This is a genomic window from Streptomyces sp. NPDC021096 (genome assembly GCF_040641275.1).
Taxonomy (GTDB): Bacteria; Actinomycetota; Actinomycetes; order Streptomycetales; family Streptomycetaceae; genus Streptomyces.
Window position 1 is genome coordinate 55394 of the sequence record NZ_JBFADG010000002.1, and the last position, 112438, is coordinate 167831.

At 73.1% G+C, this 112438-nt stretch carries 97 protein-coding genes and 1 pseudogene (2 of these 98 cut by a window edge); 53 read left to right on the forward strand and 45 right to left on the reverse strand.

What is annotated here, in order from left to right; all coding sequences use genetic code 11:
* On the reverse strand, nucleotides 1–559 hold the start of the coding sequence (locus tag AB0G59_RS03860; protein ID WP_360907702.1) for a styrene monooxygenase/indole monooxygenase family protein. The gene continues 665 nt to the left of window position 1, outside the view; the window shows 559 of its 1224 coding nt (coding positions 1–559); its start codon is at nucleotides 557–559; the stop codon falls past the left edge of the window.
* Nucleotides 560–900: 341 nt separating this feature from the next.
* Between AB0G59_RS03860 and AB0G59_RS03865 the strand changes: the two genes are divergently transcribed.
* Nucleotides 901–1284, forward strand: a complete 384-nt coding sequence (locus tag AB0G59_RS03865; protein ID WP_360907704.1) for an RNHCP domain-containing protein — start codon at nucleotides 901–903, stop codon at nucleotides 1282–1284.
* A 25-nt stretch (nucleotides 1285–1309) separates the two neighbouring features.
* Entirely contained in the window at nucleotides 1310–1735 is a 426-nt protein-coding gene (locus tag AB0G59_RS03870; protein WP_360907706.1) for an RNHCP domain-containing protein, read from the forward strand.
* 59 nt (nucleotides 1736–1794) lie between these two features.
* Here AB0G59_RS03870 and AB0G59_RS03875 read toward each other — a convergent pair whose 3' ends face one another.
* Nucleotides 1795–2280, reverse strand: coding sequence for a hypothetical protein (locus AB0G59_RS03875; RefSeq protein WP_360907708.1), 486 nt, complete (start codon nucleotides 2278–2280; stop codon nucleotides 1795–1797).
* A gap of 140 nt (nucleotides 2281–2420) precedes the next feature.
* A complete protein-coding gene (locus tag AB0G59_RS03880; protein WP_360907710.1) occupies nucleotides 2421–3590 on the reverse strand; it encodes a hypothetical protein in 1170 nt (389 codons plus the stop codon).
* 157 nt (nucleotides 3591–3747) lie between these two features.
* Between AB0G59_RS03880 and AB0G59_RS03885 the strand changes: the two genes are divergently transcribed.
* Complete coding sequence (locus AB0G59_RS03885; RefSeq protein ID WP_360907712.1) at nucleotides 3748–4740, forward strand: alpha/beta hydrolase; 993 nt, start codon at nucleotides 3748–3750, stop codon at nucleotides 4738–4740.
* A gap of 277 nt (nucleotides 4741–5017) precedes the next feature.
* Nucleotides 5018–6598, forward strand: a complete 1581-nt coding sequence (locus AB0G59_RS03890; RefSeq protein ID WP_360907714.1) for a phosphodiester glycosidase family protein — start codon at nucleotides 5018–5020, stop codon at nucleotides 6596–6598.
* A gap of 55 nt (nucleotides 6599–6653) precedes the next feature.
* Here the strand turns inward: AB0G59_RS03890 and AB0G59_RS03895 are convergent, their stop codons facing one another.
* A complete protein-coding gene (locus AB0G59_RS03895; protein ID WP_360907716.1) occupies nucleotides 6654–7061 on the reverse strand; it encodes a VOC family protein in 408 nt (135 codons plus the stop codon).
* Nucleotides 7062–7119: 58 nt separating this feature from the next.
* Between AB0G59_RS03895 and AB0G59_RS03900 the strand changes: the two genes are divergently transcribed.
* Nucleotides 7120–7593 carry a MarR family winged helix-turn-helix transcriptional regulator gene (locus AB0G59_RS03900; protein WP_360907718.1) on the forward strand — a complete coding sequence of 158 codons (474 nt, stop codon included), beginning with the start codon at nucleotides 7120–7122 and terminating at the stop codon, nucleotides 7591–7593.
* Nucleotides 7594–7608: 15 nt separating this feature from the next.
* On the opposite strand, the gene AB0G59_RS03905 is transcribed toward AB0G59_RS03900, so the two are convergent.
* A complete protein-coding gene (locus AB0G59_RS03905) occupies nucleotides 7609–8640 on the reverse strand; it encodes a hypothetical protein (protein ID WP_360907721.1) in 1032 nt (343 codons plus the stop codon).
* A 98-nt stretch (nucleotides 8641–8738) separates the two neighbouring features.
* Between AB0G59_RS03905 and AB0G59_RS03910 the strand changes: the two genes are divergently transcribed.
* A complete protein-coding gene (locus tag AB0G59_RS03910; RefSeq protein WP_360907724.1) occupies nucleotides 8739–9161 on the forward strand; it encodes a MarR family winged helix-turn-helix transcriptional regulator in 423 nt (140 codons plus the stop codon).
* On the opposite strand, the gene AB0G59_RS03915 is transcribed toward AB0G59_RS03910, so the two are convergent.
* The gene (locus AB0G59_RS03915; RefSeq protein WP_360907726.1) at nucleotides 9158–10114 is read right to left on the reverse strand and encodes an AraC family transcriptional regulator; all 957 of its coding nucleotides are present in this window, start codon (nucleotides 10112–10114) and stop codon (nucleotides 9158–9160) included. The two genes, AB0G59_RS03910 and AB0G59_RS03915, sit on opposite strands and share 4 nt — an antisense overlap.
* A gap of 74 nt (nucleotides 10115–10188) precedes the next feature.
* Here AB0G59_RS03915 and AB0G59_RS03920 point away from each other — a divergent pair, with 74 nt between their 5' ends.
* Nucleotides 10189–11007 carry an NAD(P)H-binding protein gene (locus tag AB0G59_RS03920; protein WP_360907728.1) on the forward strand — a complete coding sequence of 273 codons (819 nt, stop codon included), beginning with the start codon at nucleotides 10189–10191 and terminating at the stop codon, nucleotides 11005–11007.
* Nucleotides 11008–11052: 45 nt separating this feature from the next.
* Here AB0G59_RS03920 and AB0G59_RS03925 read toward each other — a convergent pair whose 3' ends face one another.
* Nucleotides 11053–11682, reverse strand: coding sequence for an NAD(P)H-dependent oxidoreductase (locus AB0G59_RS03925; RefSeq protein WP_360907730.1), 630 nt, complete (start codon nucleotides 11680–11682; stop codon nucleotides 11053–11055).
* A gap of 158 nt (nucleotides 11683–11840) precedes the next feature.
* On the opposite strand from AB0G59_RS03925, the gene AB0G59_RS03930 reads away from it, so the two are divergent.
* Entirely contained in the window at nucleotides 11841–12185 is a 345-nt protein-coding gene (locus tag AB0G59_RS03930; RefSeq protein ID WP_360907733.1) for a MerR family transcriptional regulator, read from the forward strand.
* 37 nt (nucleotides 12186–12222) lie between these two features.
* Here AB0G59_RS03930 and AB0G59_RS03935 read toward each other — a convergent pair whose 3' ends face one another.
* Nucleotides 12223–13122, reverse strand: coding sequence for a helix-turn-helix transcriptional regulator (locus AB0G59_RS03935; RefSeq protein WP_360907735.1), 900 nt, complete (start codon nucleotides 13120–13122; stop codon nucleotides 12223–12225).
* Nucleotides 13123–13204: 82 nt separating this feature from the next.
* On the opposite strand from AB0G59_RS03935, the gene AB0G59_RS03940 reads away from it, so the two are divergent.
* The 4 genes from AB0G59_RS03940 to AB0G59_RS03955 all read left to right on the forward strand — a co-directional run bounded on the left by AB0G59_RS03940 (nucleotide 13205) and on the right by AB0G59_RS03955 (nucleotide 17821).
* Nucleotides 13205–14002 carry an NAD(P)H-dependent oxidoreductase gene (locus AB0G59_RS03940; protein ID WP_360907737.1) on the forward strand — a complete coding sequence of 266 codons (798 nt, stop codon included), beginning with the start codon at nucleotides 13205–13207 and terminating at the stop codon, nucleotides 14000–14002.
* Between the two features lie 30 nt (nucleotides 14003–14032).
* Nucleotides 14033–14443 (forward strand): hypothetical protein, encoded by a 411-nt coding sequence (locus AB0G59_RS03945; RefSeq protein ID WP_360907739.1) that lies wholly within the window; start codon nucleotides 14033–14035, stop codon nucleotides 14441–14443.
* A gap of 133 nt (nucleotides 14444–14576) precedes the next feature.
* Nucleotides 14577–15356 (forward strand): lysophospholipid acyltransferase family protein, encoded by a 780-nt coding sequence (locus tag AB0G59_RS03950; protein WP_360907741.1) that lies wholly within the window; start codon nucleotides 14577–14579, stop codon nucleotides 15354–15356.
* A gap of 245 nt (nucleotides 15357–15601) precedes the next feature.
* Nucleotides 15602–17821, forward strand: a complete 2220-nt coding sequence (locus AB0G59_RS03955) for a DNA/RNA helicase domain-containing protein (protein ID WP_360908600.1) — start codon at nucleotides 15602–15604, stop codon at nucleotides 17819–17821.
* Nucleotides 17822–17890: 69 nt separating this feature from the next.
* On the opposite strand, the gene AB0G59_RS03960 is transcribed toward AB0G59_RS03955, so the two are convergent.
* Nucleotides 17891–20488 (reverse strand): SpoIIE family protein phosphatase, encoded by a 2598-nt coding sequence (locus AB0G59_RS03960; protein ID WP_360908602.1) that lies wholly within the window; start codon nucleotides 20486–20488, stop codon nucleotides 17891–17893.
* A 411-nt stretch (nucleotides 20489–20899) separates the two neighbouring features.
* Here AB0G59_RS03960 and AB0G59_RS03965 point away from each other — a divergent pair, with 411 nt between their 5' ends.
* Complete coding sequence (locus tag AB0G59_RS03965) at nucleotides 20900–21970, forward strand: enoyl-CoA hydratase/isomerase family protein (protein WP_360907743.1); 1071 nt, start codon at nucleotides 20900–20902, stop codon at nucleotides 21968–21970.
* A 13-nt stretch (nucleotides 21971–21983) separates the two neighbouring features.
* On the opposite strand, the gene lepB is transcribed toward AB0G59_RS03965, so the two are convergent.
* A complete protein-coding gene (gene lepB / locus AB0G59_RS03970) occupies nucleotides 21984–22712 on the reverse strand; it encodes a signal peptidase I (protein WP_360907745.1) in 729 nt (242 codons plus the stop codon).
* Nucleotides 22713–22898: 186 nt separating this feature from the next.
* Here lepB and AB0G59_RS03975 point away from each other — a divergent pair, with 186 nt between their 5' ends.
* The 7 genes from AB0G59_RS03975 to AB0G59_RS04005 all read left to right on the forward strand — a co-directional run bounded on the left by AB0G59_RS03975 (nucleotide 22899) and on the right by AB0G59_RS04005 (nucleotide 32524).
* Complete coding sequence (locus tag AB0G59_RS03975; protein WP_360907747.1) at nucleotides 22899–23357, forward strand: hypothetical protein; 459 nt, start codon at nucleotides 22899–22901, stop codon at nucleotides 23355–23357.
* A gap of 26 nt (nucleotides 23358–23383) precedes the next feature.
* On the forward strand, nucleotides 23384–24664 hold the full coding sequence (locus AB0G59_RS03980; protein ID WP_360907749.1) for a hypothetical protein: 1281 nt from the start codon (nucleotides 23384–23386) through the stop codon (nucleotides 24662–24664).
* A gap of 11 nt (nucleotides 24665–24675) precedes the next feature.
* Entirely contained in the window at nucleotides 24676–26100 is a 1425-nt protein-coding gene (locus tag AB0G59_RS03985; RefSeq protein ID WP_360907751.1) for a peroxidase, read from the forward strand.
* Complete coding sequence (locus tag AB0G59_RS03990) at nucleotides 26097–27284, forward strand: catalase family protein (RefSeq protein ID WP_360907753.1); 1188 nt, start codon at nucleotides 26097–26099, stop codon at nucleotides 27282–27284. The genes AB0G59_RS03985 and AB0G59_RS03990 overlap by 4 nt, the downstream gene beginning before the upstream one ends.
* Before the next feature lie 110 nt (nucleotides 27285–27394).
* Nucleotides 27395–27808 (forward strand): hypothetical protein, encoded by a 414-nt coding sequence (locus AB0G59_RS03995; RefSeq protein ID WP_360907755.1) that lies wholly within the window; start codon nucleotides 27395–27397, stop codon nucleotides 27806–27808.
* The gene (locus AB0G59_RS04000) at nucleotides 27801–29606 is read left to right on the forward strand and encodes a peroxidase family protein (RefSeq protein WP_360907757.1); all 1806 of its coding nucleotides are present in this window, start codon (nucleotides 27801–27803) and stop codon (nucleotides 29604–29606) included. Before AB0G59_RS03995 ends, AB0G59_RS04000 begins: the two co-directional genes overlap by 8 nt.
* Entirely contained in the window at nucleotides 29603–32524 is a 2922-nt protein-coding gene (locus AB0G59_RS04005; RefSeq protein ID WP_360907759.1) for a hypothetical protein, read from the forward strand. Before AB0G59_RS04000 ends, AB0G59_RS04005 begins: the two co-directional genes overlap by 4 nt.
* A gap of 10 nt (nucleotides 32525–32534) precedes the next feature.
* On the opposite strand, the gene AB0G59_RS04010 is transcribed toward AB0G59_RS04005, so the two are convergent.
* From AB0G59_RS04010 to AB0G59_RS04020, 3 genes are all read right to left on the reverse strand, one after another.
* Nucleotides 32535–32945, reverse strand: coding sequence for an SRPBCC family protein (locus AB0G59_RS04010; protein WP_360907761.1), 411 nt, complete (start codon nucleotides 32943–32945; stop codon nucleotides 32535–32537).
* A 179-nt stretch (nucleotides 32946–33124) separates the two neighbouring features.
* Entirely contained in the window at nucleotides 33125–33670 is a 546-nt protein-coding gene (locus tag AB0G59_RS04015; protein ID WP_360907763.1) for a DUF4232 domain-containing protein, read from the reverse strand.
* A 172-nt stretch (nucleotides 33671–33842) separates the two neighbouring features.
* Nucleotides 33843–34427, reverse strand: coding sequence for a hypothetical protein (locus AB0G59_RS04020; protein WP_360907765.1), 585 nt, complete (start codon nucleotides 34425–34427; stop codon nucleotides 33843–33845).
* 173 nt (nucleotides 34428–34600) lie between these two features.
* Here AB0G59_RS04020 and AB0G59_RS04025 point away from each other — a divergent pair, with 173 nt between their 5' ends.
* The 3 genes from AB0G59_RS04025 (at nucleotide 34601) to AB0G59_RS04035 (ending at nucleotide 37631) form a co-directional block, all read left to right on the forward strand.
* Nucleotides 34601–36022 carry a cytochrome ubiquinol oxidase subunit I gene (locus AB0G59_RS04025; protein ID WP_360907767.1) on the forward strand — a complete coding sequence of 474 codons (1422 nt, stop codon included), beginning with the start codon at nucleotides 34601–34603 and terminating at the stop codon, nucleotides 36020–36022.
* A gap of 54 nt (nucleotides 36023–36076) precedes the next feature.
* Nucleotides 36077–37090 (forward strand): cytochrome d ubiquinol oxidase subunit II, encoded by a 1014-nt coding sequence (locus AB0G59_RS04030; RefSeq protein WP_360907769.1) that lies wholly within the window; start codon nucleotides 36077–36079, stop codon nucleotides 37088–37090.
* Nucleotides 37091–37271: 181 nt separating this feature from the next.
* Nucleotides 37272–37631, forward strand: a complete 360-nt coding sequence (locus AB0G59_RS04035) for a plastocyanin/azurin family copper-binding protein (RefSeq protein ID WP_360907771.1) — start codon at nucleotides 37272–37274, stop codon at nucleotides 37629–37631.
* Between the two features lie 15 nt (nucleotides 37632–37646).
* On the opposite strand, the gene AB0G59_RS04040 is transcribed toward AB0G59_RS04035, so the two are convergent.
* The 4 genes from AB0G59_RS04040 to AB0G59_RS04055 all read right to left on the reverse strand — a co-directional run bounded on the left by AB0G59_RS04040 (nucleotide 37647) and on the right by AB0G59_RS04055 (nucleotide 42348).
* Nucleotides 37647–38786 (reverse strand): alpha/beta hydrolase, encoded by a 1140-nt coding sequence (locus AB0G59_RS04040; RefSeq protein WP_360907773.1) that lies wholly within the window; start codon nucleotides 38784–38786, stop codon nucleotides 37647–37649.
* 238 nt (nucleotides 38787–39024) lie between these two features.
* Nucleotides 39025–40014 carry an SCO0930 family lipoprotein gene (locus AB0G59_RS04045; protein WP_360907775.1) on the reverse strand — a complete coding sequence of 330 codons (990 nt, stop codon included), beginning with the start codon at nucleotides 40012–40014 and terminating at the stop codon, nucleotides 39025–39027.
* A 118-nt stretch (nucleotides 40015–40132) separates the two neighbouring features.
* A complete protein-coding gene (locus AB0G59_RS04050) occupies nucleotides 40133–41641 on the reverse strand; it encodes an NADH-ubiquinone oxidoreductase-F iron-sulfur binding region domain-containing protein (RefSeq protein ID WP_360907777.1) in 1509 nt (502 codons plus the stop codon).
* Nucleotides 41638–42348, reverse strand: coding sequence for a hypothetical protein (locus AB0G59_RS04055; protein ID WP_360907780.1), 711 nt, complete (start codon nucleotides 42346–42348; stop codon nucleotides 41638–41640). The genes AB0G59_RS04050 and AB0G59_RS04055 overlap by 4 nt, the downstream gene beginning before the upstream one ends.
* Before the next feature lie 69 nt (nucleotides 42349–42417).
* Between AB0G59_RS04055 and AB0G59_RS04060 the strand changes: the two genes are divergently transcribed.
* Nucleotides 42418–42549, forward strand: a complete 132-nt coding sequence (locus AB0G59_RS04060; protein WP_360907782.1) for a hypothetical protein — start codon at nucleotides 42418–42420, stop codon at nucleotides 42547–42549.
* A gap of 130 nt (nucleotides 42550–42679) precedes the next feature.
* The gene (locus AB0G59_RS04065) at nucleotides 42680–43771 is read left to right on the forward strand and encodes a helix-turn-helix domain-containing protein (RefSeq protein WP_360907784.1); all 1092 of its coding nucleotides are present in this window, start codon (nucleotides 42680–42682) and stop codon (nucleotides 43769–43771) included.
* Between the two features lie 123 nt (nucleotides 43772–43894).
* Here AB0G59_RS04065 and AB0G59_RS04070 read toward each other — a convergent pair whose 3' ends face one another.
* Entirely contained in the window at nucleotides 43895–45286 is a 1392-nt protein-coding gene (locus AB0G59_RS04070) for a DUF1996 domain-containing protein (RefSeq protein WP_360907787.1), read from the reverse strand.
* Nucleotides 45287–45290: 4 nt separating this feature from the next.
* On the reverse strand, nucleotides 45291–46034 hold the full coding sequence (locus AB0G59_RS04075) for a DUF4142 domain-containing protein (protein WP_360907789.1): 744 nt from the start codon (nucleotides 46032–46034) through the stop codon (nucleotides 45291–45293).
* Between the two features lie 348 nt (nucleotides 46035–46382).
* On the opposite strand from AB0G59_RS04075, the gene AB0G59_RS04080 reads away from it, so the two are divergent.
* From AB0G59_RS04080 to AB0G59_RS04090, 3 genes are all read left to right on the forward strand, one after another.
* Nucleotides 46383–47078, forward strand: coding sequence for a hypothetical protein (locus AB0G59_RS04080; protein WP_360907791.1), 696 nt, complete (start codon nucleotides 46383–46385; stop codon nucleotides 47076–47078).
* Nucleotides 47078–47539 carry a hypothetical protein gene (locus AB0G59_RS04085; RefSeq protein WP_360907793.1) on the forward strand — a complete coding sequence of 154 codons (462 nt, stop codon included), beginning with the start codon at nucleotides 47078–47080 and terminating at the stop codon, nucleotides 47537–47539. The genes AB0G59_RS04080 and AB0G59_RS04085 overlap by 1 nt, the downstream gene beginning before the upstream one ends.
* A 215-nt stretch (nucleotides 47540–47754) precedes the next feature.
* A complete protein-coding gene (locus AB0G59_RS04090; RefSeq protein ID WP_360907795.1) occupies nucleotides 47755–50097 on the forward strand; it encodes an Orn/Lys/Arg decarboxylase N-terminal domain-containing protein in 2343 nt (780 codons plus the stop codon).
* Between the two features lie 67 nt (nucleotides 50098–50164).
* Here the strand turns inward: AB0G59_RS04090 and AB0G59_RS04095 are convergent, their stop codons facing one another.
* A complete protein-coding gene (locus tag AB0G59_RS04095) occupies nucleotides 50165–50998 on the reverse strand; it encodes a maleylpyruvate isomerase family mycothiol-dependent enzyme (RefSeq protein ID WP_360907797.1) in 834 nt (277 codons plus the stop codon).
* Between the two features lie 1463 nt (nucleotides 50999–52461).
* Here AB0G59_RS04095 and AB0G59_RS04100 point away from each other — a divergent pair.
* Nucleotides 52462–52815, forward strand: a complete 354-nt coding sequence (locus AB0G59_RS04100) for an MmcQ/YjbR family DNA-binding protein (RefSeq protein ID WP_104531780.1) — start codon at nucleotides 52462–52464, stop codon at nucleotides 52813–52815.
* 18 nt (nucleotides 52816–52833) lie between these two features.
* Here AB0G59_RS04100 and AB0G59_RS04105 read toward each other — a convergent pair whose 3' ends face one another.
* Nucleotides 52834–53781: a TetR/AcrR family transcriptional regulator C-terminal domain-containing protein gene (locus AB0G59_RS04105; protein WP_360907799.1), complete on the reverse strand. Its 948-nt coding sequence runs from the start codon at nucleotides 53779–53781 to the stop codon at nucleotides 52834–52836.
* A 160-nt stretch (nucleotides 53782–53941) separates the two neighbouring features.
* Here AB0G59_RS04105 and AB0G59_RS04110 point away from each other — a divergent pair, with 160 nt between their 5' ends.
* Nucleotides 53942–55054 carry an FAD-dependent monooxygenase gene (locus AB0G59_RS04110; RefSeq protein WP_360907801.1) on the forward strand — a complete coding sequence of 371 codons (1113 nt, stop codon included), beginning with the start codon at nucleotides 53942–53944 and terminating at the stop codon, nucleotides 55052–55054.
* A gap of 6 nt (nucleotides 55055–55060) precedes the next feature.
* On the opposite strand, the gene AB0G59_RS04115 is transcribed toward AB0G59_RS04110, so the two are convergent.
* A complete protein-coding gene (locus AB0G59_RS04115; protein WP_360907803.1) occupies nucleotides 55061–56386 on the reverse strand; it encodes a diacylglycerol kinase family protein in 1326 nt (441 codons plus the stop codon).
* Nucleotides 56387–56844: 458 nt separating this feature from the next.
* On the opposite strand from AB0G59_RS04115, the gene AB0G59_RS04120 reads away from it, so the two are divergent.
* The gene (locus AB0G59_RS04120) at nucleotides 56845–57780 is read left to right on the forward strand and encodes a nitroreductase/quinone reductase family protein (protein ID WP_360907805.1); all 936 of its coding nucleotides are present in this window, start codon (nucleotides 56845–56847) and stop codon (nucleotides 57778–57780) included.
* 107 nt (nucleotides 57781–57887) lie between these two features.
* The gene (locus AB0G59_RS04125; RefSeq protein WP_360908604.1) at nucleotides 57888–58766 is read left to right on the forward strand and encodes a sigma-70 family RNA polymerase sigma factor; all 879 of its coding nucleotides are present in this window, start codon (nucleotides 57888–57890) and stop codon (nucleotides 58764–58766) included.
* Between the two features lie 44 nt (nucleotides 58767–58810).
* On the opposite strand, the gene AB0G59_RS04130 is transcribed toward AB0G59_RS04125, so the two are convergent.
* On the reverse strand, nucleotides 58811–59047 hold the full coding sequence (locus AB0G59_RS04130) for a DUF5133 domain-containing protein (protein ID WP_360907807.1): 237 nt from the start codon (nucleotides 59045–59047) through the stop codon (nucleotides 58811–58813).
* Between the two features lie 186 nt (nucleotides 59048–59233).
* Here AB0G59_RS04130 and AB0G59_RS04135 point away from each other — a divergent pair, with 186 nt between their 5' ends.
* The 4 genes from AB0G59_RS04135 to AB0G59_RS04150 all read left to right on the forward strand — a co-directional run bounded on the left by AB0G59_RS04135 (nucleotide 59234) and on the right by AB0G59_RS04150 (nucleotide 65171).
* On the forward strand, nucleotides 59234–62089 hold the full coding sequence (locus tag AB0G59_RS04135) for a CHAT domain-containing protein (RefSeq protein ID WP_360907809.1): 2856 nt from the start codon (nucleotides 59234–59236) through the stop codon (nucleotides 62087–62089).
* Between the two features lie 30 nt (nucleotides 62090–62119).
* Nucleotides 62120–62464 carry a CU044_2847 family protein gene (locus AB0G59_RS04140; protein ID WP_360907811.1) on the forward strand — a complete coding sequence of 115 codons (345 nt, stop codon included), beginning with the start codon at nucleotides 62120–62122 and terminating at the stop codon, nucleotides 62462–62464.
* 121 nt (nucleotides 62465–62585) lie between these two features.
* Complete coding sequence (locus AB0G59_RS04145) at nucleotides 62586–64607, forward strand: NADPH-dependent 2,4-dienoyl-CoA reductase (protein WP_360907813.1); 2022 nt, start codon at nucleotides 62586–62588, stop codon at nucleotides 64605–64607.
* A gap of 24 nt (nucleotides 64608–64631) precedes the next feature.
* Complete coding sequence (locus AB0G59_RS04150; protein ID WP_360907815.1) at nucleotides 64632–65171, forward strand: PadR family transcriptional regulator; 540 nt, start codon at nucleotides 64632–64634, stop codon at nucleotides 65169–65171.
* A 24-nt stretch (nucleotides 65172–65195) separates the two neighbouring features.
* Here AB0G59_RS04150 and AB0G59_RS04155 read toward each other — a convergent pair whose 3' ends face one another.
* Together AB0G59_RS04155 and AB0G59_RS04160 are read right to left on the reverse strand one after the other, a co-directional pair.
* Nucleotides 65196–66410 (reverse strand): helix-turn-helix domain-containing protein, encoded by a 1215-nt coding sequence (locus AB0G59_RS04155; RefSeq protein WP_360907817.1) that lies wholly within the window; start codon nucleotides 66408–66410, stop codon nucleotides 65196–65198.
* 104 nt (nucleotides 66411–66514) lie between these two features.
* The gene (locus tag AB0G59_RS04160) at nucleotides 66515–68059 is read right to left on the reverse strand and encodes a helix-turn-helix transcriptional regulator (RefSeq protein ID WP_360907819.1); all 1545 of its coding nucleotides are present in this window, start codon (nucleotides 68057–68059) and stop codon (nucleotides 66515–66517) included.
* Nucleotides 68060–68305: 246 nt separating this feature from the next.
* Here AB0G59_RS04160 and AB0G59_RS04165 point away from each other — a divergent pair, with 246 nt between their 5' ends.
* The 3 genes from AB0G59_RS04165 (at nucleotide 68306) to AB0G59_RS04175 (ending at nucleotide 70789) form a co-directional block, all read left to right on the forward strand.
* Nucleotides 68306–68989, forward strand: coding sequence for an alpha/beta fold hydrolase (locus AB0G59_RS04165; RefSeq protein WP_360907821.1), 684 nt, complete (start codon nucleotides 68306–68308; stop codon nucleotides 68987–68989).
* Nucleotides 68990–69106: 117 nt separating this feature from the next.
* Nucleotides 69107–70069, forward strand: coding sequence for an AraC family transcriptional regulator (locus AB0G59_RS04170; protein WP_360907823.1), 963 nt, complete (start codon nucleotides 69107–69109; stop codon nucleotides 70067–70069).
* Between the two features lie 36 nt (nucleotides 70070–70105).
* A complete protein-coding gene (locus AB0G59_RS04175; RefSeq protein WP_360907824.1) occupies nucleotides 70106–70789 on the forward strand; it encodes a dioxygenase in 684 nt (227 codons plus the stop codon).
* Here AB0G59_RS04175 and AB0G59_RS04180 read toward each other — a convergent pair.
* Together AB0G59_RS04180 and AB0G59_RS04185 are read right to left on the reverse strand one after the other, a co-directional pair.
* The gene (locus AB0G59_RS04180; RefSeq protein WP_360907826.1) at nucleotides 70767–71825 is read right to left on the reverse strand and encodes a methyltransferase; all 1059 of its coding nucleotides are present in this window, start codon (nucleotides 71823–71825) and stop codon (nucleotides 70767–70769) included. The two genes, AB0G59_RS04175 and AB0G59_RS04180, sit on opposite strands and share 23 nt — an antisense overlap.
* A 216-nt stretch (nucleotides 71826–72041) precedes the next feature.
* The gene (locus AB0G59_RS04185) at nucleotides 72042–73589 is read right to left on the reverse strand and encodes an MFS transporter (RefSeq protein WP_360907828.1); all 1548 of its coding nucleotides are present in this window, start codon (nucleotides 73587–73589) and stop codon (nucleotides 72042–72044) included.
* A gap of 182 nt (nucleotides 73590–73771) precedes the next feature.
* Here AB0G59_RS04185 and AB0G59_RS04190 point away from each other — a divergent pair, with 182 nt between their 5' ends.
* A complete protein-coding gene (locus AB0G59_RS04190) occupies nucleotides 73772–74767 on the forward strand; it encodes an AsnC family transcriptional regulator (RefSeq protein WP_360907830.1) in 996 nt (331 codons plus the stop codon).
* A gap of 45 nt (nucleotides 74768–74812) precedes the next feature.
* Here the strand turns inward: AB0G59_RS04190 and AB0G59_RS04195 are convergent, their stop codons facing one another.
* A complete protein-coding gene (locus tag AB0G59_RS04195; RefSeq protein ID WP_360907832.1) occupies nucleotides 74813–75388 on the reverse strand; it encodes a hypothetical protein in 576 nt (191 codons plus the stop codon).
* A gap of 43 nt (nucleotides 75389–75431) precedes the next feature.
* Nucleotides 75432–76682, reverse strand: coding sequence for an MFS transporter (locus tag AB0G59_RS04200; RefSeq protein ID WP_360907834.1), 1251 nt, complete (start codon nucleotides 76680–76682; stop codon nucleotides 75432–75434).
* A 54-nt stretch (nucleotides 76683–76736) separates the two neighbouring features.
* Here AB0G59_RS04200 and AB0G59_RS04205 point away from each other — a divergent pair, with 54 nt between their 5' ends.
* Entirely contained in the window at nucleotides 76737–77492 is a 756-nt protein-coding gene (locus tag AB0G59_RS04205) for a helix-turn-helix transcriptional regulator (protein ID WP_360907836.1), read from the forward strand.
* Here AB0G59_RS04205 and AB0G59_RS04210 read toward each other — a convergent pair.
* Nucleotides 77479–78240, reverse strand: a complete 762-nt coding sequence (locus AB0G59_RS04210) for a uridine kinase (protein ID WP_360907838.1) — start codon at nucleotides 78238–78240, stop codon at nucleotides 77479–77481. The two genes, AB0G59_RS04205 and AB0G59_RS04210, sit on opposite strands and share 14 nt — an antisense overlap.
* Nucleotides 78241–78371: 131 nt before the next feature.
* Here AB0G59_RS04210 and AB0G59_RS04215 point away from each other — a divergent pair, with 131 nt between their 5' ends.
* Nucleotides 78372–79295, forward strand: coding sequence for a MurR/RpiR family transcriptional regulator (locus AB0G59_RS04215; RefSeq protein WP_071966400.1), 924 nt, complete (start codon nucleotides 78372–78374; stop codon nucleotides 79293–79295).
* Nucleotides 79296–79644: 349 nt separating this feature from the next.
* Here AB0G59_RS04215 and AB0G59_RS04220 read toward each other — a convergent pair whose 3' ends face one another.
* Both AB0G59_RS04220 and AB0G59_RS04225 read right to left on the reverse strand, forming a co-directional pair.
* Nucleotides 79645–80580 carry an abortive phage infection protein gene (locus AB0G59_RS04220; protein WP_360907840.1) on the reverse strand — a complete coding sequence of 312 codons (936 nt, stop codon included), beginning with the start codon at nucleotides 80578–80580 and terminating at the stop codon, nucleotides 79645–79647.
* Nucleotides 80581–81016: 436 nt separating this feature from the next.
* On the reverse strand, nucleotides 81017–82228 hold the full coding sequence (locus AB0G59_RS04225; RefSeq protein ID WP_360907842.1) for a serine hydrolase domain-containing protein: 1212 nt from the start codon (nucleotides 82226–82228) through the stop codon (nucleotides 81017–81019).
* Between the two features lie 256 nt (nucleotides 82229–82484).
* Between AB0G59_RS04225 and AB0G59_RS04230 the strand changes: the two genes are divergently transcribed.
* Nucleotides 82485–83129 carry a CatB-related O-acetyltransferase gene (locus AB0G59_RS04230; protein ID WP_360907844.1) on the forward strand — a complete coding sequence of 215 codons (645 nt, stop codon included), beginning with the start codon at nucleotides 82485–82487 and terminating at the stop codon, nucleotides 83127–83129.
* A gap of 105 nt (nucleotides 83130–83234) precedes the next feature.
* Here AB0G59_RS04230 and AB0G59_RS04235 read toward each other — a convergent pair whose 3' ends face one another.
* Nucleotides 83235–84644, reverse strand: coding sequence for an amino acid permease (locus AB0G59_RS04235; protein ID WP_360907846.1), 1410 nt, complete (start codon nucleotides 84642–84644; stop codon nucleotides 83235–83237).
* 121 nt (nucleotides 84645–84765) lie between these two features.
* Nucleotides 84766–85779 carry a winged helix-turn-helix domain-containing protein gene (locus AB0G59_RS04240; protein ID WP_360907848.1) on the reverse strand — a complete coding sequence of 338 codons (1014 nt, stop codon included), beginning with the start codon at nucleotides 85777–85779 and terminating at the stop codon, nucleotides 84766–84768.
* Nucleotides 85780–85953: 174 nt separating this feature from the next.
* On the opposite strand from AB0G59_RS04240, the gene AB0G59_RS04245 reads away from it, so the two are divergent.
* Nucleotides 85954–87228 carry an alpha/beta hydrolase gene (locus AB0G59_RS04245; RefSeq protein WP_360907850.1) on the forward strand — a complete coding sequence of 425 codons (1275 nt, stop codon included), beginning with the start codon at nucleotides 85954–85956 and terminating at the stop codon, nucleotides 87226–87228.
* Between the two features lie 17 nt (nucleotides 87229–87245).
* On the opposite strand, the gene AB0G59_RS04250 is transcribed toward AB0G59_RS04245, so the two are convergent.
* Both AB0G59_RS04250 and AB0G59_RS04255 read right to left on the reverse strand, forming a co-directional pair.
* Nucleotides 87246–88865 carry an FAD-binding protein gene (locus tag AB0G59_RS04250; RefSeq protein WP_360907852.1) on the reverse strand — a complete coding sequence of 540 codons (1620 nt, stop codon included), beginning with the start codon at nucleotides 88863–88865 and terminating at the stop codon, nucleotides 87246–87248.
* A gap of 146 nt (nucleotides 88866–89011) precedes the next feature.
* Nucleotides 89012–90154, reverse strand: coding sequence for a hypothetical protein (locus AB0G59_RS04255; protein WP_360907854.1), 1143 nt, complete (start codon nucleotides 90152–90154; stop codon nucleotides 89012–89014).
* Nucleotides 90155–90446: 292 nt separating this feature from the next.
* On the opposite strand from AB0G59_RS04255, the gene AB0G59_RS04260 reads away from it, so the two are divergent.
* Both AB0G59_RS04260 and AB0G59_RS04265 read left to right on the forward strand, forming a co-directional pair.
* Nucleotides 90447–90866, forward strand: coding sequence for a hypothetical protein (locus AB0G59_RS04260; protein ID WP_360907856.1), 420 nt, complete (start codon nucleotides 90447–90449; stop codon nucleotides 90864–90866).
* 78 nt (nucleotides 90867–90944) lie between these two features.
* Nucleotides 90945–92315: an aldehyde dehydrogenase family protein gene (locus AB0G59_RS04265; RefSeq protein ID WP_360907858.1), complete on the forward strand. Its 1371-nt coding sequence runs from the start codon at nucleotides 90945–90947 to the stop codon at nucleotides 92313–92315.
* 128 nt (nucleotides 92316–92443) lie between these two features.
* Here the strand turns inward: AB0G59_RS04265 and AB0G59_RS04270 are convergent, their stop codons facing one another.
* Nucleotides 92444–93457, reverse strand: a complete 1014-nt coding sequence (locus tag AB0G59_RS04270; protein ID WP_360907860.1) for an ETX/MTX2 family pore-forming toxin — start codon at nucleotides 93455–93457, stop codon at nucleotides 92444–92446.
* 607 nt (nucleotides 93458–94064) lie between these two features.
* Between AB0G59_RS04270 and AB0G59_RS04275 the strand changes: the two genes are divergently transcribed.
* Both AB0G59_RS04275 and AB0G59_RS04280 read left to right on the forward strand, forming a co-directional pair.
* Nucleotides 94065–95720 carry an APC family permease gene (locus tag AB0G59_RS04275; protein ID WP_360908606.1) on the forward strand — a complete coding sequence of 552 codons (1656 nt, stop codon included), beginning with the start codon at nucleotides 94065–94067 and terminating at the stop codon, nucleotides 95718–95720.
* A gap of 179 nt (nucleotides 95721–95899) precedes the next feature.
* A complete protein-coding gene (locus AB0G59_RS04280) occupies nucleotides 95900–97195 on the forward strand; it encodes a NucA/NucB deoxyribonuclease domain-containing protein (RefSeq protein ID WP_360907862.1) in 1296 nt (431 codons plus the stop codon).
* Between the two features lie 86 nt (nucleotides 97196–97281).
* Here the strand turns inward: AB0G59_RS04280 and AB0G59_RS04285 are convergent, their stop codons facing one another.
* Nucleotides 97282–98154, reverse strand: a complete 873-nt coding sequence (locus AB0G59_RS04285; protein WP_360907864.1) for a hypothetical protein — start codon at nucleotides 98152–98154, stop codon at nucleotides 97282–97284.
* Nucleotides 98155–98284: 130 nt separating this feature from the next.
* Between AB0G59_RS04285 and AB0G59_RS04290 the strand changes: the two genes are divergently transcribed.
* Nucleotides 98285–99370 carry a chitinase gene (locus AB0G59_RS04290; RefSeq protein ID WP_360907865.1) on the forward strand — a complete coding sequence of 362 codons (1086 nt, stop codon included), beginning with the start codon at nucleotides 98285–98287 and terminating at the stop codon, nucleotides 99368–99370.
* On the opposite strand, the gene AB0G59_RS04295 is transcribed toward AB0G59_RS04290, so the two are convergent.
* Nucleotides 99338–100045: an RraA family protein gene (locus AB0G59_RS04295; protein WP_360907867.1), complete on the reverse strand. Its 708-nt coding sequence runs from the start codon at nucleotides 100043–100045 to the stop codon at nucleotides 99338–99340. The two genes, AB0G59_RS04290 and AB0G59_RS04295, sit on opposite strands and share 33 nt — an antisense overlap.
* Nucleotides 100046–100191: 146 nt before the next feature.
* Here AB0G59_RS04295 and AB0G59_RS04300 point away from each other — a divergent pair, with 146 nt between their 5' ends.
* Nucleotides 100192–100335: a hypothetical protein gene (locus tag AB0G59_RS04300; RefSeq protein ID WP_360907869.1), complete on the forward strand. Its 144-nt coding sequence runs from the start codon at nucleotides 100192–100194 to the stop codon at nucleotides 100333–100335.
* Nucleotides 100336–100436: 101 nt separating this feature from the next.
* Nucleotides 100437–100691: pseudogene (locus AB0G59_RS04305) on the forward strand (DUF6766 family protein); the annotation flags it as partial.
* A 26-nt stretch (nucleotides 100692–100717) separates the two neighbouring features.
* Here the strand turns inward: AB0G59_RS04305 and AB0G59_RS04310 are convergent.
* The 5 genes from AB0G59_RS04310 to AB0G59_RS04330 all read right to left on the reverse strand — a co-directional run bounded on the left by AB0G59_RS04310 (nucleotide 100718) and on the right by AB0G59_RS04330 (nucleotide 109128).
* Nucleotides 100718–102280, reverse strand: coding sequence for an NAD(P)/FAD-dependent oxidoreductase (locus AB0G59_RS04310; protein WP_360907871.1), 1563 nt, complete (start codon nucleotides 102278–102280; stop codon nucleotides 100718–100720).
* Between the two features lie 131 nt (nucleotides 102281–102411).
* Nucleotides 102412–103824, reverse strand: coding sequence for a tetratricopeptide repeat protein (locus tag AB0G59_RS04315; protein ID WP_360907873.1), 1413 nt, complete (start codon nucleotides 103822–103824; stop codon nucleotides 102412–102414).
* Between the two features lie 85 nt (nucleotides 103825–103909).
* Complete coding sequence (locus AB0G59_RS04320; protein WP_360907875.1) at nucleotides 103910–104440, reverse strand: GNAT family N-acetyltransferase; 531 nt, start codon at nucleotides 104438–104440, stop codon at nucleotides 103910–103912.
* Nucleotides 104441–104529: 89 nt separating this feature from the next.
* Nucleotides 104530–106035, reverse strand: coding sequence for a glycine betaine/L-proline transporter ProP (proP, locus tag AB0G59_RS04325; RefSeq protein WP_360908608.1), 1506 nt, complete (start codon nucleotides 106033–106035; stop codon nucleotides 104530–104532).
* Nucleotides 106036–106284: 249 nt separating this feature from the next.
* Entirely contained in the window at nucleotides 106285–109128 is a 2844-nt protein-coding gene (locus AB0G59_RS04330) for a hypothetical protein (RefSeq protein ID WP_360907877.1), read from the reverse strand.
* 188 nt (nucleotides 109129–109316) lie between these two features.
* On the opposite strand from AB0G59_RS04330, the gene AB0G59_RS04335 reads away from it, so the two are divergent.
* Together AB0G59_RS04335 and AB0G59_RS04340 are read left to right on the forward strand one after the other, a co-directional pair.
* Nucleotides 109317–110636 carry a CAP domain-containing protein gene (locus AB0G59_RS04335; RefSeq protein ID WP_360907880.1) on the forward strand — a complete coding sequence of 440 codons (1320 nt, stop codon included), beginning with the start codon at nucleotides 109317–109319 and terminating at the stop codon, nucleotides 110634–110636.
* A 124-nt stretch (nucleotides 110637–110760) separates the two neighbouring features.
* The gene (locus AB0G59_RS04340) at nucleotides 110761–111960 is read left to right on the forward strand and encodes a saccharopine dehydrogenase NADP-binding domain-containing protein (protein WP_360907882.1); all 1200 of its coding nucleotides are present in this window, start codon (nucleotides 110761–110763) and stop codon (nucleotides 111958–111960) included.
* Between the two features lie 428 nt (nucleotides 111961–112388).
* Here AB0G59_RS04340 and AB0G59_RS04345 read toward each other — a convergent pair whose 3' ends face one another.
* On the reverse strand, nucleotides 112389–112438 hold the 3' portion of the coding sequence (locus AB0G59_RS04345; RefSeq protein ID WP_360907884.1) for an HD domain-containing protein. It continues 547 nt past the right edge of the window; only the last 50 of its 597 coding nucleotides appear in the window; the start codon falls outside the window, past its right edge; the stop codon is at nucleotides 112389–112391.

The window sequence follows — 112438 nt, forward strand, 5'->3', positions numbered from 1 at the left end:
GCTCCGCGGGCGCCGGCGGCGCCTGCACGCCGTGCAGGTAGACGCACGACAGGATGCGCTGAGGGCGGTCGAACGCCGAACGCGCCTCGTCGCGCGGGAAGATGCCGGACAGCTCGCCGCGCCCGGCGGCGACGATCGTCAGCTCGTGGCGGTCCGCCAGCCGGCGCAGCCCGGCCCGGTCCACGGTGCCGTACTCGACGCGGCCGCCCCGCTCCTGGAACAACTCCAGCCAGCCGGCCACCTTCACCCGCTGGTCGACCGACTGCGCGGCCTGGTCGAGCCATCCGGTGAAGGCGAGCGCCGCCTCACCCGGTGGATCGATCACCGTGGCCCGGACCGCCCGCACCGACGGCGTCTGCCGCTCCCACAGATGCAGCCCCGCCTCCCGCTCGATCTGCAGCGCGGGCCCGAACATGGCCTGGGTCGACAGCACATGTCCGCCGCGGATCTCCTGCGCCGTACGGTCCGACACGAGCGTGACCTCGTGTCCGTGGTCCCGTAACCCCAGCGCGAGCTGTAACCCCGCCTGTCCCGCTCCCACGATGGCGATCCGCCGCATGCGGCCCCCTCACTCCTCGGCCCCGACCCGGGGCGCCCGGCCGGGCGCCGCGCCGTTCCATCGTGCTACAGGGCCCGGCGACCGGACAGAGGGACTGCTGAGCCGGGAGCGGTCCGTCGCGCGCCGGGAAATTCCGTGGCGTCCGTCCATGGGCGGCTGTTACGTTCCCGGCAGAACTACTGGTCCTTCTTTGGGCGCCCATGCCCTGAAAGCGGTGATTATGCCCCGGCCCGCGCCGAGCGCGCCTCGACGTATCGCGGACCTTCCTCCCCGCTGCCCTTGAGGAACGCTCGGCCGTCTCCTGCTGCCATCACGACCTTCCAGCAAGGAGCACACCCCGGGTGTCCAGCCACAACACCGCTCGCCCGAGCGGACCCAGTCCCTTCCTGAAGACCGACACCTTCACCTGCGTCAGGTGCGGTCTGGCCGTCTCCACCCTCGCCGCCGACGGCGGCCGCCGCAACCACTGCCCGTCGTGCCTGCACTCCCAGCACGTCCACGACCACGTCGAGGGCGGGCCGTCCGCGTGCCGCTCCCGCATGACACCGATCGCCATCGCCGTGCTGCGCAACGGCGACTGGATGATCGTTCACCGCTGTGTGCGCTGCGACGAGCTCACGTCGAACCCGGTCTGCACGGACGACAACCAGCTCATCCTCATGCGCATGGCCGTCCGGCCGCTGGCCCAACCGCCGTTCCCGCTCGAAGCGTTCGGCGAGCTCTGAACGGGCCGACGGAAGGAGAGGCGACATGCCACGACGCAAGAACACCGCGGAGCGGGCGGCGCGGCGACGCCCGCAGCGGCACAAGGACGTCCTGCACGCACGCGGCGGTCACCGGGCCGACGTCTTCCGGTGCGCCGGCTGCCGGCTGGACGTGCCCCTGACCGCTCCCGGCACCGCCCACCGCAACCACTGCCCGAACTGTCTGACCAGCCTCCACGTCGACCGCCGCGTTCCGGGGGACCGCGCGGCCTCCTGCCGCGGGCGCATGGAGGCGCTGAGCCTGTCGGTACGCCCGGACGGCGAATGGCTGATCATCCATCAGTGCCTGCCGTGCGGTGAGCTCAGCGCCAACCGCATCGCCGGGGACGACAACGCCCTCGCCCTGATGCGCCTGGCGCTCAGACCGCTGCGGGACACCGCCGTCCCCAGCCGGGCGCTGCTCACGCTGTAGCGATTCCCGTGCCCTGTCGGCCGCCCGCGCGGCCGACAGGGCACGGGTGCACCGTCGGCTCAGCCCATCCAGATGGTGGTCCTGGCCACCACCCGGGCCTTCTTGGGCTGGTCGGGGTTGCCGTAGCGGACCTCGACCCGGGGGTGCGACCTGATGAAGTCGCGGTCGGCGATGACGACCTGGCGCGGGTTCTTGACCGTGCGGGTGGCGATGTCGGTGTCGAGGAACCAGCCGAACTCCTTGGTGGCCGGGGCGTAGAGGAAGAACGTCCCGCCCGAGTACGTCCGCGAGGCCCTCTCCTCGTCGAGCACCAGCGCCCAGTAGGCCACGCGGTGACCCGCCGGGTACATGAACCGCTTCTCGGCCTTGAGCCCCTCCAGGTCTATCCCCTCGAAGGGGTTCTCCTCGGCGGCGGTCGCCGCGGCGGCGGCCTGGGCCGGGGCGGCCGGGGCGGTGGCGGCCTGGGCGCCCTGGGCGGCCGTCAGGCCCAGCGTCACGGCGGCAAGGGCCAGTCCGGCGGCGCGGAACGCAGTACGAGCGGACATGTGTGGTCGTCTCCAGTTCACGGGGGTGCGCGAAAGCGGCTCACATCGCATGTGTGACCGCGCTGCTACGGCAAGTGATCTTGGCGTGGGTCCGTGCCGCCCGCAATGCGGCGCGGAGGAATCCGGCCATGCCGGCCGGCTCAGGGGGCGATGGCGACGCGCAGGAAACGCGGCCGGTAGATGCTCGCGCGACGGATGACGTCGTCCGGTACGAGGCTGTTCACGTTGTAGGAGATGACCAGTTCCCCGCGACGCTCCAGCTCGGGGTGCTCATGCGGGTTGTACGCGAAGACGTTCGGGTTGCGGTACGTACCGTGCGGCCCGGCCTCCGGCGCCGTGTACACCGTCCGCGGCCGGGTGAAGGGCCCGTACGGGGTACGGGACCAGGCGAGCTGCAGCTCCGCGCTGAACGGCCGGTCCGCGCACTGGGAGAGCAGGGCGTACCACCTGCCGTGCCGCACCACGCTGAGCTCGTCCGAGGTCCGCAGCGCCGGGCCGCCGGGCCCGGCCAGCCGGGCCGAGTCCGCCTCGCGGGGCGACCAGGTGCCCCGCGCGGTCCGGTACCGCCAGGGCCGCCGCAGGTCGCTGCCGGCGATGCGGGCGAGACGGAGGAAACTGCCGCCGGAGGGGGCCTGTTCGGTGCCGTAGACGTACGTGAAGCCGCCCTGCCGCTCCAGCCACGCGCCCCACGCCGTACGGGCCGAGGACGGCAGCGGGGTGAGCGAGAGCGGCCGGCCCAGCCGCCCGCCGCGGAACCTGGCCAGGACGTTCCCGCGCCAGGCCAGGTCCAGGGGGCCGGGCCCGGTGCGCACGTAGCGCGCGTACACGACCGCCACGCCGTCGCGGCCGTCCGGGACGCCGGCCCGCGCCCAGTACCAGCCGTCCCGGCCGGCACCGGAGACGACCGACGCGGGCCGGCCCGACCGGTCCCGCCCGGTGACGGTGCGCGGGCCGTGCGCGGTCCACAGCACGAAACTGTTGTTGACGAACGGCGTCGTGCCGCCGTCACCGGTGACGGGGGAGCGGGAGCCGTCGGGCCGTACCGTGCCGAGGAAGGTGTCCGAGAAGATCCACAGCTCACCGGCGGGCGTCCGCACGGAATACGTGCTGTCTCCACCCGTCCAGTGCCGTGCCGAGCGGGCCCGCTCGGCATAGGCGCCGAAGGCCCCGTCCAGCGCCGCCGCGGGACGCACCCCCACCACGCGCGGCGGCCCCGCGCCCACCGACGCCGACGCCCCGGGCGAGACGAACACACAGACCACGGCCGCCGCGGCCGCGAGCGCGCGCCACCCTCGTCGATACCTCTTCACGACAACGGACAACGAGCAGCGCAGGGCAACAGTTGCTCACCTTTGGTACGAACCGGTCACCAACGGCTGCCCGGAACAAAGCCGTTGCCCGAGCCGTTGACCGGGCCGGGAACCCCATCCCCACCGGGCCCGGCACGGGCAGAGGGCAGGAGGACATGTGACCAGCGCGGTCGAGCACAGCTTCGTCGAGGTGAACGGGGTCAGACTGCACATCGCCGAGCAGGGGCAGGGGCCACTGGTCCTGCTGCTGCACGGCTTCCCGGAATGCTGGTACTCCTGGCGGCACCAGTTCGCGCCGCTGGCCGAGGCCGGCTACCGCGTGGTGGCCCCCGACCAGCGAGGCTACGCCCGCAGCGGCCAGCCCGCCGACATCGACGCCTACAGCATGCTGCACCTCACCGGCGACGTGATCGGGCTCGTCCACGCCCTCGGCGAGGACAGCGCGGTCGTCGTCGGCCACGACTGGGGAGCACCGGTCGCCTGGTCGACGGCCATGCTGCGCCCCGACGTCGTACGCGGCGTCGTCGGCCTGAGCGTCCCGCCGCTCCCACGCGGCCCGGTCGCCCCCCTGGTGGCCCTGGGCAGTCTGCTCGGCGACGGCTTCTACCAGATCTACTTCCAGGAGCCCGGCGTCGCCGACGCCCAGCTGGCGCAGGACCCTGCGGCGACGTTCCGCAGCCTGCTGGCCGGCGCCTCGGGCGACAGCCCCCAGACCGACCCGCCGCGCCCCTGGGTCATCCCCGAGGGCGCCACCCTCCTGGACACCATGCGGGAACCCGAGGAACTCCCCGCCTGGCTCACCGAGGACGACATCCAGACCTTCGTCCGCGAATACGCCGAACACGGCGACCGTGCCTTCACCGGCGGCCTGAACTGGTACCGCAACCTCGACCGCAACTGGGAACTGCTGGCCGCCTTCCACGGCCGCGGCATCGACGTCCCCGCCCTCTACATGGCGGGCGACCGCGACCTGGTCCGCTCCTTCCCCGGCATGGACGACCTGCTGGGCTCCCTTCACCGGACGACCCCGAAGCTCCACGACAACGTCACCCTGCCCGGCTGCGGCCACTGGACCCAGCAGGAGCGCCCGGACGAGGTCAACGCGGCGCTGCTGGACTTCCTGGCGCAGCTGCCGGCGGCCAAGGGCTGACCGGGCCGGTGCCGGACGGCGGGACCCTGCCCCCACGGGGGCGGGGTCCCGCCGCGTTCGACCGGGTGTCCGTGCCCGCCGCCCGTACCACCGGCGGCGCGCCCCGGCGGGCGCTGTGGGCGGCCGGTGAATCTTCCCGCTCGTTGGTGCACGGCCGCATCCTGTTTCCGCCCCATTACGCCATGCTGAGCTGAGCGTTCTCGTGCGCGACACGCTGTGCGTCCACGCTGTGGCGACAGCCCGCGACACGACACCGAGAGGGCAGGGGAGAAAAGTGGTGAAGATCAGACGTATGCGCTGGTCGGCGCTGACTGCCGGCCTGGTCATGCTGACGCTCGTCTCGCCCACCACGGGCACGCAGGCGCGGGCGGTCGCTCAACCGGCCGCACAGCGCCTGCCGTTGGGGGACGCCGGTCTCCCGGAGACGCGCTCGACCACGCAGGTCGCCCCGGGGGTGACCTGGACCAGGATCAAGCGGGGGCGTAGCGACGCGCGCAACCGCTGGACCATCGAAGTGGCGCTGCTGCGGGAGGAGGCCCCGGCCCGTGAGCTGGCCGCGCGGCTGGCCGCGGCGGGGTTCCCGCCCACTGTGAGCAGGGTCGACGAACGCCCGCAGGACCTGCCCTCGAACTCGCCGTGGGGCTGGCGCGTGCGGGTGGGGTCGCTCGCCGATCAGGAGGCGGCGGCCAAGCTGGTGAAGGACCTGAGGGCGGCGGGGTTCCGGCCGGCCCGCACCTACTTCACCGGGGAGGACATGACGTCGCGCTCCGGGCCCTGGGTGGTCGACGTGCTGCGCGTGGCCGCGGGTCAGCGGCAGCGGGTCGAGGCGCGGCAGTCGCTGGACCGGGTGCCCGGCGGTGAGACCCTCGCCGACATGGTCCGGCGTACGGGCGGCATCGCGGGCGTCAACGGCAGCTACGGGTCCGACGAGGAGGACGGCACCTTCGGGGATGTCGCCGGGCTCTCGGTCGTCGACGGCCAGTTGCTCAGCGAGGCGGTGCAGGGGCGCAGTGCGCTGGTCCTGCCCTCCGAGGCGCGTGTACGGCCCTCGGTCCAGCAGCTCACCACCGCCTTGCGGGTGCGTTCCGCCGACGGCGCGCAGCGCGAGGTCGACGGGCTGAACCGTGCCCCCGGCAAGATCCGCTCCTGCGGCGGGACCGGCGGGGACCGGCCCACCGAACGCCCCCGGCACGACTCCCTGTGCACCGACGACTCCGAGATCATCCAGTACACCGGCTTCTTCAAGGGGTCGGTCCACGCCGGGGCCGGCGTCGTGGCGGTCCTCGGCCGCGACGGCAAGGTGCTCGAGGTCCGGGAGGGCCGGGGCGGCACCGTGCCCGCCGACGCCACGGTGCTCGCCGGGACCGGCGACGGCGCCCAGTGGCTGCGCGACCACGCCCGGCAGGGCTCGGTGCTGACGGTGTCCAGCGCCGCCCTGGACCGGCAGCGCCGGCCGCTGACGGCCGTGGCGGGGCGGGGCGTGGACGCCGTCTCGGGCGGGCCGCAGCTGCTGCGCGACGGTCGCATCGTCGTGCCCGCGGATGCCGAGGGCTTCAACTACCCGGAGGATCCGGGCTTCTACGACTACTTCGCCACCCACCGGCACCCGCGCACCCTCGCCGGCATCGCCGCCGACGGCTCGCTGCTGTTCGTCACCATCGACGGCCGCCGCCCCGGCTACAGCTCGGGGGTGTCGTTCAAGGAGAGCGCGGCCGTCATGAGCGCCCTCGGCGCGGTGGACGCCCTCAACCTCGACGGGGGCGGCTCCACGACGATGGTCATCGGCGACCGTGTCGTCAACCGGCCTTCGGACAGTACGGGCCCCCGGCTGATGGCCAACGCACTGATCATCCGCTGACGTCGTCCGGTCCGTACCGGCCCGGCCCGGTAGCCGGTGCCGGGCCGGCGGGGCGTCAGTACGACTGCAGCTCGATGAGGTTCCCCTCCGGGTCGCGCAGGTGCGCGGTGCGCAGGTTCGCGCCCCACTCCGGCCGGTCGGTGGCCCCCGCCACCTCGGAGGCGCCGTGCCGGAGGCAGAGCTCGAGCCCGGCGTCGACGTCCGGGACACGGCAGACGAACATCGTCCGGTCCTGCGCGGGGGAGGGCTCGACGGGCAGGGCGGAGGTGCCGGCGACCGCCGCTATCGCGGCGCGGTCGAACAGCGCCAGCACGCCCTGGCCGTCGACGTCCCAGCAGGCGTAGGGGCTCGCCGGACCGCCGCCGGCGAGCACCGCGCCGATCAGTTCCGGCAGTACGGCCTCGTAGAAGCCGAAGCAGTCGGCGAAGCGGGCGGTCAGCAGGCGAGGGTGCAGGGCGTCCATGGCGGTCTCCTGTTCGTAGGGCGAGACCTACTGTAGGTGCGCACCTACAATCGTGGGTATGGACACCGCCCACGACCTGCCGCCGAGCCTGCTGCGGCTCGACACCTACCTGCTGTCGAAGATCGGCAAGGCCGCTCGCGGCAGGCTCGCGCAGCGGCTCGCCGTCCGCGGGCTGCGGCTGTGGCACATGGCGGTGCTGGCCGCGCTCACGGACTTCGGCCCGCACAGTCAGCGTGACCTGGCGGCGCGGCTCGCCCTGCATCCCAGCGACGTGGCCAAGGTGGTCGACGCCCTGGCCGGGGCCGGAGCCGTGGAGCGCCGCCAGGACCCCGCCGACCGGCGACGGGTGTCGGTCGAGGTGACCGCGGCCGGCCGGGCGTTGCTCGGCGAGCTCGACGCCGACGCGCGGGCGGTGCGGGAAGAGGTCCTCGCGCCGCTGGACCCGGCCGAGCGGGACCGGCTGTCGGAGCTGCTGCTGCGGCTGTTCGACCACGTGAGTCGGCTGCCCGACGCGGATGACGTTTCGCCCTGACGCCCCGCGGTGGGGTCAGACTCCGACCGCTTCCTCCAATTCCTCCTCAGCGGAAGCGGTGGTGACGGTCCCGGTCCCCGCCGGGCGCCGGGCCTCGACCGCCCAGGCGAGGGCGGTCACGGCCAGGCCCGCGACCAGCCACAGGGCCAGCGTCCAGACGTGCCCGCCCAGGTCGATTCCGTCGAAGTAGGCGAGGCTGCGGGTGCCTTCGACGAAGGCCGCACCGTTCCAGACGTCGTGCAGGGGGGCGAAGAAGCCGTTCTGCAGCTCGGGCCGGAAGATGCCTCCGGAGCTGGTGAAGTTGAGCATGACGAACAGCACCATCATCCCCAGCGTCGTCCAGCGCTTGAGGAAGGTGTGCAGCCCGGTGCCGATCAGCAGCACGCCGGCGGAGTAGAGCCACGCCATGCCCCACAGCCCGCCCAGCCCGTGGTCGACGAGATGGAAGACGGGGCCGGCCAGGGCGACGCCGATCACGCTGACCACCAGGGACGTCGCCGCGGCCAGCAGGGCCCGTACCCGCATGGGCAGGACCGCCCCGGCTCCGCCGATCACCGCGACGGAGGCGTAGGAGCCGATGCTGAGGGCGACCAGGAGGAAGAAGACGCCCTGCCCGGTCGGGTCGTCCTTCGTGGGCGGTGCGACGTCGGTGACCTTCAGCGGGGCGCCCTGACGGGCCGCCACGGGCGTGAAGACCTTCTGGACGACGGCGGCGGTGGTGTCCGACCCGGCCGAGGCGACCAGCAGCTCCGGGGTCTTCCCGCCGGGAACGAACGCGCCGAATATGTCCTGGTGGCGCAGCTGGTCCTCCGCTTGCGCCCGGTCGGCGACGGTGCGGACGGCGAGGTCGTCGCCGGCCTTGTCGGCGATGGTGCGGGCCAGGGCCTGGGCGCCGGGGCCGGAGCCCACCACGGCGACCGGCAGTTCGTGGGGGGAGGGGTGGGCGAACGCGCCGAGGTAGGCCAGGCCCATGCCGACGCACATCAGCAGCGGGGTGAGCAGGTGGGTGAGGACATGGCGCAGCGCGCCGCCTGTCGCGGATTTCATGGTGTTTCCTCGACTCCCCGCGAGGGGATGGTTGGCATTTACAACTACTTCATCAAGTTGTACTCTACAACCAGACGAGGAAGAGAGGCCACCACCCCATGTCCGACCGTGACCAGTCCCTGGACACCATCCAGCGCGAGCTGACCGCCTTCGCCCGGCGCTCCCGGGCCGTGGCCGCCCGCATGCACCCCGAGCTGTCGCTGGTCTCCTTCGCCCTCCTCGCCCACCTGGAGGACCAGAGCGGATGCCGGGCCGCCGACCTCGCCGACCGGTTCATGCTCAACAAGTCCACCGTCAGCCGGCAGGTCGCCGACCTCGAACGCCTCAGCTTCATCGAACGCCGCCCCGACCCCCACGACCAGCGCGCCCAGGTCCTGCACCTGACCGCCCGGGGCACCGCGGCCCTCGCGCAGGTCAGCGACAACCGCCGCACGGCCTTCCGCGAGCGTCTCGCCGACTGGGGCGAGGACGACCTCGCCCGCTTCGCCGCCTACCTGCTGCGCTACAACGCCTCCTGCTAGGGCGCGTCCGGCACCCGTGACGCGGCGCGGTGGGCGGACGGGCTGACGCCGCGTACGCGTTTGAAGGCCGCGCTGAACGCGAAGCCGTCCGCGTACCCGACCTCCTTGGCCACCGCCGTGACCGTGGCCCTGGGCGCGCGCAGCCGGTCGGCGGCCAGGGTCATCCGCCAGTCGGTGAGGTAGGCCAGGGGCGGCCTGCCGACCAGCGCCGAGAAGCGGCGGGCGAACGCCGTACGCGACATGCCCGCCTCGCCCGCGAGCGAGGCGACCGTCCATGGCCGGGCCGGCTCCTCGTGCAGCCGGCGCAGCACGTGCCCGATGTCCGGGTCGGCGAGGGCCCGGTAGCCGGGAGGCGGGGTGGCGCCCGGGTGGGCGAACCACGTACGCAGGGCCCGGACCAGCAGCAGGTCCAGGAAGCGGTCCAGGACGACCTGCTGGCCCGGCTCGTCGTGCTCGACCTCGGCGGTGATCAGGTCGAGGAGCGCGGACAGCCCCGGATCCGGCCGTACGACAGCGATCGGGGGCAGCGCGTCGAGCAGGGGCCGGCACAGGTCGCCTCCGACGCGGTACCCGGCGGTGACCAGGAGGTCCGTGGCGCCGTCCGCCGCGTCCCCGACGGTGCGGCCGGTCACCCGCCAATTGCGCCCCGGTTCCGCGGGATCGTCGACGAGGGTGCAGTGGTCGTCACCGTCGACGAGGACGCGCGGCATGCTGTCCGGGTGGTCCGCCACGGTGTACGGCGATCGCGCCCGCACGAGCGCGATGCCGCCCCGCGGCAGCTCCACCGGGTCGCCCCCATCGGGTACGAGCCAGGCGTCGCCGCGCAGCATCGCACTGAGCGTGAGCGGCGCGGGCCCGGTGAACCGCATCCCCCAGGGCGGGACGCTCACCGTGCTGCAGAAAACCGCCCCGCGTGCCCTGACTCCGGAGAGGTAGTCGTCGAGAAGATCCATAGTGGAACGATCACACATGGATCCGGCCGTCCCGGCCATGGAGCGTACCGCCGGCTCCGTATTGACTGACGGACATGACACAGATTCTCGTGCTCGGCGCCACCGGCAAGACCGGCAGCCGCGTCGTCCCCCGCCTCGAGGCCCTCGGCCACACCGTCCGTTCCGCTTCCCGCTCGGCGGCGACCCGCTTCGACTGGACCGACCGCTCCACCTGGGACCCGGCCCTGGCCGGCGCGGAGGCGGTGTACTTCGTCCCGACCGAGACGCTCGGCCTGCCCGAGCGCGCCGAGTTGGTGGACCGGGCGAAGGCGGCCGGGGTCCGGCGGATCGTCCAGCTGTCCGTACGCGGCCTCGACGCCGACGGCGGCGTGCCGGAGACGGAGTCGGCGGTCCGGGAGTCGGGGCTGGAGTGGACGATGCTGCGGCCCTGCTGGTTCTCGCAGGACTTCGCCGCGCCGGACTTCTTCCTGCCGGCGGTCCTCGCGGGCGAGCTCACGACGCCCGCCGGGGACGGCCGCGAACCGTTCGTCGACGTGGAGGACATCGCCGACGTGGCGGTGGCCGCCCTCACCGGCGACGGCCACGCCGGCAAGGCCTACGAACTGTCCGGCCCCCGGGCGCTCTCCTTCGCCGAGGCCCTCGCCGTCATCGGCGACGCCGTCGGACGCGAGCTGCGCCACCGCCACCAGGACCCGGCCGCCTACGTCGCCGCCCAGGTCGCGGCGGGTCACCACCTCGCGGACGCCGAAGCCATCGCCTCCTTCCTGGACGGCATACGCCTCGGCGAGGACGACTACGTCAGCACCGGTGTGCAGGAGGCACTCGGCCGCGCCCCCCGCTCCTTCGAGGAGTACGTGCGGGCGACGGCGCCCACGGGAGTGTGGAGCCCCTGACCGCCGCCGCGGGCGGCAGCGGGGCCCCGGCACGGGTACGGGCGGCTACCGCCCGTTGGCCTCCTCCTGGGGGAAGCGGGCGAGCGGGGCCTCGCGCTGGAAGAAGGTCTTGGCGCGGAGCATGGCCCGCTCGTCGTCCCGTATCTGGCCGGGCCGGGAGCCGTTGCCGAACAGCACTCCGCCGAAGTGCATCCGCATGTACGCCGCCGAGTTGTTGAGGGTGGTCACCAGCCCGTCGGCGACGGCCTCGTCGGGGTCCGCCATGACCGTGACCCCCCACAGGGTCCGGCCGGCCATCCGCTTCTTGAAGTCGGAGCCGGGCGCCGTCAGCCAGCCCGACCAGTAGTCGAGGTAGCGCTTGGTGTGCGCGGAGAGGGTGTACCAGTACAGGGGCGAGACGAGGACGACGTCGGTGGCCTCCAGGGTGGCCGCCCGCAGCGCCTCCTCGTTCTCTTCGGGCCGCCAGGCCTCGCTCTCGTGCCGCCCGTCCTGGAAGTCGGGCAACTGCAGCCGGGTCAGGTCCACCCAGCGCTGTGACACACCGGTGGGCAACTGCTCGGCGGCGGCCCGCGCGAGGGTCTCGGTGTTGCCCTCGGGGCGGGAGCTGCCGAGGACGAAGAGGAACGAGCGGTCGGCCGCCGCCTGGTCGTCCCGTTCAGCAACGAAAGAGGTCATGTCCCACTCCATCAGTCTTCAGCACTACGCAATCGTGTGGACGGAACAACCGACCCGGGCCGTCGGCCATTCCGGCCGTGACGATCTTGTCGATACGATGGGGCCGACGGTGAGGCTTCACGTCGATGGGAAGGTCGAGCGCGGATGGGGCGGGCCACATGCTGATCGGAGAGTTGTCCCGGCGTACCGGGGTCAGCCCGCGGCTGCTGCGGTACTACGAGGCGCAGGGACTGCTCGAGGCCGGGCGTGGTCCGAACGGTTACCGGGACTACGAAGAGGACTCGGTGACCACCGTGCGGCAGGTACGTGCCCTGCTCGACGCGGGCCTGTCCACCGAGGTGATCCGTTCGGTGCTGCCGTGCGCCCGCGGCGAGCGGCCGGAGTTCGACATGTGCCCGGACCTGCGGGCCACCCTGGACCGGGCGTTGGCGGCCACGGAGGAGCGCATCGACGGCCTCGAACGCCGCCGCAGCACCCTCGCGGGCTTCCTGGCGAAGGCCTGAACGGCAGCCGGCCCGGCCTGAACGGCCGCCCGCCGGGTCACCCGGCGTGCGGCCGCGGCATCCGCTTGGCGGCCGTGGACAGCCGGGCGAGGGCGGCTGCCTCCCGGCTGTTCTCCTCGGCGCTGAAGACGTGCACCACCAGGCCCGTCTCGCCGGGCGCGGCCGGTACGTGCAGCGTCTCGAAGTCCAGGGTGAGCAGCCCCACCAGCGGGTGCCGCAGGCGCTTGCGGCCCGCCCCGCACATCACGATCTCGCCGGTGGCCCAGATCCGCCGGAACTCGGTGCTGCGCTCGGACAGTTCGGTGACGAGCGCGGACAGCCGCGCGTCGTCGGGGTAGCGCCCCGCGGAGACCCGCAGCTGGCCCACGGCCTCGGCCGCCCTGTCCTCCCAGTCGGGCTGGACGACGCGGGAGGCGGGGTCGAGGAAGAGGAACCGGGCGTTGTTCCGGTCGCGGCGGCCAGGCTCGGCCAGGCCGCCGATCAGTTCGGCGCCCAGGTCGTTCCAGGCCACCACGTCCAGGCGGTGGTCCGTCGCGAAGGCCGGGAGAGGGGCCATGGCGTCCAGGATCCGCCGCAGCGGCGTGCTGACGCGGGCGTCGGGCGCCGGATGGCGCCTGGCGTCGGCCAGGGTGGCGAGGTGCCTGCGTTCCGCCGCGTCGAGGCCGAGCGCCGTGGCGAGCGCGTCGAGCACCTCGGGGGAGGGCTGGGTGGCCCGGCCCTGTTCCAGGCGCACGTAGTAGTCCACGCTGATGCCGGCGAGCTGGGCCAGCTCCTCGCGGCGCAGCCCGCGCACCCTTCGACGACGCCCGCCGGCGAGCCCGACGTGCTCCGGCGCGACGCGCCCCCGGCGGGCGCGCAGGAAGCCGCCGAGCGCCCGGCGGGTGTCTCCGACCCCGTCGATTCCGTCGCTGCTCAGGTCCTTGGTCACGCCGTTCATGGGCTCAAGTATGGGTGGCCCTCGCAGTACCAGGAACAACAGGGTGCTGGCTGCCCGGCCGCGCCCGGGAGAACGTGGCGTCATGACCGAAACCACGCCGCCGCAGCGGAAGAAGATCCTCGTCGTCAGCGCCCACCCGGAGCCCCGTTCGCTCAACGCCACCCTGGCCGCGTTCGCGGTCGACCACCTGCGTGCGGCGGGACACGAGGTGCGGGTGTCCGACCTCTACGCGATGAAGTGGAAGGCGACGGTGGACGCCGACGACTTCCCCGACCACCCCGGGGACCGGCGGCTGGCGGTGATGGCCGCCTCCGAACAGGCCACGCTGGTGGGCCGGCTGTCGGCCGACGTCGCGGCCGAGCAGGAGAAGGTGCGCTGGTCGGACGCGGTGATCCTGCAGTTCCCGATGTGGTGGTTCTCCGCGCCCGCGATACTCAAGGGCTGGATCGACCGGGTGTTCACCGCCGGCTTCGGCTACGGCCCGGCGGTCCCGCCGCCCTACGCCGAGGGCGCCCTGGCGGGGCGGCGCGCGCTGGTGTCGGTGACGGCCGGCGCCCGGGAGTCGGCGTTCTCCGACCGGGGCATCCACGGGCGGCTGGCGGACGTCCTCCACCCGCTGCAGCACGGCCTGTTCTGGTTCACCGGCATGGCGCCGCTCGAACCGTTCGCGGTGTACGGAGCGAACGACCTGCCGCAGGAGCGGGTCGAGGCGGCGAAGCGGGAGTACGCGCTCCGGCTCGACGGGCTCTTCACGGACGAGCCGGTCCCCTTCCGTTCGCTCGTCGGCGGCGACTACGACCACGACATGAGGCTGCTGCCGGACGTGGAGGCGCCGGGGACGAACGGGCTGGATCTCCACGTCCGCCCGCACGGCCGGTGATTGTCAGTGGTGCGTGCCAGCATGGCCGGCATGACTCCGCTCCTCCTGACCGACATCGAAGAGGCCGTCCGCAGCAGTTGGGACGCCGCCACGTGCACGCCCGAGTACCGCTCCCGCTGGAGCCCGGACAATCCCGCCCGGGACCAGTGCGGTGTGACCGCCATGGTCGTCAACGACCTGCTGGGCGGTGAGCTGATCCGCGGGGAGGTCCGCGTGGACGGCGAGCAGACGGACTACCACTGGTGGAACCGGCTGGGCATGGGTGTGGAGATCGACCTCACCCGGGAGCAGTTCGGGCCGCACGAGACGGTCACCGGCGGCACGGTCATAGCCCGGCCGCCCCGCCTCGGCCGGCTCCGGGAGGAGTACGAGCTCCTGCGCGACCGGGTCGAGGAGAAGCTCCGCGCCCGCGCGGAGGAGAAGGCCCGCGGCGGCCGTTAGGAGCATCCGCCCGTGCCCGCCCCGGCCGGTTTCGGCCGGGGGCGCAGTGGCCGAATAGACGCTCTCCCCATGATCCCCCGCCCCCTACTACCGTGCCTCGGCGCGGGGGTTACTCGGGTGAGGGGCTCACTGGATGTTCTATTTCGCGTTCAAATCCGTGGTGTTGATACCGCTGCTGCGCTGGCTCTTCCGGCCGCGCGTGGAGGGGCTGCGGCACGTGCCGCAGAACGGAGCGGCGATCATCGCGGGCAACCATCTGTCGTTCTCCGACCACTTCATGATGCCGGTGATGGTCAAGCGCCGGATCACCTTCCTCGCGAAGATGGAGTACTTCACGGGGCCGGGGCTGAAGGGCCGGCTGACCGCGACGTTCTTCCGCGGCATCGGGGCGATTCCGGTGGACCGGTCGGGCAAGGAGGCGGCCCAGGCGGCGGTCGACACCGCGCTGGAGGTGCTCGGCCGGGGTGAGTTGCTCGGCATCTACCCGGAGGGGACGCGCTCGCACGACGGGCGGCTGTACAAGGGCAAGGTCGGCGTGGCGGCCATGGCGCTCGAGTCGGGCGCGCCGGTGATCCCCTGCGCGATGATCGGGACGTTCGAGTCGCAGCCGACGGGGCGGCGGCTGCCGCGCATCGTGCCGATCACCATTCGTTTCGGCGAGCCGCTGGACTTCTCCCGGTACGAGGGAATGCACGACCAGCGGGCGGTACTGCGAGCCGTTACGGACGAAATCATGTACGCGATCCTGAAGCTGTCGGACCAGGAATACGTCGACACCTATGCGACGGAGGCCAGGGCGGCCCTGCACGCCGTACGCCCGCCCGCCGGACCGGCCGATCGCCCGTGGGCCGCGCACGCGGTGCAGCAGGCGGGGCACCTGGAGCCGGACAGCAGCCGGTCCGCGGCTGCCTGACCCGATACGGCCCGGCGGGCGCCCCCGGCGCCCGCCGCGAGCCTCCCGGAACGCCTTCCACGGAGCTCCCGTACGAAAAAGAAATACCCCGGACCGTTTGACGGCCGGGGTATTTCTCTGCGTATATTGGGGATTTCCATGCCTTCACGAACCCGGGGCATGGAGAAGCTTTATGAGGCCATCTTATCCGGGCGGGAGTCACATTGTCAAACGAGGAATTGCGGCAGGAGCAGGAATTCATCCATATGCTCTACGGGCGCCTCGCCGAGCTGCGGGACGGGGCCGAGGCCGCCGTGCGGGGCGCGCTCGCGCAGGGCGCGAGCACCTTCCAGGCGCGGCTGGAGCGCGATGTGCTGGTGGCCGAGCAGTCCGGGCTGCTGGCCGCCTTCAACGCGGGGGAGAACGGGCTGTGTTTCGGACGGCTCGCGTTCCGCGACGGTCGCGACCACCACATCGGCCGCATCGGTATCCGGCGCGACGACGAGGACCACACCCCGCTCGTCGTCGACTGGCGGGCCGAGGTCGCGCGCCCCTTCTACCTCGCCACCGGGCACACCCCGATGGGGCTGCGCCGCAGGCGGCACATCACCACCGACGGGGACCGGGTCACCGCCCTGCACGACGAGATCCTGGACCTCACCGACAGCCTGCGCACCGGCCATGAGAGCAGCGACGCGGACGCCGTCCTCCTCGCCGCGCTGGACGCCGCGCGCACCGGCCGCATGCACGACATCGTGCAGACCATCCAGGCCGAGCAGGACCGCATCATCCGTGCCCCGCACCGCGGCGTCCTCGTCGTCGAGGGCGGCCCGGGCACCGGGAAGACGGTCGTCGCGCTGCACCGCGCCGCCTATCTGCTGTACGCGCACCGGGAGCAGCTGGCCCGCCGCGCCGTGCTGATCGTCGGGCCCAACCCGGCGTTCCTCGGCTACATCGGAGAGGTGCTGCCCTCGCTCGGCGAGACCGGGGTCCTGCTCGCCACCCCCGGCGAGCTCTTCCCCGGAGTGAGCGCGACCGCGACCGACACCCCCGCGGCCGCCGAGGTCAAGGGCGGTGCCGCGATGGCCGATGCCCTGGCCCGCTACGTGGCCGACCGGCAGCGCCTGCCCGACCCCGTCCTCGTCATCGACCACGAGGACGGCGAGCTGCGGCTGGACGCGGACATGGCACGGGAGGCCCGGCGCCACGCCCGCGAGACCGCGCTGCCGCACAACCTCGCCCGGCCGTACTTCGCGTTCCGGGTCATCGACGCGCTCACCGCCCAGCTGGCCGACCGCATCGGCGCCGACCCGTACGGCGGCCCGAACCTCCTCGGCCCGGACGACATCGCCCAGCTCGGCAAGGGGGTCGCCGCCAGCCGCGAGGTGCACGCCGCCATCGAGGAGCTGTGGCCCGCCCTCACCCCGCAGCAGCTGGTCGCCGACTTCCTCGCCGACCCCGTCCACCTCCCCGACGCCGACGCGCGGGCCGTCCGCCGTCCGGCGGACCAGGACGGCTGGACGCCCGCGGACGTCCCGCTGCTCGACGAGGCGGCCGAGCTGCTCGGCGAGGACGACTCGGCGGCCCGCGCCGCCGCCGAGGCCGAGCGCCAGCGGCGCATCGCCTACGCGCAGGGCGTCCTCGACCTGTCCTACGGCTCCCGCACCCAGGAGTTCGAGGACCGCGACGACGAGGACTCGGAGGTGCTGGGCGCCCACGACCTGGTCGACGCCGAACGGCTCGCCGACCGGCACGAGGAGGCCGACCACCGCAGCGCCGCCGAGCGCGCCGCCGCCGACCGCACCTGGGCGTTCGGCCACATCATCGTGGACGAGGCGCAGGAGCTGTCCGCGATGGCGTGGCGGCTGCTGATGCGCCGTTGCCCGACCCGCTCGCTGACCCTGGTCGGCGACCCGGCGCAGACCGCCGAGCCCGGCGGCTGCGGCTCGTGGGAGACGATCCTCACGCCGTACGTCGACGACCGCTGGGAACACGTCAGGCTCGGCGTCAACTACCGCACACCCGCCGAGATCATGGAGGTGGCGGCAGAGGTGATCCGGTGCGCGGACCCCTCGTTCGAGCCGCCGCGGTCCATCCGCTCCACCGGCATACGGCCCTGGGCGCGGCACGCCGACGACCTGCCCCGCGCGGTCGCCGACGCCGTGGACCGGGAGCGCCGGGAGGAGGGCCGTATCGCGGTGATCGCCCCCCGCCCCCTGCACGCCGCCCTGTCCGCCGCCGTCCCGGCCGCCTCCACCGGTGCCTCCCCGGACCTGACGAGCCCGGTCGTCCTGCTCGATCCCCGCCAGGCCAAGGGGCTGGAATTCGACACGGTGATCGTGGCGGAACCGCGGGAGTTCGGGGTGAGCGATCTGTACGTCGCGCTCACCCGGGCCACCCAGCGGCTGGGCGTCGTCCACACGGGCCCCCTGCCGGCGGGGCTGCACGGGCTCGCGGCACCGGACACCGCCGCGTCCCGCCCGTGACCGCGCGCCGGGGCGCCGCGCACGGGCGCGGCGCCCCGGGCCCGTGGGCCACGGGCGCGCGCGTACCCCTCAGGCCAGGGGCTGCTCGGCCCAGATGACCTTTCCCTCGGGGGTGTAGCGGGTGCCCCAGCGCTCGGCGAGCTGGGCGACCAGGAACAGCCCGCGGCCGCCCTCGTCCTCGTCGGCCGCGTAGCGCAGGTGCGGTGAGGTGCTGCTGGTGTCGGACACCTCGCAGATCAGGGAGCGGTCCCGCAGCAGCCGGACGCGGATCGGCCCGGAGGCGTGGCGGATGGCGTTGGTGATCAGCTCGCTGAGGACCAGCTCGGTGGTGAACACCGCCTCCTCCAGGCCCCACCGCGCCAGCTGCTCGGTGATGTCGGCGCGCGCCCCGGCCACGACCGACGGGTCCGAGGGCAGCTCCCACTCGGCGATCTGCTCGTCCGCCAGCATCCGGGTGCGGGCCACGAGCAGGGCGATGTCGTCGCTCTGACGGGCCGGCAGCAGCGCCTGGAGGACCGCCTCGCAGGTCTCGTGAGGGCTCCGGCCGGCCTGGGAGAGGGTGTCGCGCAGGATCTGCAGCCCGACGTCGATGTCCCGCCGGCGGTCCTCGATGAGGCCGTCGGTGAACAGCACGAGGCTGCTGCCCTCGGGCAGCCGCAGCTCCGCGGCCTCGAAGGGCAGGCCGCCCAGCCCGAGCGGCGGCCCGGCGGGCAGCTCGGGGAACTCCACCGTGCCGTCGGGGTGCACGAGCGCCGGCAGGGGATGGCCGGCCCGGGCCAGGCTGCAGATCCCGGAGGACGGGTCGTAGATCGCGTACAGGCACGTGGCGCCCGCGATCGTGGCCTCCTCGTTCGCCGCGTCCGCCTCCTGGTCGATGCGGCCGACCAGTTCGTCGAGGTGCCCGAGCAGCTCGTCCGGCGGCAGGTCGAGGGTGGAGAAGTTCTGCACGGCCGTGCGCAGCCGGCCCATCGTGGCGGCGGCGTGCAGACCGTGACCGACCACGTCGCCGACGACCAGGGCGACGCGTGCCCCCGGCAGCGGGATGACGTCGAACCAGTCGCCCCCCACCCCCGCCTGGGCGGGCAGATAGCGGTAGGCGATGTCGAGGGCGTCCTGCTCGGGCAGACCGCGCGGCAGCAGGCTGTGCTGCAGGGTCACCGCCATCGCGTGCTCGCGGGTGAAGCGCCGCGCGTTGTCGATGGACACCGCGGCCCGGGCCGCCAGCTCCTCGGCCAGGGACAGGTCGTCCTCCTCGAAGGTGTTGCTGCCCTCCGACCGCCAGAAGTTGACGATCCCCATCAGGACGCCCCGCGCCTTGAGCGGCACGGTGATCAGGGAGTGGAAGCCGAAGTCGATGATGGCCTGGGTGCGCTCGGTGTCCTGGGTGCGCCAGCCGGAGGAGGCCTGCAGATCGGGTACGCGCACGGCCTGCCCGCTGACGAAGCCCTGGGCCTGCGGGGTGGGCGCGGCGAACCGGTGCACCTCGCCCGCCCGGTACAGGGGATGGTCGTCCCGGATGCCGCTGAGCGCCACGCGGCGCAGCTCGGGCGCCTCGCTGCCCACCCCGCCCCGCGGCTCCTCGCCGCGCAGGACGGGCTCGGCGAGGTCGATGGAGACGTAGTCGGCGAAGCGGGGGGAGGCCACCTCGGCGAGCTCCTCGGCCGTGCGCTGGACGTCGAGGGTCGTGCCGATGGCCACGCTCGCGTCGTACAGCAGCCGCAGGCGGCCGCGGGCGACCTCGGCCCGCCCGGCGAGGGCGCGCAGCTCGGTGGAGTCACGCAGCGTGGCCACGCTGCCGGGCGGCCCGCCCCGGCGGTCGGTGGGCCGGTTGTTCACCGCGAGCAGCCGCTCGCCGACGGGGATCACCTCGTCGGTGGCCACACGACGCGACGCCAGCAGTTCGGCCATCCGGGGGTCGAGGCCGAGTTCGGCGACGAGGCGCCCCTCCCCGTCCGGCGGCAGGTCCAGCAGCCGGCGCGCCTCGTCGTTGGCGAGCAGCAGCCGCCCGTCGCCGCCGACGATGACCACGCCCTCGCGCACCGCGTGCAGCACCGCGTCGTGGTGCTCGTACATCTGGGTCATCTCGACCGGCCCCAGGCCGTGGGTCTGGCGCTTCAGCCGCCGCGTGACCAGCGCCGTGCCGGCCGTGGCCAGGGCGAGGGCCGCGGCGCCGGCCCCGACGACGACGGGCAGCTGCTGGTCCACCGCGCTGCTCACGGAGCTGATCTTCAGGCCCGAGGAGACCATGCCGACGACCTTGCCGTTGGCGTCCGTCACCGGGACCACGACCTGCAGTTCCTCGCCCAGCGGGCCGCTGACCTCCTCGACGGTGACATGGCCGCTGAGCGACGGCTCGATGGTGCCGACGAACTTCTTGCCGATCTCCGTCGGGTCGGGGTGGGAGTAGCGGATGCCGTCGCGGTTCATCACGACGAGGAAGTCCACGCCGCCCTGTTTGCGCGTGGCCTCGGCCGCCGGCTGGAGCACCTTGGCCGGATCGGGCCCGCGCATCGCGTCCACCAGGCCGGGTGAGTGGGAGAACGCCTCGGCCGCGGCGAGGGAGCGGTCGCGCGCCGCCTGGAAGCGGTCGCTGCGCGCCTGCAGCACCAGCGCGGTGCCGGCGGCCACGACGAGCACCAGCACGATCAGCACCTGCAGGATGAACATCTGGCCGGCGACGCTGCGGATGCTCGTCACCGGCGACAGGCGCCGCAACCACGGCAGGCGCGAGCCATCGCGCTGTCGCCGCTCACGCCGACTGCCCGGGCGCCGACCGGCGAACCAGCGGCCCGAGGGCCCCCGGGAGCGGCCCCGGTTTCGGGCCATACCCCATGTCTACCCCGCCCCTTGCGGCGGCGCGAACGGTACGCGCCACACCGGGCCCACGATTCGCGGCCGGATCCCACCCCCGGAGCCTTGGCCAAGGCTCGGTACGGCCCCGTCCTGCGGCCTCCCGACGGGCATCGGGGAACATGGCACCGGGAAGACCGCCCGCGGTCTTCGCGACCACCGGAACCGGGAAGGAACGAACGAGAACATGCGCCTCATCGTGGCCCCAGAGCCGGCGGGAGACCCCCGGTGACCGACGAGTCCGTACTCCTGCGCACCGAAGGCCACGCCGGCCGCATCACGCTCAACCGGCCGGGGGCCCTCAACGCCCTCGACCACGCCATGGTGCGCCGCATCGACGAGGCGCTGGCCGCCTGGGAGCACGACCCGGCCGTACGGACCGTCGTGATCGACGGCGCGGGCGGGCGGGGACTGTGCGCGGGCGGCGACATCCGCTCCATCCACCGGGACGCCTCCTCGGGCGGCGGCGCCGCGTCGGCGGCGTTCTGGCGCGACGAGTACCGGCTCAACGCCCGTATCGCCCGCTACCGCAAGCCGTACGTCGCCGTCATGGACGGCATCGTGATGGGCGGGGGCGTCGGCGTCTCGGCCCACGGAAGCGTACGGATCGTCACCGAGCGCTCCCGCGTCGCCATGCCCGAGACCGGCATTGGCTTCGTCCCGGACGTCGGCGGCACCCACCTGCTCGCCCTCGCCCCCGGGGAACTGGGCACCCACCTGGCGCTCACCGCCGCCTCCGTGGGCCCCGGCGACGCCCTGCTGTGCGGGCTGGCCGACCACTTCGTGGCGGCCGCCTCGCTGCCCGCGCTCCTGGACGACCTCACCCGCGAGGAGGTGGCCGACGCCCTGGACCGCCATGTGCGCCCCGCGCCGGCCGGCGGGCTGGCCGCCGACCGGGAGTGGATCGACCGCTGCTACGCCGCCGGCACCGTGGAGGAGGTCGTGGACCGGCTCCTCGACAGCGGCGTGCCCGCCGCCAAGGAGGCGGCGGAGGCGATCCTCGCCAAGTCGCCCACCGCCCTCAAGGTCACCCTGGCCGCCCTGCGCCGGGCCCGGCGGCTCGGCAGTCTGGAGCGCGTGCTGGAGCAGGAGTACCGCGTCTCCTGCGCGGCGCTGTCCGCCCCCGACCTGGTGGAGGGCATCCGCGCCCAGGTGATCGACAAGGACCGGTCCCCGCGCTGGTCCCCGGCGACGCTCGCGGAGGTCACCGAGGAGGACGTGGCCCGTTTCTTCGCCCCGCCCGGCGCACCCGCACTCTCCCTCGCCCCGGCCGCGCCCCTTGGCGGGGTCCCCCGCTGACCGCGTGCCGGCGTCAGGGCCTGGCGCCCTTGATGCCGGGCTGCCCGAAGGTGTCCGGGACGGGCAGCGTGTTCCAGCGGGTGAGCGGCCAGGCGACGACGAAGGCGCGGCCCACGACGTTGCCGACCGGTACGAAGCCCTGGTTCTTGTCCTGCTGGTGGTAGCGGGAGTCCGCCGAGTTCTGCCGGTGGTCGCCCATGACCCACAACTTGCCCTCGGGCACGGTGACCCGGAACTGGCCGCCCTGGTCGTCGACGGTGCACGGGGTGTTGCCCTGGAAGACGTACGGCTCGTCGAGCTCCTTGCCGTTGACCTTCAGCGGGCCCGTGCCCTTGCACTCGACCGTGTCGCCGGCGACCGCCACGACCCGCTTGATGAGGTCCTTCTCCTCGGCGGACGGCATGAGCCCGACGAAGCCGAGCACCTTCTGCACCGGGTTCGGCTTCGCCGTGGGCTCGTCCTTCAGCCAGTCGTCGGGGTCGCGGAAGACGACCACTTCGCCGCGCTCGGGCTTGGAGCCGAAGCGCGGCGTCAGCTTGTCGACCAGCACGCGGTCGCCCCGCTGCAGCGTGTTCTGCATCGAGTCCGAGGGGATCGAGAACGCCTGCACCAGAAAGGTCTTGATGAGCAGGGCGATGACGAGGGCGATGCCGATGAGGAGGGGCAACTCCTTCCAGAACGGACGCTGCCTCCTGGCCCTCCCGCCCGCCTCGGCCCGCTCGGCGGTCGCCACGTCACTCATACCCACTCCTCCACGCGTGCCGTAGCCCGCTTCCCCTCACGGTGCGGGCCTACCACTCCCACAACGCACGGGAGTTCCCGCACGCCTCCCACGCCCGCGGACGCCTGCCGGAGATGCCGGGGGAGGGCACCCGAAATACGATGGTGGTGTCGCACGTGTGCCGACACTGCGCCACGGAGGTGTGCCATGAGCCACGCCACGGGGGCGGACGTCCGCAGGCTGCTGACCATGTCGCGGCCCGAGCTCGACCGGCTCTTCCGCACCAGCCCCGCGGGAGAGATCCCCACGGGCGAAGGGGCCGGCACGGTGCTCCTGGCCCGCGGCGCACGGCTGTCCACGGCCGTGGCCCGCCTCGCGCACCTCCTCGCCTGGCAGGGCAAGGTGTTCGAGCCGGAGCGCGGCGAACTGCGCAACCGGGTCACGCCTTTGCGGGTCCGGGCGATCCGGGCGAAGGTCTACCGCAACGGAAGCTGGTCCGACGGCGACGAATGCACCGTGCTGGACTACTCCCGCACCTCGCTCCTCGCACACCGGATACACGACGAGATCCGCAGCGTCGGCCCCGGCCTGTATCTCGGCGTCGTCTACTGGGGACGGCGCAAAGTCCTCAACTTCGCCCTGCGCTTCCCCGCCCCCCGCACCTAGCCGAAGCGCTCCTGGAGGTGCCGGACATGCCGCACCAGCTGGCAGTCACCATCCGGGCCGCCCTGCCCGCAGCCCACGTCGAGGAGGTGCGCCACGTGCTGAGCGAGGCGCACCGCAAAGGGACCGCAGGCGAGCTCTTCCCCTTCGCCGACGTGGCGGGAACCCACTTCGCACGGCTGGTCCTCGTCCCCGAAGGGCCCGGCACCGGCGCCGCACGGGCGAGGATGCCGGCGAGCATCGTCTACATGAGCGAGGTGGACGCGCCGCTGGACGCCCACCTCACCGCCCTCGTCCGCGCGGCCGGCCAGGGACTGGAGAAGGTCTTCGGGCACTGCGCCGGCTATCCGCCGGTCTCCGCCCCGGACGCCGACCGGATCGCCTGGCTGACCTCGCACCGCGTCCCCTGCGCGGCCTTCTACGTCAACACCGTCGGCAGGGGTCGCCGGCAGATCCTGCGGGAAGCGGAGCTGCACGAAGCCATCGAGGAGTTCCTCGACCACGAAGGCGCGGCCCTGGCGAAGGAGAGCCCGCAGCGCATCCACGCCGCGATCCGCCGGTACGTCTGCGGGCGCCAGGACCTGGCCTGGGCGCGTACGCCCCCGGCGCCGCCCGACCGCCGATGGCGGGCACGGCAGACGGCGCACCTCGTGGCCGTCCCCCTGGCCGCCCTGTTCTTCCTTCCGCTCCTCGTCGTCACCCTGCCGCTGTGGGCCGCGCTGCTGAGGTGGCACGAGCGCCGCGACGTCCCCAGCCGGGCCCGCCCCCACCGCGACCACGTGCGCGAACTGGCCACCTACGAGGACCACGTCACCCAGAACCCCTTCACCGCCGTCGGGCAGGTCAAGCCCGGCCGCTTCCGGCGGGTCACCCTGACCGCCACCCTCTTCGTCGTGGACTACGGCGTCCGCCACTTCTTCAAGCGGGGCGACCTCGCCGGCGTCAAGACCATTCACTTCGCCCGCTGGCTCTTCATCGACGGCAAACGACGCGTGCTGTTCGCCAGCAACTACGACGGCAGCCTCGAGAGCTACATGGACGACTTCATCGACAAGGTCGCCTGGGGCCTCAACGCCGTCTTCAGCAACGGCCAGGGCTACCCCCGCACCCGGTGGCTGGTGCGGGACGGCGCAAAGGACGAGCTCGCCTTCAAGCGGTACCTGCGCTGCCACCAGCTGCCCACCCAGGTGTGGTACTCCGCCTACGACGACATGACCACCCACAACATCGAGACCAACGCCCGCATCCGCGCCGGCCTGTTCGCCGATCTCGGCCCGGCCGGAACCGAGGCCTGGCTCGCCCTGCTGTGAAGGACCCCGCCGTGGAACTCGACGACATCCAGGGCATCGTCGCCCGTGGCTACAGCACCCTGAAGTCGGCCTGCTTCCTGATGCTCGCCGTCACCGAACCGGCGGCCGCGCGCGCCGCCCTGGGCCGGGTGGCGCCACGGGTGACCGACGCCGCCGCCGAGCCCCCGGACACCGCGGTCAACCTCGCCGTCACCGCCGACGGCCTGCGCCACCTGGGCCCGCTCCCTGCGGACCTCGACGGCTTCCCCGACGAGTTCGTCTCCGGAATGACCGACCCCAACCGCAGCCGCCTCCTCGGCGACGTCGGGGAGAACGCCCCCGCCCACTGGCGGTGGGGCGGCCCGGCCACCCCGCCCGTCCACGTCCTGGTCATGCTCTACGCCCGGGACGAGGAGCGGCTCGGCCGGCTCGAGGCGGAGCTGCGCCAGGACCTCCTGACCACCGGCGGCCTCACCGACGTCGTACGGCTGACGACCGCCGCGCTCACCGACCGCGAACCCTTCGGATTCCGGGACGGCATCTCCCAGCCGCTCATCGAGGGGCTGCCCAGGACGTCCCGGGCCGTGGCCGCTCGCGAGGGGGGAGCGGCCACCGGCGACGTCGTCAAGGCCGGCGAGTTCCTGCTCGGCTACCCCAACGAGTACGGACTGCTGACCGACCGGCCCGTGCTGCCGGACCGGGACGACCCCGCCGGCCTGCTGCCCCGCGCGTCCGACGGCGCCGACCTCGGACGCAACGGCAGCTACCTGGTCTTCCGCCAGCTCCACCAGGACGTCGAGGGGTTCTGGAGCCACCTCGACGCCGTGACGCGCCGGCCCGACGGCACCCCCGACGCCGCCGCCCGCGAAGCGCTCGCCGCCCGCATGGTGGGCCGCTGGCCCAGCGGGGCGCCCCTGGTCCACGCCCCGCGGCGGGACGACCCCCGCCTCGCCACGGACAACGACTTCGGCTACTTCGCGACCGACCCCGACGGCCTGCGCTGCCCCCTCGGCGCCCACATCCGCCGCGCCCACCCCCGCGACTCCCTGGACCCCAGGCCCGGCTCGGCCGACTCCGTCGCCATCGGCAGACGCCACCGCATCCTGCGCCGCGGCCGCGCCTACGGACCGCAACTCCAGGCCCGGCCGTCCGGCGACGGGGAGAGCGGACTGCACTTCCTCTGCATCAACGCGAACATCTCCCGCCAGTTCGAGTTCATCCAGCACACCTGGCTGAACAACCCCAACTTCAACGGCCTCCACGACGCCCCCGACCCGCTCGTCGCCCCACGGAACGACCACCGCTCGACCTTCACCGAGCAGGCGCGCCCCCTGCGCACCCGCCACCTGGACCTGCCGCAGTTCGTCTCCGTACAGGGCGGCGCCTACTTCTTCCTCCCCGGGCTGCGGGCACTGCGCTACCTCTGCGCGGCCGAACCGGCGGGTGGGCGAAGATGACCGGGCAACGGGCGCTGCGGGCCCTCAACGACGCCCTCCTGCGGTGCGTCCGCCTCGAACGGCGCGTGGACCCCTACGTCCGGCCGCTGCTGGACCGCCTCCTGCGGCCACCCCTGCAGGCCCTGACCCAGTGGTGCGTCAACGTCCGCCGCCGCGACGAACACCTGCGGCCCGCCGAGGAGAAGGCACTGCCGGGGGAGGCGGGCACCGCCGAGGCCATCACCCGGCAGATGGCCCGCTTCATCGCCCGCGAATACGCGCCCGGGAGCGTCGAGCGTGCCGGCAACACCAAGACCTACGGCGTCGTGGCGGGGGAGTTCACCGTCCTCGGCGACCTGCCCGGGCGGCTGCGCCACGGCGTGTTCGCCCACCCCGCCACCTACCGCGCCTGGGTCCGCTTCGCCGGCCCCGGCCCCCTCGCCCCACCCGACATCGAGGACAACGGGATCCTCAGCATCGGCGTCAAACTCCTCGGCGTCGAAGGCGGCACCCTGCTCGACGACGAGCGGGCCACCCAGGACTTCACCGGCATCAGCGCCCCCACCTTCACCACCCCGAACGTCGTCGAGAACCTCGCGCTGCAGCAGCACGTCTACGCCGGCACACCCCTGCTGTACTTCCTCGACCCCCGCCGCCCCCACCTGTGCGACCTGGTCATGCAGGGCCTGTACGCCCGGACCCACGCCAGCCCCCTGCGGACCCGGTACTGGAGCTGCACCCCGTACCTGCTCGGCGAGGGCCAGGCCATGCAGTACTCCCTGGTCCCGCGCGACGCGGCGCGCGGCCGGGCGCCGTGGCACCCGCCCGACGACTACCTGCGCCGGGCCCTGACCGCGACCCTGCGCGAGGGCGACGTCGTCTTCGACTTCCTCGTCCAGCTGCAGACCGACCCGCACCGGATGCCGGTCGAGAACGCCTCCGTCGTCTGGCCCGAACGGCTCTCCCCCTTCGTCCCGGTCGCCACCCTGCGGCTGCCCCGGCAGGACGTCGACGCGTCGGCGCAGTTCGCCCTCGCCGACCGCCTCTCCTTCAACCCCTGGCACGCCCTGCCCGCGCACCGGCCGCTGGGCAACCAGAACCGCGCCCGCCGCGCCGTCTACCTGCAGCTCTCCCGGCTCAGACAGTCCATGAACGCCACGCCGCACACCGACCCCAGCGACGACGTCCCCGGCGCGGGGCCCTGAGCCCGGCCGGGGCTCATCGCGCGCATCACCGGAACATGCAATATCGTCACATTCAGTACGCAATGCCCCCTTGGGAAGGGGTGCCATCCCCTCCGGAAGGGGCACCGACGATGGACGCGCGCACCGCTGCGCGATACGGCCTGGCCGGAATCCGCCTCGTCAACGGCGTGGTGGCCCTGCTGGCCCCGCAGACCATGGCCCGCAGCCTGGGGGCCGGGCCGGCCCAGCCCGCACTGCTCCACGTCCTGCGGATGTTCGGAGTACGCACCGTGGTCCTGGGCGCCGAACTACTGCTGCTCAGGGACGCCCACGAGCGCGACCGGGCGCTGAGCGTCGGCACGCTCATCCACGCCAGCGACGCCCTGTCGGCCGCGTGCGCCTGGCGGGACGGCGTGCTGGCCCCGCGGCCGGGCCTGACCGCCACGGCGATCTCCACGCTCAACGTCGCCCTCACGCTCGTGGCCCGACAGCCCCGGCGGCTGCCGCACACCTGCCGGGCGCCGGAAGGAGAAAACCATGCCTAGCGCCACCTCATGGTTCGTCGCCGCCCACAACAAGCTCGCGCTGGCCGTCGACCGCAAGGTCGGCTGGCACCGGCTGCCGAAGCCGCTCAGCCTGCTGACCCTCATCGGCCTGCGCAACGACCTGCGCCGCAACAACCTCCACGACACCACCGCCTATCCGGCGCGCGACCTGCCGCCCCTCGAACCGCCGGACGCCCGCCACCTCACCCAGCGCACGGCCGACGGCTCGTACAACGACCTGTCGAACCCGCGCATGGGCATGGCCCGCTCCCGCTTCGGCCGCAACGTCCCACCGGAGTACACGGTCCCCGAGCCCGAGCCGCAGATCCTCTCCCCGAGCCCCCGCGACGTGAGCCGGGCCCTGCTGACCCGGCACGAGTTCATCCCCGCCACCTCCGTCAACGCCCTCGTCGCCGCCTGGCTGCAGTTCATGATCCGGGACTGGGTCAACCACGGCCAGGGCACCATGGACCACCCCTGGCGCATCGAACTCCCCGACGACGACCCGTGGCCCGACCCGCCCATGCTCGTCCCCCGCACCATCCCCGACCCCACCCGCCCGGCCGGCGACGACGGCTTCCCGCCGACGTTCCTCAACGAGAAGTCGCACTGGTGGGACGCCTCCCAGCTCTACGGCAACGACCTGGCCGAACAGCGACTGCTGCGCACGGGCGAGGGCGGCAGGCTCAAGGTCCCCCGCAACGGCTCGCTGTTCCCCGACAACCCCGAACAGGACCCGGCGAACATCCCCGGATTCTGGCTGGGCCTGGCCATGATGCACATCCTGTTCATCCTGGAGCACAACGCCATCTGCGACCGGCTGCGCGTCGACTACCCCCAGTGGTCGGACGAGGAGCTCTTCCAGCGCGGCCGCCTGGTCAACACCGCCCTCATCGCCAAGATCCACACCATCGAGTGGACCCCCGCCGTCATCAGCCACCCCACGACCGTCACCGGCATGCGCGCCAACTGGTTCGGCCTGCTGGGCGAGCGGGTGCACCGGCTGTTCGGCCGGGTCAGCACCAGCGAGGTCCTCAGCGGCATCGTGGGCGGGCGCACCGACCACTTCGGCGTCCCGTACGCCCTCACCGAGGAGTTCGTGGCCGTCTACCGGATGCACCCCCTGATCCCCGACCACTGGACCTTCCGCTCGGCCAAGGACGGCTCCCCGCTGCAGGAGGCCACCTTCCGGGAGCTGTCGGGCCGCGGCGCCTACGAGTTCCTCACCAAACACACCCTGCCCGACCTCTTCCACTCCTTCGGCACCGCGCACCCGGGCCTGGTCACCCTGCACAACTACCCGGCGTTCCTCCAGGAGTTCGAGCGGCCCGACGGCAAGCTCATGGACCTGGGAGCCGTCGACATCCTGCGGATCCGGGAGCTCGGCGTGCCGCGCTACAACGAGTTCAGACGCCGGCTCCACCTGGCCCCGGCCGAGGACTTCCACGCGCTCACCGACAACCCCGAGTGGGCCGAGGAACTGCGCCGGACCTACCAGGACGACATCGAGAGCGTCGACCTCATGGTGGGCATGTACGCCGAGCCCCGGCCGGCGGGCTTCGCCTTCAGCGACACCGCCTTCCGGATCTTCCTCCTCATGGCGTCCCGCCGCCTCAACAGCGACCGGTTCCTCACCGAGGACTACACCCCCCAGGTGTACACGCGCGCCGGCCTCGACTGGATCGAGGACAACAGCATGACCAGCGTGCTGCTGCGGCACTTCCCGGAGCTGCGTTCCTCCCTGCGGTCGGTGGACAACGCGTTCGCCCCCTGGACGGCAGCCGGCCCCCCGCGATGACCGCCCCCGCACCTCCCGGCAACACGACGGAGGCGCCCGCGCCCCGGGCCCTGCGCGCCTGGCAGGGGTGCCTGCTGGCCGTCGGCGCCTGCGTCCCCCTCGCGGTGGGCAGTGCGTGGTACGCCTGTCGCGCGCCCGGCATCCGGGTGGTCCGGCTGCAGCTGGCGGGCAGCGTCGAGGAGGCGGCGGAGGTCGTCGGCGACCGCCTCCACGGCGCCCAGCGGGCCCTGCACGCCGACTACGTCTTCCTCGCGGGCTACACCCTCACCCTCATCGCGGTGTTCGCCCTCGCCCACCGCACCGTCGCCCACCGCCTCGGCCACCGTCGCGCCGCGGTGACCGGCATGATCCTCGCGGGGGTCGCAGGCGTGAGCGACGTGGCCGAGAACCTCTTCCTCGCCCACGGCCTGCGCCACTTCACCCCGGGCGCCGACGTGCCGTTCAAGATCGCGACGGGCTGTGCGGCGCTCAAATGGCTGCTGCTGGCTCTGACCGTGCCCGCCGCGGCGGTCGTGCTCGTCATCATCCTCAAGCGCTCCCTCATCCACACGGCCGCCGTCCTGCCGGGACTGCGCTGGCTGCGCCCCGACCGGCCACCGGCCGCGGACACCGCCGCACGGCCCGAACTGATCCCGCCGCCTCCCGTGGTGCGGGCGGACGGGGAGCGCTGGCCGAAGACCCCCCGCACCCCGCCGCCCACGCCCGGCGGCGGCGTCCGGTGGCGCAACAGCACCCTCGTGCCGCCCGGACGGGAACAAGGAGCCCTGGGGTTCTGCGTCTCGGGCGGCGGCATCCGCTCGGCCTGCGTCACCCTGGGCGCGCTGCAGGCGCTGCGCGACCACCTGCGCAAGGCCCGCTACCTCGTCTCGGTCTCCGGCGGCGGCTACGCCGCGGGCGCGCTGCAACTGGCGCTGAACGAGGCGGCCGACGACAAGTCCCCGGCCACGTCCCGGCCGGGGCCGGCCGACGTCTTCGAGCCCGGCTCGCCCGAAGAGGACCACCTGCGCCGGCACTCGAAGTACGTCGCCGAAGGCACTGGCCAGTGGCTGGCCGCCCTCGGCGTCCTGCTGCGCGGGCTGCTGGCCTCCCTCGGCCTGCTCATCGCCATGCTGCTCCTGCTGGGACTCGCCCTGAGCTGGGCCTATCACGTGGTGCCGCTGACGGACCTGGACTACCTGTCCTCGGCGGGGGTGCTCTTCCCCTCCGACTGCCCGCCACCGCCGGCCCCGGCGTTCCGGCAGCCGGTGCTCCTGACCATCCTCGGCCTGCTCGGCGTGGGGGGCTTGTGCTGGCTCGTCTGGCTGTTCCTCTTCACCTGGTGCGGCGCCCTGGTCCGCTCGCAGACGTGGGCCCTCACCCTCTTCCGCGTCTGCGTGGTGCTGGCCCTGCTCCTGACCGTCGTCGCCGTCGTCCTGCCCGGCGTGGCCTGGGGGACCGTCAAACTGCGGGCCGGGCTCGATCTGAGCGCCCCGCAGGCCGGAGCGGGCATCGGCTTCACCGCGCTGTTCACCTACGGGGCCGTCCTGGTCGCCACCCTGTGGCGCCGCCGCCAGACCGTCCGCCGGGGCTTCGGCAGCATCCTGGGCGCTTCACGGAAGGCCGGGCAGGTGTCGCGGGCCGTGCCCAACGGCCTCGTCCAGTACGTGATCGTGTGGCTGGTCCTGCTGCTGCTGTTCGTCGTCTCGCTGCTCGTCCTGGGCTGGGCCATCGCCACCGGGCGTCAGTGGGGCCTGTTCTGGCAGATCGGCCTGCCGATCCTCCTCGCCCTGATCGTCCTGTGCCTGGACCAGACCTGGATGAGCCTTCACCCCTTCTACCGACTCCGCCTGGCGTCCGCGTTCGCCGTCCGCCGGAGCACCGAGCCGGACGGGGAAGTCGTCGCGCGCCCCTACGACTTCACGAAGGAGCCGACGCCGCTGCACCGCTACGGCTGCCGGCACCCCGGCTTCCCCCAGGTCATCTTCGCCGCGGCCGCCAACCTCTCCGGCAGCGACCGCACCCCGCCGGGCCGGCGGGCAGTCTCCTTCACCCTGTCGCACGACTACGTCGGCGGCCCGGACGTCGGCTACGCCCGGGTGGACAGCCTGGAGCAGCGCACCGGACGCCTCATCCGCCGGGACCTCACCGTGCAGTCCGCCATGGCCGTCTCCGGCGCCGCGTTCGCCTCCGCGATGGGAACCCAGGCGCGGACGTTCCAGACCCTGTTCGCCCTCTCCAACGCAAGGCTCGGCACCTGGCTGCCCAACCCGGCCGCCCTGGGCCCCCTGTGGAAGGCCGACAGCGACTGGCGGCTGCCCCCGCAGCCCGCCATCCGGCGGCTGTCCTACCTCCTGCGGGAGATCACCGGCCGCTACCCCATGGACGACCGGCTCCTGCTGACCACCGACGGCGGCCACTACGAGAACCTCGGCCTGGTCGAGCTGCTCCGCCACCGGGTCAGCACCGCCGTGTGCATCGACGCCAGCGGATACACCCCGCCCTTCGCCGCCACCCTCGCCGAGGCCATCACCCTGGCCCACGAGGAGCTCGGCATCGAGATCATCCTCCACGACACCGAGAAGCTCGTCCCCGGCAGCGCCCGGCCCCTCCAGCCCGAGAACCCCCTGGCCAGGATCAACGAGCGGCTCGCGGCACAAGCGGTGATCACCGGCGACATCATCTACCCGCAGGACCTGATCGGGGAGGACGGCCTCAACCTCGGCAGGCGGGGACAGCTGATCGTGGCCCGTGCGACGCTGACCCGCGGCATGCCGTACAAGCTCCTCGCCTACGCCTCCTCCCATCCCGTCTTCCCGCACGACAGCACCAGCGACCAGTGGTTCGACCACCAGCAGTTCGACGCCTACCAGGAGCTCGGCCACTACATCGGCGAGCAGGCGGCGGGCGTCCTGCGCCTCCTTCCCCGCCGGGACGTCTAGATCCCCCAGGTCACCCGCCGTCGTCCACGCGCAGCCGCACCTGCTCCTCCAGCCGCTCCAGGCTGCCGGCGAGGGCCCCGTCGACGACGTCCTTGCCCGGGTCGTCGCCCTCCTCGAAGAACGACAGATGGATCGTCACCTCGCTGGCACCGCTGCCGATGCCGGCCACCTGGAGCCAGCCCGCGTAGTTTCCGGTGTCCCGCGTCCCCCACTCCACCCGCATCTGCTCCGGGTCCGCCCGGAACAGCGCGCGCTCGTCCTCACCGGTGCGGTCCTCGTGCACGGTCACGGCCGGCAGGTCCTCGGCCCGTACGTGCAGGTCCGACGGCATCCAACTGCTCAGCCGCTGCACCTCGACCACCTGGTCGAAAACGTGCTCGGGCAGCGCGGGCATCGTACGGGAACGCTGGTATTCGCTCATGCCATGCCAATCCTCGGTGCGGAAGCCCCCCACACCCGCCTGCCCGCCCGCAGGCCCTCGCCGACGCGAAGCCACCCGTTCGCCCCGGCCCGGGTCCGCCGTTCGGCCGCCGGGCTCTCAGCCGCCGGCGGCGACGATGCCCGCGAGGGCGCGCTCGGCGAGGGCGGTGATGGCCGCGGTCAGCCGCGGACCGGGACCTCGTGTGCCACGGCGGTGATGCGCAGCTCACCGAAGTCGACCATGTCGTCCAGCTCGATGGTCCGGTGCGTGGTGGCCGCGGGCGGCGTCACCTGGAGGTAGGCGGCCTTGCGCGGCTCGGTGCCCGAGTGCGTCCAGGAGACGTTGGCCTGGGCCGCCTGTCCCGGCCGGAGGACGACGAGCTTGTTGCCGGGGTCGTCGGCGTACCAGGTGCTCCCGCGCACGGCGCGGGTGGGCAGCGGCGTGTGGCGGGCGTCCTCCAGGCCGAGCCCGGGGTAGCCACGCAGGGCGCAGGTGCGGCCGGAGGTGTTCTTCAGCTCCAGCGTGCCCCCGGCGTGGCTCATCCCGCCGCCCAGCCGTTCGGCGAAGGCGATCCGCAGGTCGGGGGTGCCGCAGGTCGCGACGGCACGGTCGGACCCGTCGCCCGCCGGGAACGCGGCCTGGGCCGGTCCTACGGCGGTGAGGACGAGCCCCGTGCCGGCGGCGACGGCCAGGGCGGCGAACTTCGTTGTCGTGCGGCGTATCACGAGAACTTCCTTTCGGCGATCGACCGGCCGGGGCGTGCGCGGACGGCTCGCACCCGCGCGGCACCCGGACCCGTCGGGAACGACAGGCCGTCTACCCCACTCCCGCACCGGTGAACACCTCATGGACGGGTATCGGCCATGCGCCGGACGAACATGGCGCGCCCCGGCCGTCTCAGCCGGCCACGGACTCCACCACGACCGCCGTCGTCAGCAGCAGTGCGCACAGGGCCGCCAGGCTCCCGCAGCCCCCGAGCAGCACCTTTCGCGTCCGCAGCCTCGGCCGCCCCTGGGCGGTGCGGCGGTTCGTCTCCCGTGCCAGCAGGGCGCCCGGGACGATGAGGACCGCCACGGCGAGCCACCACCAGGCGTACGCCGAGGGGCTCCCCACCGCGTCCCCCAGGAGCCCGAACCCCAGCCCGCCGGCGCCGACCACGGCCGCCGAGACGATGCCGGCCACGGCCGGTACCCACCACCAGGCGCCGCCGTGGCCCCAGAGCGCGCCCGCCCGCCGGGCCAGGGAGAGCGTGGGCATGATGAGCGTGACCGTCAGTGCCAGCGCCGCGCCCGCGAGGACGGGGAGGACGACGGGCAGGACGAAGACCGCCAGGGCGCCGCCGTCGTCGTCGGGGTGCGGATGGAAGAGCCCCCAGGTCCACAGGGCCGTCACCGCGCACGCCGCCTCGACCAGCAGCCCGGCGGTGGCCACGCAGACCGCGGACGGGGTCCACACCGGCTCACGTATCGCTGTCGCTGTCACGGCCTGATCATCTCCCGCGGCCCGCACACGCCCGCGGACGGGGGTCCGGGCCCACCGGGGTCCACGGGGGCGGGGGAGGGGGGAGGGGCCGGACAGGTGAGAAAGCCATGTATGCATGCTTTGTCACGTCATGTCAGGTTTTCATCGGCAGGGTCAGGGGTATCCCAGCCGCCATGCCTCTCACCTGCGGGTCGTTCCGCGTGGTCGACGCCGTGCGCGCGGCCCTGCCCGCCACTCCCGGCGACCTGTCGGCGGCCCGTGCCCAGATGGGGTTCTCGCTGGCCTGGCACATCGTCGTGGCGTGCCTGGGCGTGGGGCTGCCGCTGCTGACCCTGATCACCGAGTGGCGCGGCCTGCGCACCGGCGACCGCGCCTGCCGCCTGCTGGCGCGGCGCTGGGCCCGCGCCATGGGGGTCCTCTTCGCGGTCGGCGCGGTCTCCGGCACCATCCTCAGCTTCGAGCTCGGGCTGCTGTGGCCGGGCCTGATGGGACGTTACGGGCAGGTGATCGGGCTGCCCTTCGCCCTGGAGGGCATCGCCTTCTTCATCGAGGCGATCTTCCTCGGCATCTACCTCTACGCCTGGGACCGGCTGCCGCCCCGGATCCATCTGTGGACCGGGGTGCCGGTCGTCGTCGCGGGCGTGGCGTCGGCGTTCTTCGTCGTCTGCGCCAACGCCTGGATGAACCAGCCGAGCGGCTTCACCCAGCGCGGCGACCGCATCACCGGCGTCGACCCGTGGGCGGCGATGCTCAACCCCGCGAGCTGGCCCCAGACCGTCCACATGATCTTCGCCGCGCTGATGGTCGCCTCCTTCCTGACCGCGAGCGTCTACGCCGTCGCGCTGCTGCGCGGCCGGCGCGACCCCTACCACCGGGCGGGCTTCCTCATCCCCTGCGCGCTCGGCGCCGCTGTCACCCCGCTGCAGATCGCCGCCGGCGACTGGGCCGCCCGCTTCGTCGCCGCCAACCAGCCGGTCAAACTCGCCGCCATGGAGGGCGTCTACCGCACCGGCAGCCACGTACCGCTCACCCTCGGGGGAGTGGCCGGCGACGACGGCCTGCGGTACGGGATCGAGATCCCGAGCGGGCTGTCCCTGCTGATCGGGGACAGTCCCGGCACGGTCGTCGAGGGCCTCGACCGCGTTCCGCGAGCACGGTGGCCCGCCGTGACGGGGGTGCACTGGGCCTTCGACCTGATGGTCGGCGCCGGCTTCTTCCTGCTCCTGATGGCGGCGTGGCTGCTGCTGGCCTGGTGGCGCTCCCGCCGCGCGGGCGACCGCGACCCGCTGGCCCGGCGCGGCACCCGGGCCTTCCTCGCGCTCGGCGCGCTCACCGGGCCGGCCGCGGTGGTCGCCCTCGAATGCGGCTGGTGCGTGACCGAGCTCGGCCGTCAGCCCTGGGTCGTCCAGGGGCTGATGACCGTGCACGAAGCGGTGAACCCCGCGCCGGGGGTGATGGCCGGCCTGTGGCTCGTCCTGATCGTCTACGCGGCCATGACGGCGGCCACCGTCTACGTCCTGCGCCGGATGGTCACCGAGCGGCCCGTGCCCGTCGCGCCCCAGGAGCGGGACATCGAGGACTACCCCGTGGTCTGAGGCCGACGGCCCGGTCCGAAGGTGCCGAACGACGCCCGAGAGGTTCTTCATCCGATGCTCGCCGACATGACACTGGCCGTGATGTGGCTGGGCCTGACCTGCTACGCCCTGTTCGGCGGAGCGGACTTCGGGGCCGGCCTGTGGGACCTGCTGGCCGGCGGAACCCGGCGCGGCCACACCCAGCGCGCCCTCATCGAACACACCATCGGCCCCGTGTGGGAGGCCAACCACGTCTGGCTCATCTTCGTCGTCGTGCTGCTGTGGGGCGGCTTCTCACCCGTCTTCGCCGCGGTGCTCTCCACGCTCTACCTGCCGCTCACCTTCGCCGCCCTGGGCATCATCGCCCGCGGAGCCGCCTTCGCCTTCCGCAAGGCCAGCAGCGCGACCGCCCTGCGCCGGCTCTTCGGCGCCTGCTTCGCCCTCTCCTCCGTCGTCACCCCCTTCTTCCTCGGCACGGTCGCGGGCGCCGTCGCCTCCGGCCGGGTCCCCCCGGGCCTCGCCGAGGGCGACACCCGCACCGGCTGGCTCCACCCGACGTCCCTCCTCGGCGGCGTCCTCGCCGTCCTCACCTGCGCCCATCTGGCCGCCGTGTACCTGTGCGCGGACGCCGCCCGCGAAGGGGACGACGCCCTCGTCGCCGCGTTCCGCCGACGGGCCCTGATCAGCGGCGCGGTCACCGGCGTCGTCGCCCTCGCCGGCGTCGCCGTGCTGCGCGCGGACGCCCCGCTGCTCTTCGACGGGCTCACCCACCGCGCGCTGCCCCTGGTGGTGCTCAGCGCCCTCGCCGGACTCGCCGGCATGGTCCTGGTCGCGCGGCGCCGCTTCGTCGCCGCCCGCCTCGCGGCGGCGCTGGCGGTGGCCGCCGTCCTGTGGTCCTGGGGCGCCGCCCAGTACCCGCTGATGCTCGTACCCGACACGACCGTGCGGTCGACGGCCTCCCACAGCTCCGTGCTCACCGCCTGCCTGGCCAGCCTCGGCGTGGGAGCACTCCTTCTCGTCCCGTCACTGTGGTGGCTCTACCACCTCTTCCAGCACGAGCAGCGGCGGCCCGAAGCACCGGACGCCTGAGCGCGGCGGCTTCACCCACGGGCGTCCCATCCATGCGCCGCTATCTCCGGGAAATAGCGCCTTCGGGTGAAATGCGGTTGCCGTGCCGGAGGGAGGGAAATTCCCCCGCACTCGCAGGGGACACGCAGCCCGGTGGTGAGCTCGTGTCCCCGGCGGTTCGAGGTCCGAGGAGGGACTGTCCATGCCACGCTCGCCGTTCCGCATCGTCGCGCGCACCCTCGCCGCCCTGGCGGCCCTGCTCTCGATGGGCGTCCTCGCCGCCAGCCCGGCGGTCGCCGCACCGCCCGCCGCCCAGACGACCGTGGTGATCGAGGGGTCCCCCGCCGTCTTCGTCCCGCCGACGGTGACCATCCATCCCGGTGACAGCGTCCGCTGGATCAACAACGCCAACGGCACCCACACCACGACCTCCGACACGGGCGTGTGGGACGCCAGGCTCAACCCCGGCCAGTCCTTCACGCGGACGTTCCCGACCGCCGGGGTCTTCCGCTACCACTGCACCATCCACCCCGGGATGACCGGCAGTGTGACGGTGCAGTAGGCGGGGAAGAGGCCGCTACCTCATGAACGTGACCTCGGGGAAGGCCGCGGACGGCCGGTCGAGGAGCGGGCTCGGCCTGCCGCGCAGGTGCCGGTCGAAGAAGGCGGCCACATAGCCGCGGGTCACGGCGGTCGCGCGGGCGGCGGCCAGGCTGCCGAGCTGGCCCTCGACGTCCTCCGGCGGGATCGTGTCCGGCCTGCCGAGGCGGTCGATGATCCAGGGGACGTCGGTGAACGTCATGTGCCCGCCGTCGGGCACCTCCAGCCAGCGCTTCCAGCCCGTCAGGTGCTTCCAGGTCCCCTCCCAGTTCTCCCGGGGCTCGGCCATCGTGCTCCGGCGGGCGCCGAGCAGCAGGACGGGCCGGTTCAGGCCCCCGGCGGGCGGATCGGTGAAGAAGTTGCCGTCGAGGTTGACCGCGGCGCCCACGCGCCGGTCCTCGCGCATGACCTCCACCGCGCTCGCGCCGCCGATCGAGTGCCCGGCGACGCCGATCCGCCGTGGATCGACGCGCAGCTCGCTGCCGGGGCCGGTCAGCCGGTCGAGTACGAACTCGAGGTCCTTGGCGCGGTTGCGGACGACCGCCCCGTACTCCTTCGTGTCGCACGCCAGGCACTTCTCGATGCGGCCGCCCGGGAACTCCACCGGCGCCTCGTAGGTGTGGTCGACCGCGGCGACCGCGTAACCGCGGGAGGCCAGGTCCTCGCCCAGCGCGGTGAGCGTCAGGCGGCTCAGGCCGAAGCCCGGGGAGAGCACGACCAGCGGCCGGGTCCCCGGGGCGCGCCGCGCACCGTCGACGGCGTGGGTGCGCACCGAGGCCATGGCCTCGGTGCCGAGCACCTCCCGGGAGAGGGCCTTGGAGGCGTAGGGCGCCGGCCGGCCCTTCGAGGGCAGGGCGGGGTACCAGAGCGAGACCATCAACTCGCGGTGGCCGGCGGAGGGCTTCCAGGGATCCTGCCGCGCGGTGTCGACCAGGTGCAGGGTCTTCGTGCCGAGCGGCACTCCGGTCGCCGGAGCGGGCACCTCGGCCGCGGACGGGGCGGGAGCGGGTGGCGTGGCCGCCGCGGCGGCGGCCGGGAGCTGGGGAGCGGCGACGGCCATGAGCAGGGCGGCCGCCACGAACGAACGTCGTGAGGTCTTCCTCGTCTTGCTGAGCATGATCATCACCGTAGGCAGCGCGGAGCCGCCGTGGCATCCACCTCTGGTCGGAGAAGTTCCACGGACCCTCCTCTGATGAGATGACCCACGCCGGCATTTCCCTCCTTTCCCCGCGCCGGGGGCGCTGCCCCATTTCCCTTGGGTGCGACCGGAATTACCCCCGGCGGCAGGCGGCGGCGAAATCGCACCGCCTTGTGCGAAGCACGAGGATGCCGCCTGCGCCGGGACCGGTACGGGCTCAGCCCGCCGGGGTGGCCTTGTTCTTGGCGCCCTTGTCGTCCACGGCGAACCACTGCCCCTGCTTTCCCTGCCCGTTGACGTCCCCGGCCTTCTCGTCACCGGTGAACCAGTACATGGGCCAGCAGTCGACGGCCAGTTGCTTCGTGCCGTCGGGGCGGGTCACCGTGGTGATCAGCTTGGCGTCGATGCCCTTTATCCTGTCCTTGTCCACCGGCTTGGCGGGCTTCCACGTCTCCAGGCAGGCGTCGTTGCAGGAGAACTTCATGGGCCAGGCGCTGTCCTTGTCGAAGCGGTAGAGGGTCCGGCCCTTGCCGTCCACGACGATCCTGCCGAGTTTGGGGTTGTCGGAGACGGACACGCCCTCGGGTGCGGGCTGTTCCTTCGGTTGCTCCTTGGGCTGTTCCCTGGGGTCCTCGGCCTTCTTCCCGCCCGCCTTCTTCCCGTCGGGCGCCAGGGCGTTCCAGGTGCCGCCCACCCCCTGGCCCTTGGTCTCGCCGGGGGCGGCGTCCTTCGCGTAGCGGTAGACGGGCCAGCCGCCCAGCGTCAGCTGCTTGGTGCCGTCGGCCCGCTGGACCTCGCCGAGGGCGGCGGCGTCGATCCCGGTGGACGCCGAGGCCCCCTCGGCGGGGACGGGGGGCCAGGCTTTGGCGCAGTCGCCGTCGCAGTTGGAGGCCGGAGGCTTGGCGGTGTCCTTGTCGAAGCGGTAGAGCGTGAAGCCCTTGTCGTCGGTGACGACCTGGCCGAGGTCCGCCGCCTCACGGACCGCCAGCTTGCCGCCTGCCTCGCCCTTGGCGGCGCCCGCGTCCTTGGCCCCCGCCCCCGAGCCGTACCCCGACCCGTAGCCCTTGCCCGCGTCCGAGGCGTTCGCCGCCGGGCGGGCGTCGTCGCCGTCGCGCTCCTTGGCCGAAGGGCTGCCGCCGCAGGCCGCCGTCAGCACCATGAGCGTGAGCGCCGCTCCCGCGAGGGAAGCCTGTCGCCGCTTGATCATGTCCGTGTTCCTTCCTGGTGGGTGGATCCGGCGGGGACCGCCGGTGCGTGGTGGTACGGGAGGGGCTCCGCGAACGCTCAGCGGAACCGGGAAGTTGTCACAAGGAGCTAAAGAACGCTCAGTTGGCGGCTCCGGTGGTCTCGATGCGAAGGGCCAGAGCGGGGCAGCGCCGCACGGCCCGCAGGGCCCGCTGCCGCATCCGCGCCGGTACGGCGACGACGGCCCGCTCCGGGTAGCCGTCCGGCCCCAGCCGCAGCGGGCCCGGCAGCAGGTCCGCGCACAGCCCGTGCCCCCGGCACAGCGTCCAGTCCACCAGGAGCCGCTCGGCGGGCGCGGGTTTGGAGGCCCGGGCGCCGCCCGGGGCCGCGGCGGCGCCCCGCGCGCCGTCGGGCAGCGGCAGCGCGCCGAGGACGGGACGGCCGCAGCCGGCGCCCGTCGCGTGCGCCTCGAAATCCTCGGCGAAGACGGCGAGTGAGGAGGCCACGAAGCGGGCGGTGCCGTCCGGATGGGCGCAGGCCCCGCGCCGCTCCACCGCCCGCATCCGGGCCCGTACACCCTCCAGGGCCTGCCGGCCCCCGCCGTGCGCGGCCTCGAAGAGGCTCTCGGCGAGCGAGGGCAGCCCCTGGAAGCACGGGCCGCACTGCCCCGCCGACTCCGCCGCCAGCCACCGGGCCACCCGCGCCGTCTCCCCGACCGGACAGGTGGACTCCGGCAGCGGAAGCAGGGCGCCCGCCCCGAACACGGCACCGGCCGCCGCCAGGGAGTCCCGCGAGATTGTCGCCGCGGCGGCGCCGGCCGCACCCAGCCAGGTGCCGTGGTAGCCGCCCACCAGCACGCCCTGACCTGGATCGGTGCCGCACAGCCCGAGCGCGTACGGCAGCGGAAGGCCGGTCGGCGTCTCCACGACGTGCTTCCCGGCGACCGTCAGCAGGACCGTGCCCGGCTCCTCGGCCAGCCCCAGCTCCCGGAAGCCGGCGGCGCCGAGCCGGGCGGCGACGGCCAGCTGCGCGAACGTCTCGGTGTTGGACACCAGCGTCGGCACCCCGCCCAGGCCGCTCTCGCTGGAGCGGACCTTGCGCCCGGACGGCAGCGCGGGCCCGCCGCCCACCCCGCGCACCAGCGCCGTCCCCTCACCCGTGACGAACCGTTCGGGCAGCCGCACCACCCGCACCGCCGGCCCGGACGTACCCCGCTCGGCCACCGCACGGCGCACCGACAGCTCCACGTCCTCGCGGGTCACCCCGACGGCCACCTGCTCCGCCCCCAGCGCCCCGGCCGCCATCAGCGCCCCGTCGAGGACCAGGTGCGGGACGTGCAGCAGCAGCGCGGTGTCCTTCAGACAGCCCGGTTCGCCCTCGCTGCCGTTGACCACGACCGCCGCCGCGCCGCCCGTGCGCCGCAGGGAGGCGGTGACCGCGCGCAGCTTGCGGGCGAAGGGGAACCCCGCCCCGCCGCGGCCGCGCAGCCCGATCTCCTCCGCCAAAGCGGCCAGTTCGCTCCAGGACGGCGTCGGCGGCGGCCCGTGCAGGGCCAGATGCGCCGCCCGGTCCAGCCACGGCTGCCGGTCGAGCCCGGCCAGCAGCCGCGGGGTGCCGACGGCCGACAGGGTCGGTACGGGCCCGGTCACGATCCTCCTCCGCGCCCGTCCCGGGCCCAGCGCAGCCGCAGCGCCAGCGCCGCCCCCGCGGCGACCACGCACAGCGCGTACGCCGCTGTCACCCAGCCACTGGCCGCACGGCCCGAGTACAGGCCGTGCACCAGCGCAGCGCCCCAGGCCGGATAGGCGCTCATGTGCAGGGCCCGCCAGATCAGGGACCGACCGACCGAGGCGAAGGCGCTGCGCACCGCGCCGGTCACGGCGACGGCGAGGAAGAGGTAGCCCGAGAGCGTGCCGAGGCCGACGAGGAAGGGACGGGAGGCGTCGGTGAGCGGGACGGCCGCCGCCGTGCCCGTCGTATGCCCCTTCGCCACCTTCACCCAGATGTGCAGGGCGAGGAAGCCGAGGCCGGCCACCGCCAGGCCGCGGTGGACCCCCTGGGCGAGCAGCCGGTGGGCCGGGCCCAGCAGCATCCGGTCGGTGGCGGCCAGCCCCCACAGCACCGTCGCCGTGAGCGAGACGAGCGCGAGCACCCCGGCGCCGAAGTCCAGGAACTCCTGGGTCCGTTCCGCGACTCCGGCGCGGGCCGCGACGGCGAGCAGCAGCAGGAGCGCCGCGGGCAGGGCGGGCCTGGCGGAGAAGCCGCCCGCCGGCCGGGAGCGGGCCCGGGGCCGGGACCGCCCCGGCGGGGCCGCGAAGGCGCCCGGCGGGGGAATGAACGGTGGCGTGGGGGGCATGGACGGTACTGGCGCTGCTGACGGGGACGTACGTGACGCAGGCATAGGGCCTCCGACGGGCGGCCCGCGATGGCCGAGCAGGTCGCCCGTGTTCCTGAGAAATCCGGAAATCCCGCGCATCGGCGTAATTCGCCGGGCGGTCGAATGAACGTCAGCATCCTCGAATTCCGCAATCCCTTCATAAGCTTTATCGCGCTGTGACAAATTCGCGCATGGCTGTCCCCACAGCGGTGGGTGGCTGCTGATGATGCCCACTCAGGCGAGAGGGTCGTGATCATCCGTCCCGATCCCCTTGTCCGGTGCAGATGTCCGGAGGTAGACGATGTGCGAAATGCTGAACCGCATCTGGTCACGGCCACGCGGGGAATGGACCCGCGTCCTCAGAAAGGAACTTCCCGCCGTCGCGGCCAGGATGGTCGAGGAACTGGTGCGCGATACGCCCGCATTCGCGGAGGTCACGGAGCGGATGGGGAAGGACATGGCGCAGGCGGCGGTCGAGCAGGCCCTGTTGCTCGCCCTGGGGCTCCGCGGCCGCAGGACGGGGGCCGGCCGTACGACCGCGACGGCCACCGTGCCCCGGCCCCGCAGCGGCGGTCAGGTGGTGACCACGATGCCGGGCGCCCGCGCCCGCCAGGCGCTCTTCGCCGCGCTCGCGGAGGACCGCTGCCTGCCCGAGCAGGCCCTGGCCGAACTCGCCCGCCAGGCCGGCTGCCCCCTGCCCGAGCGCGTCCGCGCCGTCGTCCTCGCCGGCTCCTCCTCCACCGAGGCGCACCACGTCGGCCTGCACCTGACCGCGGCGCTCGGCCAGGGACTGCTGGGAACCGTCGACACGGACGTCTGCCTGCTGGTCCCCGACCCCGGCCCCGAGACACGGCCCGCGCTCACGGCCGTACTCGGCGGCCGGACCGCGGCCGTGGGGCACGCCGTGCCCGTGGCCGACGCCGCCTCCTCACTGCGCTGGGCCCGGCGGCTGCTGACCCTCGTCCCGCCCGGCGCCGCCCCGCGGCCCGTGTTCGTCGACGACCACCTCTCCGACCTGCTGCTGCTCCAGGACGAGTCCCTCGCCCGCGCCCTCTCGGCACGCTGGCTGCGGCCCCTCGAAGGACTCACCCCACGGCAGAGCGAACGGCTCGAAGTGACGCTGCTGGCCTGGCTGGAGAGCGGCGGCGCCCCGGAGGCCGCCCGCGTCCTGCAGGTGCACCCGCAGACGGTGCGCTACCGCCTGCGCCAGATAGAGAAGCTCTTCGGCCCGGCGCTGCGGGAACCGCGCATGCGCTTCGAACTGGAACTCGCGCTGCGCAGCCGCCGCCTGCTGGCCCAGTCCCGCCGCCTGCGCTCCCGCGCCCAGGGCCGGGCCCGCGCCGTCGGCGCCACCGTCCACCCGCTGGGACTCGCCCGCCAGGCCCGGGTCAACGGCCTGTGAACCGTGGACCGCACGGGATGACGGCCCCGGACCTCGAGGTCCGGGGCCGCCGTGTTCCCGGGGCCGGGTGGCAGGGGCGTCGATGGGGAGCACCCGGCGCCGGGAGCCTGTGGGGGCGGGGCGCTAGCAGCGCCGCCCGCCGTTGACGCAGGCCACCGCCTTCGTCATCAGGGAGTCCGGCATGACGTTGATGAAGTCCCCGTGGTCGGTGACCGGCTTGTGCAGCTGCTCGGGGAAGCTGTCCACGGCGAACGCGGTGCCGTCCGGCACGTCGTAGGTGATGCGCTGCACGAGCTGCGGCACGGCCCGGAAGCCGCGCGGGCAGGAGCCGTCCTGCCGGGCGAACGCCACATGCGTGCGGTGGTTGGCGCTGTCGGTGTTCTTCCCGTCCCAGCAGCTCTGGAAGGCGAGGGTGCGCACCACGTCCGCGCCGTCCGGGCAGATCGGGTACTTGTCCTTCAGCTGCCGCTCCTCGAAACCGACGCAGCTCCAGGAGGCGTTGGCGTTGCCCGTGCCGCTGGTGAACGCCTTCGCGTCACCGGTGATCACCCGCAGGAAGCGTGGCATCGCGGACACCTTCGACACCGGGCTGCCGCGGAACTGGATCGTCACCGACTTCGGCCGCAGCACTTTGCCCATGTTCCCGTCGTGCCCGCCCCCGGGCTTGTTCGCGTCCGGAGCGGCCTTGCCGTCCAGCAGCCGCAGCACCGGCCAGTAGTGCGTGGACAGGTCCCCGTTGGAGCAGGTGGTGCCGGCCGCCGCGAGGGAGGCGTTCGTGGAGAAGGCGTTCGTCGAGAGATTGCCGACGTAGTCGTGGGTGTGATGGGCCCCGTTGCTGACACCCGGGGTGACGATGACGTTGTCCGAGTTGAAGTGGCCGTTCTCGTTGCGCCCGCACGCGGAGGAGAACGTGCCGGTCGAGCCGCCGGAACGGGCGGCGGGCCGGGCCACCGCGGGCGCGGTGCGGATGTCGGCGAAGTCCGCGGGGGAGGGGCCGCCCGGCATGGGGCGCTTGAGGGCGTTCGCGCCGCCCCCGCCGTCCGCGGCCTCCGTACGGACCTGCCGGGAGGAGCAGCCGCTCAGCTCCGTCAGATCGGACGGCCGCGCGGACCGCTCGCCTATGGCGTCCGCCATCCGCCCTATCGTCGCCGAGCGCTGCTGCTTGAGCTCGCCGAGCACCGCCGCGCCGTCGCCGCCGGACGCGGCCCGCTCGTAGGCCCGCGCCACCTGCGCGTCGAGCTCGGCGAGACCTGTGGAGACCTTCTGACGCGCCGGATCGGGCACGTCCCGCAGCCGGTCGCCGACGTCGGGACAGGCGATCGTCAGCGCCGTGGCCGCCGCGTCGCCCGAGGCGTCGGCGGACCGCGCGGCGGGCTGGCGGGCGCCACCGGCGGAGGCGTTGGCGGCGATGACCGCCGTGCCGCCACCGCCCAGCAGCAGTGCCGCCACTGCGACGAGCGCGCGCGTCCTGCGCGACAGCCGGCGCTTGTGGCCCTGTCGTTTCGTGGGGGTCATAGGATCACTTCATTTCCTCGTTGCTGTGCTGCGCCGGGGCCTGGGACGAAGCCGGATCCGGGGCCTGGCTCGGGGAGGGCTGGTCCCGGGTGTGCGGGACGCCGGCCAGCCCGGTGTTCTCCAGAACGGTGATGTGGTCGAGGACGACGCTGTTGGCGCGCGTCGCCAGCTCCCGGACCAGGGAGTTGCCGGTCCGGTCCCGTACGAGCGCGACCAGGCCGAACACCTTGCCGTGGGCGGTGCGCACCAGCTCGGCGAAGGTCCGGTCGAAGCCGGACCCGGAGGCCGCGTCCATGCGGTCCAGCCACCCCTGCTGCTGATCGCCCGGCCGCACCGGCAGCGAGATGCCCAGCGTCCGGCCGGCGTCGATGGACCGGCGGTCCAACTCCGTGTGCCCGCCCACCAGATGCTCGCCCGCCGTCCGCACGCTCGCGGTGGTCCCGCGCTCCAGGGCCATGCGCCCCGCGGGCTTCTCCCACAGGCCCGCCAGCCGCACCTTGCGCACGAAGTCCCGGTCCAGGGCGGACAGCGGGCCGAACTGCGTGTCCCGCATCCCTTCGCCGTCGTCGTTCCAGGCGGGACCGCCGGCCGCCGCCTGCCGGGCGACGCCGAACAAGGACACCGGGACCAGCAGCGCCACCAGCGTCGCCGTGAGCGCACCGATCACCAGCCAGGTGCCGAGAGAGGCACGCCCCGCACCCGGCCGCCCGCCCTCGGGCCCGGTCCGCCGCCGGGCCAGGGACCTCATCAGGCCCGCCCTCATCGCGTGTGTCGGGCGCACGGGACACATGGCGCCGCCTCCTCGTCTCCTGGGGGCCGTCCGTCGAATGGCCAGTGACGCTAGCCGCCCCGGCGCCCCGCGCCACGGGCTTCGTCGGTATCTGACAAAGCCCGCGCCGCCGCCCCGGATGGCTGTTACCGTGCGGCCGGACGCACCGGACGCATGCCGCGCCCGCAGGGCCGGGCGACGGCTGCCCGGCCGCGTCCGCACCGGCCCCGGTGACACCCGCCCACCGCCGCGTTTGGCTCCCCAAGACCGGGCTACCCGTCACATACCGCCCCTGACAGGCAGGGGCACCGACGGGAGGCGGCTCCTATGCCAACTGGTGCCACTATCGCCATCCTTGTCGCCCTCGCCGTCATCTTCGCCGGGGTCGTCGTGGCCGTGCGCCTCGTCGGCCGCGGCCAGGTCACCGGCGGCCGCGGTCTGCGCCGGCGCTTCGGCCCCGAGTACGAGGCCGCGGTCGCCCGGCACGACGGCGACGAGAAGGCGGCGGAGAAGGACCTCAAGGAGCGGCTGCGACGCCACGGCGACGTGCACGTCCTGCCGCTGACGGCGCATGCGCGCGAAATGTACGTCGCCCGGTGGACGGGCCTGCAGGAACAGTTCGTCGACGCCCCGGCCCGTGCCGTGGCCGACGCCGAGGACCTGCTGGGACGGCTCGCCCGCGAACGCGGCTTCCCGGCCGACTCGTGGGACGACCTCCTCGACTCCCTCTCCGTCCACTACCCGCACACCGCCCACGGCTTCCGCGAGATCCACGTCGCGGCCGCCCGGGCGCGCACGGAACACGCCCCGACGGAGCAGCTGCGTGAGGCCCTCGTCCAGGCCCGCGGCCTCTTCGAGGACCTGGTCAGGACGCACCCGCAGGACCGGCGCCCCCAGCGCCACGCCCGGCGCGGCGACCCGCGGCCCGAGCCGGCGACGAGGACGCCGGCGACGAGGAGCAGCGCGAGCGTCACCCCCCAGCACGCCCGGGAAGGCGGGCATGCCAGGAAGGAGGGCCCGTAATGGACCGGCACACCGCACAACCCCACGCACGGCACCACCACGGCGGCGCCCCGGCCCGCCACCAGGGACCGGAACAGCACCCGCACGTACCGCCCATGGCCCCCGCGGACGGGCGGACGCCGCTGCCGCAAGCGGGGCCGGGCCCGGCGCCGGACGGGAACGCTACGGCGGCACGCACCCCGCACGGCGACGGCCCCCTGCTGCCGCCCCCCGAGCGCGAACAGCTCGACGACCGCCTCCAGGAGGCCATGAGCGGCTTCATCGACACGCCGCGCGGCTCGGTCGAGGAAGCGGACGCCCTCGTCGACGCCCTCTCCACGCGCGTGGGCGAACTCCTCGACGAGCGCCGCCACGCCCTGCGCAGGGCCTGGCACGACGACGCCGCGCGACCGGGCACGGAGGAGCTGCGGATGGCCCTCCTCGGCTACCGCGACCTCACCGCACGACTGCTCGGCCTCTGAGCCCCCGCACCACGCCCCGGAACCACCCCGGACCGTCGCTCACGCACACGACGCGAAAGGCGCCCCGGTTCCGGGGCGTTCACGCGCCGCCCCCGAACTCCCCTGCGAACTCCCCACCGACGAGTGGTTTGACCCCGCACCGGTCACCTGACCGGACCCCCTCTGACGAGACTGACCAGAGGACAGCCGGATGATCGCAACATCAGGGGGCCGAAATGGTCGGCGGCACAGTTTTGTTCGCACTGCGGGACGACCCGCTCGGCATGGGATCCGAGGGCGAACAACTGCGCAGGATCCGCAAAGCCGTGGAGGACCACGGACTGGAAGTGCGCTGGGCCCGCACCGAGGCCGACGCGCGGGCGGTGCTGCGCACGGAAGCGGGCCTGGCGGCCGCCGTGGTGGCCTGGGACCTCTCCCGGGAGGGGCACACCGACGGCGAGCCGGGCGGCGCCGCGGTCCTGCGCCAGATCGGCCGGCGCTTCAAGGACCTGCCCGTCCTGCTCGTCATGGCCGACGGGGCCGATGACGACCTCGACCACCTGCCGCTGTGGGTGTCGGAGACGGTGGTCGGCTACGTCTGGCCGCTGGAGGACACCCCGGCGTTCATCGCCGGCCGGATCGTCGGCGCGGCCCGCACCTACCGCGAGGCCGTGCTCCCGCCGTTCTTCAAGGCGCTGCGACGCTTCGACGACGCCCACGAGTACTCCTGGCACACCCCCGCACACGCCGGCGGCGTCGCCTTCCTGAAGTCCCCGGCCGGCCGCGCCTTCTTCGACTACTACGGCGAGCGGCTGCTGCGCAGCGACCTGTCGATCTCCGTCGAGGAACTGGGCTCCCTCTTCGAGCACACCGGCCCGATCGGCGACGCGGAGCGCAACGCCGCCCGGATCTTCGGCGCCGACCGCACCTACTTCGTCCTGCACGGCAACTCCACCGCGGACCGCATGGTCGGCCACTTCTGCGTCGCCCAGGACGAGATCGCCCTGGTGGACCGCAACTGCCACAAGTCGGTCCTGCACGGCCTGGTCCTGTCCGGCGCCCGCCCCGTCTACCTCGTCCCCACCCGCAACGGCTACGGACTGGCGGGACCGCTGCCGCCGGCCGAGGTCCGCGCGGCCTCGGTGGCGGACCGCATCGCCCGCAACCCGCTGGCCCGGGGCGCGGTCTCGCCCGGCGCCGAGTACGCCGTGCTCACCAACTCCACCTACGACGGGCTCTGTTACGACGCCGTGCACGTCGCCCGGGAGCTCGCCCCCAGCAGCCCGCGGCTCCACTTCGACGAGGCGTGGTTCGCCTACGCCCGCTTCCACCCCCTCTACGCCGGGCGCTACGGAATGTCGGTGGGCCCCGACACCCTCGCCGACTCCGAACGCCCCACCGTCTTCTCGACCCAGTCCACGCACAAGCTTCTGGCCGCGCTGTCGCAGGCCGCGATGGTGCACGTCAAGCCCTCGCCCAGGGCCCCGGTGGAGCACGAGCGCTTCAACGAGGCCTTCATGATGCACGGCACCACCTCCCCGCTGTACCCCGCCATCGCCTCCCTCGACGTCGCCGCCGGCATGATGGACGGCCCGCAGGGCCACTGGCTGATCGACGAGGCGGTCACCGAAGCCATCCGCTTCCGCCAGGCGGTGGCCCGTACCGGCAGGCGCATCGCGGCCTCCGCGGACCGGCCCGCCTGGTTCTTCGGCGCCTGGCAGCCCGGGACCGTCACCGACCCGGCCACCAAGGAACGGCACGCCTTCGCCGACGCCCCCACCGAACTTCTGCGGACCCAGCCGTCCTGCTGGCACCTGGAACCGGGCGCCGACTGGCACGGCTTCCCCGGCCTCGACGAGGGCTACTGCCTCCTGGACCCGGTCAAGGTGACGCTCACCTGCCCGGGAATCGACGCCGCCGGCCGATGGGACGACTGGGGCATCCCCGCCCGGATCCTCACGGCCTATCTGGCCACCCGGAACATCGTGGTGGAGAAGACCGACAGCTACACCACCCTCATCCTCTTCTCCATGGGCATCACCAAGGGCAAATGGGGAACCCTGCTCGACGCCCTCATGGACTTCAAGGCCCTCTACGACTCCGGGGCCCCGCTCGAGCAGGTCCTGCCGCGACTCCTCGCGCAGCACCCGCGGCGCTACGCCGGAGCCACCCTGCGGGACCTGTGCCACTCCATGCACGACCACCTGCGCCGCGCCGACCTGGTCACCCTGCTGGACACGGCCTTCCAGGAGCTGCCGGAGCCCGTCGCACCGCCCCAGTGGTGCTACCAGCAGCTGATCCGTCAGGGCACCGAGCGCGTACGGCTCTCCGAGGCCGCCGGACGGGTGGCCGCCGCCATGGTCACCGTCACGCCGCCGGGGATCCCCGTGCTGATGCCCGGCGAGTCCACCGGCGCCCCGGACGGGCCGCTGCTGCGCTATCTCGGTGCGCTGGAGTCCTTCGACCGGGCGTTCCCCGGCTTCGGCAGCGAGACCCACGGCGTCACCGTGGACCCCGACACCGGGGACTACATGATCGAGTGCGTACGCCCGGACCGCCGGCCCGCTGCCCGCTCCTGACCGCCGCGGCCCGGCCTCGCATACGCGGGGCCGGGCCGGCGGGGATGCGCGCCCGTCCGACGCACCGTCACACGGGCGGGACGAGGACGAAGTACCTCTCGAGGAGGTCCCGGTCGCCCTTCACCTCGTCGAGCCGGTCCGCGGGGATCCGGTGCCAGAGGAAGAGCAGCAGGTCCGACGCCGTGCCGGCCAGCTCGACGTCGCAGGGGCCCGTGTCCTGGTCGAGCAGCACGTCGTCGCCGTCGAAGTGCACCCTCCAGTCGCCCGTGCCGTCGGTCTGCCGGAACCGCAGGCGCTCGCCGGAGCCGGGCGGAGCCTTCGTCCAGGCCCGCCGGGCCGGCGCCATGACCTCGAAGTTCTGCCCGACGGCGTCCGCCGCGAGCTCCGCTTCGACCGGCCGGGCCGTGCCGGTCGCGGCCTCGGCGTCCCAGCGGTGCACGGCCGCCTCGATGGTCTGGATCCGCATCCAGAACCCGGTGGTCCGCTCCGGCGACCACGTCCACACCGGTTCGGCCGGGCCCCGGCTGCGGAACAGCGACTCCAGCTCCGAGGACCCGTCGGTGAACCAGTCGACCAGACTCGCCGGTATCGGCCCGCGGTTGGGGGCCTCCTCCGGCACCGGCCAGCCCTCGACGTCCTCGGGGAGATGGAGGAAGCCCAGGTCCACCGTGGCGGACGGGGTCCGGGCGATCAGATTCTCGATGGTGTCCGGCGGTTCCACGATCCGGTCCCTGATGAGGAGGGTCACGAATCTGTGGACGCCGCCCAGGTGTGTGACCAGGTCGGACACCGACCAGCCGGGGCAGGAGGGGACCAGGGGCGCCGTGTCGTCGGCGGCCGCCCGGCGGACGGCGGCCTCGAACGCCAGGATCTCGCGGCGGAAATGGGAGACGTAATCCATGGCCTCAATCTGCCCTCGTGCCCGACCCGGTATGTGTTGCGGCCCCACGTCCTGCCGCCGTCTCCGTGGCCCCCGCGGGAATGCGGGGCGCACCTCCAGGGTTTCCCCCGTAGTGACCGCCGCCGGAGGACGGCATTCTGACGGAGGAGGGGATCGCTGGTCTGCCCGACGGGGGTGGGCAGACCAGCGGGGCCCGCGGTCACTCGCCGGACCGGCGCCCGGCCCTGGCCCCACGGCGCCGGCCCGGCAAACCTCCGGAGGGCGCGAACAGCTCATTTTCCGTCCATCGGAGTAATCCTGAGGGAACGGCGGCTGCACTCGTGTGCGGATGTGCAGGCTGTTCCCCGTGAGGGGATGGCTGAGAACAGGGCAAGTGGTGACGTTGGCCGCGGCTGCGGTGCTCGTGCTGGCGGGGGAGGCGGCCGCGGGCGACGGAGGCGTGGACGCCACGGTCGTGGGCCTGCCGGTGACGGTCCTGGTCACCGATCTGCCCGACCTGATTCCCCAGCACCCGCCGTCGCACGTCAGCGCCGACGCGCTCGGCGGTGCCGTGACCGCCGAGGTGATCGACGACGGCAAGGGATGTGTGAACGTCACCGCGCATCTTCCGGTGGCGGACGCGGAAGTGTGGCTGACCTGCCGCAAACCGAAGCCCCCGGCCCCGGCGCCGCCTGCTCCCGCTCCGCCTGCACCCGCCCCTCCGGCCCCGGCGCCCCCCGCGCCCGCCCCTCCGGCCCCGGCGCCCCCCGCGCCCGCTCCGCCGGCACCTGCTCCACCGGCGCCCGCGCCTCCGGCTCCTGCCCCGCCCGCACCTGCCCCTCCGGCCCCGGCCCCGCCTGCTCCCGCTCCCCCCGCCCCGGCGCCTCCGGCCCCCGCTCCGCCTGCGCCCGCGCCTCCTGCTCCGCCGGCCCCGGCCCCGCCTGCGCCCGCGCCTCCGGCCCCAGCGCCGGTCCCCCCGCCTCCGGCTCCGGCGCCTCCCGCGCCCGCGCCGCCGGCACCTGCACCTCCCGCCCCGACCCCGCCGACTCCGGCCCCTCCGGCTCCCGCACCCCCCGCCCCACCCACCTCACCGCCCGCGCCCGGCACTCCCACACCGCCGCGGCCTGCCCCGCCGACGCCGCCCGTGCGGCCCGGTCCGGCCCCCGGCCGTCCACCGGCGCGTACCACCCCCGTCAGCAACGAACCGCCGCGTCCGGCTCCCCGGCCCTCCCCGGCGCCCTCCACGAGGGTCCCGGCACCGCCTGCCGGGCCGCGATCCCCCTCGCGTTCCCGCTACCACGGCTCCGTCAAGTCCGTGGGCAAGCAAAAGGATCACCACACGTCGATGGTCACCCTCACCCTGTTGCTCACCACCCCCGCGGTCCTGGCCGCCGCGCTGCTGCGCCCGCGTTCCGGGAGTGGCCGGCGGAGCCGCTGACCGGCCGGGCCCGCCGGCCGCACCGCGTGGTTAACCTTGAGCCATGATCATCACCGCCGCCGACGTCCGTCGCATCGCGATGTCCCTCCCGGAGACCGTGGAGAAGGAGGCGTGGAGCATGCCGACGTTCCGCGTCGCCGGGAAGATGTACATCACGATCCCCGACGACGAGACGTCCTTCGCGGTGCGCTGTCCCCGGCACGAACGGGCGGAGCTCATCGCGGCGGAGCCGGAGAAGTTCTGGGTGCCCCCGCACGAGGCGAGCTCGGCGTGGGTGCGCGTACGGCTCGCCGCCCTGGAGGACCTGGACGAGCTGCGTGACATTCTCGTGGACTCCTGGAAGCAGGCGGCACCCGAGCGCCTCGCCGACGCCCTGCCCGAGGCGCCGGGCTCGGACTGAGGCGCCGGGAACGGCCGGTCAGCCCTCGATCAGGGCCGCCAGGCCGTCGAGCATCGACGTGAGGCCGAGCTCGAACACCTCGTCCAGGTGCAGCTCGTAGCCCCCGTCGGCGAAGGCCCCCGTCACCTTGGCGAACGTCGGGTACCGGCCGGAGGCGACCAGGGCGTCGAAGGCCGCCGACTGCGAGTCCATCCACTGGTCCTCGGACAGCCCGGTGGCGCTCGCGGCCTGCGCCTCCCGCTCGAGATGGACGGCGGTGCCCTGGACGTAGCTGTAGAGGAGCACGTTCAGGTTGAGCATGGTCGTGGGGGAGAGGCCGTGGCCGTCGAGGGCGCCGAGCATCCAGTCGGAGTAGGCGATCAGGTGCGGCAGCGCCTGGGGGCGGGTGAGGGGCCCGATGTGCGCGAGCCAGGGGTGCGCGCGGTGCAGCGCCCACAGTGAGCGGGCGCCCAGCTCCAGGCGGCCGCGCCAGTCGGCCGGTGTGTCGGCGGGATAGGTCGCCTCGGCGAGGACGGCGTCCGCCATGAGGAAGATCAGGTCGTCCTTGCTGTTCACATGGCGATAGGGCGACATGGCGGCGACGCCCAGCCGCGCGGCGACCCCGCGCATGGACAGCGCGGCCAGCCCTTCGGCGTCGGCGATGTCGACGGCGGCGCGGACGATGCGCTCACGGGTCAGCTCGTGGTCGGTCGCCGGGACGACCGGAGCCGCGGCCGCCGTGGACGCCGCACCGGGAGCCCGGTCCGGGGCCGCCACCACCGTGCCGACGCGCGGCTGGGACCGTACGAGCCCCTCCTGGCGCAGGGTGGTCAGCACCTTGGTGGCGGTGGCGAGCGCGACGTTCCACTCCTTGGCGATCTGTCGCGTGGACGGCACCCGGGCGCCGGGAGCGAGTTCGCCGTCCGCGATGCGCCGGCGGAGCTCGGCGGCGATGCGCAGGTACGGCGGAACGAATTTCCCGGTCATGATCGGCTCCCTTACTCCTGTACTAGTACAGAGGCTAGCAGCGGAGACGGCTGCGGGAGAAGCATCTGTACTAGGTCAGGGCCCGTGAATGGGCACTTGGCAGGGGCTGTGCGTACGTCGTACATTCAGTTGCGTACAGCGTACTGAAGGGGGATTTCCCATGAAGACCGTCCTCGTGTCCGGCGCCGGAGTCGCCGGCCTCACCCTCGCCTACTGGCTGCGTCGCAACGGCTTCGCGCCGACCGTCGTCGAGCGCGCTCCCGCCCTGCGCCCCGGCGGCCAGGCCATCGACGTCCGCGGCGTCGCGCTCGACGTCCTCGAGCGGACCGGGATCCTGGACGAGGCGCGGAGCGCCCGCACCCGGCTGCGCGGGATGGCGATGCTCGACAGCGAGGGCAACGAGCTGTGGCGCTCCACCGAGATGACGTACAGCGGCGGCCGGCTGGACAGCGCGGACATCGAGGTGCTGCGCGAGGACCTCACCCGCATGCTGCACCGGCGCGCCCTCGCCGAGGACGTGGAATTCCTCTACGACGACTCCATCGCCACGCTCGACGAGCAGCCGGACGGCGTCCGGGTCGGCTTCGAGACGGGTCCCGCGCGGACCTTCGACCTGGTGGTGGGCGCGGACGGCCTGCACTCGAGGGTGCGCCGGCTGGCCCTCGGCCCGGAGGAGCGCTTCGCCCGCCACCTCGGCGCCTATCTGACGGTCTTCAGCACCGACAACTTCCTGGACCTCGACCACTGGGAGCTCTGGCTCAAGGAGGAAACCGTCGGCTACTGCCTCTACCCCGTGCGCGACAACAGCGAGCTGAGGGCCACGCTCGGCTTCACGTCCGAGCCGGTCGACTTCGACCACCGCGACCTCGAACAGCAGAAGACGATCATGGCGGACCGGCTGGCCCATGTGGGCTGGGAGACGCCGCGGCTGCTGCGGGCCATGCGGGAGGCGCCCGACTTCTACTTCGACGCGATGGCCCAGATCCACGTGGAGCGGTGGTCCACCGGCCGGGTGACGCTGGTCGGCGACGCGGGCTACTGCGCTTCGCCGCTCTCCGGCCAGGGCACGAGCCTGGCCCTCGTCGGCGCGTACATCCTGGCCGACGAGCTCGGCAGGCACGGCGACGACCACGCGGCCGCGTTCGCCCGCTACGAGGCCCGCATGCGCCCGTTCGCCGAGCTCAACCAGGCGCTCGCCACGGAGAATCCGGGGGGAATGCCCGCCGACGAGTCGCTCGAGAAGGCCAAGAACGGCATCTCGCTCGACGACTGACCCGGCTCACATGGCCGGGCCCCTCGCGAGGGCCAGGGCCCACAGCCGCCGCCAGTTCAGCCGCGGCCGCATCCGGGGGACGCCCGGGCGGTCGCGCGGAACACGTACGCGCAGCGCCCGGGGTTCGATCCTGCAGCGCACGGGCGTCGGGAAGGTCAGCGGCTCGCCGTCGACACCGACCTGCACCACCGGCTCGTCGGCGTCGACGAGGACCTCGCGTGCGGTCAGGACAGTCAGGCCGGGCGCGCGACGCCCGCGCAGCATGGCCGCCGCCTGCGCCGCGCTGTCGACCCTGACGCCCAGCAGCCCCAGTACGCCGCCGTCCAGCCGCTCCCGCCGGCCGAGCCCCGCCAGGTCGCCGACCCGGTACGGATTGTTGCTGACCAGCACCGCCTGCGGGGCGTCGAGGGTCACGCCCGCGGCGGCGACGGTCAGCCGCGGCCCGTGATGCCGGGTCAGGACGTCGGGCAGCAGCTGCAGGGTGGTGCGCACCTTGTCGTCGCGGTAGGCGGGGCTCTGCACCACGACCGCGTACGCGCCGAACGAGGCGTTGTTGACGAAGACGCGCTCCCCGACGCGTCCGAGGTCCACACGGAACTCGACCCCGTCCGTCAGGGCGTCCAGGCACCTCGACGGCTCGTCCCGGTCGAGCCCGAGGTCCAGGGCGAAATGGTTGCGGGTGCCGGCCGTGATGACCACGAACGGCACTCCGTACGCCGCCGCGACGCCCGCGACCAGCGCCTGCGTGCCGTCCCCGCCGGCCACGCCCAGCAGGTCCGCGCCGTCCGCGACGGCGTCGCGGGCAAGCGCGACGACGTCCTGGGGGTGGCCGGGGTCGAGGAGCACGACGTCGGCGCCCAGCGCCTCCGCCTTCTCCCGCAAGCCGAACCGCTCCACCTTTCCCCCGCCCGAGCGGGGGTTCATGATGAGGAAGGGGCGCTTGGGAGGCGGGACGGGAAGCCCGCGCGCGGTCGCCGGCGCGGTGCTGTCCGCGGCGAGCGCGGCCCAGCCCGCGGACACCGACACACCCCACAGCACGAGAATGACGACGACGAGCCAGAGCAGCCCCGCCGCGACGTAGAACGCGAACACCATGGCCGGCGCCGCCACCGCCAGGCCGGCGGCGCACACCCTCGCCAGGCCCCGTCGCGTCAGCGCCCACCACAGCCCCGCCGCCGTGGCGGCCGACCCGCCGATGCCGACCAGGCCGATGCTCCGGCCGCCCGCGACCAGGAGCAGCAGCAACACCCCCGCCGTGGCCGCCGCGACCGCCAGGCGCGCGGCCCGGCGCTGCGCCGCGGGACCGTGCGCAACCAGACGACTCTCGTCCATGGTTCCCCCCATCGCCGCGGACACCTGAAGGACGCACCGGCGGTCGCCGCCGTTCCCCCGCCGGGGCCGTGGGGCAGGCGGCGCCCGGCGCGCGCACGGGAGCTCATGTCCCGCTGTGAGCTGCGGCGTTGACAGGCTGTTACACAGATGTTCTCATGAGGGGCGTGCAGCGCGGTGCCGGCCGAAGAGCAGTGGGCAGGCCGGCAGCCGAGCGAGCACCTTTCACCGAGGGATCAATGCCATGAGTTCATACTCCGCACCCCGCATCTGACGTCAGCCGACATCAACGCGTCCGCACGTCGTCCCTTGTACCGAGCGGTGCCCGGCACCGCCGTCTGACTTTCCGTACGCCATCGCCTGGCCGACGGCCGCCCCGTACCGGCGCCGCCCGTCGCCATGGAACCCGTACCCGCGCACCGTCGCGGTCCCACGCAACCCTTCCTGGAGATCCACGCAGCATGCCCCTGTCCTTCAACCAGCAGGTCATCGAGGAGTTCCGAGCAGGCGAGGGGAAGGTCGGCGGCCCCTTCGAGGGCGGCGACCTCCTCCTGCTGACCACCACCGGCGCCAGGTCCGGCCTGCCGCACACCGTTCCGCTGGGCTACGTCCGGCACGGCGACCTGCTCCTCGTCGTCGGGTCCAACCTCGGCGCCCCCAGCCATCCCGCCTGGTACCACAACCTCCTGGCCCACCCCGCGGTCGGCGTCGAGATCGGCACCGAGGAGTTCGAGGCCGTCGCCGTCCCGGCCGAGGGCGCCCGGCGCGAGCGGCTGTTCGAGCACGTGGTGCGCACGGAGCCCGGATACGGCGACTACCAGAGCCGCACCACCCGGACCCTGCCGGTCGTGGTGCTGGAACGCCCCGGACACGGGGGAGGAGAGCTTCGCGAGGTCCGCACCCTCGCCGACAAGCTCCTGGAGATCCACACGTGGCTGCGCGAACAGCTGCGCCACGTACGCGCCGAGGTCGACGCCCACTTCGCGGCGCGGGCGGACCACAGGGGCCCCGGAGAGCCGCCGTCGCCGGGGCTCGGACTGCAGATCCGGCAGCACTGCCTCGCCTTCTGCGACTCCCTGACGTTCCATCACACCAGCGAGGACGCCCACGTCTTCCCCGCCCTGGCCCAGCACCACCCCCACCTGCGGGAGCCCCTGGACCGGCTGAGCGAGGAACACCGGACCGTGTCCCGCATCAAGGACGAACTCCTCGCCCTGCTGTCCGACATCACCACCGCCGACCCCCGGCGCTTCCGCGCCGAGCTGGACCGGATGGCGAAGGAGCTGGTGGCCCACCTCGACTACGAGGAGGAGTGGCTGCTGCCCGTGCTGGCCGACGTCCCCTTCCCGCCGGCGCCGCCCGCGGCGGGCGGCGCCGGCGGACGGTCCGAGGAGTGATCAACGACCCGTACCCCTACGGGTTCGCACGGCCGCCCCTGTCCTGTCACATCGGCCGCGTCCGGTTCGTCATGGCGATGACGGAACACGACGAGAGAGTGCGGCCGATGAACGAACAAGATTTTCTGGCGGGGCGGTTCGAGGAGCACCGGGACCATCTGCGGGCGGTGGCCTACCGGATGCTCGGCTCGCTCAGCGAGGCGGACGACGCCGTGCAGGAGGCCTGGCTCAAGCTCAGCCGCTCCGACACCGGCGGCGTCGCGAACCTGGGCGGATGGCTGACGACCGTCGTCGGGCGGGTCTGCCTGGACCTCCTGCGCTCGCGCTCCTCGCGCCGCGAGGAGCCGCTCGAGGTGCGGCTGCCCGATCCGGTCGTCAGCGGGGCGCGGGGCGTCGACCCCGAGCACGAGGCGCTGCTGGCCGACTCGGTCGGCATCGCCCTGCTCGTCGTCCTCGAGACCCTGGCCCCCGCCGAGCGGCTCGCGTTCGTCCTGCACGACATGTTCGCCGTGCCCTTCGACGAGATCGCCACCGTCGTCGACCGCACGCCGGCGGCGGCCCGGCAGCTCGCCAGCCGGGCCCGCCGCCGTGTGCAAGGGGCGGCCCCGGTGCCCGACACCGACCTGGCCCGGCAGCGCGAGGTGGTCGACGCCTTCTTCGCCGCCGCCCGCGGAGGCGACTTCGAGGCGCTCGTCGCCGTCCTCGACCCGCAGGTCGTGGCCCGCTCCGACGGCGGCGCCCTGCGCCCGGGGGCCGTGGTGCGCGGTGCGGCGAACGTGGCCGGGGGCGCGCTCACCTTCGCGAGCTTCGCGGAGTACGCGCACCCCGCGACCGTCAACGGGGCCGCGGGAGTCGTCGCGGTCTCGGCGGGGGTGCCGGTCTCGGTCATGGCGTTCACGGTCACGGACGGGAGGATCGTGGAGATCGACATCCTCACCGACCCCGAGCGCCTGGGCCGGCTGGACCTGACGGTCCTCGGCGACTGACGGGGCGGGGGTGACGCGCGGTCACCCGGGGGACGGCGTGCGCGCTAGACCGTGGAGGTCAGCGCGCTGTCGTCCCCCGTACGGGATCCGGGAAGGCGGTGACGCGCGGCGACGAGGGCGGTGTCGATGTCCCGGGTGCCGGTGGACACGCACAGGGTGTAGGCGACGTCGGCCAGCCTCTGCCGCGTGGCGGGTCCCGCGTTCCCGGACTCCAGCGCGTGCTCGAGGGCGGTGTAGCGCTGGATGAGATCGTCGAGCACGGCAGGGTGGGCAAGCAGCATGAATCTCTCCTTCTGAGGAAACACACACGACATCGCCCGTGCGCCTGCCCGCACACCGCCGTCCCATGCCCCCCTCTTTCCTCGCGCCCCGGTCGAAAGGCCCTTCGTCCCCGGCCCCGGTTGGGCTAACCGCCCTGGTCCGGGCGGGGGCGTGGCCGCACCATGAGGGCATGGGAAGGGGTGGCCATGGCCACTGACCTCGAATTGGAGATCTCAGGAAAACGCCCGGGCGAATACGAGGTGCGGGTGGTGCGCGCGGCGGCCGGCGGGGAGCCGGAGGCCGCGCTGCTGCTGGACGTCGACGAACTCCTGGCCCGGCGCGCCGAGCTGGAGGCCACCGTGCTGGCGTCCTCCGTGGCGGCGCGGCGCGTGGTGCCCCCCGGCGAGGAGCCGGTGCGGCAGGTGGGGCAGCAGCTGTTCAAGGCGCTGTTCGCCGGCCCGGTCTACGGCACCTACCGGGCGAGCCTGGGCGTGGCGCAGGAACGGCGGGAGCGGCTGCGGATCGTGCTGCGGCTGGGCTCGCCGGAGCTGGCGCTGCTGCCGTGGGAGACCCTCTTCGACCCGGAGGCCGGCGCCTACCTGTGCCGGCACGAACCCCTGGTCCGGCACGTCCCCGCCCTCTACACCCCCGAGCCGCCGCGGGTGGAGCCGCCCCTGCGCATCCTGGTGCTGATCGCCTCACCGCGCGGCCTGCCCCCGCTGGACACCGACGCCGAGCGCGGCCGGCTCGAGAAGGCGCTGGCAGGGCAGCTGGCGGCGGGCCGGGTGGAGGTGACGTGGCTGCCGGACGCGAGCTGGGACAGCGTGTACGCGCGGCTGCAGGAGGGGGAGTGGCACGTCCTGCACTTCATCGGGCACGGCGACTACGACGCCGAGGCCGACGAGGGCCTGATCGCCCTGGTGGACGACAGCGGCGGCCCGGACATGATCGAGGCGTCCCGGCTGGTGGACCTGCTCGGCGAGGCCGACCCCACCCCCCGGCTCGTGGTGCTCAACTCCTGTGCCTCCGCCCAGGGCGGCACCCGCGACGTCTTCTCCAGCACCGGCGCGGCACTGGTCCGCAGCGGCATCAGCGCGGTCGCCGCGATGCAGTTCACGGTCAGCGACCGGGCCGCGGTCCGCTTCGCCCAGGGCTTCTACACCTCGCTCGCCGGGGGCCGCCGCATCGACGAGGCGGCCAGGAGCGCACGCGTCGCGATGCTCGGCTGCGGCCGCACCGCCCTGGAATGGATCACCCCGGTGCTGTACGTACGCGGCGACACCACCCGCCTCTTCACCTTCACCTCACCGCCTCCCGCCCCGGAATCCCCGGTCGCACCCGGCGCCGGCCCCTCGCCCCCGACCCCGGAGCTGTCGCAGGAGGGCAAGCGGCGCGAGGCGCAGCTGCGGGCCCTGCAGGTGATGGCCCACGCGGAACTGCGCGTCGGCCACCCCGAGCAGGCCATCGCCCTGCTCGACGACCTGCTCACCCTCGACCCGGACAACCGTGAGGCGGCGGAGCTGCGCGACACGGCCGCCCGCCAGTGCCGCCTCGCCGGGGCGTACGAGCGGGCCACGGCCGCCGAGGCCGCCGGCGACTGGGCCGCCGCGATCGAGGCGTACACCGAGGTCCTCGGGACGCAGCCCGACTACCGCGACGCCGCCGCGCGCCGGGAGTCGTGCCGGGCCCGCCGGCGCACGGCCGACCTCCAGGCCGAACTGCGCTACCACGCGGACAACGGACAGTGGCAGGCCGTCCTCGACGTCGTCGCGGAACTCCAGCGCCTCGATCCGTCCGTCACCGACCCCGACGGACTGGCCACCCGTGCCCGTCGGGCACTGGAGGAGGCCGAACGCGAGGCCGAGCGGGCGGCCGGCCTGGAGCGCCGGTACGCCCGGGCCCGCGCCGCCGAGGACGCCGGGGACTGGAGCGCCGCCGCCGACGCCTACCGTGAACTCGCCACCGCAGACGGCGGATACCGCGACGCCGCCCGGCGGGGCGAGGTCTGCCTGCGCCGCCACCGCGTCGCCGCGCTGCGTACGACGCTGGAGGAACAGGAGGCCGCCGGCGACTGGGCGCGCGTACGGGACGCGGTCGCCGAGCTGACGGCCGTGGACCCGGACGCCGCCCGCGCGTACGCCGAACTGGCCGACCGGGCCCGGCGCGAGCTCGCCGCGCACCCGGCCGAGCTCGGGCGCATCGACTTCGCGGCGGAGGTCTACGCACTCGCCTGGCATCCCGACGGCCGGAGCATCGCCGCCGGCGGCTCCGCCGCGTGGGCCCGCGTCTACGACGGCGCCGGCGGTGACAAGGAGCGGCTGGAGGTCGAGGCCGGGGTGCCGAAGCTGCACTGGGTGTACGCGGTGGCGTTCGGCCCCGACGGCACCCGGCTCGCCACCGGCGCCGACAACCACACCGCCAGGGTGTGGGACGTGGCCACGGGGGAGCGGGTGTGCGAGGTACGCCTGGACAAGGCGGTGCTGGCCGTGGCGTTCAGCCCCGATGGTGGGCGGCTGGCCACCGGCAGCCACGACAGGACCGCGCGGATCTGGGACGTGGCCACAGGCGAGGACGTGCTCGAGGTGCGTCACGGTCAGGCGGTGTTCGCCGTGGCGTTCGACCCAGGTGGTGGGCGGCTGGCCACCGGCAGCCATGACAGCACCGCGCGGATCTGGGACGTGGCCACGGGGGAGAAGGAGCTCGAGGTGGCGCACGGCCACGCGGTGTTCGCGGTGGCGTTCAGCCCGGACGGCACCCGGCTGGCCACCGGCAGCCACGACGGGACCGCGCGGGTGTGGGACGCGGCCACGGGGGAGCGGATGCTCGAGCTGCGCCACGGTGGCACGGTGTTCGCGGTGGCGTTCAGCCCGGACGGCACCCGGCTGGCCACCGGCAGCGACGACCGGACCGCGCGGGTCTGGGACGCGACCACCGGCCGCAAGTCCCTGGAAGTCCGCCATGACGACAAGGTGCTCGCCGTGGCGTTCAGCCCGGACGGCGCCCGGCTCGCCACCGGTAGTCATGACCGCACCATCAGGATCTGGCCCGTCGGCGACCTCTAGCCGGCCACCGGAGAAGCGAAGGAGAAGCCGATGGGGCAGCTCGTCGAATTTCCCGCCGAGGGCAGCGGCACGGTGCTGGTCGAGGTCAGCGACCGGGCCGCGGCCGCCGGCCCGGTGACCCGTGGCATGCGGGACAGCGCGGTCATCGAAAGGGCGCAGCAGACCTTCGAGGACGCCGTCCACCGTGTGGAGCCCGCCGTGCAGGCCGTCGTCGCGCACCTGCGGTCGGCCGCCCAGACGCCCGACGAGATCCGCGTCGAGTTCGGCATCGACCTGCACGCCGAAGTCGGCGCGTACATCGCCAAGGGCGGCGCCTCGGCCAACTTCCTGGTGTCCCTGACCTGGCGCCGGGAGGGCGGTGCGGGCCCTGCCTGACGACCGTTGATCCCGGTTATGCAACTGGTTGCACAAAGCCTCCGCGGGTCGTAGCCTCGCTTCGGGAACCAGGGCCGTTCCACCGGACCGGCACGAAGCCGAGGGAAGAGGGAAACACGTCGTGAGCCAGTACCCGCACCTCATGCGTCCACTGGACCTCGGATTCACGACGCTGCCCAACCGGGTGCTGATGGGGTCGATGCACGTCGGCCTCGAAGAGGCCGAGAACGGCTTCGAGCGGATGGCCGCCTTCTACGCGGAGCGGGCGCGCGGCGGAGTGGGGCTGATCGTCACCGGCGGCATCGCGCCGAACGAGGCGGGCCGGCCCTGGGCGGGCGGGGCCGCGCTGACCACCGGTGCCGAGGCGGAGCGGCACCGGGTCGTGACCGACGCCGTGCACCGCGAAGGCGGGAGGATCGCGCTGCAGATCCTGCACTTCGGCCGCTACGCCCACCACGCGGACCTGGTCGCACCCAGCGCCCTCAAGGCCCCCATCTCCGCGCACACCCCGCACGCCCTCACCGACGACGAGGTCGAGCGGACCGTCGAGGACTTCGTACGGGCCGCAGGGCTGGCGCGGCGCGCGGGGTACGACGGCGTGGAGATCATGGGCTCCGAGGGCTACCTGATCAACGAATTCATCGCACCCGCGACCAATCACCGCACCGACCGCTGGGGCGGCTCCTTCGAGAACCGCATCCGCTTCCCCGTCGAGATCGTCCGCCGCGTGCGCGAACGCGTCGGCACGGACTTCATCGTGATCTACCGCCTGTCCATGCTCGACCTGATACCGGGCGGATCCTCGCTGGACGAGGTGATCACGCTGGCCCGGGCGGTCGAGGCGGCCGGCGCGACGATCATCAACACCGGCATCGGCTGGCACGAGGCCCGCATCCCCACCATCGCCACCTCCGTGCCGCGCGGCGCCTACGCCTGGGTCACCAGGAAGCTGATGGGCTCCGTCTCGATCCCGCTGGTGACCACCAACCGCATCAACACCCCCGACAAGGCCGAGCAACTGCTCGCCGACGGTTACGCCGACATGGTCTCGATGGCACGGCCCTTCCTCGCCGACCCCGACTTCGTCGACAAGGCCCGCCGGGGACGTCCCGAGACGATCAACACCTGCATCGGCTGCAACCAGGCCTGCCTCGACCACACCTTCAGCGGCCGGATCACCTCGTGCCTGGTCAACCCCCGGGCCTGCCACGAGACCGAACTGGTCCTCCTGCCGACCCGGCGCCGCAAGCGCCTCGCCGTCGTCGGGGCGGGCCCGGCCGGGCTGGCCTTCGCCGTGACGGCGGCCGAGCGCGGACACGCGGTGACCCTCTTCGACGCCGCGGGCGACATCGGCGGACAGCTCGACATCGCCAACAAGATCCCGGGCAAGCAGGAGTTCGACGAGACCCTGCGCTACTTCCGCGTACAGCTGCGGGCCCACGGCGTCGACGTCCGGCTGAACACCCCCGTGAGCGCCGACGACTTCGCACCCGGCGCCTACGACGACATCGTCGTCGCCACCGGCGTCACCCCGCGCGTCCCCGCCATCGACGGCATCGACCATCCGAGCGTGGTCGGCTACCTCGACGTCCTGCGCGACGGCGCCCCCGTCGGCGAGCGGGTCGCGGTCATCGGCGCGGGCGGCATCGGCTTCGACGTCGCCGTGTACCTGACCGACGCCGGCGACGCGGCGAGCCAGGACCCCGAGACGTACTTCCGCGCCTGGGGCGTCGACACCGACTACCGGACCCCGGGCGGCCTGCGGGCCCCCGAACGGCCGAAGCCGCCGCGCACCGTCCACCTCCTGCAGCGCAAGGCCACCAAGGTCGGCGCAGGCCTCGGCAAGACCACCGGCTGGATCCACCGCACCGAGCTCAGGCACCGCGGCGTGACCATGATCGCCGGCGCGACGTACGACCGCATCGACGACGAGGGCCTGCACGTCACGGTCGACGGCACCGCCACGACCCTCCCGGTCGACACGGTCGTGCTGTGCACCGGACAGGAATCGCGCCGCGACCTGTACGAGGAGCTGCGCGCGGCCGGGCACACCGTCCACCTCATCGGCGGAGCCGACACCGCCGGCGAACTCGACGCCAAGCGCGCCATCCGCCAGGGCACCGAACTCGCCGCGGCCCTGTGACCCGCGAAGCATAGGATTGCGGGCATGTCCCTGCCGCACGCCATCCTCACCGCGCTGCTCGAGAAGCCGTCGTCGGGGCTGGAGCTGACGCGCCGCTTCGACAAGTCGATCGGCTACTTCTGGTCGGCCACGCACCAGCAGATCTACCGCGAACTGGGCAGGCTGGAGGAGAAGGGACTCATCCGCGCACTGCCCTGCGGACAACCGACCCGGGGACAGAAGAAGGAGTACGAGGTCCTGCCCGCAGGCCGCGCCGAACTCACCGCATGGGTCGCCGCCTCCGAGGACCCCAAACCCGTACGCGAAGCCCTCCTGCTGCGCATGCGCGCGGCCGGCGTCGTCGGCACGGAAGGCCTCGGGGCCGAACTGCGCCGCCATCTCGCCCTGCACCGGGCGCAGCTGGCGGAGTACGAGGCCATCGAGGAACACGACTTCCCGCCGGAGCGGGACGCCGAGCGGGACCGGCTGCGCCACCTCGTGCTCCGCGGCGGCATCGGCCTGGAGACCTTCTGGATCTCCTGGCTGACGGACGCGCTCGCGGAGATCGAAGGAGAGCGGGAGTAGGGCGGGAGTAGGGCGGCGACGGCGTCAGGACGCGCCGCGCGGCAGCGCTTCCTCGGGCAGGACCCGCAGGGCCCGCAGAGCGGCGCCGAAATCCCGTACCGTGCACGGATCCTGCAGCGAACGGCCGGTGAGCTTCTCCAGCCCGCGCAGCCGGTAGCGCACCGTATTGGGGTGGCAGTACAGGCGCCGCCCGGTCTCGACGGCGGACCCGCCGGCGGAGAACCAGTGCTCCAGCGTCTCGAGCAGCCTCTCGCGTTCGTCCGGCGGCATCCCGAAGACCTCGCCGAAGACGGCCCGCACCAGGCGGCCCGCCTCGGCCGGGGCCGCGACGACCAGCATGGCGACGGGATCGTCGTCGAAATAGGAGACGCCCGGCTTGCCCCTGGGCAGCGCCGCGAGCGCCAGACGCGCGTAGCGCAGGGCCTGGGGCGTCTCGCGCAGCGAGTCGTACGGCGGGCTGATGCCCACGCGCGCCGCGCTCTTCTCGAGGATCCCCAGTGCGGTCGCCCGGATGTCCGGCGGCAGCGCGGACATCACCCCGACCTGCTGGCCGGGCAACAGCCGCCAGGCGGACGGCACGTGCCCCGCCCGCAGCGCCGCCTCGATGCGGGGGAGCGCCGAACGGCCAGGTGCGGGGACGTCGGCGGCGGCCACGACGAAGGGCCCGGTCGTCGGCAGCCCGAGGGTGCGGGCGGCCTCCCACACGGTGCTCCGGTCGGTGATCGCGCCGGTGAGCAGTGCCTCCACCAGGGCGGACCGCTCGTGTTCGCGCTGTGCCATCAGCTCGGCGGCCGTCTCGCGGTAGGCCGAGGCCATCGCGTCCGCGTACTCGCCGGCCAGGCGCCAGATCTCCGACGACAACGTCACCAGCATGTCGCCGGTGACCTCGTGGACGCCGCGCGCCTCGGCCGCGACCTCGGCCCACAGGAGCTCGAAGCCGATGCGGAAGGCGCGCTGGGTCCCGGCCAGCGACACGTCCTGCAGGGCCCGCTCCCGCCCGGTCCGCCGGGCGGGGCCGAGGTCCGCCGGCACCTCCTCGCCCGCCAGGTGCAGCAACGGGAACTTGAGGTTGTCCACGCAGGACCGACGCAACGAGTCGAGGGGGACGAGCGCCTCGTCGCCGTAGGGCTCCACCTCGGCACGGAGCCGGACGGCGAGCCGGTCCCCTATCTCCGAGATGCGTCGCAGCACCGCGCGGGCCACCGAAATGATCTCTTCACGCGGCGCCGGTCCCTGCATTCCCGCAGCGTACAGCCGGTCTTGTTGTCCACGGGAACAACGAGTCGGCGCGGGTTCTGTTCGCCGGCGCAGCGGGCCGGTCGCCTATGCGCCCGTGTGGGACGTCAGCTGACCGGCGCCCCGTCGTCGCCCGACGCCAGGGCGTGCACCAGCTGGACGCGGGAGCGGATGCCGAGGGCGGAGAAGACGTTGCGCAGGTGGTGGTCGACGGTCCGGTGGCTGAGGGTGAGCCGGTCGGCGACCTCCCGGTTGGTCAGGCCCTCGGCGACGTGCCGGGCCACGCGCAGTTGCTGAGGGGTGAGGGAGCCGGGCGGGCGCCGGCCGGCATCGGCCTCGCCCCGGCCGGCCGCCCGCAGCTCCTCGCGCGCCCGTGCCGCCCAGAGGTCCGCCCCGCAGGCCTCGAAGCGCACCGCGGCACCGTGCAGGTGGCCCCAGGCGTCGCCCGGCCGGCGGAGCCGCCGCAGCGACATGCCGAGCAGCAGTCGGGTGCGGGCCTGGGCGAAATCCGGTCCCGTCCGTTCCAGGAGTGCCAACGCCTGGTGGAAGTACGGCTCCGCGGCGCCCGGCGCGGCGAGCAGGGCCCGGCAGTGCAGGGCGAGGGCACGGGCCTGGCCGTCGGCACCGGCCCGGGCCCACTTCTCCAAGGCGCGCAACGCCCCCTGGGCCCGGCCCAGGGCGCTGGACCGCTCGGACGCCGGCAGGCGGGGCGCGGCCAGCGCCACGGCTTCGACGAAGCACGGGACGACGCGCAGGTGCCATGCGAAGTGGTGCAGGGGAGACAGAGGAGCCGGGGGAGAGGGGGTGAGGACGAGGGGCCGCAGCCGCTCGGCCGCCTCCACCGGCAGACCGCGGGAGAGGTCGAGCAGGCCCAGGGCCCAGGTGGCCAGCACGGCCGGAACCACGAGGCCGTGATCGCGTGCCGCGGCGAGGGCGGAACGGGCATGGGCCCGGCAGGCCTGGGCATCGCCCATGACCGACGCGGTCATGGCCAGCGCCGCGCGCAGCTGCGCCGTGAGGCGGTGCTCCCCGCGCGCGAGGGCCGCCTCCAGCCCGCGGTGGGAGCAGGAGCCGGCGAGCCCGTACCGTCCCGCGGCCAGTTCGACGAGCGCGAGGTGCCCGAGCACCTTCGCGCCCAGGTCCCCGCGCGGGCCGGCGCAGGCCAGGGCGCGGTGCGCCAGGTCCCGCGCGTGCGTCGTGCCGCCGAGCATCAGGGCGGCGCGGGACGCGTGGAGGAGCACGTCCGGATCGTTCTCTGCCGGCGCGGGGGAGCAGGCCGCGCGCAGCAGCGCGGTGGCCGCCGCCGGCCGGCCGTGCAGCGCGGCCGCGACGCCCTCGTAGTGGTCCCGCACGGGGCCCGCGACCTGCCCGTGCGCACGGATCCGCCGCGCTGCCGCGAGGTAGCCCGCGCGATCGCCGGAGTCCCAGGCGGCGTCGGCGCCGCGCAGGAGCGCGGTGAGCCCGGCGTCCTCGTGCGGGGCCGACGCACGCGCGCCGAGGGCGGCGGCCCGGCGCGCGAGCCCGGCGCGGCGCGCGTGTCCGGCGGCGGCGCCCAGTCGCGCGGCGCGCAAGGCCCGGTCCTCCGCCCGGTCGGCGGCCCGGGCGAGGGCCGCGGCGCAGCGGCGGTGCATGTGCCGTGCGGTGTCGCGCATCGTCGTTCCTCCTCGTCGCGACGGGGCCAGTCGAGGGGATCGCGGGAAAGTTACCAGCGCGTAACGCCGTTGGGGAGGGGCGGCGTTACGCGCCGCCACGGTTGTCCGGAAGGCCAAGAGCGCCGCCGTGCGGCTTGTCGGGGAGGACAACTCCCCGTCCACCCCGGTGATCTCGCCGATGCGCGGCCCTCCGCCGGCGCCGCATGCTGCCCGCAGCCGAATCCCGCATTCCTCCCGGAGGCATCCATGCGCAGAATCCTGAGCTCCCTGGTCGCGGCCGCGGCGGCGGCCGCCTGCCTCACCGCCGGCCCGACGGCCACCGCCGCGGCCGCCCCGCACCGCACGCCGGTCGTCTTCGTCCACGGCTACCTCAACACGGGCGTGGTGTGGGCGCCGGCGCGCGCCGCGTTCCGGCAGGCTGGATACAACGACAGCGAACTGTTCACGTACTCCTACGACTTCAACGCCTCGAACCGCACGAGCGCGCAGGGCCTGGCCGCCTTCGTCGAGAAGGTCAAGCACACCACCGGATCCCGCACGGTCGACATCGTGAACCACTCCATGGGCGGCATGGTCGCGATGTGGTACGTCAAGGAGCTCGGGGGCGCCACGAGCGTCACGCGCATGGCCTCGCTCGCGGGGGCCCACCACGGCACGATCACGGCGGGGCTCTGCGTGATCACGTCCGAATCGTGCAAGGAGATGACGCCCGGTTCCGCCTTCCTCGCCACCCTCGCCGCCGACGACGAGACGCCCGGCCCGGTCGCGTACCGGACCTGGTACTCGCCGTGCGACGCCGTGATCAACCCGTTCACCAGCAGCGTGCTCGCCGGCGCCGTCAACACCCTGGTGCCCTGCATGACCCACGTCGGATTCCTCGCCAACGGCTCCCTGCTGGCGGACGTCGCGGCCTTCACCGAGGGCCCCTGACGCACCCCCTGGCCCACCACCGTCCGCATTTCCGAATCCGCGGCGACCCCTTAGCGTTGAGGGCATGGCGAGGCCGAGACGGTTCCGCCCGGGCCGCGCCGGCGAAGGGGCCCGGGCATGAACACCCGTACGCGCGACGACGCGTCGTCCGCCGATCCCGTCCCCCTGCACCGCCTGCGGATACCGCCGCCGCACCTCCCGCCGTTCGCCATGGGGTCCTTCGACGCCCTCGGCCCCGACGCGCGGGCGGGCTACCCCCACCGGCACACCTTCTACGAGATCGTCTACGTCACCGGCGGCTCCGGGGCCCACGTCATCGACCTCGTCCGCCGGCCGCTGCGCCCACCGCACCTGTGCTTCCTGCTGCCCGGCCAAGTGCACTACTGGGAAGGGGTGTCGGACCTGCGCGGCGTGCTGATGCTCTTCACCGAGGACTTCCTGCTGGGCCGCCCCGGCGACCGGCAGCTGCTGCGGGCCCTCGGCGAGCGGTCCTGGTTCCACCTGCCGCCCGGGCCCGACGGCCCGGGCGGCGACCGCGCCGGCATCGGCTCGCTGATCCGGTCGATGGGGCGGGAGTACACCGCCGAGGCGGACGGCTACGCCTCCGTGCTGGAGGCCTACCTGCACATCCTGCTCGTCCGGGCGCTGCGCCTGCCCGGGGCGCGCGGGCCCGGCACGGTCACGGGCCGGGCCGCCGAGGTCTCCCGGGAGTTCGGCCGGCTGCTCACCGAGACGGCGGGGGCCGAGGGGGCGGTCGGGGCGTACGCGGCGCGCCTGGGGGTCTCGGTCGGCTATCTGAACGAGGCGGTGAAGCAGGCCACGGGCCGTACACCCGGCGAACTGGTGCGCGCGGCCCGGACGCTGGAGGCGAAGCGGCTGCTGAGCGGTTCGGCTCTCGGCGTCGGCCAGGTCGCACGCCGCGTGGGGTTCGCGGACCCCGCGTACTTCTGCCGCTTCTTCCGGCGGGAGACCGGCATCAGCCCGGGCGACTTCCGGCGCGCGGCGGCGGGCGGCGGTACCCGCGGGAATCACCACGTTCACCGAACGGAGTCCATCGATCCGCCCGGCCCGGCTCCCTAGGTTCGTCAGCGAGCCACTCACCCCAGGAGGCAGACCATGGCGGACGAACACCCCCGCAACGGAGACCCGGAGCCGGCGGGACGGCGGGCGGTCAGCCGGAAGACCCTGCTCAAGGCGGCACTCGTCGCCGTTCCCCTGCCCGCGCTGCTCGGCAGCGGCGTGGCCCTCGCACGCGACCACCGGCCCTCGGACCCGCCCCCGTCCCCGACGCCGTTCTGCGACGACGGGGACGACCCGACGCCGCCGCAGACCGAGGGCCCGTACTTCAAGCCCCGCTCTCCCGAGCGCGCCTCCCTGCTGGAGCCGGGGACACGAGGCACCCTGCTCACGGTCAGCGGCTACGTCTTCGGGCTGACCTGCCGCCCGGTCGCGCACGCCCTGCTGGACTTCTGGCAGGCGGACGACGCCGGCGCCTACGACAACCGCGGCTTCCGGCTGAGAGGACACCAGTACACCGACGCCCGGGGCGCCTTCACCCTGACCACGATCGTCCCGGGGCTCTACCCGAGCCGCACCCGTCACCTCCATGTCAAGGTCCAGGCCCCCGGCGGCCCCGTCCTCACCACGCAGCTCTACTTTCCCGGTGAGCCCCGCAACAACACGGACCCGATCTTCCACCCCGCGCTGCTGATGAACGTCCGCCAGGCCGGCCCGGCGAAGCAGGCGACGTTCGACTTCGTCGTCGACGGAGCGGCGCTCAGGCCGGGGTCGCCTCGATGAGCTGGAAGACGTTCGGCTGCGGCAGCGGCGTGATGCCGCCGAGCTTGAAGCCCGCCTCGGAGCACAGGGCGGCGAAGTCGTCCGCGGTGCGTTCCCGGCCGCCGACGTTCACGAGCATGTTGAGGTCGCTGAGGTAGGCCAGTTCGGTGCTCTCGCCGGAGACGACGGCCGGCAGGACCGGCTCGACGATCAGGAGGGTGCCGTCGGCGGGAATGACGTCCCTGATGTGCCGCAGGATGGTGACGCACTGCTCGTCGTTCCAGTCGTGGATCACGCTCTTGAGCAGATAGAGGTCCCCGCCCGCCGGTGCCGACGCGAAGAAGTTGCCGACCGTGAGGGTGACGCGGTCGGCGACCCCCTCGTCGGCCAGCCGGGCGGGGGCCTGCGCGAGCCCCTCCGCCGTGTCGTAGACGACGCCCCGCGGCCCGGCGTGCGCGCGCAGCACGGCGGACAGCAGCGTGCCGTCGCCACCGCCCACGTCCACGATGGTGCCGAAGCGGCCGAAGTCGTAGTGGGCGGGCAGCACTTCCGCCGCGACCTGCGTGGCCTGACCCATCGCCGCGTTGAACTCCGCGGACAGCGCGGGGTGTTCCTTGAGATAGCCGAAGAAGTCCGTGCCGAAGGCCGCGTCGAACCCGGTCCTGCCCGTACGGACGCTCCGCTCCAGCAGTTCCCAACCGCGCGTCATCGACGGATCGGTGAACAGCCGTGCCACCGACAGCTGCGTGCCGGGGACGCCGGAACGCAGCAGATCGCCCGCCGGCGTGGTCGCGAAGGTGCCCGGCGCGGTCTCCGTCAGCAGCCGCAGACCGGCCAGCGCGCGGAGCAGGCGGTGCGTGGCCTGGGGGTGGGTGCCGAGGTCGTCGGCGAGAGAGGCGGCCGTCAGCTCGCCGTCGCCCACCCGGTCGAAGACCTCCAGGCGCACGGCCACGCCCAGGACGTGCGTGCTCATCTGCCCGAAGGCGAGCTGCATCACGATGCTGCGCTCCTGCCAGCCCACCGGTGTCCGCTCCGTGTCGCGCTCCGCATTGCTCATTCCGCGGGCCCCTTCCCGTAGTGGCGCCGCCGTGCGCCGGTCACCGGCGCACGGCAAGGCGAGGTTCGGATGCGCGCGTGCGCACCGCCGTCGTCAAGCAAGCTTAGGTAAGCCTAAGTTGACGATGCTGCGGTGGCAATGGCCTCCGCCCGCGGTCTGCCCGGGCCGATGACGAACGACGGCCGGCCCGGTCGTCCCGGGCCGGCCGCGTGTCCGTCACCGGCGGGCGAGCTCCGCCGTCTCCGCCCGCGCCGCGGGCTGTCGCGGCCGCTGCTCCGCGGGCTGGGGCGGGCGGCGGACGAGTGCCAGTGCCACCAGGCCGCCGAGCACGCCCAGGGTTCCCGAGACGAGGAACGTCTGCTGCAGGCCGGCCGCGAAGGCCTCGTGCACCAGCTGTGCGACCACCGCCCGGTCCGGGGAGGCGGCGTGCGCGATCACCGCGCCGGCCTGGCCGCCCGCCAGGGCGTCGGCCATGGCGCCGGGATCGGGCACGGAAGCCCCGCCGTGGTCACGGAGCGAACCCGCCATCCCGGCGTGGAAGACGACGCCCAGGACCGCGATGCCCAGGGCGTTGCCGAGCTGGCGCGCGGTGTTGACGGCGCCGCTGGCCATTCCGCCGCGCTCGGGGCCGACGGACCCCATCGCCGCCGACGCCAGCATGGGCGTGGCGAGCCCGACGCCGACGCCCGTCACCGCGAGACCGGCGACCAGCACCGTCCAGGTGGACTCCGCACCGATCGCGGCCTGGAGGAACGCGCCCGCACCGATCAGCAGCATGCCCACCCCGATGGTCCACCGGGGCGAGACGCCGTGCAGGAAACGGCCCGACAGCGAGGCGACGAGGAACGCGGCCGCGCTCATGGGCAGACACGTCAGGCCCGCCGCCACCGGCCCCATGTCCCGTACGGACTGCAGCCACAGCGAGGTGTACGCCAGGTAGGAGAACGCCGCGACGGACAGCAGCACCGCGGCGATCATGAGCCCGGAGAACGAGCCCCGGCGGAAGAGCGCGAGGTCCAGCAGCGGCTGCTCGCGCCGCGCCTCGATCGCGAGGAAGGCCAGCAGCGCCACCGCGGCGAGCCCGAAGAGGCCCAGGGTGGTGCCGGACGTCCAGCCGTTGTCGTTGCCCTTGATCAGCGCGTAGGTCGCGGTGCCCGCCGCGAGCGTGAAGGTCGCCATGCCGGGCAGATCCACCGCCCGGGTGCCGCGGGCGGGCGCCGCGACGATGAACCGCAGCGTCATCGCGACGGCGAGCACGCTGATGGGGAGGTTGACGAAGAAGATCCAGCGCCAGTCCAGGTGCTCGGTGAGCAGACCGCCCATGATCGGGCCGGCCGCCGAGGCGGCGCCGCTGACGGCTCCCCAGGCGCCGAACGCCACCCCGCGGTCCCTGCCCTGGTAGATGCTGCTGATCAGCGCCGTGGTCGTCGCGAGCATGGCGGCCCCGCCGATGCCCTGCACGCCACGGAAGGCGATGAGCGCCAGCGGACCCGTCGCCAGCCCGCAGGCCAGCGAGGCGGCCGCGAACAGCGCCAGACCCACCACGTACACCTGGCGGTGGCCGATCCGGTCGGCCAGCGAACCGACGCCCAGCAGGAGCGCCGCGAGCGCCAGGGCGTAGACGTCCATCACCCACTGCAGGTCCGCGAACGAGGTGTGCAGGCTCCCGGCCATGTCGGGCAGGGCCACGACGACGATCGTGACGTCCACCAGCAACATGAACGTTCCCAGGCACACCGCTACGAGCGGCAGCCATTTACGCATCCGAACCTCCAGGGATTTCGCATCGACGAGGCCGGGGCGCACTCTGGGGACTCTTCAGGCGTGCCGCCCGGAAGGCCGCACCCCCGACAACGGTCGAAGCTCGCATCATCGGCCGGTTTCCAGAACCCAGGGCGCTCGTGGTGGTGGAATCCCACGTATCGAGGCATGGAATGATGGAAAGCATGGATGATCAGGGATTCGACCGCCTCGACCGGCAACTCGTCCAGGCGCTGATGATCGACGGCCGGGCCGCCTTCAGCCGCCTGGCCGCGGTCCTCGGGACCACGGACCAGACGGTGATCCGCCGCTATCGCCGGCTCCGGGGCGCGGGCCTGCTGAGGGTGCTCGGCCTGCCGGTGGGCGACCGCGTGGGCCTCTACGAGTCCAGGCTGCGGATCCAGTGCGTGCCCGGCGCGGCCCCGGTCATCGCCGACGCGCTGGCCCGCCGCCCCGACACCGGCTGGGTCAAGATCTTCTCCGGGGGCACCGAGGTCGGCTGCCTGGTCAGCTCGCGCACGTGGGAGGACCACGAGGCGCTCCTGCTCCGGAAGCTGCCGCGCACCCAGCACGTCACGGGCGTCTCGGCACAGAGCATGCTGCACCGCTACACCGGTGGGGCGAACCGCCGGCTGGGCCTCGCCGAGTTGAGCGAGGAGCAGATCGAGGCGCTGGAGCCGCCGCCGGTGAGCACCGACGAGGACACCGTCCGCCTCGACGACTGGGACCACGCGATGCTGGCCGTCCTCGCCCGGGACGGCAGGGCGGGCTACCCCGAACTCGCCAAGGCGACCGGCCGTTCGGAGTCCACCGTCCGGCGCCGCGTGGACCACCTGCGCCGCAGCGGCGCGCTCGCCTTCGACGTCGAGGTCCTCCCCGTCCACCTGGGCTACCGGACCGAGGCCGCCCTCGCCGCGACCGTGGCCCCCAGCGACCTCGCCGAGATCGGCCGCGCCCTCGCCGGGCACCCCCAGGTCCCCTTCGTCGCGGCGACGACCGGCGCCGCCAACCTCGCGGCGTCCGTGCTCTGCCGCGACCAACGCGATCTGTACACCTACATGACCGAGGGCATCGGCGCACTGAAGGCCGTACGCCGGCTCGAGGTCCTCCCGGTGCTCCGCCACGTCAAACGGGCGGGCCTGCTCAGCGACGGCAGCCGCCTCTTCGACGCACCGCGCTGAGGACGGCCGACGTCGATGGGCACGGACCGGCCGGGGCCGCCGACGTCAGCCGCCCGCGGGGAAGTCGCGGGCCTTGATCTTCGCCATCCGCCCGTCGGGGTGGTGGAAGACGACCCCCTCACAGCCGTCGGACGCGTGGAGGGCCAGGACGTGCTCACGGATCACCGCGAACGAACGCTCGGGAATGCGGCACTCCACGGCACCCCGGTGAGCGATCAGCTCATGCCGCTCCGTGCGCTCCGGATTGTCGTTCACCTTCGGACCGACCAGCTCGTACGTGCCCGGGGCGAGCGTTCCGGCGGCCTGCGCCGCCGGGTTCGCCAGCGCCTCCGCGTGGAACTTCACGAACGACGACTGCGCGACGGGCTCCCAGCCGACGGTCTTACCCGTCACCTCGTCCGTCTCGACCGCCAAGTACCCGGGCGGGGGCGTCCTGCGCGGCTTCACCTCGCGACGGGCCCACCACTCGCCGGCGTCGTCGAGCATCACGCACGTACCGTCGTACTTGCGGGTCGGTATGCCTTCGCCCGCCATCACCCACTCACAGCCGGGCGTGACGTCGGGCAGGACGTATCGGCGGTCGTCGGGGTCACGGACGAAGAGCGTAGGGATCTTCTGCATGCGCCCATCTTCACCCGTGACGCCGGAGGCGGCCGGTGATTTTTCACCGGGGGGCGCCGGGGCGGGACGTGGCGTCGGCGGCGGGTTCCGGCACTGCGGGGGCCGACGGCCGGCCGGCGGCCGCTTCGAGCGTCTCGGGCTCGTGAAGGGTGCGCAGGAGGAGCCAGCCGAGGGCGGGCAGCGCGATCAGCGGTGCGAGGGCCGTCCGCAGGGACGTGGCGTCGGCGACGGCGCCGATGACCGGGCTCGCGATGCCGCCGACGCTGACGGCCAGGCCCAAGGTGACCCCGCTGGCCGTGCCCACACGCCGGGGCAGATAGTCCTGGGCGAGGGTGATGTGCAGGGAGAAGGGCACGTACAGGCCGGCCGAGGCGAGGGCGATGCACGCGTAGAGCGCCGGACCGGGAACGAGCACGACGCCGGCCACGGCGAGGACGGTCAGCGCGTAGGACCACCGGGCGACCGGGAGGCGGCCGTAACGGGCTGCGAGCTTCCCGCCCACCACCGTGCCCACCGCGCCGCCGATGTAGAGCTCGAACAACGCCGCCGTACCGGCGACTTCGCCGCCGCCCGCACGCAGCCGCACATACAGCGAGATGAACGCGCTGAGGCCGACGAAGACGATCGAGCGGCACACAACGGCCCCCGACAACTTCATGAACGACACCCAGTCGTCCCCGCCGGCGGCCCGGCCCGCACCGGCGCCCGCGCCCGCCGCGGCAGGGGCCCCGACGCCCCGCAGCGCGGCCACGCACAGCACCGCGCCGGCGAGGGCGGGAACGACCAGCAGCGGCGAGGCGCCCAGACCGCCGGTGGCGATCACGGCGGAGACCACCAGGGGCGCGGTGGCGAAGCCGAGGTTGCCGCCGAGCGAGAACCAGCCCATCGCGGTGTGGCTGCCACCGCTGGCCGTCCGGGCCAGGCGGGCGGCCTCCGGGTGATAGGCGGCGACGCCGATCCCGGACACCGCGACGACCGCCACGGTGAAGGCGTAGGAGCCGCCGACACCGGCGAGCGCCACTCCGGCGCCGCCCACCAGCGTGCTCACGGGCAGCAGCCACGGCATGGCCCACTTGTCGGTGAGGGCTCCGAACAGCGGCTGCACCACCGAGGACAGCAGGGAGGCGGCCAGGACGATGCCGGAGGCGGCGGCGTAGGAGTAGGCGCGCTCGGAGACGAAGAACGGCACCAGGGCGGCCACCGAGCCCTGGTAGACGTCCACGCAGGCGTGTCCCAGCGACAGCAGCGTGATGGGCCCGGTACGTCGGGTGCGTAAGGTCTGTTTGTTCGGCACCTCTCCATCCTCGCCACGGCACGGTCTGACGCGCTTTCGATAAAATGCCAACCCATGCCGGACATCCGCCACACGCCCCAAGCGCCCACCACCGCCCGGGCGCTGGCCCCCGGGGAGAGCATCGACGCGCACCGTCACGACGACCACCAGATCATCTACGCGGGCTCCGGCGTCCTGTCCGTCACCACCGACGCCGGCACCTGGATCGCCCCCGGCACCCGGGCCATCTGGGTCCCCGCCGGCTGCGTCCACGCCCCCCGCGCCCACGGCCACCTCGCCCTGCACCTGCTCGGCCTGCCCGCCGACACCAACCCCCTGGGCCTCGACGCCCCCACCGTCCTCGCCATCAGCCCCCTGCTGCGCGAACTGATCCTCGCCTACACTCGCGGCCCCCACGACGACACCCCCGAGCGGCTGCGCCTGCGCGCGGTCCTCCTCGACCAACTGCGCGCCTCACCCCAGCAACCCGTGCACCTGCCCGCCCCCGCAGACCCCCGCCTCGCAGCCGTCTGCGACCTCCTGCACCGCGACCCCGCGGACCCGCGCCCGCTGGCCGCCCTGGCCAGCGCGGCGGGAGCCGGTGAACGCACCCTCAGCCGCCTCTTCGGCCGCGAACTGGGCATGACCTTCCCGCAGTGGCGCACCCAACTGCGCCTCTATCACGCCCTGCGCATGCTGGCCGACGACGTGCCGGTCACCACGGTCGCCCACCGCTGCGGCTGGGCCTCCGCCAGCGCCTTCATCGACGTCTTCCACCGCGCCTTCGGCTACACACCCGGCACCCACAACCGCCGGGTCAGCGGGTCATGAAGCGGGGGCGGGCGAAGGCGGAGTTGTCGACGACGACGTCCATGAGCGGGAGAGGATCGGCCTCCTGAAGGTATATCCGCTCGGCCACCAGGTACCGGTCGCGATGGAGCGACTCCGCCTCGGAGCCCGCCCAGTCCTGATCACGGGCGGCACCCCGCCGGACCGACAGCTCCTCGTCCACGTGCAACCACACGCGGAAGTCCCAGTACGCGTCGATCTCGGGCCGGAAGGCGAAGACCCCGTCCACGATCAGCACCGCGTCCGCGGCGAGCGGTGCCACGGTGGAGGAGTGGTCCTGCTGCGTCAGTGGGTCGATGCTGCAGAGCACACAGGAGGTGGCCTCCCGCGACCGGCAGGGATCCAGCAGCAGGCGCTTGACGGCCTCGTAGTCGTAGGCGTTGCGGTAGTACCCCTCGCCCGACTCCCGGTCGTACAGGTGCCGGTCCTTCCACGGCTTCTTGAAGTCGTCGAGCGTGGCCCGGAGCACCGGCCGCCCCGCGGCGCCGAGCCGCTCGGCCAGTTCGTGCCCGAAGCTCGTCTTCCCCGCGGCCGTGAAGCCGTCGATCCCGACCAGCAGCCGGCCCGGGCCGCCGGGCCGGTCATGTCCGTCACGGCTGCCGTGGCCGACGGCCAGAATGCGTTCCACGACCTCGTCGAGCAGCGCGCCGCGCTCGGCGGAGGCCGCCGGAGGGTGCGGCTGCTGCCAGGTCGAAACCGAATGATGCACGCCCGCCCGCTGCAGTCCCATGCGGTGAACCTATCCCGCCGCCCGATGAGAAAGATCACTGGGAGGGCCGGCCTGTGGCCCTCCCATAGGGCCCCCGGCCGCTGGGCGGGGTGAGTTATGTTGACCTGGAGATGCGAGAAGGAGGCACACCGGTGCCATCAGGGCAGCAGGCACGGGCGCAGGCGTCCGCGATCACGCCGGGCGGGTGGTCTCCCGGGACGGAGCCCGCTCCCGGGGACAAGGTCCGTGCTTTGTTCGGCGGCCACCGGCTGTCCCCCGCGCAGCGGCGCATCGCGCAGTACATCACCGACCACCTCACCGAGGCCGCGTTCCTGTCGATCACCGACCTCGCGGAGCGCGTGGGCGTGAGCCAGCCGTCGGTGACCCGTTTCGCCTCCTCCCTGGGCTTCAGCGGCTACCCCGCGCTCCGCGAGGCGCTGCAGCCCCTCGCCCTGAGCGCGGTCGCCGGCTCCCCGGACGCCGGCGAGGAGACCCGCCGCAACGAGCTCCAGGCCGCCGTCGACGCCGAGATCGCGAACCTGGCGAACCTGCGCCGCGTGTTCGCCGACACCGACCGGGTCCTGGAGATCGGCCGCGAGCTCGCCCACTCGGTCCCCCTGACGATCCTGGGCCTGCGGATCTCGGTCTCCCTGGCCGAATACTTCGCCTACGCGGCCAAGCGGATCCACCCCGACGTGCGGCTGGTCTCCCGCGGCGGCAGCGTGGCCTACGACGCGCTGCTCCAGTCCCGCGAGGCGGGCGGGACATGGGTGCTGGCCTTCGCCATGCCGAGGCACTCCAACGAGACCCTGGCGGCGATGCGGGCCGCGCGGAGCACGGGGCTGCGCGTCGCGCTGATCACCGACGTGGCGCTCGGCCCGCTCGTGGAGGAGGCCGACGTGGCGCTGACCGCCGGCACCGGCTCGCGCCTCGTCTTCGACTCGTACGCGGCGCCGGGCGTGCTGTCCGCCGCGATCCTGCAGGCCATGGCCGACGCCGACCCCGAGCGCACACAGCTGAGGCTGGAGAAGTACGAGCAGGCCGCCGACCAGCACGACTTCTTCCTCGAACCCTGAGACCGAGGCTCCGGAAACCCCGACTCCGGGCGCCCGCCGCCCCGGGTGGGGGTTTCGCAGCTTTTCGCCCCCTCTGCACGCCCTCCACATGCATGAAATTTTTCATACCCTTGCTTACTTGGCAGTAAATATATTTACTACCGGTGGCGCCTGAGCCCGAACGGGGCTGAAGCCGGCCGGTACAGCAGCGCTCGCGACGGCGAGCCTCCGGGAGCCACGTGGACGAGCGTCCAGGGACGACACCCTCCTCAGTCGGCCCGATGGCGTTCCGTTCGGGTAGTCCGCTCCCCTCGGATGCCCTCGGCGGCCCTGGCCAACCCCTGGGTCGGGGCCGCCGGTAATCGTCTTGTCAGGCTCCGGCCCGGCCGTAATGCCGGGCCAGGGCATGGAACGCCTGCTTCGGCTCCCAGCGCCACTCGGACGCCGCGCCCCCCGGCCCCTTCGCCCCCGTCCGTATCGTCTTCACGATGCTGTAGCTCGCCATGTCGAGGTCGTGCCGCGGATCGGACGAGTGGGGAGCGTCGGGACTGACGAAGTTGTAGACCATCGCCGCGTACAGGCCCATCGACTCGAATATCCCGAGCATGTCGGTGATGTACGCGGCCTGCGTCTGCTCGCTGCGGACGAGGTCGCCCACGATCTCGGGCTCCGGTTTGTCGTAGTCGACGGTGTTCCACCCCATGCCGCCCCGCTGCGGAGCCCCCGCATAGGTGCACGTGCCGAACTCGGTGACGGCCACCGGCTTGCCCCAGCGCCGGTACCCCGTGAGCTCCCGTACGTAGTCGGCTCGGCGCGGGAGGTACGCGTAGTAGTTGACGCTCACGATGTCGAACAGGCCCCAGTCGACCTCGTCGTCGGCCGCCGCGCCATAGGTCATTCCGCCGTGGAAGACGGATCTGCCGACCACGGCCGACCGGGCGATGAAACTGCGCAGCCGCCGTGCCGTCTGCTCCGGATCGAACGCCCCCTTGAGCAGGTTCTCGACGCGCTCCAGGACGTTCTCGCCGGGGACGATGCCCGGCACGTACAGCACGAATTCGCAGCCGACGCTGAGGTGGACACGGGCGCCTTGCCGACGAAGCCGCTCGGCGTGCCGGCCGGTCTCCGCCAAGTGGTCGAGGATCTCGTGCTCCGGGTGGTCCCCCAGGCGCGGCTGGAGCCAGACGTGCAGGCCGCGTTCCGCCGCTTCCGACGAGGTGGCCGTCAGCCGGTCGATGCCGTCACCGAAGACCGAGACCGAGCTCGCGTGCAGCTCGTCCTTGATCACCCGGATGTCCTCGCGCATTCTCGCGGCGCTCCACGCCGTCGCCGGCGTCTCTCCCGCCCCGACCTCGTAACACACGCCCCGGTACGTCAGCCCGTGCCCGCCCCCTGTCCCGGTCCGCTCCCGCACCGTCTTCCCGGCCGCCCCGGCCCGCCCGGCCGCCACTAACGACCCCGTCGCCACCCCGACCCCGGCAGCCGCCGCCCCGGCCAGAAAACGCGCCCGGTTGATCCCCTCGCTCCGCACAACGGCTCCCCATCCCTGTGTTCGCGATCCCGCCCCACCGTCCCGCGAGGCGGCTCCCAGTCTGGCGAGCGGCGGGACGCCGGGTCGTCAGCCGATGGTCTATGACAGCTGCGCCGTAGGTAGGGGCCTTCCGCTCCGCACCACGACTTTGGTTGTACATCCCTCGCTCCCAACTCGCCTTACGGGCGCGGAGCGTGGATGTCGACCGGCCTCAGCCGCCGAAGGCGGCCTGGGCGAGGCGACCGGCGATGGCGGAAGCGGTGCGGTTCTCCACCGAGGCCGTGCCCACCGCGTAGACGACGCGCCGGCTGAGGTCGCGGGTGGCGAACACCCCGCTCTTGTAACCGAGATCGGTGCCCGTCTTGCCCCACGCCACGGAGCCGTCGGACAGCGGGAAGTACATCAGCCCGATGCTGAAGCAGGCGGTTCCCTTGTCGGGCCCGGTGGCGCAGTTGGCGCCGTCCGGCCGGTAGGGGAGCGGCTTGCCGTCGGCACCCAGCGGCACGGTGCGCAGTTCGGCGGCCTGGGCGGGGCGCAGCAGACGGCCGTCGAACAGGCCGCTGATGAAGCGGTCGAGGTCGGCGGTCGTGGAGGTCATGCTGGAGGGGTTGCCGCCCTGCTCGTTGACGTCGACGGGCTCGCCCTTGCCGTTGGGCAGGTAGCCGGGCAGGTAGGGGCGGGGCACACGGGACGTGCGGCCGGGCGCGGAGGTGTCCTTCATCTTGAGCGGGGCCAGGATGCGGGTGGTGATCTCGTGCTGGAGGGGGTGACCGGTGAGCTCCTCGATGAGCTTTCCGGCGACGCGGTACCCGAACGAGTTGTACTGCTGCTGGGTTCCGGGGGAGAAGTGCGGGCCGGGCCCGGACTCGTCCTGCCGTCCCTTGGGCCGCAGCGTCTGCTGGATCACCTGGTCGAAGGTGTAGTAGTCGAGCCGGCTGTCGATCACTTGGTCCGGGGACGGGGTGGGGGCGCCTTCGAAGTCGTCGGGAAGGCCGCTGGTGTGGTTGAGCAACTGCCGCACGGTAATGGGCTCGAACTTCTCCGGAAGCAGTCCCGGCATGTAGTGCTGCACGGTCTCGTCGAGGTCCACCCGCCCTTCGGCGGACAACTGCAGCAGCACCACAGCCTCCATCGGCTTGGCGATGCTGCCGATCCGGAAGTGGGCCCCGGCCCCGGTCTTCCTCCCCGTGACGAGATCCCCGGACGCGCCCCGCCACGTCCGACCGGGCGACTTGGGCGCCTGCCGGTAGACCTGAGCCACCGCACCCGCCACGTCATCACCCGGACGCACCGTGATCGCCTCGTCCAGAGCCGTACGGTCCAGGCCCGCCGCCGAAGAGGCCGCCTGCGACGGGGCGGCTCCGCATATCGCCGCCGTGGCCGCCGTCACGACGGCGAGGGACAGGGCCGAGGAACGGCGCATGAGATCTCCAGCCAGAGAAGAGTGGATGTCAGGGGCATCCGGAACGTCCCCCGAGTCTTCTCGAGCAAGATCGCTGGATCACCAGGGGCGGCCCTGATGCCGCCCCTGAAAGGACCCTGAGGGCGCGTCAGGGATCACGGACCGGCCCATTCCGGCCTCTGCTGTGGCCCGGAAAAATGCGTTCGGCCGGGCAGGGGGCGGATGCGAGCATGTGATCCGTAAGCGATTGCCGGGCGAGTTCGGAAGTGATCTGTCGATGCCTGTTGTCCCCGCCGACCCCACCGTGATTCATCCGATGCCCGGGCAGCCGCGGGTGGTGCTGCTCAAACCCCTGGTGACCTCGCCGTTGATCGAGGTGGGGGAGTACTCCTACTACGACGACCCCGACGAGCCGACCGCCTTCGAGACCCGCAACGTGCTCTACCACTACGGGCCGGAGAAGCTGATCATCGGCAAGTTCTGTGCACTGGGCACCGGGGTGCGCTTCATCATGAACGGCGCCAACCACCGCATGGACGGCCCGTCCACGTTCCCCTTCCCCATCATGGGAGGCTCCTGGGCCGAGCACTTCGACCTGATCACCGGCCTGCCCGGGCGGGGGGACACCGTGGTCGGCAACGACGTCTGGTTCGGCCACGGCGCCACGGTGATGCCCGGGGTCCGCATCGGCCACGGTGCGGTCGTCGCCTCCGGTTCCGTCGTCGTCGACGACGTTCCCGACTACGGCATCGTCGGCGGCAACCCCGCCCGGCTCATCCGCACCCGTTACGACGACGCCGACATCGCCCGCCTGCTCGCCGTCGCGTGGTGGGACTGGCCGGCGGAACACATCACCGAGCACGTGCGCACCATCATGTCCGGCGGCATCGACGCCCTCGAGGCCGCCGCCCCTGCCGGCTGACAGTCGGCCGCGCGGCCGCACAGAACGCCCGAGGCCGGGCCCCTACGGGAGGGGCCCGGCCTTCGTCGAATAGAGGAGGATATGGGCGGATAGGGGCGGAGAGGCTCAGTCGGCCGTCGCGGCGACGGCCCCCTGGCGGACGTAGCCGGTCACGGCCAGCGCCAGGGCCAGGCCGCCGGTGAAGTACAGCTGCACCCGGGTGTCGGTGTCGAGGGTCATGAGCACCAGTGCCCCCGCCACCCCGGCCAGCGTCAGCCAGGTCAGGTACGGGAAGCCCCACATCCGCACCACCAGCTGCTCGGGCGCCTCGCGCTCCAGCCGGCGGCGCAGCCGCAGCTGCGAGGCGGCGATGAAGCCCCACACCACCAGCACGACCCCGCCGACCATGTTCAGCAGCCAGGCGAAGACGGTGGTCGGGTACCAGTACGACAGGAGGACGGCGAAGAAGCCGAACGCCGAGGAGGCGAGGACCGCGCGGCGCGGCACTCCGCCGGAGACCTTGGCCAGGAACTTCGGGCCCTGGCCGCGCGAGACCAGCGAGTAGGCCATGCGCGAGGAGCCGTAGATGTTGGCGTTCATCGCGGACAGCAGGGCGATCAGGACGACCACGTTCATGATCTCGCCGCCGGCGGGGACACCGAGGCGGTCGAGCACCGCGGCGTACGGGCCGCTCTCGGTGACGGCCTTGTCGTCCCACGGGATGAGCGCGACGATCACCAGCATCGAGCCGACGTAGACGATGCCGATCCGCCACATCGTCGTCTTCACGGCCTTGGCCACACCGCGCACCGGGTCCTCGGACTCGGCGGCCGCGATGGTCACCGTCTCCAGACCGCCGTACGCGGCGAGCGAGGCCAGGAGGCCGACCAGCAGCCCGTCCATGCCGTTGGGCAGGAAACCGCCGTCGTGGAGGAGGTGCGCCGAGCCGGGGGAGTCGCTGCCGGGCAGCAGGCCCAGGATCGCGAGCGCGCCGAGGACGAGGAAGAGCGCGATGGCGCCGATCTTCAGGGCGGCGAACCAGAACTCGAACTCGCCGAAGTTGGAGACCGCGCCCAGGTTGGTGCCGCAGAACAGCGCCATGAACGCCAGCACCCACAGCCAGGAGGGGGAGCCCGGGAACCAGCCCTGCATGATGTGGGCCGCGCCGATCGCCTCGATCGCCACGCCCACGACCAGCAGGGTCCAGAACATCCAGCCGGCCGTGAAGCCGGCCCACGGGCCGATCGCGCGGTCGGCGTGGACGGAGAAGGAGCCGGAGGCCGGGTTGGCCGCGGACATCTCCCCGAGCATCCGCATCACGAACATCACGAGCAGGCCGGACGCGGCGTAGGCGAGCACGATCGACGGGCCGGCCGCGGCGATGCCGGCGCCCGAGCCCACGAAGAGGCCCGCGCCGATGACACCGCCCAGGGCGATCATCGAAAGGTGCCGCTGCTTCAGCCCGTTCGAGAGGGGGGAACCCTGTTGCGGGGGGCCCTCCGTGAGCGGGGGAGGAGACGGGAGTGTCCGGCTCATGGTCGTACCTGTCCATCATGCGAGATTGGGAAGCCTTGAGTATGGGCATTCGGGAGAAGGCGCGCCCGGCTCGTCCGATATCCGGACACTTGCTTCACGCAACGTGACCGCCGCGTGATCGCTACGCGCCGGAGTGCCCCCGCCCGGGGCCTCCCGGTCGCCCCGTGTCCGGGGCCCGGCGCTGGAGCAGCAGGCTTCCCAGGGCAGTGCGCCGGTGCAGGACCGCCCGGCCCGCGCGGACCGTGGTGATCAGCCCGGCACCGCGCAGGGCGGCGCAGTGGACGGAGGCGGTGGCGTTGCTGACGCCCAGCCGCCGGGCGACGTCGCCGGTGGTGTGCTCCTCCGCGAGCAGGAGCAGCGTCTCGAGGCGGGTCCGTCCGAGCACCCCGGCCAGCGCGTCGTCCGTGCCGCCGGCCCCCGCCGGCGGGAGCGGCAGGCCCGGACCGGCCGGATACGTCACGTACAGGGGGCGGCCGGGGCGGTGGGACAGGAGGAGGCGGCCGCGCCAGTGGAAGGTGGGCACGAGCACCACACCGTGACCGGCCGGCTCGATGTCCCCCTCACCGGGCCCCTCCCACTCCCAGACGCCTTCGTGCAGCCGGGTGCCCGGGACGAGTGCGGTGAGCGCCGCGCCGACGCCGTGCTCGGCCACGGTCAGGGCATGGCGGGTGAACTCCGACCGGTGCAGGTCCTGCACCAGGGGCCATACGGGGCGCAGCACCGAGTCGAAGGCCGCGTGCTGCGCGCGGCGCACGAGGTGCCAGGCGTCGGCGTCGCCCCGGTACAGATCGCGGACCCACGGCGGTGCCGGTGCCGGGTGCTCGGCGTAGACCCGTTCGAGCTCGGAGCGGACCAGCTCGGGGCGTGTGGCGCGGACGCCGTCCAGCCCGTCCTCGAGCGTGTCGCTGAACTCGTCGATGAACAGCGGTGCCCGCCCGGCGGGAACCAGGTCCGCCAGCGGCCGGACGGCGACCGGCAGGGAACGCCACTGCCGGCGTCTCCAGCGGCCGGCGAGCACGTCGTCTCCAGGCAGGCACATCCTCATCAGGGCGACGTTCAGCTCCTGCAACGGCGCCGGCCGGGGTGCGAACCGGACCCGGGCGAAGTCGTCGGCCGTCAAGCGGACCCGTATCACCAAACCCCCTATCACCAACCCCCTGAAGCACGCCCCGCCAACCTTTCGGTCAGGGCCTAAAGGATCGCCCGGGCTCCCGCCGGACACCAGCATTCAGGTCATGCCCCGTCAATCCCCCCAGGGTGCCGGGGCAGAGGCAAGGACCGACGCCACACAGGCAACAAGGGGAGAGCCATGTTCCGCACACAGACCGGCGACCATGACCGCACAGGCGCGGCCGCGATGGACCGGCGAACCGTCGCCAAGTCGGCCGTACTGGCCGGAGCGCTGCTGCTGGCGAGCGGCGGCGCGGGCATCGCGCAGGCGCACGCCCGGCGGCGGGCGGCCGCAGGAGACGTCACCCTGCGCCTGCCCGCGCCGACCGGCCCGCACCGGACCGGAGTCACCACGCTGTATCTGGTCGACCACTCCCGGCGCGACCCGTGGGACGCCGCCCTCCCCGTCCGGGAAGTGATGGTCACCGTGTTCTACCCGGCCCGCGGCATCGACGGCCACCGGCCCGCACCGCAGATGACCGGGGACGCCGCGGCCTCGTTCGACGGGACCGCCCACCGCATACACCCGGAGCTGCCGGCGACGGGCGTGCGCTGGGCGGCCACCCTGACCCACTCGTACGCGGACGCCCCCGCCCAGCCCGTACGGCGGCCCGTGCTCCTGTACAGCCCCGGAGGCGGCGACCCGCGCACCCTGGGCACCGGGCTCGCGGAGGAGCTGGCGAGCCGGGGCCACGTCGTGGTGACCGTCGACCACCCCGGGGACGCCGGCGAGGTCGACTTCCCGAGGAAGACGGACCACCGGGACAAGGTCCGCGACACCGTGCTCCGGGGGGACCCCCGGGCGAATCCCGGCCTCTTCCGCACCCTCATCGCCACCCGGGTCGCGGACATCCGGTTCGTCCTGGACCGGCTCGCCGTGCTGGCGGGCGGCCGGAACCCCGACGCCTACGGACGGGCGTTGCCCAAGGACCTCGGGCGCGCGCTGGACCTGCGGAGGGTGGGCGTCTACGGCCACTCCGCCGGCGGCACGACCGCCGCCCAGGCGCTGTACGAGGACCGCCGCATCCACGCGGCGGTCGACATGGAGGGCTACCTCGACCACCCGCCGCAGGCGCTCGGCAAGGAAGGAGAGCTGTTCCCCGTCGCCCGGTACGGGGTGGACCGGCCGCTGCTCCTGCTGGGAACCGACGGCTTCACGGAGAGGAAGCAGCTGGAGCGTTCCTGGTCGGCCATGCTGGCGCACCGGGGACACACCGGCCGGCGCCGGATCGACGACGCCGCGCACTGGGTGTTCACCGACTACGCCGCCATGGCGCCCCAGCTGCAGACCGCCGGCCTGATGAGCGCCGCCGACCGCACCAAGCTGATCGGCGCGATCGACCCGGCGACATCGGTGCCCCTGGTGCGCCACTGCCTGCTCTCGTTCTTCGCCCGGCACCTGCCGTCACACTGACGTCACGAGAGCTGTCGTCACTTCGGTGGGCGGACGGAGAGGGCGTGACGGAACTCGTCACGCGGGTCCCACTTCGCCTTGACGCGCTGCAGACGGGGGTAGTTGTCCTTGTAGTACAGGGTCTGCCATGCGGTGCCCGAGGTGTTGAGGGCGGGGTCGGCGAGGTCCGCGTCGGGGTAGTTGATGAAGGAACCGTCGCTCACGGCTCCCGGCACGGGCACGCCGCCGCTGTCGGCGTACACGGACCGGTAGAGGTCGCGCACCCACGCCACGCACGGTTCGGGCTTCCCTCGCTGAGTCTCCCAGCTGGCCATGTAGACCGCCTTGAGGATCGAGTCGCGCTGGGCGACGGCCGTCGCGTCGGCCGGGACCGTGTTGACCTTCCCACCGTAGGAGACCAGCCACAGGGAGCCGTCGACCTCACCACCCGCCTTGCTCGTCAGATGGTCGTGGACAGCGGCGATCTGCCGGTCCGTGAAGCGCTTGCGGAGGTAGGCGGCCTTGCCCTTGAAGGAGGCCGGGCTCGACTCCTGCACGTTGGCCGCGGACTGCAGCCACGGCTCGTCCTCCTGCCCCCGGTCGGGCCGGGCCCCCACCCCGCGGCCGACCGCGGCGACGTAGTCGTCGATGAGCCGCTGCGCACCGGCTCCGGTGGAGTCCAGGTGCCCCACCAGGCTGACGGTTCCCGCCTTGCGGCTGTTGAGCATCAGGACGCTGAACAGCCCGGCGTAGGCCGAGTCCGGTGCGCTGTTGCGCTCGTACCAGGTGCCGTGATTGCGCACCAGTGCCTCGAACGAGCGTCGGTCCAGGTCCTTCCAGGACCAGGTGGCGTAGAAGGAGGTGATCGCTTCCGGGGCCCTGGGCAGCAGGTGCGCGGGGTCCGAGCCCTTGGCCGCCGGGTCGCGGAACCAGTAGCGGGTGACGATGCCGAAGTTGCCGCCCCCGCCGCCGGTGTGCGCCCACCACAGGTCGTGGTTCGGGTCCGAGGGCTCCCGAGTGGCCACCACGGCGGAGGCCTTCCCGGACTTGTCCACGACCACGACCTCGACGGCGTGGAGGTGGTCCACGGACAACCCGTACCGGCGGGACAGGGAGCCGTACCCGCCCCCCAGGACGTGGCCGCCGACGCCGACCTCGGCGGTCGCGCCCGCCGGGATGGTCACGCCCCAGCCGAGGAACAGTCTGCGGTACACCTCGCCCAGTAACGCGCCGGGCTCGACCGCGAACGCCCGCCGCCGGGCGTCGTAGAAGACCGCCCTCATGGGGGAGACGTCGATGACGACGCGCACCGAGGGGTCGTCGACGAAGTTCTCGAAGCAGTGCCCGCCGCTGCGCACGGCGATGCGTTTGCCCTCCCGCACCGCCTGCTGCACTGCGTCGACGACCTGGGCGGTCGTGCTCACCACGCGTACGTAGTCGGGCTTTCCGACGAAGCGGGCGTTGAAGCCGCGCTCGGTCAGGGAGCGGTAGCGGGGGTCCCCGGGACCGACGGTGACCGGGTCCGGCGGGGGCGGGCCGTCTGCCGGCGGCGCGGCGAGGGCGGCCGGAGCGGCGATGCCCTGTGCGGCCGCCGCGGCGGCCGCACCGCCGATCACCGCCGCTCCCGCGAGTACGCCGCGTCGTGTCACTTCCGCCATGGTCCGCTCCCCTTGTCGCCTCGTCGCCGTATGAAAGGATCTCCCCCCAACGATCGGCGCTGCGGTGCGACGGAACATCATCCGTGATGACCAACTGCCCCTCCACCGAAGGATGTAGGGGCTCCCCTAGGAGGCCGTAAGGCCCCTCAGGTCCTGGTGGTCGTGCCGCACTCACCGCCCGAGCCGGACGCGGCGGAGGCGCTCCCCTCGGCGCGCAGGTCCTTGCTCCGGTCGTAGGGGTCGACGGCGGGGCCGGACTCTTGCGAGTCGCCGGTGCGGTGGGACGGGAAGGCCGGGTGCAGGAAACCGTCGCGGACGCCACAAGCGGTATTGCCGATGTCCACGGCGAAGGACCGGACGGCCACCTTGCCCTCGGTCACCTGGAAGCGGGCGGGGTCGTGGAGCTCGGTGTCGATGACGCGGCGCACGATGGTGCGCGCCACCTCGCGGGAGCCGTCCGCCTTCTTCACGAGCGGATAGACGAAGGTGTAGTCGGCGTGGACTACCACGGAGCCCTTCTCGCCCTCCTTGAACGTCATCCGTCCCCGCGTCTTGACGGTTTCGCCCACCATGCGCACCTCGTTCGCGTCGAAGCGGCTGAAGAGCAGCAGCGGGTCGTGTTCCCGGTCGGGCTTGCTCAGAGAGGTGTTCATCTTCGCGGTGAGCTCCTCCTGGCGCGGTTCGATCAGGGCGAGCGCCGCGGTGGGGCGCTCGCCGCGGATCGTCGCGGGCTCCAGGTTGGCGGCGACGAGGAAGTCCCTGGTCGTCTTCAGGGCCGAGGCGACCTGGTCCTTCGACAGCGTGCCCACCGGCTCGGCTTCGGGCAGGACGATGCCCTTCGCGCCGTCGTCGTACTGCTCGGACGGCGAGCCGGCGAAGGGCCGGGCGAGCGTCGCGGTTCCCGCCGGCGCCTCGCCCGGGGCCCCGTCGGGGCGGCCGCTCTCCGCGGGCAGGGGCGCCGGGTTCTTCCGCGCGGCCGCCTCGCCCTTGTCCTGGCCACCGGGGAGCAGGGAGAGGGCCTTGTCGGGGTCGAGCGCGAACAGGAGGGCCGCGACGGCCGCCAGGACGCCGACGCCGCCGAGGATCCGGCGCCTGCGGTCCGCCCGCCCGTCCATCTCCTGCCAGGCGGGCCCGGTGCGCCAGCCCTCCGGCTCCCTGGGCGGAACGTTCCCGCCGCGCCGGTTTCCGGCCCTCAGCCGGCGCAGGCCCTTGCGGCCGGCCGCGGCCGCCGCCTCGTCCTCCTGCCGCAGCCGGGCGGTGACCATGCGGGCCCGCGCCGACGGTTCCACGGGGGCCTGTTCGCGGATCGCCCGCTCATGGTCCCGGGTGAAGCGCTCCCACTCCTCGTCAGATACGGAAGGTGACCCTCCGTCATGGCTCGAAGGTCTCCCGGGCACCGGTGGTTCGATGGTCACTTCACGCTCACTTGTCAGGGTCTTGCCAGGTTCGGCGCGGCAACTCTAGACGGGCGCCGACGGCGTTCCGCGGGCACCCGTGCCGGGGCTTCCCGTCCGGCCATCCAGGCGACGGGGTCGGCGAGTCCCCCGTCGCCTCCGGGCGGGGTCGGATACCCATGCGCTCATGACGCACGAGGACACCCTGTACCGGGCCGCCCTGGACCAGCAGCTCCGGCAGCGCATGGGGGAGGGGGCGCTGGCCGCCGGCCCGCGCGGCCTCCATGCGGCGACGCTGCTGCTGCGCGACCTGCGCGAACTCCTGGGCCCCGACTTCGCCGGCTTCATGGCCTGTGCCGTCGAAGGGTTCCGCGGCTACCGCCAGGCCGGAGGGACGGCCGGCTCGCCGATCCCGTACGGCTCCTACCTCTCCGGCCCCCTCCGCTCGGCCTTCGGCGCACCGCTCGACGAGGTGTTCGCGTGGTCCTGCGCCATCCTCGACGCCGTTCACACCATCCTGGGCGGATGCGAGGACGAGGACATCGAGGCGTTCCTCGGTGCCGCCGCCGACGCAGGACGGGAGCCGCAGCCGGTGGCGACGACCTGACGCCCGGGCCGGACGGCAGGGGCGGCATCCCATTTACTTGACAACTTTAAATATTGGCGCTTACATCAAAGTGGTTGCTTGAGGACATCAAGCAAACGTCGTCCGACCCACCACCGCGATCGAGGCACCATGCACCACACCGCCCCCGAGCAGCCCGCCGACGTCGTCGCCAGGCTCCGCGCCACCTTCCGCACGGGCCGCACCAAGCCCGCCGCATGGCGCACCGGCCAGCTGCGCAGCCTGCGCGCCATGCTCACCGAGCATGACGGGGAACTGGTGGCCGCGCTCCACGAGGACCTGGGCAAGAGCTCGTACGAGGCCTACCGCACCGAGATCGACTTCACGATCCGGGAGATCGACCACACCCTCGACCACCTCGCCGACTGGCTGCGCCCCGAGCCGGCCCCGGTCCCGCCCCACCTCGCCGGGGCCACGGCCTGGACGCAGTACGACCCGCTGGGCGTCGTCCTGGTCATCGCCCCCTGGAACTACCCCGCGCAGCTGCTGCTCGCCCCCATGGTCGGAGCGCTGGCCTCCGGCAACGCGGTCGTGGCCAAGCCGAGCGAGCTCGCCCCCGCCACCTCCGCCGCCCTCGCCCGCCTCCTGCCCCGGTACCTCGACACGGACGCGGTCGCCGTCGTCGAGGGCGGCGTCCCCGAGACCACGGCCCTGCTCGCCGAGCGCTTCGACCACATCTTCTACACGGGCAACGCGACCGTCGGCCGCATCGTCATGGCCGCGGCGGCCCGGCACCTCACGCCGGTGACGCTGGAGCTGGGCGGCAAATCGCCGGTGTTCGTCGACCGCGACACCGACCCGGACGCCGTCGCGGCACGGCTCGCCGCCGGCAAGTTCCTCAACGCCGGCCAGACCTGCGTCGCGCCCGACTACGTCCTCACCGACCCGCGGACCGCCCGCGCCCTGGAGCCCGCGCTGACCCGGGCCGTCGAGGCGCTGTACGGATCCGACCCCGCGGCGTCCGACGCCTACGGGCGGATCGTCAACGAGCGTCACTTCGACCGGCTGACCGCCCTGCTCGGCTCCGGCCGCGCGGTGACCGGGGGCGACGGCGACCGCGCCACGAAGTACATAGCCCCGACGGTCCTGGCGGACGTCGATCCCGGGGCGCCGGTCATGCAGGAGGAGATCTTCGGTCCCATCCTGCCCATCGTCACGGTCCCCGGCCTGGACGAGGCCATCGCCTTCATCAACGACCGCGACAAGCCGCTGGCGCTGTACGCCTTCACCGGATCCGAGGAGACCCGGCGGCGCCTGGCGTCGGAAACCTCGTCCGGCGGCCTCGGCTTCGGCCTGCCGCTGGCCCATCTGACGGTGTCCGACCTGCCGTTCGGCGGCGTCGGCGAGAGCGGCATGGGCAGGTATCACGGCCGCTATTCGATCGAGACGTTCAGCCACCGCAAGGCGGTCCTCGAGGGTCCGTCGGCCTGAGGCCCCGACCCCTCGGGAACGCACGCCGAGCCGTGGCGGGGCCCGCTGTCCTTGCGGGCTCCCCACGGCTCGACGCACTGACTCATCCCTACTGCCTCACGCGCACCGCCTCACGCGCGGCGTCGGGCTCAGCGACCGGGGACGGCGGTCTTCTTTCCGTTCTGATCGAGCGGGATCGGAATCGTCCGGGTGGCGGTACTGCGCTTCTGCCGGCCGTCGAGCGGCTTCTGGACCGCGTTGATGTTGAGGGAGACTCCCTGGCCTCCCGAGAACGTCCCGCTCGCGAAGGCGTTCACGCCCTCCGACGTGACCTCGTAGCCCGACACGTCCACGATCCCGTGCGACCGGCAGTCCCGGAACACCTCTTCGACCGGGACGAACCAGAGCCAGTGGTTGTCACCGTCGTGGTTGAGGTCGACCTTCTCGTTGAACCAGATCGCCACGCTTCCCGACAGGCCGACCGTGGCCGTCCAGTCGATGTCGTACTTCTGCGTGCCGACCACCAGGGTCGCCTCCACGACCGACTTCGGCGGGATCTTGAGGGGGAGGTCGACGCTCCAGTTCTGGGTCTCCTTGTGCGAGAACTCCTGCGTCGAGGAGAGGCTCGCCTCGATCGACGTGGTCTCGCTGACCTTGGCGACCGCCGGGATCTCCGCCGAGACCTCCACCGTGACGCCGACCTTCAGCGACTCCGTCACCGATATCCGCAGATCCTGCTCGGTCGTCCTGCTCTGCTTGTACGTGACGATCTGCTCGACGTCCGTGCCGTTGCGGTAATTGGTGGCGACCGAACTGACCTGTCCCGGGACGGGGGAAGGGGCATTGGGGTCGTAGACGATGCCGCTGTATTTCGTACGGACCTGATGCCGGTGGTAATCGCCGAGAGCGCTCTGCTTCCCGTAGTCGGTGGAGGCGGTGAAGCGACAGCCGTTGGACTGCGGGAATCTCTCCCGCGCCATCCACTGGCCCCACGCGTCCGTGATCTCCTGCAGCGAACGGGCGGCGGCTCGGCTCTTCTCCTGACTCCGTGCGCGAGGGGCGGCCGTCGCCGCACTCGCTGTGACGACGGACAGGGGAACGGCCGCGGCGACTCCGACGGCGGGAGCGAGCGTGAGAATGCGGCGTCTGGAGACGTAACTCATTTAATCCCGTACCTTCTTGTGGTGGGGGACGGACGGGCGAAGCTGCTTGTTGATCAATGCAATCGGCGTTCGCGCGTGCTGCATAGGGACTTTGGTCCCGTCGCCCACGGTTCACGGCACGTCACGATGAGGCATGCCCTGTTGCGCGGCCACGTTTGTGACAGAGCGTCAGAAGGGCCTGACAGTCGGCGGTCGCGCCGACCGCGCGGGCCGCTCCGCGTCGGGGGTGTACGCTCCGTAGTCGACGATGGCGTGAGCATGACATTGCTGCGGCCAGGGGTGAATGTGGCTGTTACCCATGGTTGCCGTAATATGTCCGGCGTCGCTATTGCGTCCTCGGCCATCTCGTCGTCATCGAGTCCGGACCGCCGTCGATCTTAATTCACGGCCCACCGGACTCGTCGCGCCACACCCGGTGTCCGTTCCCGGGGGCCGATTTCGGCGGAGCCCATGGGGCCGGCACGCAGTGCAGGCGGTTGCTTTTCGCTCAGCCCGGCAGACGGCGTCGCCGGTCGGTGCGCGCGGACGGAGCAGGCCCGGAAACCGGATGGCCGAGAGGCGCGTAGAGGCGCCCCCTCGGTCTCCGGACAGAACGGAAATGCACGTCGTGGATATGAGCGCGGCCAATCGAAAAGGCCTCAGCCTCTTCGCCCTGATAATGATCGGGCTGGGGTCGATCTTCGGCTCGGGCTGGCTCTTCGGAGCCGGTCAGGCGGCCCAGGTCGCCGGGCCCGCCGCGCTGGTCGCCTGGGTGATCGGCGCCGTCTTCATCGGCATGATCGCCATGACGTACGCCGAGGTCGGCGCCGCCTACCCGCTGCCCGGCGCCATGGCCCGGTTCGGCTCCATCTCGCACGGCCCGGTGCTGGGCTTCATCACCGGATGGGCGGTCTGGATCGCGACCGCCTCCCTGATCCCCATCGAGGCCATCGCCGGCACCCAGTACATGTCGTCCTGGAGCTTCGGCTGGGCCCGGGGCCTGGTCGCCGACGGCAGCCTCACCGGCACCGGCATGGCGACAGCGCTGTTCCTGACCGTCGCCCTGTGGCTGGCCTGCTACTGGTCGGTCGAGCTGCTGGCGCGCGCCAACAATCTCCTGACCCTGGTGAAGTTCGCCATTCCGGTCCTCGCGGTCGGCGCGCTCATCGCCTCCGGCTTCCACACCGGCAACTTCACCGCCCACGGCGGCTTCGCCCCCAACGGCTGGTCCGCGGTGCTCACCGCCGTCACCGCCTCCGGCGTCGTCTTCGCCTTCAACGGCTTCCAGGCCGTCGTCAACCTCGGCGGCAACGCCAAGAACCCCGGCCGCGCCATCCCGCTCGCCCTCGTCGGCGCGCTCTCCCTCGGCCTGGTCATCTACCTCGCCCTCCAGGTCGCCTTCCTCGGCGCCGTACCGCCGGAGCGGCTCGCCGAGGCCGGCGGCTGGAGCGGGATCAACTTCTCGTCGCCCTTCGCCGACCTCGCCAAGCTGCTGATGCTGCACTGGGTCGTCACCATGCTCCAGTTCGGCGCCTTCATCTCGCCGAACGGCGCCAACATCGGCAACGTCGCCTCGGCCGCGTACCTGGCCCAGAACCTCGCCGACACCGGCTTCTTCCCCAAGAAGATCGCCGAGGTGCACCCCCGCTACGGCGTCGCCCGCCCCGCCATGTGGCTGAACCTGGGCTTCTCCGTGCTGCTGCTCCTCACCGTCGGCCACAGCTGGGAGGCCCTGGCCAGCGTCGTCTCCGCCGCGATGGTCGTCTCCTACCTCATGGGCCCCATCGCGGTCGGCGTCTTCCGGCAGACCAAGCCGAACCTGCCCCGCCCCTTCCGCCTCCCCGCCGCCTCGGTGCTCTGCCCCATCACCTTCGCGTTCGCGGCCTGTGCCCTGTACTGGTCGAAGTGGCCCAACACCGGCAAGGTCGCCGTGCTCACCCTGATCTCGGTGCCCATCGCCGCGGTGGTGCTGCGCCGCCGGGGCGAGACGAGCCTGCGGCGCCAGTTCGCGCCGGCCTGGTGGATGGTCGGGTTCCTGCTGTGGCTGGCACTGCTGTCCGCCCTCGGCAGCGCCGAGTTCGGCGGCCACGACGTCATCCCGGGCGGCCTCGACATCACGCTGGTCGCCGTCTCGGCCCTGGGCTTCTACTTCTGGGCCGTGCGTGCCGGAGTCCAGGCCCACCGCGCGGGCCTGCCGGATCCCGACCCCGTACTCGACGCCACCGCCGCCGGGTCCGTGCCCGAACAGCGCCGGCCCGAGCCCGTCGAAGCCGTCGCCTCCTGACGCCTGCGGACCGGCCCCCTCCCCCTGTGCGGGGGAGGGGGCCGGTCCGTTCTCATGCCCCAGGGGCTCATGAGGCCACTGCCCGGGCAAGGGCGGGAATGGCCGGATCCGCACGGGACCTCCCCCGTGGCTTGTGCTTGTGTGGGGCACCAATGCCCTCGGCAGGCAAGGGAGTTCACGTGTCGCGCGCCCGTTTCACGGTCACCGCAGCTGCCCTCCTCATCGGCGTGAGTACGACGACGGCCGCCACGGCCGCATCCGTCACACCGCCGGATCGCGCCATCGTCGTCACCGCGCCCCGCACCGTCGACGCCGATCACCCCTTGACCCCGATAGGCACCGCCCTGCCGCAGTCCTTACGGACCTCGCCCGCCCCGGCCGCCCCGCCGGTCCAGAGCGAACACGGCGACGCCATCGCCCGGCGCACCGGCGCCACCTACACCGTCGACGCCGACCGGGCGCCCGCCGGCCCCAAGCAGCGCGGCCTCGGCCCCGCGGCCGTCTCGCCCGCCCAGTGCGCCGCCCTGCTTCCTTCAGGAGGCACGCGCATCATCAACCACTTCGAGTTTTGTCATGTCTCCACCAGCGGTTACGACGTCGTTCAGGGAGGCAAGGTCATCGGCCACGTCTCCTGGCGACAGCTCACCGCCGGCAACATCTACGCCAACGACCGGGGCGCCTTCTTCACCACCGCCCTGGACCGCGTCGTCCGCACCGGTACGACCACCGACGGACTGCTGCGCGTCGACTGGGCGGCGGGCGGCTACAGCGGCCCGGACGGCTCCAACAAGGCCTGCGACGTCCACGCCAACCCCTCCAACCCGGCCCTGCTGTCGGCCTGGCAATCCGGCGCCACCGCCACGCACGACATCTCCAGCCAGCGCGCCGACGGCTACGGACGCGACTTCGTCTCCCGCTGCGCCATCGCCTCCTACATACGCAACACCGGCGGCGCCGCGCAGATCATCTCCTCCGGCATGCGTGCCGACTCCGCCAGCTACCTCAACCACTTCAACGGCGCGATATTCGACCGCGTCTCACCGGTGATGGGCTACAGCCGCTCGTCCACCAGCCACAAGGCCGTGGCCGACCACATCTACGACGCCCAGACCAAGCCGGCCTCCACCTGGCCGACGAAGCCGGGCAAGGTCATCCCCGGCTCGATCGCCAGCGGCAAGACGCTCAGCCGCCTCTACGAGAAGTGGGACGCCGCCGCGGCCACCCAGCGGCAGAAGAACGAGACGGCGAAGAACAACGCCTGCGCCCCGATCCGGCCCACGCCCTCGGACGGCCTCGACTGCGACGAGTACCCCTTCGGCTCGACGTGGGAGGGCGCCGGGGTCGGCGACAACAACTTCTCGGTGAGGTACCTCGACAGCGGACAGAACCGCTCGGCGGGCGGCTCGCTGGCCGCGTGGTACGCGGCGGACCGCATCCTGCACCGCGACAAGTTCTACGTCGCCATCTCGTCCTGAGCCGCTGAGCCGCTGACCGGTTGAGGGGCATGCATCAGCCGCTTCTGCCCGTTCCTTCCTGCTCCGGCCCGGTGAAGGCGTCACCCCTACGGGCCGGAGCAGGCCCACACCCGCACGTCGTAGCGCTCGTACCGGAAATCCTCCCCCGGCTCGACCCGCCGCCAGGCGCACACCCCGATGCGACCGGGCCCCGGCACCGCGAGCGCGAGGTCGCCGGGACCGTCCACCGACCAGCACCGCAACGGGCCGCCGTCGGTCCGCACCTGGCAGGAGCCCAGGGCGATTCCGTCCGCCGCCGGCGGTTCCCCGTCCCACCAGGACACCACCGCCGCGACGCGCGTGTCCTGCGCCATCGTGGGAATCGCGACCACTCCGTCCGCCCCGGCCGGCGCGTCCACGTCCGGAACCGGTGGCCGGTCGGGGAGCCCGGCGGAACGCGCCGAGAGCCAGAACTCCCCGTGCGAGACCGTGAACGCCCCCCGGGCGATTCGTCGCGGCTGCGACCGGGTGAACAGCGGGAGCTCCGCCGCGAGCTGGCCCGGCACACGCCACAGCCGCACCGCGTAGGGGTCCTCCTCGCGCGGGTGGTACGTCATGGGGTCGCCCCCCGAGAGCTGCATGCCGTTCGATGTCAGGCACCAGTACACGCCCGGCCCGTCGAGCGGCAGCACCTCGCCCATGCGGTGCCCGCCCACCTCCAGGGCCACCGCTCCCGACGGGCAGTGGAAGGGGTCCCCGTACGGATGTCCGCCGCCCGGGGGCGGCCCGGACCAGGCCTCGACGGCGGCCCGCACCGACGGCGTGCCGGGCCAGAGCACCGCACGGTAGAAGGGCCGCGCACCGTTGCCGAGGCCGGGGTCGTCGGCCGCCGGGCCGGTCGTCGACGCGTCGACGACCCAGAAGCACCCAGCCGCGCCTGGCACACCGCATTCCATCGTGCCGAGCATCGATGAATCCATGCACAGGAGGCTACGTCCCGGGCACCGCCGCCCACGGCTGTTCCATGCGAGACATGGTTGGTCCAGACCTATTGACGGCCCGTCGGCGCGACTCTACGGTGCGCTCGAACCCACCGAAGGGAACCCGGGCATGAGCGGTCGGACGGCGCGTCTGCTGGGCGTGGGACTGGCCATGGCCTTCGCCGTACACCTGCCGGCCGCCACGGCGTCCGGCGCGCCGCGCGACGAGACGTGCGCGGTCAAGCCGAAGCCCTCGGGCAAGGTGCTCCAGGGGTACTGGGAGAACTGGGACGGCTCGGCGAACGGCGTGCACCCGCCGTTCGGCTGGACCCCGGTCACCGACCCCCGCATCCGCGACCACGGCTACAACGTGCTCAACGCGGCCTTCCCGGTCATCCGGCCCGACGGCACCGTGCTGTGGGAAGACGGGATGGACGCGACTGTGAAGGTCGCCACCCCGGCCGAGATGTGCCGGGCCAAGGCGGCGGGCGCCACGATCCTGATGTCCATAGGCGGCGCCACGGCCGGCATCGACCTGAGCTCCGCCGGGGTCGCCGACCGGTTCGTCGAGACGGTGGTGCCGATCCTCAAGACGTACAACTTCGACGGCATCGACATCGACATCGAGACCGGCCTCACCGGCAGCGGTGACATCACCAAGCTGTCGACCTCGCAGGCCAACCTCGTGCGCATCATCGACGGAGTGCTCGACCGGATGCCCCCGGGCTTCGGCCTGACAATGGCACCCGAGACGGCCTACGTCACCGGCGGCAGCGTGACGTACGGCTCGATCTGGGGCGCCTACCTGCCGATCGTGAAGAAGTACGCGGACAACGGCCGTTTGTGGTGGCTGAACATGCAGTACTACAACGGCAGCATGTACGGCTGCTCAGGGGACTCGTACTCCGCCGGGACGGTGAAGGGCTTCACCGCGCAGACCGACTGTCTGAACAAGGGGCTGGTCGTCCAGGGCACGACCATCCGCGTCCCCTACGACAAGCAGGTCCCCGGGCTGCCGGCGCAACCGGGCGCCGGGGGCGGCTACATGGCCCCGAACCTGGTGTCGCAGGCCTGGAACACCTACGGCGGCGGGTTGAAGGGCCTGATGACCTGGTCGCTGAACTGGGACGGGTCGAAGGGGTGGACCTTCGGGGACAACGTCAAGTCCCTGCAGCAGAGAGGGTCATTCCTCGATGGCCGCGCCCCCGCCCCGTAGATGATCGCGGAAGGTGAAGGTCGGCGTCTGTTCGCGGCGGGTGAGGTAGGTGTCGAACCGCACCTGGTGGCGCAGGGTGGCGCCCGCGCGGATGCGTTCGGCTTGGCGGTGCTCGGTGCCGCGGATCGTCTCGGCCGCTGTGAAGATCTCCTCGGCACGGTCCGCCGGCACGAAGAGCACGCCGTCTTCGTCGCCCAGGGCCAGGTCCTCGCGGCTCACCGTCCACTCTCCGACAGCCGCCGATTCCAAGGCGTCGAGAGGGCGGTCGGCCAGGCGTTGCGGGCCGGTCGGGAGCGCTCCCAGGCTGAAGACGGGCAGTCCGGCCGCCCGGATGTCTGCCGTGTCGCGATGCAGGCCCCAGATCACGATCCCTTCCAGCCCGGCGGCTTGGGCCTCCAGTGTCACGAGGTCGCCGACGCAGGCCTCGTCGAGCCGTCCGCCGTTGTCGACCACGAGCACATCGCCGTGGGCCGCCCCCTCGAACGCCTCGAGGAAGACGTCGACGCTGCCGACGTGACGCGCGGGGAGCACCCGTCCGGCCAGCCGGCCGCCCGGGGTCACGGCGCTCATGGGCGCGGGTGCGCAGCGCACCGGGACACGGGCCCGGATGCACGCGTCCGCCACATGGGCGGTCGTCAGTGACGCGAATCGGCGGCGAAGCTCTTGGTGGTCCATGCCGTGTCCTCTCCCGCTGCGAGGTGTGGCTCGTCCGGGCACACGGTATTGCCGACGGGCGTGGGCCCGCAGGCGCTTCGCGGGGGACAGTGGCGGTGTCGTGGGGAGAAAAATCCCGAATGAGAGTCAAGGCCTTTTAGTGTTACGTGCGTGATGATGCCACCGGCGCGGTGCGGCACGTGGACCTCTACGGCGACCAGGCGCGCGCGGTCCTCGAACACGACACCCTGTTCCTGGCCCTGGGCCTGGGCCTGGTGTACTTCACCGCACTGGGGCTGATGCACCGATGAGCCGGGCCGCGGGATCACACGAGGGCACGCAGGCGAAGTCCGGCGGCCGTATCGGGCGCTTCCTCCGCGACAACGGGCTCAGCCTCGCCTTCGGCATGGGATTCCTGCTGGCGATCGCCGGCCAGGCGGTGGCCGGCCGGTGCAACGAACAGCGACTGCGCCAGCTGCAGGTACCCGTCAGCTGGGGCGAGTACCTGCTGCGCGCCGAATTCTGGAGCCGCACCCTGCAGAACTGGCAGTCCGAGCTGCTGGCGGTGGCCTCCATGGCCGTCCTGTCCATCTACCTCCGCCAACGGGGCTCACCCGAATCCAAGCCCGTCGGCGCGGCCCACACCGCCACCGGCGTCGAAGGCTGACCCGTCCCGCACAGGGCCCGCCACCCTCAGCGGGACGGGCCGAGGGCCTCCTTGGCGACGATGTAGCCGGAGCCTCCGTTGACGCCGTGGCCGGGCCATGTCGCCGCGCCCACCATGTACAGGTTCGCCACGACGCTCCGGTGCGAGGGCTGGCCCGGCAGCGGCCGGAACAGATAGCTCTGGGCGAGCTCGTGGCTGCCGCCGTACGGGTCGCCCGGGCCGCAGTTCGGGTTGAAGCGGGCCAGGTCGTCCGGGCCGATCACATGCCGTCCGATGATCGTGCCGGGCAGGTTCGGGGCGTGCCGGCCGGCCAGCTCGATCACCCTGTCCGCGAAGGCGCTATTGACCCGCTCGGTCCAGCCGCCGCCGGTGTCGATCTCTCCGGCGGCGTCTCCCCGGAGCCGCAGCGGCACGTCGAGGATCTGCAGCCTGGCCACGGCCGCGCCCGCCGGGCACCGCGTCGGGTCGGCGGCGGACGGCGTGTCGAAGGAGATGGTCGGTTCGGCGGGAAGCAGCCCGCGGGTGGCTTCGTTGACCGAACGCGACAGCGCGTCGAGCCCGCCGGTGAGGTGCGACTGCCCGGTGACGGCCAGCCGTTCGTCGTCGAACCGCGGCGGCTCCGAGAGCGCCAGATGGATCTGTACGCAGCCGCGCCCGTAGCGGTACCCGCGGGCCTGCTGACGGATCAGGGGCGGTACGACACCCTCCTCGTGGGCGAGCAGTTTCAGATAGAGCTGGTCGGGGTTGACGGAGGCGACGACCGCGCGCGTGGCGTGGAAGACTTCGCCGTCGGCCGTGCACACCCCCACGGCACGCCCTTCGCGGACCAGGACCCGTTCCACCCAGCGCCCGGTCCGTACCCGCCCGCCGTGCTGCTCGACCAGGGCGGCCAGCGCCCGGGCGAGGCGCTCGCTGCCGCCTTCCGGCGTGGGCATGCCCGCCCCGGTCGCGGCGAGCAGCACGAGTACGGTCCAGAAGGCGCTGTTCGCTTCGTCGGGCCCGCGGCCGAGGTGCAGCGCCCACGGGGCCAGCAGCCCGTGCAGCACGGGCGAGGCGAAGCGGTGTTCGAGCAGATCGCGGGCGTCGCGGAAGAACGACTGGGCGAACGTCGAGTAGTGCCCGTCCTCGTGCATCAGCCCATGGATGATCCGCGCCGACTCCGGGCTGCTGAGCTCCGCAGCGAACAGCCCGAACACCGGGCCCGCGTGGGGCGCGAACTCCTCCAGCAACGCGGTGAGCGCGGCGCCGTCGCCCGGTGCGAGGCGGTCCGCCTCGGCCGCGTTCTCCTCTGCGTCCGTGGAGAACACCGCCGTCCGCCCGCCCGGCATCGAGGCGCCGATGGCGTAGCGGGAGTTGCGGTACGTCAGGCCGAGCGCGGCGAGCTCGGGCCCCAGCTCGGCGTAGGCGGGGCCCGAGGTGAACAGCGGGTGCGCCGAGGAGTAGGTGTCGTGCAGGAAGCCGGGCACCGTGAGCTCCTCGGTGCGGACGAGCCCGCCGGGTCGGTCGTTGCCCTCCAGGACCAGCACTCCCCAGCCCGCACGGGCCAGGTACGCGGCCGCCACGAGGGCGTTGTGGCCGCTGCCGATCATAATCGCGTCATATCGCTCCATAAGGGATTCTGGCAGCGGGACGGCCGCGCGGTGTAGCCCACAAAAGACGCAGGCGGGACGGGAGGCCCGTCTACGCGAGGACGGTCAGGCCGGAAGCCCCACCGTGCGATTCACCGGGGAGCCGGCGCCGCCGCCCTCTGCTCGGCGGCGCGGCGGCGGCCTGCGGCCGCCCGGGCCGGGTCGCCGAGCTGATCCGCGAGCCGGGCCTGGGCACCCCAGTTGTACGGGCACAGCGGGCGCTGGTTGATCCGCTCGCTCAGCAGCGTGCGCGCCAGGTCCCGGCGCCCCGCGTGGAGCGCCGCCTCCACCAAGGTCTTCTGCACGGCGTCCCGTTGGGCGTGGCTGCCGCCGAACGCATGCAGACGGCGGCGGAGCGGGAGCAGCAGGTCCACCGTCTCGTCGTACCGTCGCCGCCCGTACGCGACGAGCGCCCGGCACACCGGCAGCCCGACGTCGGAGGTCATCGAGACGTTGGACACCCGCGGATCCGCGTCGCGGACCCAGGCCTCGCGGTCGCGGACGAGAGCGTCGGCGTCGCAGATGCGGTCCGCTCCGACGTAGGCCATGACGGCGTGGACGTCGTTGAAGGCGTAGTAGGGGCCGTCCTTCCGGGCCGCCCAGGCGTCGGCCAGGGCGGGCCGGCGGTCGCCGGTGTCGGCACCGGCCAGGTACAGCCGCCACAGCAGCGAGGCCGCGTCCAGCAGTTCCATCGCGACGCCGGCCGAGCCCTCGTGGTGCAGGCTGGCGTCGTAGACGTCGAGCACCCGGTCGGTGCGTCCCGCTTCCAGGGCGTAGAGGGCGTAGTGCCACCAGTTGTGGACGTTGAGGTAGTTGCCGTCCGCCCAGTCGCCCACGCGCTCGTCCAGGTAGCGGATGCCGTCGGCGAACCGCCCCTGCATCTCGTAGGCGTGCACGACCGCGTGAATGCCCCACACGTCGCGGGGCCGGCGTTCCACCGCCTCCAGGGCCACCTGTTCCGACTGCTGGTAGTGGCCCGCTTCCTCCAGGCCGAACGCGTACATGCCGAGCAGGAAGCCGTAGTGCGGATCGTCCGCGTCCCAGGCCGACAGCGCCCCGCCGATGCGGTCGCGCAGCAGCACGGCGTCGCCGGTGAAGAAGTCGATCTGGTGCCCCACGGCCAGGGCGAGCGCGTCGCGCGGATACGACACGCTGATCCCGCCGAGCAGACGGCCGGCGCCGTGGATGTCGCCGTGCAGCCAGGCGGAGGCGGCCTCGATGTGCATCCGCTCCCGGGGCGTGACCTCCGACAGGTGCACGCCCCGGCGGAATTCCCCGAACCGCCTCCGGGCCCCGGCCGCGTCCTTCTCCTCCGTGCCCAGCAGGCCGAGATACGCCGTGAAGACGTTCCCCATGACGGAGCGGGGGGAGGCGGCGAGGGCCGCCTCCGCTTCCGCGTTCACCTCTTCGCGGAAGTACAGCAGGCACTCCAGCGCGTTCTCGTAGTGCCGCACCGCCTCGCCGCCGGTGCCCGTCATCGCCTGCGCGTGCCGATCCTTCTCCACCCCGGTTCCTCTCGTTCCGCCGCCTGCGGCAGTACATCCCTGCCCGGTGGTGGGTGTGCGGATGCGCGAGGTGGGGCGGACCGGCTCAGACGTACTCGGTCAGGTCGATGGCGTGGATCTGCAGCGCAAAGCCGTACTCGGGGTGGGTCGTCTCGCGCTCGGGCTCCATGCCGAGCTTGCGGATCACGTTCTCGGAGGCGTCGTCGCCCAGCCGGGGGACGGCGATGACGCGGTCGAGACCGCGGTCCTGGAGTGCGAACTCCAGCGTGGCCTGGGCCGCTTCGGAGGCGTAGCCCTGGCCCCAGAACGACTGGCCGAGCCGCCAGCGGATCTCCACGGCGGGCAGCACCTCCGGCAGGTACTCGGGGACGGTCAGCCCCACGAGACCGGCCAGCTCGCCCGAGGCGAGGAGCTCGACGGCGAAGATGCCGAAGCCCTCCTCGTCCCACTCCTCCTCCCACCGCTCGACGGCCTCGGCCGTCTGCTCCAGGTCGAGGGTCGAGCCGTCGCCGATCCACCGCATGACCTGCGGGTCCGCGTTGATGTCCGCCAAGGGGACGAGGTCGTCGTCGTGCCAGCGGCGCAGGAGGAGGCGGGGGGTGTGGATCTCGGTCATGGCCCCCATCCTGCGCCACGCCGGGCCACAACAGAAATCGGTGCCCCGGCCACGCGTGTTCCCTCCGTCGGCTGCCGCACGGGGTGGGCCTACGGCTCGTCGTGGTGCCGGCGCCCCGGGTGGCGCAGGTGCGTCCAGATGTCCCGCGCGCGGCGGCCCGCTTCCGTCCGGCTGTGCGCGACCAGGCGCCGGGCCTGCTCCGGGGTCTCCACCATCGGGCCCGAGCCGCGCAGGGGCTTGCCCGCCGTCTCGTGGAGGAAGAAGGCGGAGACGACCCCGACCACGCCGGCGGCCATCAGGTAGTACGCGGGGATCATCTCGTCGTGCGTCGCCTCGAGCAGCCCCGAGACGACCAGCGGGGTCGTGCCGCCGAAGAGCGAGACGGAGATGTTGTACGACACGGACAGCGCCCCGTACCGCAGGCGGGTCGGGAAGAGGGCGGGCAGGGTCGCGGCGGCGGTGCCGGCGAAGCACACCAGCAGCAGGCCGAGGATGAGGCAGCCGAAGGCCGGCAGCAGGGCGCCGCCGGCCCGGATCAGCAGCATCGCCGGGGCGGCGAGGGCCACCAGGGCGGCGCTGCCCGCCATGAAGACGGGGCGGCGCCCCCAGAGGTCGGAGGTGCGGCCCACGGTGGTGATGGTCAGGGCCACGAGGATCATGGTGCCGAGGATCAGCAACTGTGCCGTGGTGGGGTCCTCGCCGAGGGTTTCGGTCATGTACGTCGGCAGATAGGACGTCACGAGATAGCTGGTGACGTTGTAGACGACCACCAGGCCCATGCAGATGAGCACCGCGTGCCAGTGCTTGGTGAAGATCTCCTTCAGCCGCCCGTGCCCGGACTGACGGGCCTCCTCGGCGCTCGCCAGCCGGGCGTCGGCCTCGGCGGCGGCCTCCGCCTCCGCGCGGAAGGCCGGGGTCTCCTCCAGACGCATGCGCATGTAGAGGCCGATCAGGCCCAGCGGCCCGGCCACGAGGAACGGCAGGCGCCATCCCCAGTCCGTCATGCCGTCGGTGCCCAGGGCCGCGGTGAGCACCGTGACCAGACCCGAACCGAGCGCGTAGCCGACGAAAGTGCCGAAGTCGAGCCAACTGCCGAGGAAGCCGCGGCGCTTGTCGGGCGCGTACTCGGCGATGTACGTGGTGGCCCCGGCGTACTCGCCGCCGGTGGAGAAGCCCTGCACCAGCCGGCAGAGGAGGAGCAGCACGGGCGCGCCGAAGCCGGCGGTCGCGTAGCTGGGCAGGAAGCCGACGGCGAAGGTGCTGACCGCCATCATGATCATGGTGGCGGCGAGGACCTTCTGCCGCCCGATCCGGTCGCCGAGCGGGCCGAAGACCAGGCCGCCGAGGGGGCGTACGAGGAAGGCGGCGGCGAAGGTGGCGAAGGCGGAGATCACCTGTGCGCCGGGGGAGCTGGAGGGGAAGAAGACCTTGCCCAGGGTGGCCGCCATATAGGCGTACACGCCGAAGTCGAACCACTCCATCATGTTCCCCAGCGCGGCGGCGGACACCGCGCGGTGCACCTCGGGGCGGTCCGTGACCGTGACGTCGTCGATGGTCAGCGGGGTCTTGCGGCGCCGCAGCAGGGTCCGGTGCATCCGGTCCGTGGCCGAGGTGCCGCCGCGCTGCGGCGCCGTGGGCCCGGTCGCGGGCGTCCTCGGCACCTTCGGCGTCTTCGGCTTTCGCTTGCGGTCGGCGCTCATGCTCTCCTGCCAGGGGTCGTGCGGCGGGTCGGACGGTGCGGTGGCGGTGTCAGGCGGCGGTGGGCATTCCTCACTTGTGGGCGGTTTGCCATATTTTATTCCTGACGTGTTGATCAGCCACGCGCGTGCCCGGCCGGGCGCCGGTCAATCCCCCTGAGTCATGTGTCCACGGTTGTCGCCCTCCTGCCCGAACGTGACGTCGCCGTGCACCTGCCCCGCCTGGATCACTCCCTCCGTACGCGCCTGCCCCGAGACCTCGTTGTGGATGTGGACGGTGCCCTGGCCGCCCTGCGGCACGCAAAAGTCCGGTGGCTCCTGCCAACGGGTGCCGGCGAAGTCCCGCAGGCCGGCCGCGAGGTCCACCGGGACGGTGGCGCTCGTGGACAGCGGGAGGACGAAGAACCACCCGTCGCCGCCGCGGAAGTACCGCGCGGGCACGGGTGCGCCGGGCCGGGGCAGCACGTGCAGGGCGTAGACCTTGGTGTCCCGCTTGCGGTGGATGAGTTTGCGTACGGCGACGAGCTGCACGTCCGACCAGGCCAGCCGGCCGCGATGGCGCCCCATCCTGAACTCGATGTGCGCCGGGGTCAGGCGCAGCGCCTGGGTCTGGGGCGGCAGGAGCCAGTGGACCAGCATGATCAGCACCCCGAAGCCGCACATGGCGAGGGACGCTCCGGCGGCCACCAGCCAGTTGCCCTGCACGCCCGAACGGATGAAGACCATGACCGCGAGGAAGAGCATCACCGGCCAGTGGGCGAGGGAGAGCCGGCGGCTCCTGCCCTCGGCGCTGAATCCGTGCGCGTCGGCGTGGACGGTCCAGCCCTTGAGCGACCCCAGCGGGGACCTCTCGAGTTCGGCCAGCGCGTCACGGAACCGGGGCAGCGGCGCGGACGCCGCGGCGGACCCGGGAGGCCGCAGGTACGGAGAGGGCCGGGCATCCCGCGGATGCGGCAGGGCATCGTGCGGGTACGGCGGGGCCGCGGGGGCGTCGCCCCGCTCGGTGCCGGACAGGTGCTCCTGGAGCCGCAAATGGCGGAACCGGTAGACGCCGCCGCTGCGCTGCAGCAGGCCGCCGTGGTGCGCGTCGCGCAGGAACTCCATCAGCGACCAGGGCACCCGCCCCGCGATCGCCAGGCACCCCTTGGCCAACAGCCAGCGGCTCCACAGGCTCATCAGAAGGAGCATGGCCGCGGCCCCGAACCAGGCGGTGACGCCCCGCGCCAGGGTGGTGCCGACCGATGCGTAGACGTACCAGCCGAACGCCCCCTGCCCGACGCCGATCAGCACGGCCACGGTGCCCACGGAGAGCCAGGCGGCCGTGCGCTCGCTGCCCAGCACCTCGTCGGGCGTGCTCGCGTCCTCGGTGTCCGAGGGGGCGGCGATCGTCACCATGACCAGCGGGGCCAGCACGACGCTGCAGACGACCATCACCACGTACGGGCGGGCGTCGTACGCCCCCATGACCATGGTGCTGAACAGCGCGGCGGGCAGGGCGACCACCGCCGACGCCTTCAGACCCCGCCCGAGGGAAGCGGCCCGGCCCGCCGAGCGCAGGGCGGCGCCGATGCGGAACGGATTGGCGCGTCGGCGCGGTTGCCCCAGCCGGAACCCGAACCACAGGTCCACGGCGATCCAGACGGCCATGGCGTGGACCAGGCCGTTGGTCAGCGCCAGCTCCAGCCCCCAGCCGGCCATGAAATCCCCTGTCTGCGAGGAGACGAACCAGTCGCGGGTGACCGCGGCGACCTGGGACAGGGCGAGGCAGACCAGGGCCAGCGCGGGCAGCAGCATGACGCGCACCACAGGGGTGCGGTGCAGGTCCCACCAGGCGAACTCCGTGGTGCGGCGGCCGGTGAGGTGGCGGGCGAGATGGGCGAGCCAGTGCCGCGAGCGCCCCGGGTTCCACTGGCTCGGCGCGTGCAACCGGTCCGGGGAGTGGGGCTGCTGGGTGAACACCGCCGGAATGATCAGGTCGAGCAGGTACCTCTCGACCGCCTCCCGCGAGGGGAACGGCCGGCGCACCAGCTCCAGCGGGTCGGCGGGCGGTGCCTGGAAGCCCCGGCGGGCCAGCCAGATCATCAGCGGACTGGTCAGGGCCCGCGCGACGGGCCCCTCGGGCTCCTGGTCCACGGCGTCGAGCATCAGCTTCCAGCTCCGGCGGACCTGTGGCGCCGCCGACCGCAGCAGATAGGCGGTCGCGTCCTGCAGACCGACCGGCTGGGCCTCGATCACCGCGGCCCGTGCGACGGACGCCCCCGCCTCCTCTCCCGCGCGGTACTCCCGCGTGCGGGACGTCAGGACGAGCGCGTCCTTCTCGCCCAGCGCCCGGTCGATCTCACGGACCGCCAGGGAACGCCGGTGCGCGGGAAGCTCGTCGAGCCCGTCGAGCACGGGGAGGACCAGCCCGTCCTGGACCAGCCGCGCCGCGGGGTGGGCGCCGTCGACGCGCGGCAGGCCCGGGTGGTCCTCGGCTATCCGCCGCGCCAGCCAGCCGCGGAAGTGCTCCCGCGACGGATCCCACGACTCCAGCGTCAGCACGACGGGCACCGGCGGCCGTACCCCGCCGCCCCCTCCGTCGCGCGAAGCGTGCCGCGCCGTCAGACAGCGTTCCGCCAGCTCCAGGGCCAGCAGCACCGCCAGCGTCGACTTGCCCGCGCCCGGGTCGCCCAGCACCACCAGACGACGGTGCCCCAGGCCGAGGAAGACGTCCGCCATCCTCGCCATCTGCCCGCCGGGCCCGCCGCCCCCTAACTCGGGCCAGTCCGCCCGCCAGCGCACCGCCAGCGGCTCGGCCGAGGCCAGGTCCCAGGCGTTCAGCTCCGCCGACCACTGCGTGCGGATGCTGCGCGCCAGGGCCCACGCGGCGCGTTCCACGGGATCGGCCGCGGGCGGCAGATGCACCGTGACGTCTCCATGGACGTACCCGATCTGCAGCACGTACTCCGCCGTGCCCCGCATGACGTTGTGGGAGCGCAACTCGTCTGCCATGACGGCATTGTGGGCCACAAGTGCGGCCGTATCGCCCCTCTTGCGAAAGAGACGCGGGGGACTTCCGCCAGCCGTGCCGCCCCATGTCGCGGGCCCGTGCGAGGGCTGCCCGGGCCGTCCGGAACTGCCCGCGTCGGTGGCGCGTTCCAGCTCATGAGTGGCCGGAGCGGATGGGCGGGGGACGCGGAGTGACGAGCGAGCTGACGGCCGGGGGGAACCGGGCGCTGCCCGCGGGCACGCTGACGATACGGGTGCCCGGCCCCTTCGACGTATCGGCGATCGTCACCGGCGAGGAGGGCAGGACGTCGGGGGACGGCGACTTCGTGTTCTTCAACCAGCCCTCCGCGCCCGGCGCGCGGCTGGAGGGCGACACCCTGACCGTGGACCCGGCCCGGCTGCGCCCGGGTGCGCGGCGGGTCACGGTGGTCCTCAGCCCGGCCGACGCCCGTACGCCGCTGACGTCGCTGCCCGCCCCGGTCATGACCGTCGCGGGCGACGGGGGCCGGGTGCTGGCCCGCTTCACCCCGCCGCGGCCGACCGACGAGACCGTGCTGCTGCTCGCCGAGCTCTACCGGCGTGACGCCGGGTGGAAGGTACGGGCCCTGGGGCAGGGATACGCGGAGGGACTGGCCGGGGTGGCCCGCGACTTCGGCATCGACGTCGAGGACGACGACGCCGACCCGTTCCCGGCCGTACCGACGCCTGGCAGCGCGCCCGCCCCTCCCAGTGGCTTCGATTCCCTGCCCGGCCTCGTCAATTCCCGGCGGTCCCGGGCCGGGGTGCGCCCGGTGACGGTGGACGCGAGGCTGGCCGCGGCCGCCCGGGCCCACGCCGCGGACATGGCGGCCCACGGCCGGCTGTCCGCCGAGAGCCCGTCAGGGACCTCCCTCTTCCAGCGGGTCACCGCGGCCGGCTACGCCTACCTCGTACTGACCGAGCACCTGGTCTCGGGCCCGCGCAGTGCGGCGGAGTTCGTGGACTACTGTCTGGCGGGGTCCGAACGCCGTGCCGCCTTCACCGACGGGACGTTCACCCACCTCGGGCCCGGCCACGCGGTGGACGGTGCGGGCCGGACGTACTGGACGGTGCTGTGGGCCCGGCCGTACACACCGGCCGGTCTCGAGCAGGCCGTGGCCGAGGTGCTCGCCCTCACCAACGCGGAACGGGCCGCGGCCGCCCTGCCCCCGCTGACCGCCGATCCGCACCTCGCCGTGGCGGCCCAGGCGCACAGCGCCGACATGGCCGGCCGCGACTTCTACTCCCACACCACCCCCGAGGGACGGGAGCCCTGGGACCGGGCGCGGGCGGCCGGCGCCGCGCACCGAGCGATCGGCGAGAACATCGCCTGCGGACAGCGCACTCCCGCGGAGGTCGTCCGCGGCTGGATGGACAGCCCCGGCCACCGCGCCAACATCCTCACCCCCGGCTTCACCCACCTGGGCGTGGGGTACGCACCGGCAGGCCGGGCCGGCACGTACTGGACCCAGCTCTTCGGTGGTGCCCTCTGACGCCCCGCCGTGATCGGGTCGAACGGGCTCAAGACCATGGCCAACGCCACCGATGAGGCGAGAGGGTGGGCGGACACGAGGAGCCACGGTCCCATGGGACCGACCCCAGGGAGAAGGAGGCACCATGAACCGGCAGGACGGGCCCGAACGGCCCTACGACGTCGTGATCTTCGGAGCGACGGGGTTCGTCGGGGAGCTCACGGCCGAATATCTGCTGGCGCACGCGCCGCAGGGCTGCCGGTGGGCGCTGGCCGGGCGCAGCAGAGAGAAGCTGGAACGGCTGCGGGAGCGCCTGGCCGCGCTCGACCCCGCCCGGGCGGCCGGCCTCGCGCTGGTGACCGCGGACGCGGCCGACCCGGCGGCGATGCGGGAGCTCGCCGAGTCCACGCACGTCGTCGCCTCGACCGTCGGCCCGTACATCTGGTACGGGGAGGAACTGGTCGCCGCCTGCGCGGAAGCCGGCACCGACTACACCGACCTCACCGGTGAGCCGGAGTTCGTGGACCTGATGTTCGCGCGGTACGACGCCCGGGCCCGGGAGACCGGCGCGCGGCTGGTGCATTCCTGCGGCTTCGACTCCGTGCCGCACGACCTGGGCGCGTACCTCACCGTCCGGCAGCTGCCCGAGGGCGTGCCCCTGCGGGTCGACGGCTTCGTCCAGGCGTGGGGCCTCATCTCCGGCGGGACGCTGGCCTCGTCCCTGACCATCCTGGGGCGCCGGCCGCAGGCGCTGGCCGCGGCCCGTGAGCGACGCTCGCACGAGCCGCAGCCGGCGGGCCGCCGGGTCCGGGCACCGCTGGGCACCCCCCGCTTCAGCAAGGAGACGGGCACCTGGGCCCTGCCGCTGCCCACCCTCGACCCGACCGTCGTACAACGCTCGGCAGCCGCACTGGAGCGTTACGGCCCCGACTTCCGCTACCGCCACTACGCCTCGGTGAAGACCCTGCCCATGGCACTGGCCGGCCCGTTCGCGGTCGGCGCGGTGGTGGCGGCAGCGCAAGTACCGGCCGCCAGGACCTGGCTGATGAACCGTTACGCCTCGGGCCGAGGCCCCAGCGCGGAGCGGCGGGCCCGCAGCTGGTTCCGGCTCCGCTTCGTCGGCGAGGGCGGCGGCCGGCGGGCGCTCACCGAGATCACGGGCGGCGACCCGGGCTACGACGAGACCGCCAAGATCCTCGCGGAGGCGTCGCTGAGCCTCGCCCTGGACGACCTGCCCAAGACCTCGGGCCAGGTCACGCCGGTGACGGCGATGGGCGACGCCCTGGTCGAACGGCTGCGGACGGCGGGGATCACCTTCCGGGTGCGGACCGTGCCGGGCAGGTGATCGGCGGGCCGGGGCGGTGAACCGCCCTGCCGCGTCTGCGGCCAAGGAAGCCTCACGCCAGGCCGGCGCGCCGTGCGACGGACTCGACGTGGGCCGCGAGCAGGCCCATGTCTGTCCCGTCCCTCCCTGGCGCTGGATGCGGCCACCAGGCTGCACCCTGGCGGCGGCGTCCCGCAGGCGCCCGGCGGGATCGGGGGGTAGGCCGCGTCCGTACCGTAGGGGAGGAGGACGGCGGCGGGTGGCCGGTCCGGCCTCAGGGCCGGCCGGCCGGGCTCAGCACTGGGGCCGTCGGCCGTGGTTGGCCCCGTGCTTACGACGGGCCCTCTTCTTGCGGCGCCGCTTCGAGGACATGCCGTCTCCTCTCCAGATGGGGCTTTGGCGAATTTATACCATTCTGGAGTATTTTCCCCGATGACGCGCGCCGCGGTTCACGCCGGGGCGTGGCCGTACCGCGCCGCGAGGGGTGCGAGGTCGGGTT

What these genes read in the sequence shown, in the direction of transcription:
- AB0G59_RS04180 (WP_360907826.1), bottom strand. Translation starts at nt 71,825, where the DNA reads ATGAGCAATGCGGAGCGCGACACGGAGCGGACACCGGTGGGCTGGCAG.
- AB0G59_RS04135 (WP_360907809.1), top strand. Translation starts at nt 59,234, where the DNA reads ATGGCCACTGACCTCGAATTGGAGATCTCAGGAAAACGCCCGGGCGAA.
- AB0G59_RS03955 (WP_360908600.1), top strand. Translation starts at nt 15,602, where the DNA reads ATGCTCTACGGGCGCCTCGCCGAGCTGCGGGACGGGGCCGAGGCCGCC.
- AB0G59_RS03910 (WP_360907724.1), top strand. Translation starts at nt 8,739, where the DNA reads ATGTCCGACCGTGACCAGTCCCTGGACACCATCCAGCGCGAGCTGACC.
- AB0G59_RS04260 (WP_360907856.1), top strand. Translation starts at nt 90,447, where the DNA reads ATGACGCACGAGGACACCCTGTACCGGGCCGCCCTGGACCAGCAGCTC.
- AB0G59_RS04110 (WP_360907801.1), top strand. Translation starts at nt 53,942, where the DNA reads ATGAAGACCGTCCTCGTGTCCGGCGCCGGAGTCGCCGGCCTCACCCTC.
- AB0G59_RS04085 (WP_360907793.1), top strand. Translation starts at nt 47,078, where the DNA reads ATGGACCGGCACACCGCACAACCCCACGCACGGCACCACCACGGCGGC.
- AB0G59_RS04290 (WP_360907865.1), top strand. Translation starts at nt 98,285, where the DNA reads ATGAGCGGTCGGACGGCGCGTCTGCTGGGCGTGGGACTGGCCATGGCC.
- AB0G59_RS03950 (WP_360907741.1), top strand. Translation starts at nt 14,577, where the DNA reads ATGTTCTATTTCGCGTTCAAATCCGTGGTGTTGATACCGCTGCTGCGC.
- AB0G59_RS04130 (WP_360907807.1), bottom strand. Translation starts at nt 59,047, where the DNA reads ATGCTGCTTGCCCACCCTGCCGTGCTCGACGATCTCATCCAGCGCTAC.
- AB0G59_RS04295 (WP_360907867.1), bottom strand. Translation starts at nt 100,045, where the DNA reads ATGGACCACCAAGAGCTTCGCCGCCGATTCGCGTCACTGACGACCGCC.
- AB0G59_RS04185 (WP_360907828.1), bottom strand. Translation starts at nt 73,589, where the DNA reads ATGCGTAAATGGCTGCCGCTCGTAGCGGTGTGCCTGGGAACGTTCATG.
- proP (WP_360908608.1), bottom strand. Translation starts at nt 106,035, where the DNA reads ATGCACCGGACCCTGCTGCGGCGCCGCAAGACCCCGCTGACCATCGAC.
- AB0G59_RS04070 (WP_360907787.1), bottom strand. Translation starts at nt 45,286, where the DNA reads ATGACCCCCACGAAACGACAGGGCCACAAGCGCCGGCTGTCGCGCAGG.
- AB0G59_RS04285 (WP_360907864.1), bottom strand. Translation starts at nt 98,154, where the DNA reads ATGGATTCATCGATGCTCGGCACGATGGAATGCGGTGTGCCAGGCGCG.
- AB0G59_RS04140 (WP_360907811.1), top strand. Translation starts at nt 62,120, where the DNA reads ATGGGGCAGCTCGTCGAATTTCCCGCCGAGGGCAGCGGCACGGTGCTG.
- AB0G59_RS04090 (WP_360907795.1), top strand. Translation starts at nt 47,755, where the DNA reads ATGGTCGGCGGCACAGTTTTGTTCGCACTGCGGGACGACCCGCTCGGC.
- AB0G59_RS04165 (WP_360907821.1), top strand. Translation starts at nt 68,306, where the DNA reads ATGCGCAGAATCCTGAGCTCCCTGGTCGCGGCCGCGGCGGCGGCCGCC.
- AB0G59_RS03980 (WP_360907749.1), top strand. Translation starts at nt 23,384, where the DNA reads ATGCCGCACCAGCTGGCAGTCACCATCCGGGCCGCCCTGCCCGCAGCC.
- AB0G59_RS04105 (WP_360907799.1), bottom strand. Translation starts at nt 53,781, where the DNA reads ATGACCGGGAAATTCGTTCCGCCGTACCTGCGCATCGCCGCCGAGCTC.
- AB0G59_RS04250 (WP_360907852.1), bottom strand. Translation starts at nt 88,865, where the DNA reads ATGGCGGAAGTGACACGACGCGGCGTACTCGCGGGAGCGGCGGTGATC.
- AB0G59_RS03900 (WP_360907718.1), top strand. Translation starts at nt 7,120, where the DNA reads ATGGACACCGCCCACGACCTGCCGCCGAGCCTGCTGCGGCTCGACACC.
- AB0G59_RS04120 (WP_360907805.1), top strand. Translation starts at nt 56,845, where the DNA reads ATGCCCCTGTCCTTCAACCAGCAGGTCATCGAGGAGTTCCGAGCAGGC.
- AB0G59_RS04245 (WP_360907850.1), top strand. Translation starts at nt 85,954, where the DNA reads ATGTTCCGCACACAGACCGGCGACCATGACCGCACAGGCGCGGCCGCG.
- AB0G59_RS04210 (WP_360907838.1), bottom strand. Translation starts at nt 78,240, where the DNA reads ATGGGACTGCAGCGGGCGGGCGTGCATCATTCGGTTTCGACCTGGCAG.
- AB0G59_RS03975 (WP_360907747.1), top strand. Translation starts at nt 22,899, where the DNA reads ATGAGCCACGCCACGGGGGCGGACGTCCGCAGGCTGCTGACCATGTCG.
- AB0G59_RS04080 (WP_360907791.1), top strand. Translation starts at nt 46,383, where the DNA reads ATGCCAACTGGTGCCACTATCGCCATCCTTGTCGCCCTCGCCGTCATC.
- AB0G59_RS04075 (WP_360907789.1), bottom strand. Translation starts at nt 46,034, where the DNA reads ATGAGGTCCCTGGCCCGGCGGCGGACCGGGCCCGAGGGCGGGCGGCCG.
- AB0G59_RS03945 (WP_360907739.1), top strand. Translation starts at nt 14,033, where the DNA reads ATGACTCCGCTCCTCCTGACCGACATCGAAGAGGCCGTCCGCAGCAGT.
- AB0G59_RS03990 (WP_360907753.1), top strand. Translation starts at nt 26,097, where the DNA reads ATGACCGGGCAACGGGCGCTGCGGGCCCTCAACGACGCCCTCCTGCGG.
- AB0G59_RS04010 (WP_360907761.1), bottom strand. Translation starts at nt 32,945, where the DNA reads ATGAGCGAATACCAGCGTTCCCGTACGATGCCCGCGCTGCCCGAGCAC.
- AB0G59_RS04230 (WP_360907844.1), top strand. Translation starts at nt 82,485, where the DNA reads ATGCCTGTTGTCCCCGCCGACCCCACCGTGATTCATCCGATGCCCGGG.
- AB0G59_RS04115 (WP_360907803.1), bottom strand. Translation starts at nt 56,386, where the DNA reads ATGGACGAGAGTCGTCTGGTTGCGCACGGTCCCGCGGCGCAGCGCCGG.
- AB0G59_RS04195 (WP_360907832.1), bottom strand. Translation starts at nt 75,388, where the DNA reads ATGCAGAAGATCCCTACGCTCTTCGTCCGTGACCCCGACGACCGCCGA.
- AB0G59_RS04330 (WP_360907877.1), bottom strand. Translation starts at nt 109,128, where the DNA reads ATGGCAGACGAGTTGCGCTCCCACAACGTCATGCGGGGCACGGCGGAG.
- AB0G59_RS03925 (WP_360907730.1), bottom strand. Translation starts at nt 11,682, where the DNA reads ATGACCTCTTTCGTTGCTGAACGGGACGACCAGGCGGCGGCCGACCGC.
- AB0G59_RS04220 (WP_360907840.1), bottom strand. Translation starts at nt 80,580, where the DNA reads ATGCGCGAGGACATCCGGGTGATCAAGGACGAGCTGCACGCGAGCTCG.
- AB0G59_RS03920 (WP_360907728.1), top strand. Translation starts at nt 10,189, where the DNA reads ATGACACAGATTCTCGTGCTCGGCGCCACCGGCAAGACCGGCAGCCGC.
- AB0G59_RS04340 (WP_360907882.1), top strand. Translation starts at nt 110,761, where the DNA reads ATGAACCGGCAGGACGGGCCCGAACGGCCCTACGACGTCGTGATCTTC.
- lepB (WP_360907745.1), bottom strand. Translation starts at nt 22,712, where the DNA reads ATGAGTGACGTGGCGACCGCCGAGCGGGCCGAGGCGGGCGGGAGGGCC.
- AB0G59_RS04160 (WP_360907819.1), bottom strand. Translation starts at nt 68,059, where the DNA reads ATGCGCGACACCGCACGGCACATGCACCGCCGCTGCGCCGCGGCCCTC.
- AB0G59_RS04235 (WP_360907846.1), bottom strand. Translation starts at nt 84,644, where the DNA reads ATGAGCCGGACACTCCCGTCTCCTCCCCCGCTCACGGAGGGCCCCCCG.
- AB0G59_RS04030 (WP_360907769.1), top strand. Translation starts at nt 36,077, where the DNA reads ATGCTCGCCGACATGACACTGGCCGTGATGTGGCTGGGCCTGACCTGC.
- AB0G59_RS04095 (WP_360907797.1), bottom strand. Translation starts at nt 50,998, where the DNA reads ATGGATTACGTCTCCCATTTCCGCCGCGAGATCCTGGCGTTCGAGGCC.
- AB0G59_RS04150 (WP_360907815.1), top strand. Translation starts at nt 64,632, where the DNA reads ATGTCCCTGCCGCACGCCATCCTCACCGCGCTGCTCGAGAAGCCGTCG.
- AB0G59_RS04320 (WP_360907875.1), bottom strand. Translation starts at nt 104,440, where the DNA reads ATGACCGAGATCCACACCCCCCGCCTCCTCCTGCGCCGCTGGCACGAC.
- AB0G59_RS03870 (WP_360907706.1), top strand. Translation starts at nt 1,310, where the DNA reads ATGCCACGACGCAAGAACACCGCGGAGCGGGCGGCGCGGCGACGCCCG.
- AB0G59_RS04270 (WP_360907860.1), bottom strand. Translation starts at nt 93,457, where the DNA reads ATGAGTTACGTCTCCAGACGCCGCATTCTCACGCTCGCTCCCGCCGTC.
- AB0G59_RS04005 (WP_360907759.1), top strand. Translation starts at nt 29,603, where the DNA reads ATGACCGCCCCCGCACCTCCCGGCAACACGACGGAGGCGCCCGCGCCC.
- AB0G59_RS04035 (WP_360907771.1), top strand. Translation starts at nt 37,272, where the DNA reads ATGCCACGCTCGCCGTTCCGCATCGTCGCGCGCACCCTCGCCGCCCTG.
- AB0G59_RS03875 (WP_360907708.1), bottom strand. Translation starts at nt 2,280, where the DNA reads ATGTCCGCTCGTACTGCGTTCCGCGCCGCCGGACTGGCCCTTGCCGCC.
- AB0G59_RS04040 (WP_360907773.1), bottom strand. Translation starts at nt 38,786, where the DNA reads ATGCTCAGCAAGACGAGGAAGACCTCACGACGTTCGTTCGTGGCGGCC.
- AB0G59_RS04225 (WP_360907842.1), bottom strand. Translation starts at nt 82,228, where the DNA reads ATGCGCCGTTCCTCGGCCCTGTCCCTCGCCGTCGTGACGGCGGCCACG.
- AB0G59_RS03895 (WP_360907716.1), bottom strand. Translation starts at nt 7,061, where the DNA reads ATGGACGCCCTGCACCCTCGCCTGCTGACCGCCCGCTTCGCCGACTGC.
- AB0G59_RS04045 (WP_360907775.1), bottom strand. Translation starts at nt 40,014, where the DNA reads ATGATCAAGCGGCGACAGGCTTCCCTCGCGGGAGCGGCGCTCACGCTC.
- AB0G59_RS04125 (WP_360908604.1), top strand. Translation starts at nt 57,888, where the DNA reads ATGAACGAACAAGATTTTCTGGCGGGGCGGTTCGAGGAGCACCGGGAC.
- AB0G59_RS04065 (WP_360907784.1), top strand. Translation starts at nt 42,680, where the DNA reads ATGCTGAACCGCATCTGGTCACGGCCACGCGGGGAATGGACCCGCGTC.
- AB0G59_RS03915 (WP_360907726.1), bottom strand. Translation starts at nt 10,114, where the DNA reads ATGGATCTTCTCGACGACTACCTCTCCGGAGTCAGGGCACGCGGGGCG.
- AB0G59_RS04000 (WP_360907757.1), top strand. Translation starts at nt 27,801, where the DNA reads ATGCCTAGCGCCACCTCATGGTTCGTCGCCGCCCACAACAAGCTCGCG.
- AB0G59_RS04190 (WP_360907830.1), top strand. Translation starts at nt 73,772, where the DNA reads ATGGATGATCAGGGATTCGACCGCCTCGACCGGCAACTCGTCCAGGCG.
- AB0G59_RS04155 (WP_360907817.1), bottom strand. Translation starts at nt 66,410, where the DNA reads ATGCAGGGACCGGCGCCGCGTGAAGAGATCATTTCGGTGGCCCGCGCG.
- AB0G59_RS04175 (WP_360907824.1), top strand. Translation starts at nt 70,106, where the DNA reads ATGGCGGACGAACACCCCCGCAACGGAGACCCGGAGCCGGCGGGACGG.
- AB0G59_RS04060 (WP_360907782.1), top strand. Translation starts at nt 42,418, where the DNA reads ATGGCCGAGCAGGTCGCCCGTGTTCCTGAGAAATCCGGAAATCCCGCG.
- AB0G59_RS03960 (WP_360908602.1), bottom strand. Translation starts at nt 20,488, where the DNA reads ATGTTCATCCTGCAGGTGCTGATCGTGCTGGTGCTCGTCGTGGCCGCC.
- AB0G59_RS04025 (WP_360907767.1), top strand. Translation starts at nt 34,601, where the DNA reads ATGCCTCTCACCTGCGGGTCGTTCCGCGTGGTCGACGCCGTGCGCGCG.
- AB0G59_RS04205 (WP_360907836.1), top strand. Translation starts at nt 76,737, where the DNA reads ATGCCGGACATCCGCCACACGCCCCAAGCGCCCACCACCGCCCGGGCG.
- AB0G59_RS03940 (WP_360907737.1), top strand. Translation starts at nt 13,205, where the DNA reads ATGACCGAAACCACGCCGCCGCAGCGGAAGAAGATCCTCGTCGTCAGC.
- AB0G59_RS03995 (WP_360907755.1), top strand. Translation starts at nt 27,395, where the DNA reads ATGGACGCGCGCACCGCTGCGCGATACGGCCTGGCCGGAATCCGCCTC.
- AB0G59_RS04055 (WP_360907780.1), bottom strand. Translation starts at nt 42,348, where the DNA reads ATGCCCCCCACGCCACCGTTCATTCCCCCGCCGGGCGCCTTCGCGGCC.
- AB0G59_RS03905 (WP_360907721.1), bottom strand. Translation starts at nt 8,640, where the DNA reads ATGAAATCCGCGACAGGCGGCGCGCTGCGCCATGTCCTCACCCACCTG.
- AB0G59_RS04310 (WP_360907871.1), bottom strand. Translation starts at nt 102,280, where the DNA reads ATGATCGGCAGCGGCCACAACGCCCTCGTGGCGGCCGCGTACCTGGCC.
- AB0G59_RS03930 (WP_360907733.1), top strand. Translation starts at nt 11,841, where the DNA reads ATGCTGATCGGAGAGTTGTCCCGGCGTACCGGGGTCAGCCCGCGGCTG.
- AB0G59_RS03935 (WP_360907735.1), bottom strand. Translation starts at nt 13,122, where the DNA reads ATGAACGGCGTGACCAAGGACCTGAGCAGCGACGGAATCGACGGGGTC.
- AB0G59_RS04170 (WP_360907823.1), top strand. Translation starts at nt 69,107, where the DNA reads ATGAACACCCGTACGCGCGACGACGCGTCGTCCGCCGATCCCGTCCCC.